General features: G+C 33.8%; 98 protein-coding genes (2 of these 98 cut by a window edge). 54 read left to right on the forward strand and 44 right to left on the reverse strand.

Translation table 11 applies throughout. The annotated features are described in order from the left end of the window. The 5 genes from QWY92_RS16780 to QWY92_RS16800 all read left to right on the forward strand — a co-directional run. Positions 1-494 carry the end of a translocation/assembly module TamB domain-containing protein gene (locus tag QWY92_RS16780; protein ID WP_290274136.1) on the forward strand. It extends 3,880 nt beyond the left edge of the window, so only the last 494 of its 4,374 coding nucleotides appear in the window; the start codon falls outside the window, past its left edge; it ends in the stop codon at positions 492-494. Between the two features lie 186 nt (positions 495-680). Next, entirely contained in the window at positions 681-1,667 is a 987-nt protein-coding gene (pfkA, locus tag QWY92_RS16785) for a 6-phosphofructokinase (protein ID WP_290273387.1), read from the forward strand. 17 nt (positions 1,668-1,684) lie between these two features. Next, a complete protein-coding gene (gap, locus tag QWY92_RS16790; RefSeq protein WP_290273390.1) occupies positions 1,685-2,692 on the forward strand; it encodes a type I glyceraldehyde-3-phosphate dehydrogenase in 1,008 nt (335 codons plus the stop codon). Positions 2,693-2,761: 69 nt separating this feature from the next. Beyond that, positions 2,762-3,622, forward strand: a complete 861-nt coding sequence (locus QWY92_RS16795) for a BadF/BadG/BcrA/BcrD ATPase family protein (protein WP_290273393.1) — start codon at positions 2,762-2,764, stop codon at positions 3,620-3,622. A gap of 85 nt (positions 3,623-3,707) precedes the next feature. Continuing rightward, positions 3,708-4,880: an ATP-binding cassette domain-containing protein gene (locus QWY92_RS16800; RefSeq protein ID WP_290273395.1), complete on the forward strand. Its 1,173-nt coding sequence runs from the start codon at positions 3,708-3,710 to the stop codon at positions 4,878-4,880. 17 nt (positions 4,881-4,897) lie between these two features. Here QWY92_RS16800 and QWY92_RS16805 read toward each other — a convergent pair whose 3' ends face one another. Genes QWY92_RS16805 through QWY92_RS16815 form a run of 3 tightly spaced genes read right to left on the reverse strand, consistent with a single transcriptional unit; the run spans position 4,898 to position 11,690 of the window. After that, complete coding sequence (locus QWY92_RS16805) at positions 4,898-5,788, reverse strand: transglutaminase family protein (RefSeq protein ID WP_290273398.1); 891 nt, start codon at positions 5,786-5,788, stop codon at positions 4,898-4,900. After that, entirely contained in the window at positions 5,788-8,346 is a 2,559-nt protein-coding gene (locus QWY92_RS16810) for a circularly permuted type 2 ATP-grasp protein (protein WP_290273401.1), read from the reverse strand. Before QWY92_RS16810 ends, QWY92_RS16805 begins: the two co-directional genes overlap by 1 nt. Positions 8,347-8,357: 11 nt before the next feature. Next, on the reverse strand, positions 8,358-11,690 hold the full coding sequence (locus QWY92_RS16815; protein ID WP_290273404.1) for a transglutaminase family protein: 3,333 nt from the start codon (positions 11,688-11,690) through the stop codon (positions 8,358-8,360). 396 nt (positions 11,691-12,086) lie between these two features. On the opposite strand from QWY92_RS16815, the gene QWY92_RS16820 reads away from it, so the two are divergent. Then, positions 12,087-13,448 carry a response regulator gene (locus tag QWY92_RS16820; protein WP_290273407.1) on the forward strand — a complete coding sequence of 454 codons (1,362 nt, stop codon included), beginning with the start codon at positions 12,087-12,089 and terminating at the stop codon, positions 13,446-13,448. A gap of 16 nt (positions 13,449-13,464) precedes the next feature. On the opposite strand, the gene QWY92_RS16825 is transcribed toward QWY92_RS16820, so the two are convergent. Both QWY92_RS16825 and QWY92_RS16830 read right to left on the reverse strand, forming a co-directional pair. Next, entirely contained in the window at positions 13,465-13,845 is a 381-nt protein-coding gene (locus QWY92_RS16825) for a RidA family protein (protein WP_290273410.1), read from the reverse strand. 249 nt (positions 13,846-14,094) lie between these two features. Next, positions 14,095-16,848 carry a putative LPS assembly protein LptD gene (locus QWY92_RS16830; RefSeq protein ID WP_290273413.1) on the reverse strand — a complete coding sequence of 918 codons (2,754 nt, stop codon included), beginning with the start codon at positions 16,846-16,848 and terminating at the stop codon, positions 14,095-14,097. A gap of 159 nt (positions 16,849-17,007) precedes the next feature. On the opposite strand from QWY92_RS16830, the gene QWY92_RS16835 reads away from it, so the two are divergent. The 11 genes from QWY92_RS16835 to serB all read left to right on the forward strand — a co-directional run bounded on the left by QWY92_RS16835 (position 17,008) and on the right by serB (position 27,590). Next, on the forward strand, positions 17,008-18,105 hold the full coding sequence (locus tag QWY92_RS16835; protein ID WP_290273416.1) for an N-acetylmuramoyl-L-alanine amidase family protein: 1,098 nt from the start codon (positions 17,008-17,010) through the stop codon (positions 18,103-18,105). A gap of 69 nt (positions 18,106-18,174) precedes the next feature. Then, on the forward strand, positions 18,175-19,116 hold the full coding sequence (locus QWY92_RS16840) for an MlaD family protein (protein ID WP_290273419.1): 942 nt from the start codon (positions 18,175-18,177) through the stop codon (positions 19,114-19,116). Between the two features lie 7 nt (positions 19,117-19,123). Next, a complete protein-coding gene (locus QWY92_RS16845) occupies positions 19,124-20,437 on the forward strand; it encodes a 4Fe-4S dicluster domain-containing protein (RefSeq protein ID WP_290273422.1) in 1,314 nt (437 codons plus the stop codon). A 229-nt stretch (positions 20,438-20,666) separates the two neighbouring features. Beyond that, positions 20,667-21,458: a (Fe-S)-binding protein gene (locus QWY92_RS16850; protein WP_290273424.1), complete on the forward strand. Its 792-nt coding sequence runs from the start codon at positions 20,667-20,669 to the stop codon at positions 21,456-21,458. Positions 21,459-21,483: 25 nt separating this feature from the next. Continuing rightward, positions 21,484-21,969: an ABC transporter ATPase gene (locus QWY92_RS16855; protein WP_290273426.1), complete on the forward strand. Its 486-nt coding sequence runs from the start codon at positions 21,484-21,486 to the stop codon at positions 21,967-21,969. Positions 21,970-22,102: 133 nt separating this feature from the next. After that, on the forward strand, positions 22,103-22,861 hold the full coding sequence (locus tag QWY92_RS16860) for a YHYH protein (RefSeq protein WP_290273429.1): 759 nt from the start codon (positions 22,103-22,105) through the stop codon (positions 22,859-22,861). After that, the gene (locus QWY92_RS16865; protein ID WP_290273432.1) at positions 22,861-23,445 is read left to right on the forward strand and encodes a toxin-antitoxin system YwqK family antitoxin; all 585 of its coding nucleotides are present in this window, start codon (positions 22,861-22,863) and stop codon (positions 23,443-23,445) included. Before QWY92_RS16860 ends, QWY92_RS16865 begins: the two co-directional genes overlap by 1 nt. Continuing rightward, positions 23,414-24,061 (forward strand): SCO family protein, encoded by a 648-nt coding sequence (locus tag QWY92_RS16870; protein WP_290273434.1) that lies wholly within the window; start codon positions 23,414-23,416, stop codon positions 24,059-24,061. The genes QWY92_RS16865 and QWY92_RS16870 overlap by 32 nt, the downstream gene beginning before the upstream one ends. Then, positions 24,051-25,496, forward strand: a complete 1,446-nt coding sequence (locus QWY92_RS16875; RefSeq protein ID WP_290273436.1) for a sulfatase — start codon at positions 24,051-24,053, stop codon at positions 25,494-25,496. The genes QWY92_RS16870 and QWY92_RS16875 overlap by 11 nt, the downstream gene beginning before the upstream one ends. A gap of 9 nt (positions 25,497-25,505) precedes the next feature. Then, positions 25,506-26,219 (forward strand): SDR family NAD(P)-dependent oxidoreductase, encoded by a 714-nt coding sequence (locus tag QWY92_RS16880; protein WP_290273439.1) that lies wholly within the window; start codon positions 25,506-25,508, stop codon positions 26,217-26,219. Positions 26,220-26,366: 147 nt separating this feature from the next. Then, the gene (serB, locus tag QWY92_RS16885) at positions 26,367-27,590 is read left to right on the forward strand and encodes a phosphoserine phosphatase SerB (protein WP_290273442.1); all 1,224 of its coding nucleotides are present in this window, start codon (positions 26,367-26,369) and stop codon (positions 27,588-27,590) included. Positions 27,591-27,665: 75 nt separating this feature from the next. On the opposite strand, the gene QWY92_RS16890 is transcribed toward serB, so the two are convergent. Both QWY92_RS16890 and QWY92_RS16895 read right to left on the reverse strand, forming a co-directional pair. Then, positions 27,666-28,508, reverse strand: a complete 843-nt coding sequence (locus QWY92_RS16890) for a universal stress protein (RefSeq protein WP_290273446.1) — start codon at positions 28,506-28,508, stop codon at positions 27,666-27,668. Between the two features lie 47 nt (positions 28,509-28,555). Continuing rightward, on the reverse strand, positions 28,556-29,515 hold the full coding sequence (locus QWY92_RS16895) for a hypothetical protein (protein ID WP_290273451.1): 960 nt from the start codon (positions 29,513-29,515) through the stop codon (positions 28,556-28,558). A gap of 433 nt (positions 29,516-29,948) precedes the next feature. On the opposite strand from QWY92_RS16895, the gene QWY92_RS16900 reads away from it, so the two are divergent. The 3 genes from QWY92_RS16900 to QWY92_RS16910 all read left to right on the forward strand — a co-directional run bounded on the left by QWY92_RS16900 (position 29,949) and on the right by QWY92_RS16910 (position 34,597). Then, entirely contained in the window at positions 29,949-32,864 is a 2,916-nt protein-coding gene (locus QWY92_RS16900) for a serine hydrolase domain-containing protein (protein WP_290273452.1), read from the forward strand. A 36-nt stretch (positions 32,865-32,900) separates the two neighbouring features. Further along, positions 32,901-34,040, forward strand: a complete 1,140-nt coding sequence (gene bshA / locus QWY92_RS16905) for an N-acetyl-alpha-D-glucosaminyl L-malate synthase BshA (RefSeq protein ID WP_290273454.1) — start codon at positions 32,901-32,903, stop codon at positions 34,038-34,040. 77 nt (positions 34,041-34,117) lie between these two features. Continuing rightward, positions 34,118-34,597, forward strand: a complete 480-nt coding sequence (locus QWY92_RS16910; RefSeq protein WP_042506484.1) for a membrane protein — start codon at positions 34,118-34,120, stop codon at positions 34,595-34,597. A 69-nt stretch (positions 34,598-34,666) separates the two neighbouring features. Here QWY92_RS16910 and QWY92_RS16915 read toward each other — a convergent pair whose 3' ends face one another. Together QWY92_RS16915 and QWY92_RS16920 are read right to left on the reverse strand one after the other, a co-directional pair. After that, entirely contained in the window at positions 34,667-36,478 is a 1,812-nt protein-coding gene (locus QWY92_RS16915) for a cytochrome-c peroxidase (RefSeq protein WP_290273458.1), read from the reverse strand. 76 nt (positions 36,479-36,554) lie between these two features. Further along, the gene (locus tag QWY92_RS16920) at positions 36,555-38,090 is read right to left on the reverse strand and encodes a PhoX family protein (protein WP_290273461.1); all 1,536 of its coding nucleotides are present in this window, start codon (positions 38,088-38,090) and stop codon (positions 36,555-36,557) included. A 297-nt stretch (positions 38,091-38,387) separates the two neighbouring features. Here QWY92_RS16920 and bshC point away from each other — a divergent pair, with 297 nt between their 5' ends. The 8 genes from bshC to yidC all read left to right on the forward strand — a co-directional run bounded on the left by bshC (position 38,388) and on the right by yidC (position 49,671). Next, positions 38,388-39,989 carry a bacillithiol biosynthesis cysteine-adding enzyme BshC gene (gene bshC / locus QWY92_RS16925; protein WP_290273464.1) on the forward strand — a complete coding sequence of 534 codons (1,602 nt, stop codon included), beginning with the start codon at positions 38,388-38,390 and terminating at the stop codon, positions 39,987-39,989. An 11-nt stretch (positions 39,990-40,000) separates the two neighbouring features. Beyond that, on the forward strand, positions 40,001-41,371 hold the full coding sequence (locus tag QWY92_RS16930) for a pyridoxal phosphate-dependent decarboxylase family protein (RefSeq protein ID WP_290273467.1): 1,371 nt from the start codon (positions 40,001-40,003) through the stop codon (positions 41,369-41,371). Between the two features lie 59 nt (positions 41,372-41,430). Next, the gene (gene guaA, locus QWY92_RS16935) at positions 41,431-42,966 is read left to right on the forward strand and encodes a glutamine-hydrolyzing GMP synthase (protein WP_290273470.1); all 1,536 of its coding nucleotides are present in this window, start codon (positions 41,431-41,433) and stop codon (positions 42,964-42,966) included. 200 nt (positions 42,967-43,166) lie between these two features. Further along, positions 43,167-45,089 carry a LysM peptidoglycan-binding domain-containing protein gene (locus QWY92_RS16940; RefSeq protein WP_290273472.1) on the forward strand — a complete coding sequence of 641 codons (1,923 nt, stop codon included), beginning with the start codon at positions 43,167-43,169 and terminating at the stop codon, positions 45,087-45,089. Positions 45,090-45,143: 54 nt separating this feature from the next. Next, complete coding sequence (locus QWY92_RS16945; protein ID WP_290273474.1) at positions 45,144-45,674, forward strand: DUF922 domain-containing protein; 531 nt, start codon at positions 45,144-45,146, stop codon at positions 45,672-45,674. Positions 45,675-45,685: 11 nt separating this feature from the next. Then, positions 45,686-45,913, forward strand: a complete 228-nt coding sequence (locus QWY92_RS16950) for a DUF3820 family protein (protein ID WP_290273476.1) — start codon at positions 45,686-45,688, stop codon at positions 45,911-45,913. Positions 45,914-46,050: 137 nt separating this feature from the next. Further along, positions 46,051-47,694, forward strand: a complete 1,644-nt coding sequence (locus tag QWY92_RS16955) for a CTP synthase (protein ID WP_290273477.1) — start codon at positions 46,051-46,053, stop codon at positions 47,692-47,694. An 84-nt stretch (positions 47,695-47,778) separates the two neighbouring features. Continuing rightward, positions 47,779-49,671: a membrane protein insertase YidC gene (gene yidC, locus QWY92_RS16960; RefSeq protein ID WP_290273478.1), complete on the forward strand. Its 1,893-nt coding sequence runs from the start codon at positions 47,779-47,781 to the stop codon at positions 49,669-49,671. An 83-nt stretch (positions 49,672-49,754) separates the two neighbouring features. On the opposite strand, the gene QWY92_RS16965 is transcribed toward yidC, so the two are convergent. The 9 genes from QWY92_RS16965 to QWY92_RS17005 all read right to left on the reverse strand — a co-directional run bounded on the left by QWY92_RS16965 (position 49,755) and on the right by QWY92_RS17005 (position 59,114). Then, entirely contained in the window at positions 49,755-50,750 is a 996-nt protein-coding gene (locus QWY92_RS16965) for an exodeoxyribonuclease VII large subunit (protein WP_290273480.1), read from the reverse strand. A 353-nt stretch (positions 50,751-51,103) separates the two neighbouring features. Next, positions 51,104-53,377: a TonB-dependent receptor gene (locus QWY92_RS16970; protein ID WP_290273484.1), complete on the reverse strand. Its 2,274-nt coding sequence runs from the start codon at positions 53,375-53,377 to the stop codon at positions 51,104-51,106. A gap of 99 nt (positions 53,378-53,476) precedes the next feature. Then, a complete protein-coding gene (locus QWY92_RS16975) occupies positions 53,477-53,758 on the reverse strand; it encodes a hypothetical protein (protein WP_290273485.1) in 282 nt (93 codons plus the stop codon). Between the two features lie 50 nt (positions 53,759-53,808). Beyond that, positions 53,809-54,300 (reverse strand): DUF6787 family protein, encoded by a 492-nt coding sequence (locus QWY92_RS16980; protein ID WP_290273488.1) that lies wholly within the window; start codon positions 54,298-54,300, stop codon positions 53,809-53,811. A gap of 38 nt (positions 54,301-54,338) precedes the next feature. Next, positions 54,339-54,779: a DUF6146 family protein gene (locus tag QWY92_RS16985; RefSeq protein WP_290271665.1), complete on the reverse strand. Its 441-nt coding sequence runs from the start codon at positions 54,777-54,779 to the stop codon at positions 54,339-54,341. Between the two features lie 213 nt (positions 54,780-54,992). After that, positions 54,993-55,628 (reverse strand): DUF937 domain-containing protein, encoded by a 636-nt coding sequence (locus QWY92_RS16990; RefSeq protein WP_290273491.1) that lies wholly within the window; start codon positions 55,626-55,628, stop codon positions 54,993-54,995. A gap of 198 nt (positions 55,629-55,826) precedes the next feature. After that, entirely contained in the window at positions 55,827-56,777 is a 951-nt protein-coding gene (locus tag QWY92_RS16995) for a D-2-hydroxyacid dehydrogenase (RefSeq protein ID WP_290271663.1), read from the reverse strand. A gap of 135 nt (positions 56,778-56,912) precedes the next feature. After that, entirely contained in the window at positions 56,913-57,977 is a 1,065-nt protein-coding gene (gene serC, locus QWY92_RS17000) for a 3-phosphoserine/phosphohydroxythreonine transaminase (RefSeq protein ID WP_290271662.1), read from the reverse strand. A gap of 78 nt (positions 57,978-58,055) precedes the next feature. After that, positions 58,056-59,114, reverse strand: a complete 1,059-nt coding sequence (locus QWY92_RS17005; protein WP_290271660.1) for an acyl-CoA reductase — start codon at positions 59,112-59,114, stop codon at positions 58,056-58,058. A gap of 97 nt (positions 59,115-59,211) precedes the next feature. Between QWY92_RS17005 and QWY92_RS17010 the strand changes: the two genes are divergently transcribed. From QWY92_RS17010 to QWY92_RS17030, 5 genes are all read left to right on the forward strand, one after another. Further along, positions 59,212-59,565, forward strand: coding sequence for a 4Fe-4S dicluster domain-containing protein (locus QWY92_RS17010; RefSeq protein WP_290271658.1), 354 nt, complete (start codon positions 59,212-59,214; stop codon positions 59,563-59,565). A gap of 256 nt (positions 59,566-59,821) precedes the next feature. Next, the gene (locus QWY92_RS17015; protein WP_290271656.1) at positions 59,822-60,667 is read left to right on the forward strand and encodes a transglutaminase-like domain-containing protein; all 846 of its coding nucleotides are present in this window, start codon (positions 59,822-59,824) and stop codon (positions 60,665-60,667) included. A 161-nt stretch (positions 60,668-60,828) separates the two neighbouring features. Then, positions 60,829-61,329 (forward strand): hypothetical protein, encoded by a 501-nt coding sequence (locus QWY92_RS17020; protein ID WP_290271654.1) that lies wholly within the window; start codon positions 60,829-60,831, stop codon positions 61,327-61,329. A gap of 96 nt (positions 61,330-61,425) precedes the next feature. Further along, positions 61,426-62,031, forward strand: coding sequence for a thiamine diphosphokinase (locus QWY92_RS17025; RefSeq protein WP_290271651.1), 606 nt, complete (start codon positions 61,426-61,428; stop codon positions 62,029-62,031). Between the two features lie 27 nt (positions 62,032-62,058). Next, a complete protein-coding gene (locus QWY92_RS17030; protein WP_290271648.1) occupies positions 62,059-62,457 on the forward strand; it encodes an ACT domain-containing protein in 399 nt (132 codons plus the stop codon). 79 nt (positions 62,458-62,536) lie between these two features. Here QWY92_RS17030 and QWY92_RS17035 read toward each other — a convergent pair whose 3' ends face one another. Continuing rightward, positions 62,537-65,227, reverse strand: coding sequence for a TonB-dependent receptor (locus QWY92_RS17035; protein WP_290273493.1), 2,691 nt, complete (start codon positions 65,225-65,227; stop codon positions 62,537-62,539). 233 nt (positions 65,228-65,460) lie between these two features. Between QWY92_RS17035 and ychF the strand changes: the two genes are divergently transcribed. The 4 genes from ychF (at position 65,461) to QWY92_RS17055 (ending at position 72,888) form a co-directional block, all read left to right on the forward strand. Further along, a complete protein-coding gene (gene ychF / locus QWY92_RS17040) occupies positions 65,461-66,555 on the forward strand; it encodes a redox-regulated ATPase YchF (RefSeq protein ID WP_290273496.1) in 1,095 nt (364 codons plus the stop codon). A 403-nt stretch (positions 66,556-66,958) separates the two neighbouring features. Beyond that, on the forward strand, positions 66,959-67,864 hold the full coding sequence (locus tag QWY92_RS17045) for a DMT family transporter (protein ID WP_290273499.1): 906 nt from the start codon (positions 66,959-66,961) through the stop codon (positions 67,862-67,864). A gap of 275 nt (positions 67,865-68,139) precedes the next feature. Beyond that, positions 68,140-69,993: a DNA topoisomerase IV subunit B gene (locus QWY92_RS17050; protein WP_290273501.1), complete on the forward strand. Its 1,854-nt coding sequence runs from the start codon at positions 68,140-68,142 to the stop codon at positions 69,991-69,993. A 285-nt stretch (positions 69,994-70,278) separates the two neighbouring features. Continuing rightward, on the forward strand, positions 70,279-72,888 hold the full coding sequence (locus QWY92_RS17055) for a DNA gyrase/topoisomerase IV subunit A (RefSeq protein ID WP_290273504.1): 2,610 nt from the start codon (positions 70,279-70,281) through the stop codon (positions 72,886-72,888). Positions 72,889-72,945: 57 nt separating this feature from the next. Here QWY92_RS17055 and miaA read toward each other — a convergent pair whose 3' ends face one another. From miaA to QWY92_RS17090, 7 genes are all read right to left on the reverse strand, one after another. Beyond that, positions 72,946-73,884, reverse strand: a complete 939-nt coding sequence (gene miaA / locus QWY92_RS17060) for a tRNA (adenosine(37)-N6)-dimethylallyltransferase MiaA (protein ID WP_290273507.1) — start codon at positions 73,882-73,884, stop codon at positions 72,946-72,948. Between the two features lie 199 nt (positions 73,885-74,083). Further along, on the reverse strand, positions 74,084-74,911 hold the full coding sequence (locus QWY92_RS17065; protein WP_290273509.1) for an ion transporter: 828 nt from the start codon (positions 74,909-74,911) through the stop codon (positions 74,084-74,086). Between the two features lie 108 nt (positions 74,912-75,019). Continuing rightward, positions 75,020-76,984: a DUF3858 domain-containing protein gene (locus tag QWY92_RS17070; RefSeq protein ID WP_290273511.1), complete on the reverse strand. Its 1,965-nt coding sequence runs from the start codon at positions 76,982-76,984 to the stop codon at positions 75,020-75,022. A 2-nt stretch (positions 76,985-76,986) separates the two neighbouring features. After that, the gene (locus QWY92_RS17075) at positions 76,987-78,351 is read right to left on the reverse strand and encodes an exonuclease domain-containing protein (RefSeq protein WP_290273513.1); all 1,365 of its coding nucleotides are present in this window, start codon (positions 78,349-78,351) and stop codon (positions 76,987-76,989) included. A 138-nt stretch (positions 78,352-78,489) separates the two neighbouring features. Beyond that, positions 78,490-79,152 (reverse strand): YggS family pyridoxal phosphate-dependent enzyme, encoded by a 663-nt coding sequence (locus QWY92_RS17080; protein WP_290273514.1) that lies wholly within the window; start codon positions 79,150-79,152, stop codon positions 78,490-78,492. A 105-nt stretch (positions 79,153-79,257) separates the two neighbouring features. Beyond that, positions 79,258-80,145: a 3-hydroxyacyl-CoA dehydrogenase family protein gene (locus QWY92_RS17085; protein ID WP_290273516.1), complete on the reverse strand. Its 888-nt coding sequence runs from the start codon at positions 80,143-80,145 to the stop codon at positions 79,258-79,260. Between the two features lie 57 nt (positions 80,146-80,202). Continuing rightward, complete coding sequence (locus QWY92_RS17090) at positions 80,203-81,162, reverse strand: Gfo/Idh/MocA family protein (RefSeq protein ID WP_290273518.1); 960 nt, start codon at positions 81,160-81,162, stop codon at positions 80,203-80,205. A gap of 157 nt (positions 81,163-81,319) precedes the next feature. Between QWY92_RS17090 and QWY92_RS17095 the strand changes: the two genes are divergently transcribed. Next, complete coding sequence (locus QWY92_RS17095) at positions 81,320-81,961, forward strand: protein-L-isoaspartate(D-aspartate) O-methyltransferase (RefSeq protein ID WP_290273521.1); 642 nt, start codon at positions 81,320-81,322, stop codon at positions 81,959-81,961. A gap of 117 nt (positions 81,962-82,078) precedes the next feature. Here QWY92_RS17095 and QWY92_RS17100 read toward each other — a convergent pair whose 3' ends face one another. Further along, a complete protein-coding gene (locus QWY92_RS17100; RefSeq protein WP_290273524.1) occupies positions 82,079-83,278 on the reverse strand; it encodes an aminotransferase class I/II-fold pyridoxal phosphate-dependent enzyme in 1,200 nt (399 codons plus the stop codon). Positions 83,279-83,437: 159 nt separating this feature from the next. On the opposite strand from QWY92_RS17100, the gene QWY92_RS17105 reads away from it, so the two are divergent. From QWY92_RS17105 to QWY92_RS17120, 4 genes are all read left to right on the forward strand, one after another. Further along, the gene (locus tag QWY92_RS17105) at positions 83,438-83,896 is read left to right on the forward strand and encodes an Lrp/AsnC family transcriptional regulator (RefSeq protein ID WP_290273525.1); all 459 of its coding nucleotides are present in this window, start codon (positions 83,438-83,440) and stop codon (positions 83,894-83,896) included. Positions 83,897-84,018: 122 nt separating this feature from the next. Next, on the forward strand, positions 84,019-84,534 hold the full coding sequence (locus QWY92_RS17110; RefSeq protein ID WP_290273526.1) for a hypothetical protein: 516 nt from the start codon (positions 84,019-84,021) through the stop codon (positions 84,532-84,534). 8 nt (positions 84,535-84,542) lie between these two features. Beyond that, the gene (locus QWY92_RS17115) at positions 84,543-85,247 is read left to right on the forward strand and encodes a hypothetical protein (RefSeq protein ID WP_290273528.1); all 705 of its coding nucleotides are present in this window, start codon (positions 84,543-84,545) and stop codon (positions 85,245-85,247) included. Further along, positions 85,223-86,023, forward strand: coding sequence for a sensor histidine kinase (locus tag QWY92_RS17120; RefSeq protein ID WP_290273530.1), 801 nt, complete (start codon positions 85,223-85,225; stop codon positions 86,021-86,023). Before QWY92_RS17115 ends, QWY92_RS17120 begins: the two co-directional genes overlap by 25 nt. Positions 86,024-86,029: 6 nt before the next feature. On the opposite strand, the gene QWY92_RS17125 is transcribed toward QWY92_RS17120, so the two are convergent. The 4 genes from QWY92_RS17125 to QWY92_RS17140 all read right to left on the reverse strand — a co-directional run bounded on the left by QWY92_RS17125 (position 86,030) and on the right by QWY92_RS17140 (position 89,911). After that, positions 86,030-87,409, reverse strand: coding sequence for an aldehyde dehydrogenase (locus QWY92_RS17125; protein WP_290273533.1), 1,380 nt, complete (start codon positions 87,407-87,409; stop codon positions 86,030-86,032). Between the two features lie 39 nt (positions 87,410-87,448). Next, a complete protein-coding gene (locus tag QWY92_RS17130) occupies positions 87,449-88,147 on the reverse strand; it encodes an RluA family pseudouridine synthase (protein WP_290273536.1) in 699 nt (232 codons plus the stop codon). 72 nt (positions 88,148-88,219) lie between these two features. Continuing rightward, positions 88,220-89,038, reverse strand: coding sequence for a 3-methyl-2-oxobutanoate hydroxymethyltransferase (gene panB / locus QWY92_RS17135; protein ID WP_290273538.1), 819 nt, complete (start codon positions 89,036-89,038; stop codon positions 88,220-88,222). A 213-nt stretch (positions 89,039-89,251) separates the two neighbouring features. Next, entirely contained in the window at positions 89,252-89,911 is a 660-nt protein-coding gene (locus tag QWY92_RS17140; RefSeq protein WP_290273541.1) for an endonuclease III domain-containing protein, read from the reverse strand. Positions 89,912-89,947: 36 nt separating this feature from the next. Between QWY92_RS17140 and bcp the strand changes: the two genes are divergently transcribed. Continuing rightward, positions 89,948-90,400 (forward strand): thioredoxin-dependent thiol peroxidase, encoded by a 453-nt coding sequence (gene bcp / locus QWY92_RS17145; RefSeq protein WP_290273544.1) that lies wholly within the window; start codon positions 89,948-89,950, stop codon positions 90,398-90,400. Positions 90,401-90,474: 74 nt separating this feature from the next. Here bcp and QWY92_RS17150 read toward each other — a convergent pair whose 3' ends face one another. Continuing rightward, a complete protein-coding gene (locus tag QWY92_RS17150; RefSeq protein WP_290273548.1) occupies positions 90,475-91,938 on the reverse strand; it encodes a TonB-dependent receptor in 1,464 nt (487 codons plus the stop codon). Between the two features lie 93 nt (positions 91,939-92,031). Here QWY92_RS17150 and QWY92_RS17155 point away from each other — a divergent pair, with 93 nt between their 5' ends. Together QWY92_RS17155 and QWY92_RS17160 are read left to right on the forward strand one after the other, a co-directional pair. Then, positions 92,032-92,793, forward strand: coding sequence for an MBL fold metallo-hydrolase (locus tag QWY92_RS17155; protein WP_290273552.1), 762 nt, complete (start codon positions 92,032-92,034; stop codon positions 92,791-92,793). 9 nt (positions 92,794-92,802) lie between these two features. Further along, a complete protein-coding gene (locus QWY92_RS17160; protein ID WP_290273554.1) occupies positions 92,803-93,303 on the forward strand; it encodes a hydrolase in 501 nt (166 codons plus the stop codon). Positions 93,304-93,312: 9 nt separating this feature from the next. Here the strand turns inward: QWY92_RS17160 and QWY92_RS17165 are convergent, their stop codons facing one another. Next, positions 93,313-93,681, reverse strand: coding sequence for a DNA topoisomerase IV (locus QWY92_RS17165; protein WP_290273556.1), 369 nt, complete (start codon positions 93,679-93,681; stop codon positions 93,313-93,315). Between the two features lie 27 nt (positions 93,682-93,708). Next, entirely contained in the window at positions 93,709-94,095 is a 387-nt protein-coding gene (locus QWY92_RS17170; protein ID WP_290273559.1) for a helix-turn-helix domain-containing protein, read from the reverse strand. Positions 94,096-94,377: 282 nt separating this feature from the next. Here QWY92_RS17170 and QWY92_RS17175 point away from each other — a divergent pair, with 282 nt between their 5' ends. The 7 genes from QWY92_RS17175 to QWY92_RS17205 all read left to right on the forward strand — a co-directional run bounded on the left by QWY92_RS17175 (position 94,378) and on the right by QWY92_RS17205 (position 101,746). Then, a complete protein-coding gene (locus QWY92_RS17175) occupies positions 94,378-95,535 on the forward strand; it encodes a M14 family zinc carboxypeptidase (protein WP_290273562.1) in 1,158 nt (385 codons plus the stop codon). Between the two features lie 70 nt (positions 95,536-95,605). Beyond that, complete coding sequence (locus QWY92_RS17180; RefSeq protein ID WP_147678750.1) at positions 95,606-96,085, forward strand: Lrp/AsnC family transcriptional regulator; 480 nt, start codon at positions 95,606-95,608, stop codon at positions 96,083-96,085. A 244-nt stretch (positions 96,086-96,329) separates the two neighbouring features. After that, positions 96,330-97,715: an MBOAT family O-acyltransferase gene (locus QWY92_RS17185; protein WP_336622102.1), complete on the forward strand. Its 1,386-nt coding sequence runs from the start codon at positions 96,330-96,332 to the stop codon at positions 97,713-97,715. 5 nt (positions 97,716-97,720) lie between these two features. Beyond that, complete coding sequence (locus tag QWY92_RS17190) at positions 97,721-98,686, forward strand: hypothetical protein (protein ID WP_290273569.1); 966 nt, start codon at positions 97,721-97,723, stop codon at positions 98,684-98,686. A 339-nt stretch (positions 98,687-99,025) separates the two neighbouring features. Next, positions 99,026-99,997 (forward strand): ATP-grasp domain-containing protein, encoded by a 972-nt coding sequence (locus QWY92_RS17195; protein ID WP_290273572.1) that lies wholly within the window; start codon positions 99,026-99,028, stop codon positions 99,995-99,997. Then, a complete protein-coding gene (locus tag QWY92_RS17200) occupies positions 99,981-100,664 on the forward strand; it encodes an HAD family hydrolase (protein WP_290273574.1) in 684 nt (227 codons plus the stop codon). The genes QWY92_RS17195 and QWY92_RS17200 overlap by 17 nt, the downstream gene beginning before the upstream one ends. Positions 100,665-100,669: 5 nt before the next feature. Then, positions 100,670-101,746: a GNAT family N-acetyltransferase gene (locus QWY92_RS17205; protein ID WP_290273576.1), complete on the forward strand. Its 1,077-nt coding sequence runs from the start codon at positions 100,670-100,672 to the stop codon at positions 101,744-101,746. Between the two features lie 44 nt (positions 101,747-101,790). Here QWY92_RS17205 and QWY92_RS17210 read toward each other — a convergent pair whose 3' ends face one another. The 6 genes from QWY92_RS17210 to QWY92_RS17235 all read right to left on the reverse strand — a co-directional run bounded on the left by QWY92_RS17210 (position 101,791) and on the right by QWY92_RS17235 (position 108,049). Beyond that, a complete protein-coding gene (locus QWY92_RS17210; protein WP_290273578.1) occupies positions 101,791-102,501 on the reverse strand; it encodes a NeuD/PglB/VioB family sugar acetyltransferase in 711 nt (236 codons plus the stop codon). 70 nt (positions 102,502-102,571) lie between these two features. After that, positions 102,572-103,180 carry a sugar transferase gene (locus QWY92_RS17215; protein WP_290273580.1) on the reverse strand — a complete coding sequence of 203 codons (609 nt, stop codon included), beginning with the start codon at positions 103,178-103,180 and terminating at the stop codon, positions 102,572-102,574. Positions 103,181-103,347: 167 nt separating this feature from the next. After that, complete coding sequence (locus QWY92_RS17220; protein ID WP_290273583.1) at positions 103,348-104,412, reverse strand: hypothetical protein; 1,065 nt, start codon at positions 104,410-104,412, stop codon at positions 103,348-103,350. 75 nt (positions 104,413-104,487) lie between these two features. Next, on the reverse strand, positions 104,488-105,807 hold the full coding sequence (locus QWY92_RS17225) for a phenylacetate--CoA ligase family protein (protein ID WP_290273586.1): 1,320 nt from the start codon (positions 105,805-105,807) through the stop codon (positions 104,488-104,490). A gap of 37 nt (positions 105,808-105,844) precedes the next feature. Continuing rightward, complete coding sequence (locus QWY92_RS17230; RefSeq protein WP_290273589.1) at positions 105,845-106,882, reverse strand: sugar-transfer associated ATP-grasp domain-containing protein; 1,038 nt, start codon at positions 106,880-106,882, stop codon at positions 105,845-105,847. Between the two features lie 9 nt (positions 106,883-106,891). Further along, on the reverse strand, positions 106,892-108,049 hold the full coding sequence (locus tag QWY92_RS17235; RefSeq protein ID WP_290273591.1) for a glycosyltransferase family 4 protein: 1,158 nt from the start codon (positions 108,047-108,049) through the stop codon (positions 106,892-106,894). Between the two features lie 430 nt (positions 108,050-108,479). Here QWY92_RS17235 and QWY92_RS17240 point away from each other — a divergent pair, with 430 nt between their 5' ends. Beyond that, positions 108,480-110,348, forward strand: coding sequence for a right-handed parallel beta-helix repeat-containing protein (locus QWY92_RS17240; protein WP_290273594.1), 1,869 nt, complete (start codon positions 108,480-108,482; stop codon positions 110,346-110,348). A 269-nt stretch (positions 110,349-110,617) separates the two neighbouring features. Beyond that, positions 110,618-112,501 (forward strand): right-handed parallel beta-helix repeat-containing protein, encoded by a 1,884-nt coding sequence (locus tag QWY92_RS17245; RefSeq protein ID WP_290273596.1) that lies wholly within the window; start codon positions 110,618-110,620, stop codon positions 112,499-112,501. A 102-nt stretch (positions 112,502-112,603) separates the two neighbouring features. Here the strand turns inward: QWY92_RS17245 and QWY92_RS17250 are convergent, their stop codons facing one another. The 4 genes from QWY92_RS17250 to QWY92_RS17265 form a co-directional block, all read right to left on the reverse strand. After that, complete coding sequence (locus QWY92_RS17250; RefSeq protein ID WP_290273599.1) at positions 112,604-113,359, reverse strand: 6-hydroxymethylpterin diphosphokinase MptE-like protein; 756 nt, start codon at positions 113,357-113,359, stop codon at positions 112,604-112,606. Positions 113,360-113,369: 10 nt separating this feature from the next. Beyond that, positions 113,370-114,026: an acylneuraminate cytidylyltransferase family protein gene (locus tag QWY92_RS17255; protein ID WP_290273601.1), complete on the reverse strand. Its 657-nt coding sequence runs from the start codon at positions 114,024-114,026 to the stop codon at positions 113,370-113,372. After that, complete coding sequence (locus QWY92_RS17260) at positions 114,023-114,910, reverse strand: NAD-dependent epimerase/dehydratase family protein (protein ID WP_290273603.1); 888 nt, start codon at positions 114,908-114,910, stop codon at positions 114,023-114,025. Before QWY92_RS17260 ends, QWY92_RS17255 begins: the two co-directional genes overlap by 4 nt. Before the next feature lie 172 nt (positions 114,911-115,082). Further along, positions 115,083-115,343 carry the end of a phenylacetate--CoA ligase family protein gene (locus QWY92_RS17265; RefSeq protein WP_290273606.1) on the reverse strand. Its footprint extends 1,143 nt past the window's final position, so only the last 261 of its 1,404 coding nucleotides appear in the window; its start codon lies beyond the right edge, outside the window; the stop codon is at positions 115,083-115,085.

Below are 115,343 nucleotides of genomic sequence, written 5' to 3' on the forward strand. Positions count from 1 at the left end.
CCGAACGTTTGAATGGTATTATAAATAGTGTGTTTTCTAATGGAGATGGTAAACTTAATTTAGGTTTAAATTATGAAGCGGGACAAAACACGCCAGATTATCAAACGGAAGATCGTGTAGGTTTAACCTTGCAAACCCAAATTAGCGACCGTATTCTTTTTAATGGTAAAGTAGGGGTGCCTGTGGGTGGCGCAACCGATACTGTAGTTGCTGGCGATGCTGAAATTTCATTCCTATTAAATGCCGACGGGACACTTACCGCCAAAGTTTTCAATAGAGAAAATAGTATTCGAAATTTTGGAGAAGATATTGGTTATACTCAAGGAGTTGGTTTATCTTACAATGTCGATTTTGATACATTTAAAGAATTACTTCGGAAAATATTCAAAAATAATTCTGATGATGAAAATCCGGTGTTAGAAGAACCAGAAAAAGAAACAGAAAATGTATTACCAGATTTTATTTCGGTGAAAACTGCTCCTGAAAAAGAATGATTATTTAATATTCATCAGAATATTAAGTTAAAATTCATTTTAATGTATTTTTTTTGAGCTAAAAGTGCATATTAATTATTTTATTTTACTAAAACGTTATAGTATCAAACATCGAATAAAACAGGTCATTTGCTATGTTTATATACTATTTCTTTAGTAAATTTACGTTTTAATTTAAAGAAATCGATGCCCACAAAAATAAAAAAAATAGGTGTTTTTACTTCCGGAGGAGATGCTCCAGGTATGAATGCTGCCATTCGTTCAGTGGTTAGAGCCTGTGCTTACCACGGAATTGAATGTTTAGGAATATATAGAGGCTACGAAGGTTTAATGGAAGGCGATTTCGTTCCCATGGATGCCCGTAGCGTGAAAGGAATTATTAATAAGGGAGGAACGATTTTAAAATCGGCTCGATCTAAAGAATTCAGAACAAAAGAAGGACGCCAAAAAGCGTTTGATAATTTAAACGAAGCCGGTATTGATGCTTTAGTTGCCATTGGTGGTGACGGTACATTTACTGGAGCTTTAATATTTAACGAAGAGTTTGGTTTTCCTGTAATTGGAATTCCTGGTACAATTGATAACGATATCGTTGGAACGTCTCATACTTTAGGGTTTGATACAGCTCAAAACACCGTAGTTGAAGCGATAGATAAAATTCGTGATACAGCAAGTTCTCATAACCGATTATTTTTTATTGAAGTTATGGGGCGAGATGTAGGACATATTGCTCTAAATACTGGAATTGCTGGTGGTGCCGAAGAAATTTTAATCCCTGAAGAAGATTTAGGATTAGAACGTTTGGTAGAATCTTTAAAAAGAAGTAGAAAATCTGGTAAATCTTCAAGTATTGTAGTCGTTGCTGAAGGTGATAAAATAGGAAAAAATATTTTTGAACTTAAGGATTACGTTGATGAAAATATGGAAGGTTATGATGTGCGAGTATCTGTACTTGGGCATATGCAACGTGGTGGTTCACCATCATGTTTCGACCGTGTTTTAGCAAGTAGAATGGGGGTAAAAGCCGTAGATTCTTTACTAGAAGGTAAATCGAATTATATGGTAGGCTTAATTAATAATAAAATGGAGCTTACACCTTTAGATAATGCCATTAAAGGAAAAACAAAAATAAACTTAGAATTATTGCGTGTCTCAGATATCATGAGCACTTAACATTTATACACAAGAATATGTCAAAATTAAAAATTGGAATTAACGGATTTGGTAGAATAGGTAGAATTGCTTTTAGAGTAGCAGCTTCTAGATCTAATGATATTGAAGTAGTAGGAATTAATGATTTATTAGATGTAGATCATTTAGCTTACTTATTAAAGTTCGATTCTGTTCACGGACAGTTTGATGGAACTATCGAAACTAAAGATGGTAACTTAATAGTAAACGGAAATACAATTAGAGTTACTGCAGAACGTAACCCTGAAGATTTAAAATGGGATGCTATTGGAGCAGAAGTTGTTTTAGATTGTACTGGTATCTTCACAACTTTAGAAGGTGCACAAAAACACATTACTGCTGGAGCTAAGAAGGTTGCAATTTCTGCACCATCTGCCGATGCACCAATGTTTGTTATGGGTGTAAACCATAAAGAAATTACTGCTGCAAATACTATCGTATCTAACGCATCTTGTACAACTAACTGTTTAGCGCCATTAGCTAAAGTAATTAACGATAAATTCGGAATTGCTGAAGGTTTAATGACAACTGTTCACGCTGCAACTGCTACACAATCTACTGTTGATGGTGTATCTAGAAAAGATTACCGTTTAGGTCGTGCTTCTTTAAACAACATCGTACCTGCTTCAACTGGAGCGGCTAAAGCTGTTGGAAAAGTAATTCCTGAATTAAACGGAAAATTAACTGGTATGGCTTTTAGAATCCCTACTGTTGATGTATCTGTAGTAGATTTAACTTGTCGTTTAGAGCGTCCAGCTCCATGGGCTGAAATTAAAGCGGCTTTAAAAGAAGCTTCTGAAGGTGAATTAGCTGGTATCTTAGGTTATACTGAAGAAGGTGTAGTATCTCAAGATTTCGTATCTGAACCAAAAACAAGTACGTTTGATGCAAACGCAAGTATGGCATTAAATGACGGGTTTGTAAAATTAGTTTCTTGGTATGATAACGAGTTTGGTTATTCAACTAAATTAATTGATTTAGCTCAATATATTGGTGCTGTAAAATAAATTATCTATATATTTCCACAGTATTATTTATTTTGAATAATGCTGTGGATTTTTTAATTCTAAGAACTTATGATTTTAATTGTAGATAGTGGTTCTACAAAGTCAGATTGGCTTGCAGTAGATAAAGATGGCAATAGATTAATGGATAAAATCCGAACAAAAGGATTAAATCCCGCCATTTTAAGCGAGAAAAAGCTTAAAAAATTAATTAAAAAAAGTAAAGAATTAAAGTCTAATGCAGAAAACGTAACACACGTCTTTTTTTACGGAGCCGGTTGTGGTACCGATAATGCCAGAGATTTGTTAAGTGCCGTTTTACAAGAAATTTTTTCTAATGCGCATGTTGAAGTTAATGAAGATACTTTGGCTGCCGTATACGCTACTATAGACACGCCGGATCAAGCTGCCGTAGTTTGTATTATGGGTACAGGGTCTAACTGTAGTTATTTTGATGGTGAAAAATTACATCAACGTGTTAAATCGCTTGGTTATACCTTAATGGACGATGCTTCGGGTAACTATTATGGTAAGCAATTAATTAGAGATTATTACTATAATCACATGCCAGAAAATGTTAGAATAGCCTTTGGAGCTAAGTTTAACATGGAGGCCGATTTTATTAAATACAACCTATACAAACAACCTAGTCCTAATGCTTATTTAGCAAATTTTGCTGAATTTATGTTTTTACATAAAGATTCAGAATACACCATAAATCTTATTAAGGAAGGTATTCGTCTTTTAGCAAAAAACATGATTATGCAGTATAAAGAAGAGTTAAAAACAGTTCCTGTACATTTTGCTGGATCTATCGCCTTTTTTGCACAAAAAGAAATTAAAGAAGTTGGTGAAGAAATGGGCTTTAAAGTGGGGAATTTCGAGCGCAGACCTATTGATGGTTTAGTGCCTTTCCACACCAATAATTTATAAAAAAATAATAAAAGTAGAGTTGCAAAAGCATTTAGCAATTTATATATCTAATAGATCGGATAAGGAAAGCCTTATCCAATCTATTATGTCAGGTAATCTTATACCTGATTTCTCCAATTTAAAGGGCGCCCTTTTTTCAGAAATTATATTAAATAAATTTATAGAAGAAGAAACACGTCATGGACAATTTGATGTCGTTACTGAAACTAAAAACAGTTTATTGCATTCTTCGGAAGGCGAACGAAAAAAAGCCCTTTTAAATCATATTATAGCTCAGAAACCAGATTATTTGGTAATTGATAATGTTTTTGGAAATCTTGATGTTTTAACACAAGCTCATATTGAAAAAGAGATTACCCAATTAAGTGAGAACACGCGTATTATTCAAATAGCAAACAGGCAAAGAGATTTTTTATCTTTTATAACCGAAATATGGGTGTTTAAGGAAGGTCAATTAGAACCTTTCAAAGAAACCGAAAATAGTAATAGTCTCAATACTTCAGAAGGAGTTCAGTTTGTCGACACTTTACCAAAAGTTGAGCATTCTGCAGGTGAAGAAGAACAATCTTTAGTGAAATTTAATAATGTATCTATTAACTATCGCGAACGTCCTATTTTAAATTCCATTTCATGGGAAATTAAGTCTGGAGAGTTTTGGCAGCTAATCGGTCCTAACGGATCAGGGAAAAGCACAATGTTAAGCATGATTTTTGGCGATAACCCAAAAGCCTACGGACAAGATATTATTTTGTTTGGCGTTAAAAAGGGGAGTGGAGAGAGCATTTGGGATATTAAACAAAAAATTGGTTATTTTTCTTCGGAAATGCTACGCGGTTTTACCCGCAGAGATGCTATTGGAAACATGATTGTTTCAGGTTTTTTTGATACTGTTGGTTTGTATAAAACGCCAACAAATGCTCAAATAAAAATAGCGCAACACTGGTTACGTGTTTTAAATATGTTCGATATTAGAAAGCAATGTTTTTTATCGCTTTCTCGTGGTCATCAACGTTTAGTGCTTATTGCGCGTGCTATGGTAAAAAATCCGCCGCTGCTTATTTTAGACGAACCAACAAACGGTCTCGATGATAACGATGCTGCTTTATTTTGCGAATTAATTAATAAAATAGCAACCGAAACAAATACGGCTATTCTTTATGTGTCTCACCGAAAAGAAGGAAACCTTAAACCAGATAATGTTTTTGAGTTAACTGCTAGTGATACTGGTTCAACAGGAGCTATAAATTTCGATTTTTAGAAACTCTAATCCATGTGTTAAACAGCTGGCCTAATATCCACAGCGACCTTCATTTTATTTTCACCCGAACTATAGATAACACCTTTTAGTGGTGGTACATCATAATAATCCCGTCCGTAAGCCACAATAATATGTTGGTTTTTTGGTATTTGATTATTTGTAGGGTCAAAATCTACCCAGCCAAATTCCGGAATATATAATGAAAACCAAGCGTGAGACGCATCGGTACCTACTAGTTTTTCTTTCCCTGGAGGCGGTAAGGTTTCAATATAACCACTAACATAACGTGCGGGCAAACCAATAGATCTCAGGCAAGCAATGCCAATTTGCGCAAAATCTTGGCAAACGCCTTTTTTATTTTCCATAACCTCTTGTATAGGTGTTGCCACATTGGTTACGTTTGAGTTGAATTCAAAATCAGTAAAAATACGTTGCATCAATTCAACGGTCGCTTCAAAAATAGGACGCCCTGGTTTAAATGAAACCAAAGCATAGTCTTTAATGTTTTTCGATATTTTGGCAATTAAAATAGACTCTAATAAGAATTGTTTAACCTCTAAAATTTCAGGAGAAAGCTTGGTCATCGCTTTTCTTGCGTCTTCTAAAGTCATGGCGGTGCCAATTTTAGACTCATAAATATCAGGCGCTAAACTCACATCGCGAAGTACTTTGCTTTTAGCAATAACTTTTAATTCTTTATGATGTTGCTGTATAGAAAAACGGGTAATTGTGTTTCCGAAGAAATCTGTACGTTCTGAAATTTCTGTTGGTTTCGGACTGATTTCTAAATGATAACTTAAAATAGTTTGACCTAAAAAATCACGAGGTTTTAAGGTGGCTATATTGTGACAAAATGTAACGCCGTCGACGTATTTGTAACTTGTGGTATGTGATAATTGAAAAACCATTATTGTAGTGGGAAGTTTTGATTAACCAATTGATTTTGTTGATAAGAATGATTGAAATACGTATCGGAAATAGATAATGACGTTTGATGTAGCAACTCACTAATATCCGATAGTACGTGTTCTAGATATTCCCTAAGCGCTTCGTTATCATCTAATACAATTAGTTTTTTTGCATCTAAATTTGAAACCAAATTATTCAATTGATGAATTAAGGTATAGCAAGCCGTATTACCATTAACACCTTTAGGGACAGGTAATTTGCTGATGTCTTTTAAAATACGATTAAGCTGATAAGTCAACGAGCGACTGTATTTATCATTCAGTAAAACTAAGTTTATCACGTTCTCTACACTTAAAAAAGAGCGGTAGCTGTAACGATAAATATTCAAACTTTCATGGCTAGTTAATAACGCTTCAAGCACTTCATATTCTAAATCTTCATTGTGATGAGCAACAATTAAAGCACGGGTTTTTGCAATGGTTAAACTGGCTTGTTCGGTTTGTAAACCTATAAAATAGAGTAATAAACCTTGATCGACTAAAATACTTTCTTCAATTAAGCCCATAAAAGCGATAAGCCTAGTAATGGTATTGTCTAATAATTTTATTAGGGTTGAAATGGAGTATTCATTCTTTTTGTCATATTTATTCCATAGCTTTTTGATGCCATCGAATACGCGCCACATATCTTTAGACCATAGGTTTCTTAGCGAGTAATACGAATTGTTGAAACTAATTAATGTTTGCGCTAAGGATCCTATTCTAAAATTATCCAAAATAAGAGAATTCATTTCTTTTAATGGATTTTTAAGCACTTCTTCCTTTCCTTTCCCAACGAAACCAGGGAGCGTATGTGTGATATTGGTAATGGCTTCAAATATAATTTTTAAACTATCGGAAGGTGTATCACTTTTATCATATTGGGCATGTTGCATTTTGTTTAACGCCATCCTTAACAGACGAGAAGTTACTAAGGCACGTCCTAAATAACGTCCCGACCAAAACAGGTTTTCGGCAGTATGACTTGGTAAATCGTTAATGTCTGATACCGGTTTTTGAAAGGTATTGTCCCAACTATAATTTTGAAATTGATTTTGAGCTTTATCTGTTAAAACCCAAAAATCTTTACTAATACCGCCACGCTGATTAGATACTCTTAAGTTTTCGCGTTCGGCAGCTACACGAACTAAACCGCCCGGCATAATGCTGTAAGAATCTCGTTTTGCTATGGCGAACGTACGGCACATCACTTTGCGAGGTTCTAGTTTTCCGTCAATAAAATCGGGTGCCGTCGAGAATTGTATTTTTGCTTGAGCAACAAAACGATAGGGGTTTGCTAATATTTCTTCTTTTAATTTCTTGAGCTCTTTTTTATTTAAAAATTCACCAAAATATAAACTTTCTCTGTTGGAGCGGTCGATGCGTTTTACCACATATTTGGTTAAATTTTTTAATACATGATTGCGCTCTTTTTCTTGTCCGCACCACCAAGAGGCAATTTGCGGCAGAATTAATTCTTCATTTAAAAAATATTTAGAAATCGCATTCATAAACGGAATGAGTCCAGAGTTTTCCAAAACTCCGCTTCCAATAGGATTTACAATACTCACGTTTTGTTGACGAATAACATCCAATATACCAGCGATACCTAAATATGAATCTTCACGGAGTTCTAAAGGATCCATATAAACATCATCAACACGTCTTAAAATGACATGAACTTGCTTTAATTCTTTTAAAGATTTCATCCAAACTTTGCCATTTCTCACCACTAAATCGTTTCCTTTTACCAAAGGATAGCCTAGAAAGGTGGACATGTAAGCATGTTCAAAATAGGTTTCGTTATGCGGTCCTGGAGTTAAGATAACAATGTTTGGGTTGCTCACATTTTTAGGCGCGGCATCAATAAGCATTTGATTATAATCCTGAAAAAACGAAGTCGGTTGCTTTACATTAATGCCGCTAAATAAATTGGGTGCGGCTTTGTTTATAGCAAACCTGTTTTCGAGAGCATAACCTAAACCTGATGGGGCTTGCGTACGATCGTTTACCACCCACATGCGGCCATCTGGACCACGTGCTAAATCGGTAGCGTGAATGAGTAAATTTTTAGAGGTATTATACCGTATTTGGTCGCATTGCCTTAAAAAACCACGATGCGCAAAAATAACTTCTTGCGGCACAATGCCATTTTTAATCAGTTCGCGCTTACCATAGATGTCTTTAAGCACTAAATTGAGTAATTCGGCACGTTGTTTCAAACCTTTTTCAATGGTTTGCCATTCACTTTGGTGAATAATAAAAGGGACAATGTTTAAATCCCAAGTGCGGTTTAGGCCTTTGGGATCATTATAAACATTATAGGTAACGCCGTTTTCGTCCATCAACCAATCAATTTCTTTTTGTCGAGAAGTTAATTCGTCGGAACCGGCTTTTGTTAAATTAGATAATAAACTAACCCAATTAGGGTTAATTTTATCCTTAGATTTCAATACTTCATCATAATTTTTGTTTTTGATAAAATAATTCTGAAATAGTGTATTCGAATCTATGGTCATTTATGTTTTAATTACTTTTGTCTTAAATCTGTTGTGTTCGGAAACTCAAGGTTTGCAGGAAGTTCCTTATAATTAAATTTCTTAGAACTGCCTTTCTTTTTCACACTCGTATTCGATGATGCATCATCTGTTATAGTTTCTTTTACAGGATCGATTTCACCTTGCGTGTGTCCTGATTCCCAGAAACGATTAATACGTCTAGACTCAGCTTCGTAACTATTTACTGGATGTACATCATAAGAGCGTCCACCAGGATGCGATACAAAATATGTACAACCACCAATAGAACGTTTGTTCCAAGTATCAACAATATCGAAAACCAATGGTGCATCTACACCAATTGTTGGGTGTAGCGCGGAATATGGATCCCATGCTTTATAGCGTATTCCTGCAACAAACTCGCCTTTTACAGCGGTAGGTTTTAAGTTTACCTTTACACCGTTGCAAGTTACAACATATCTTTCTTCTGTGAAATTAGCGACTTTAATTTGTATGCGTTCCAAAGAGGAATCTACATATCGAGCTGTTCCGCCTCCAGTCATTTCTTCACCTAAAACATTCCAAGGTTCAATGGCAGCACGCAATTCTATATGAATATTGTTGATGGTTACCATGCCATGTAATGGAAATCTGAATTCGAAAAATGGATTAAACCATTCTTCTTTAAACTTATAACCAGCCTTATTAAGCGAGGTTACAATGTCTTTAATATCTTCTCTAACAAAATGTTCTATTAAGAATTTATCATGTAATTCGGTACCCCAACGCACTAATTTATGCTCGTAAGGTTTTTTCCAGAACCAAGCGACTAAAGTACGAACCAGCAAATTTTGCATTAAACTCATCTGCGGATGTGGCGGCATATCGAAAGCACGAAGCTCTAAAATACCTAAACGCCCTGTGGATGAATCGGGTGAGTATAATTTATCGATACAGAATTCGGCGCGGTGCGTATTACCTGTTAAATCGGTTAATAAATGTCTAAATAATCTATCGGTTAACCAGAAAGGAACATCGCCATCTTTTGGAATTTGACTAAAAGCAATTTCCAACTCGTAAAGGTTTTCCATACGCGCTTCGTCAATTCTTGGAGCCTGACTTGTAGCGCCAACAAACGAACCTGAAAATAAATAAGATAAGCCTGGGTGATGTTGCCAAAACGTAAGTAAACTTCGTAATAAACTTGGTTTACGTAACAGCGGGCTATCAGCTGGAGATATACCGCCAAGTGTTACGTGATTTCCGCCACCTGTACCTGTATGTTTACCATCAAGCATAAATTTTTCGGTGCCTAAACGCGATTGTTTTGCTTCTTCATATAAAGCAAATGTGTTTTTAGTAAGCTCGTCCCAATTTTTTGCTGGGTGTACGTTAATTTCAATAACACCAGGGTCGGGCGTGATTTTTAAAGATTCTAATCGATTATCTTTTGGAGCTGCATAACCTTCTAAAATCACAGGGATGTTTAGTGTTTTTGCGGTTGCTTCAATAGATGACAATAAATCTAAATAATATTCAGCACAGTCTAATGGCGGTAAAAATAAGTAGAGTTTTTGGTCTCTAACTTCTGCGCAAAGGGCTGTTCTTATAAAATAATCTGTTTTCGGTTTTTCTAATTCACCGTTAACAAAGGATACATATCTATTGGTTGCTATCTTTTTATAACTTGGAAATCTGCCACGTTTTGTGAATTGATCCGGTTCAAACTTTGGAAATTCTTCGTGTTCTGGTTTCTCAACAAGCGATGATAGTGGTAAACGCAAACCTACTGGAGAATTTCCAGGCGTTAAAAATAAATGGTTACGTCTAAATTGCCAAAAGCAAGTGTACCATTTACCGAAACTATTATTTAGTGGCAGTAAATGCCCAACCACTTTGTTGGTACCTTGTTCTAATATTTCGCCTAATTTCTTTTGAATAAGCGAGCCATCTTTATCGGTTCTAGGATCAATGTCTACCGGTAAATTACCTTCTTCCCAAAGAAAATAAAAGGCATCTTCAAAGGCCGGCATAATGGTTTCATCTGTAATACCAAGGTATTTGGTAAGGGTGTCTAAAAATAATTTATCAGCATTTTCTGGAACAATTTTATTGTCTGCAAAGGTTGAAAGGAGTTTTTCATTATGCCAAATAACACGTCCATCTTTACGCCAACATAACTCAGTTCCCCAACGTGGTAAAGGTTCTCCAGGATACCATTTGCCTTGTGCACGGTGTAAAAAACCGCCTTTTGCAAATCTATTAAATAAGCGTTTAGTTAAATTATCGGCTAGTTCTCTTTTGTGTGGACCATCAGCATCAGTATTCCATTCTGGAGATTCCATGTCGTCGATAGATACAAAAGTAGGTTCGCCACCCATGGTTAAACGTACGTCGCCTTTTTCAAGTTCATTTTCAACTTTAAAGCCTAGTTTATAGATGTCGTTCCATTGTTTTTCAGTGTATGGTTTTGTTACACGAGGCGATTCAAAAATTCGTTTTACAGAGTTTTCAAATTCAAATTCTGTTTCACAAAAGTCGGTCATTCCTGAAACAGGTGCTGCACTTTCAAACGATGGTGTGCAGGCTAATGGGATATGGCCTTCTCCAGCTAATAATCCAGAGGTGGCATCGAAACCAATCCATCCAGCGCCAGGTAAATAAACTTCAGCCCAAGCGTGTAAATCGGTGAAATCTTCCTCAGGTCCAGAAGGGCCATCAAGCGATTTTTCATCCGATTTTAATTGTACAATATAACCAGAAACAAAACGAGCTCCAAAGCCTAAATGCCTTAAAGTTTGCACAAACAACCAAGCATAATCACGGCATGAGCCATTTCTTTGGGTTAGTGTTTCTTCACAAGTTTGCACGCCAGGATCTAACCTGATGTTATAACTTAAGTACTCGTAAACTTTACGGTTGATATCAATTAAAAAATAGATGGTTTTTCGAGGAGAATAATCAATTGTTTTAATAAACTCCTTTATTAGCGGACCATTATCAGTAATTTCTAAATAGGGTAGAAGTTCTTTTTTAACGGTTTCATTATATTCAAACGGGTATTCTTCCGCAGATTCTTCAACAAAAAAGTCGAATGGATTTATAGTTTTTAAGTCGGCTATTATTTCCACTTCCACCGATAATTCTGTGGTTTTTTCAGGGAAAATTAATCGAGCTATATAGTTACCAAAGGGATCCTGTTGCCAGTTAAAAAACTGATTTTCTGGTTTTATTTTTATAGAATAAGCCTCAATAGGTGTTCTGCTGTGTGGTGCAGGCCGTAATCTAAATATATGTGGAGATAGGTTTATTGCTCTATCATATTTATACTTTGTTTTGTGTGAGATTACAATTTTTAACGCCATAAATTGGTGGTTTTATTGAATGGATTTGAAAGTAAAAAGATTCATATAAATGTACATTAATTTTCTTGGTAATGTTAAGGTTTTATGTAAAATTGAAATAATTAGTAAAACTATTAAAACATTGAAAATTATGATGAATTAAAATGAAGATATATTGAATTTAATGATTATTTATGATAATATCGATAAAATGTATAATTTATTAAGTCGGTTTATTCTGTTTACTAGATTGAAAACCTTAAAATGATTATATAATATAAGCAATAAAAATTTTTTTACATAAAATTGGATATAAATAAGCTTTACTATTTATTTATATTGGTATTTAATCTTACATTAGTTAGCTTAAAAGGTCCATAAATGAAATTTTTTCCAAAATCTCTTCAATATATAAAAATGAAAAAGAAGTTGTCTTTTTTCATCTTCTTATCTATTACCGCTATTTTAATTATTGGCTATTTCTTTTTTGAACGTCAAATATATGTTGAATTGGCAGCGGTATTTCTTCTTGTGTTGGCTATTGTTCAAGTTATTGCGCTACAGTTTTTTTTAAAAAGTCTTTTGAAGGATGACGTAATAAAAGAAAATTTAAAAGGACGAGTAGCAGAGTTGAAGAAAGATTTAGAAGTTTCGGAAAACTTGGCCGAACACAAATCAATTTATTTAGCCAATATGAGCTATGAGGTTCGCACCCCTTTAAATACAGTTTTAGGAATGCTAAATATGCTAAAACAAACCAGTTTAGATAGTGATCAAGTAGCGCAGGTTGAAATTGCCGAATATTCATCGATGCATTTATTTCAGTTGGTAAAAATGGTAACGGATAATGCAGAAGTGGATTCTGGAAAAGTAAAACTGAATTTTATTGCCATTGATTTAAAGCAAGATTTATCAAGTTTATTTAAGGTTTTTGAATATCAAGCTTGGGAGAAAGGACTAGAATTTGATTTTAAATTTTTATTTGAAGAAAAGGATAAGTCATCTGTTTTTGGCGATTCGGAGCGGATTCAACAGGTATTGATTAATTTAATTAACAATGCTATAAAGTTTACTAATTCAGGAAAAATATCAATAATTATCGATCAAACCGTTGGTATAGATCATGATCAAATAGTAACGTTTTATGTAAAGGATACTGGCGTAGGTATGCGTTCGGACGAAGTAAAACGATTTCTGAATGAAAATAAAAACATGCCAGCAGCGACTATTAAAGATTATCGAGGTGGTGGTTTAGGCTTATCGATTTCGCAAAAACTTGTGAAATTGATGGGAGGAACATTGAAATTAGAAAGTAAAGAAAATGAGGGGTCAACATTTTATTTTAGTCTTCAATTGAAAAAGACCATGAATATTAAAATTGTTGAAGATACCACACCTACACTACATGCTAAATTTAATGTTTTGGTCGCGGAAGATAATAGAATGAACCAAAAAGTAATTAAGTTTTTACTTGAAAAACAAGGTGCCGATTGTACGTTTGCTAAAAATGGATTGGAAGCTTTATTACTATATAAAATTCTAGATTTCGATATGGTTTTTATGGATATTTACATGCCTGATATGGATGGTTATGAAGCAACTAAAGCTATTAGAGAAACAGCCAAATACAAACAACATAAAACGCCAATAATAGCCGTTTCGGCAAGTGCGTTTGAAGAAGATATTGAAAATGCAAAGCGCGCAGGTGCTAACGAGTTTTTAGCAAAACCAATAGAGTTAAACAAGTTAAAGGAAATGCTAACTAAATACGCGCTTTAACAATATTGTAATGCCTTTACTTTACAGCAATAACACTTATTTCTACATTTACATTTTTAGGTAATTTAGCTACTTGAACGGTTTCTCTAGCAGGTGCTGTAGCGTCGTTAAAGTAACTGCCATATACGTTGTTTATATTACTAAAATCGTCCATGTTACTGATAAAAATCGTCGATTTAATTACGTTTTCAAAAGTCATCCCAGCAGCAGATAATACCGCTTTAAGGTTATTCATAACTTGAGTCGTTTCTGTTTTAATATCGTCTAAAATCAGTTCTCCTGTTTCTGGATTAATAGCGATTTGACCAGAAGTATATAAAGTGTTTCCTGTTAATATAGCTTGATTGTATGGGCCAATAGGAGCTGGCGCATTTGGTGTTGTGATAATGGTTTTCATTTTAGAGGTGTTTTTGTTGATTATAAAATTATAAATTAGATAGGCCTAAAAATAACTAAATTATTATGATTTTTTTTAATGAAAGAATCAAGATTTTCTTTTTGAATTAAAGCTTTTGAAATTGAATTATTAATTGTATTTCAAAAAGTCGGTAAGTTTTTTAATAACGAAGGTTATAAAAAGACTATATATAAGTATAGGCCGTTTTTCGTTTTAAACTAATAAAATTACAGCTATTCAAATCAGTCATTACAACTGCGTATCTGCCGACTTACGTTTTTCGTATTTAAGATCTTGTAACATGCTCGATTTAATCCCGATAAAGAAGTTCCATGAGGTGTAAGTTCCAAAAGGCACCCAGCTAAAATTCATTCTCCAACTTAATAAATCTCGTTCGAAACGTAATTGGGTAGAGGTGAAGTCGTTATTTTTAAGGTCGTAACCAGAAGAGGCTCCAATAGACCATTTATCAGATAATTGAATATCACCAGAAAACATCAAAGAATGCGACGATATTTCGTTTTGTCTCGTAGTATTGGCATAATTTACGGCGTAAGCCAAACGTAAACTCCATGGTAATTTATAATTATAGAGGGCTGTTTTTGTTTCTTCGTCCTTTTTGTCTTCTTTCATTTGTTCATTAGAGAAGTCTTGCGACACCCCGAACATGTCATCATCACGACCACCACCACGTAAATTTTCATCACGGTTTCTATCATCGTCGTTAGAATCTTTTTTCTTGTTATTATCACTAGATAAAGACCAACTTGCCGTCATGTTAGCACTAGTTAACCTGAATAAGCTTCCGCCATTATCGATGTTGAATTTTTCAATACGGTTATTGTTATTATCTAGGGCATAAGGATCTAAAGTCGCACCAAAATTCAAACTCAATTTATTATCAAATAATTGCGTTCCACCACTCATTCTAACCGGGCTCCATTGCAGAGAATCGCCTGCGAAGTTATACGATGTAGAAAAGTTTAAGTTGTTTAATAAAACCACCTTTTTAGGTTCGGTAGCAGTACTATCTTTATCACGTACTTTGGCTTCTAAATTATTAGATAATGAAATCCCCATAGAGCTAGAAAAAGCTTGACCAGGTGTTCCAAAAATACTTTCTTCGAATCTAGTGAACGATACATCTTCGGCTGTTTCTCCATCCGCACTTACAACCTCGTAAGTATCGTAATATTTATCAAAAGCTGGATTGATATTGTAACTAATAGAAGGCCGCATAATATGCCTTATTTTTTGAATTTTAGGATCTTTTCCTTCCTTTTCAAAATCGAACATACCGTAAATTGTAGTACCTAAACTGGTACTAAAATTATAAGTTCTAAAAGAGTCGAAACCATTTACAGTTTCTGTTACAACTTCTCTAGTGCTTGTGTCAAAAGTTTTATCGATGGTTTTGAACGTCCAAACCTCGTTAAAATTTGTACTTGCACTCATACTAAAGTATTTAAATACTTTGAAGTTTGTTGTTAACGGAATGCTATGTTGAAACCCAAGTTGCGCGTCGTCAAACATTTCTTTTTTGAAGAATAAAGAATCGGTAGTTGTAATTCTATTTTCTCCACGAATATTGTACTGCAAGTTTATATTTTGAATAATACCACTTTTAGAACCTGTTTTTGGCGCAAAAGGATACATTCTACCAAGGCTACCTTGCAACGTTGGCAACGTCATATTAATAACTTGAGTTTGCGTGTTTTGCGAATGCGTTGCTGTTAAACTAATATTTGCCTGCGGTTCGCCTTGAAAGGTTTTGGAGTAAGATACCGAAGAGGATAACGTATTATTGAACCTATTCGCAAGGTTTACTTGGTTTACCGAGCTACTATAATAGTTGCTACTACCTAAGTTTACCGATGCTGAAAATCGTGAATTTGGATTGGCTTTAGCGTCTTGGCTATGCGACCAACGTAAGTTGTAAAGTGTACTTTTAGAATAATCAGAAAATCCAAGTTCACTATTAATTAAGCTTTCATATCTAAAACTTACGTTACCTCTGTATTTATAACGTTGCGCGTAGGTGTTTTCTAGTCGAAGTCCATAACTTCCATTGGTGTAATAATCTCCTAAAACAGTTAAATCTAAATGATCGCTAATGGCAAAATAATAACCACCATTTTGTAAAAAGAAACCCCGATCGTTTTGCTCACCAAAACTTGGAAGGATTATACCTGAAGTTTGTGTTTCACTTTGTGGGAAAAAACCGAAAGGTAATCCAATAGGCGTAGGTACATCATATATAAATAAGTTGGCTAAACCGGTTACAATCTTTTTTCCTGGAACAATTTTCGCTTTTCTCAGTTTTATGTAATAATCCGGATCGTCTAAATCTTCTGCCGTAGTGTATTTAGCTTCTTTAATAAAGTAAACCGAATCGTTCTCTTTTTTAGTAATATTAGCAATTACAGTACCTTCTCCTTGCTCGGTTTTTGAGTTATAGATTAATGCTTTTTTCGATTTTGAATTAAATACAATACTGTCAGGTTCTACAACACTGCTGGCTTGGGTAAATACCGGTTTTTGGCTATAAGTGCCTGTACTATCTAAAATACCTTTAGCACGTACCGTGTTTGTAGTGTAATCTACAATAATGCTTCCGGCCGTAATATTCATATCGCCATAATCAATTTTGGCTTCATTATATAAGTATAATTTATGCTTTACTTGATTAAAAGTAGTGTAATCTCTAGCACTATAAACCACCTTGTTTTCTAAAATGCCTTTTTTAGGTTTGATAGAGTCGGTAAGTGTCGAGTCTTTAACTTTTTCGTCAATTATGGGTGCGACTAGGCTGTCCGTTTTTATAGTAACGGGTTTTTCTATAGAGGGTTTGATAGAATCCCGCTTTTTTTTGATGTCTTGACCAAAGCTTAGCATGTTGATAAACATGGTAAAACTAAGTGCAAAAAGTATTTTAAAGTTGTTTGTCTGCAACGCTTTTAAGTGTATTTTTGTAAAAGTATGGCTCGGTTTTTGAAAAGCCAAAATTACATATATTTTTTTGTGAATGTTTTATATTCTAGCAAAAATTTAAAATTAAACTAAACCGAGTATTTTAATCGTTATTATTTTATTTAATGCAACTATTTTTATTTTGAATGTAGCGGTTATTATTACAATGGTTTAAAATTTTGTTGATTTATCATGAAAACGAACACCTTATTACTTTTCGTATCTTTTATATTAGTATTAACATTTTCTTCTTTTACAGAAAAGAAGAATAATAGCACCAATAAGTTTGTTGTTGTACTCGATGCAGGGCATGGCGGTAAAGACCCTGGGAATATGGGCAATGGGTACAAAGAAAAAGATATTGCACTAAAAGTGGTTTTATCTATTGGTAAAGCTTTAGAGAAGAACCCTAATATTGAAGTTGTTTACACGCGTAAATCGGATGAGTTTATAGATTTATTTGTACGTGGAAAAATAGCCAACAAGGCAAAAGCTGATTTGTTTGTGTCGGTACATTGCGATTCGCACACGTCTCAAGCATACGGAGCTGGTACGTTTGTGTTAGGTTTACACCGAAATAACACTAATTTTGAAGTAGCCAAAAAGGAAAACTCTGTAATTCTTATGGAAGATAATTACCATCAAAATTATGCGGGTTACGATCCAAATTCTCCAGAATCGGCCATTAGCATCATGATGGGCATGGAAGATTATTTAGATCAAAGTATTCAAGTGGCGAGTCTTATTCAGAAAAACTTTGTAGGGAAACTTAAACGAAAAGATCGTAGCGTTAAACAAGCCGGTTTTATTGTACTACACCAAACGGTAATGCCGAGTGTATTAGTAGAGTTGGGCTTTTTGACTAATAAAAAGGAAGGTGCTTACTTAAATTCTAAAAAAGGACAGCAGGATATGGCAACATCAATCACCGACGCTATTTTAGAGTATAAAAAATCTATAGAACAAAATGTGGCTCATGTACATTTTGAAGATGAAGTGCTCGATATTCCAAATGCGAAAGATGAAGTTTACAACGATATTACCTTTAAAATTCAAATTGCAGCAAGTTCCAAATCTCTTGAAACTAAAGCCTATAATTTTAAGGGCCTCCGAGATATTTCAAAAGAAAAAATCGGAAGTTTATATAAGTATTATTACGGCGCAACATCCAACTATACACGTGTAAAACAACTGGAGGCCGAAGCTCAAAATAAAGGGTATAAATCCAGTTATATTGTGGCTTTTAAAAACGGAAAAAAGATAAGCCTTTCCGAAGCTTTAAAAAGGTAATTAAAAAATAAGGAGTATTCTTTTAAATTTAACTTAAATTTGTATTCCTAAATTTAAAGAATATACAATTTGAAAATCTCTAGAGAAATAAAAACAGGCATCTTAGTATTATTAGGAATCATCCTATTTATTTTTGGTTTCAATTACCTAAAAGGACAAAATTTACTAGACAGTTCCAAAACTTACTATGTGGTTTACGATAATGTGGAAGGTTTAGTACCGTCTACTCCTGTAACCATCAACGGACTTAGTGTCGGCAAAGTAATTAGCATCGGTTTTAAAGATGATAATTCGGGTAAATTATTAGTCGAATTACTAGTTGATAACGATTTTCAATTTTCTAAAAATAGTACAGCCGAATTATATGATACAGGTCTTATAGGGGGTAAAGCAGTCGCTATAATTCCAGCGTTTGATAATGCTGGAACAGCAGAAAATGAAGCCGTTCTATCAGGAACTGTAAAAGCAGGGTTAACCGACGCTTTAGCAAGCCAATTAACACCGTTACAAGCTAAAGTTGAAAAAATGCTGGTAAGTGCCGATGCTTTATTGAGTAATTTAAATGATGTTTTCGATGCTACTGCAAAAGCGAATCTAAAAACAAGTATCGCTGCATTAAGTGTTACCATGAACGAGTTTCAAGGCACATCAAAAGCACTTAATGAAATCATGCAAGGCAATAAATCTAAAATAAGTGCCGTGTTAACCAATGCGGAAACCGCGACTAACGATTTAACTAAAATCACGGGATCGTTATCTAAATCCGATTTAGGAGCCACTTTAAATAAGTTAGAAAGTACTTTAGCGAGTTTTGATGATATAATGGGCAACCTTGAAAAAGGAGAGGGGTCTATGGGGAAATTATTAAAAGATGACGCGTTGTATAACAATTTAGAAGGTGCTACTGAAGAATTAGAATCCTTATTAAAAGATATAAAATTACATCCAAACCGTTATACGCGAATTTTATCCAAAAAAGAAATTCCGTACGAATCACCCGAAACTAACTAAATTTTAGATGACATATTTACCCAACATACTATTCGCCATAATTCTCATTGCAGGAATTGGATATTTTGCAAATAATGTAAAAAAACTATTTCGTAATATTAAATTAGGCCAAGATGTCGATGTTAGCGACAACAAATCGCAACGTTGGAAAAACATGGCGCGAATTGCGCTTGGGCAAAGTAAAATGGTTCGACGCCCAGTGTCAGGATTATTACATGTGGTCGTTTACGTTGGGTTTGTCATTATAAATATTGAAGTACTCGAAATTATTATCGATGGTCTTTTCGGTACACACCGCATTGGTTTAAGTGTGCTTCCAACTTCAGTTTACGGGTTTTTAATAGGTACTTTCGAAGTGCTCGCATGTCTTGTTTTTATTTCCGTAGTCGTATTTTGGATTCGTAGAAACATTATCAAAATTCAACGTTTTTGGAAAAGTGAAATGACGAGCTGGCCCAAAAATGATGGTAATATCATCCTTTATTTCGAAATGGTTTTAATGGGGCTTTTCCTATTAATGAACGCAACCGATTTACATTTTCAAAGTTTAAATTCAGGAAATGTAATCAGTCAGTTTATCACACCTATATTTTCAAACGTACCAGAAACCACATTGCATGTTATAGAACGCAGCGCTTGGTGGATGCATATTATAGGGATTCTAGCATTTTTAAACTACCTATATTTTTCAAAACATTTACATATTCTGTTAGCTTTCCCAAACACTTATTTTGGAAAATTAACACCAAAAGGGCAATTCAATAATTTAGAATCTGTTACCAACGAGGTAAAACTAATGATGGATCCAAATGCCGATCCTTTTGCTGCCGCTCCCGAAGGTGAAGCCGACGAAGCGCCAGCAAAATTTGGAGCTAGCGATGTGCAAGATTTAAGTTGGGTAAGCTTATTAAACGCATACACTTGTACCGAGTGCGGACGTTGTACAAGCGAGTGCCCAGCCAATCTAACCGGTAAAAAATTATCACCACGAAAAATCATGATGGACACCCGTGATCGTCTAGAGGAAGTGGGTAAAAACATCGACGCTAACAATGGCGAATTCAAAGACGATGGCAAACAATTGCTTGGCGATTACATTACAAACGAAGAAATTTGGGCCTGCACCAGCTGTAACGCCTGTGTAGAAGCCTGCCCAGTAAGCATCGATCCATTATCCATCATCATCGAAATGCGCCGCTATTTAGTTATGGAACAAAGCGCAGCGCCAACCGAACTGAACAACATGATGACGAACATAGAAAACAACGGAGCACCATGGCCATACAACCAAATGGACCGTTTAAACTGGAAAAACGAATAAATAAAAATAATTTGGGCGTTCCCCGAAAAGGGTCGGGCTTTCGGCAGTCGCTTTTTTGTGTTGCATAAGTGCAACAACACAAAAAGAGCTCCAACAAAACCTCAATCCCTAACGCAACCTAACAATTAAGTAAAGTGCCAAAAGCAGTAAAAGTCATTTTTTATAACGTTCAGTAATATAAAAAATAACAGATAGGAAAAGCACTTTAAAACCTCATAAACAATAAAGCATGAGCGAACAACTAAACGTACCAACCATGGAAGAATTCATGGCACAAGGCAAACAACCCGACATTTTATTTTGGGTAGGTTCTGCGGGAAGTTACGACGATAGAGCCAAAAAAATAACCCGTGCCTTTGTAAAAATATTAAACAAAGCCAACGTTAATTTTGCCGTTTTAGGAACCGAAGAAAGTTGTACCGGCGATGTTGCCAAACGCGCAGGAAATGAATTTTTGTTTCAAATGCAGGCCATGATGAACATCGAAGTCTTAAACGGCTACGAGGTAAAACGTATTGTAACCTGCGACCCACATTCCTTTAATTGTTTAAAAAACGAATATCCAAGTTTAGGTGGTAATTACGAGGTTTTACACCATACGCAATTCATAAAAGAATTGATAGAAAGTAAAAAACTAGAAATTAAAGACGGGACTTTTCAAGGTAAACGTATCACTTTTCACGATCCGTGTTATTTAGGTCGCGCCAATTCCGAGTACGATGCGCCACGCGACGTATTAGCGACACTAAATGCAAATATTCTAGAAATGAAACGTAGTAAAGCTACCGCATTATGTTGTGGAGCAGGAGGAGCGCAAATGTTCAAGGATGCCGAAAAAGGCGATAAAGAAATTAATGAACTTCGTACTGAAGACGCGCTAAAAACCAATCCGGAAATTATTGCAACGGCTTGCCCTTATTGTATGACCATGATGAGCGATGGCGTAAAAGTAAAAGAAAAAGAAAGCGAAATTCAAGTGTTAGATATTGCCGAACTTATCGCACAATCTCAAAACCTGTAACATTTCAAAAGAAAAAAAAGAAAACATGCTAGTAGAATTTAATACATTACCCGAAGAATCTCGCGTTTGGATATATCAAGCCAACCGATCATTCAACCTGCAAGAACTTGAAGAAATCGAGGCTAAACTCAAAGTTTTTATAGAAAACTGGACAGCGCACGGCAGCGATTTACAAGCAGGCTACACCATAAAATATAAACGGTTTATCATTTTAGGCTTAAACCAAAATTTAAATCTTGCTACAGGATGTTCCATAGACGCTTCGGTACATTTTATTCAGCAATTAGAAAAAGACTACAACGTCGATCTAATGGATAAAATGAACGTATCCTATAAACAAGGCGAGTATGTAGCGTATAAAACATTGACCGATTTTCGTAAAATGGCAAAAGACAAGGCGGTTTCAAAAAACACGATTGTTTTTAATAATTTGGTGGCTAATATTGCTGAATTCAATGAAAATTGGGAGGTGCCTGCAAGTGAAAGTTGGCATAGTCGGTTTGTAAAGTAAAATTAAAACCCACCTATAGGTTCAAAACTTATAGGTGTTTTTCTTTTAAATCCTTTTTAAGTATTGAAATATAAGTAGACTTGTTTTAAACCAAATTAAAAGCAAGAAGTCTTATTAAAAAATATAATACATAATGAACTCCAATCTAATTAAAAGTTTTGCAGCAATATTCACCTTACTAACAGTTTTAAATTGTAGTAATGACGATGAAAAATCAACCAATGAAAATGAAGTAATCGAGGTGCCTGCCGTATATTCAAAAGTTTATGGAGCAACGAGTGTTACAAGCGATGGTACTTTTATAACTATTAAAACCACTGGAACGCCAGACCATAAGAGCGTATATTATCCTGTAACAAGCGACCTGTACGAAGATTTTAGTGGCACCACTTATGCTGGTTTTGATTTTGTGAAAAACCCAAACAAAATTTCCGAATTCGATTATACGTTTAAAATTCCATTAAACCCGACTGTAGCAACAAATCATGCAGCAACGCCACTTGGTGCTATAGGCGTTTCTTTGAATGGTGTGCCATTTTTTAATCAGTATGCTGGGCCAAATCAACCGCTTACTGATGAGATTCAAAGTTTTGATCAATATTGGGGGCATCCAACCGGAAATGGTACATTTCATTACCACGTAGAACCTTTGTATTTAACAACGGTAACAGCTAGTAAGTCCGCATTGTTAGGTTTTCTTTTAGATGGTTTTCCTGTATATGGTCCTGAAGAAGAAAATGGTGACGCGATAACTGGTTTAGACGCTTATCATGGTCATACGCATGTTACAGTAGATTATCCTGACGGTATTTATCATTACCATATTACAGATAGCGATCCGTATTTAAATGGTAATGGATTCTACGGAACTCCAGGAACAGTAACACAATAATGAAATTCTTAACTTTAATTTTACTTTTAATTTTCAGTTGTTCGTGTAAAGAGCAAACGGGTGAAGTTGGTTTGAATAAAACTATTCCAGAATCATACGTTTTAAAGTCGGAAGCAACCCAAATCAACGGGGTTTGCTATATGAACGACAGTAAATACTCTGGATATTTGTATCAATTAGAGCAGAAAACAGCCGATACTATTTTAGTTGAAAGTTATTACGAAGGTTTACAAGAAGGCGTTTCAAAAAAATGGTATACTGGTAATCGTTTGAAAGAAATACGTTATTATTCCGAAGGAATGAAAAACGGACAACAAGTTGCTTTTTGGGAAAACGGAAATAAACGCTTTGAATATACTGCCCAAAATGATGGCTATGAAGGCGAATTGAAAGAATGGAACGAAACTGGATTTCTACTTCATTTAGCTAATTACAAAAACGGACAAGAAGAAGGTACTCAAAAGATGTGGTACGATAACGGGAAAATTAGAGCGAATTACGTTATTGTTGAAGGAAAACGATTTGGATTATTAGGAACTAAAAACTGTGTTAATGTATCGGATAGTATTTTTTTTAATAATTAGTTTTCTTTGTTTTGGGTGCAATAAAAAGGAACATAAAACTATAACGTCTTTACCGTATTATAATGAGCCTACATTCACACCCGTTTTTGTAAATAAAAACCCTGAATTACTAAAAACAATAAATCATACAATTGCTGATTTTGAATTCTTAAATCAAGATAGTGTTGTAGTAAATCAGAGCAGTATTGAAAATAAAATTCACATTGCTAATTTTATTTTCACCACTTGTGGAAGTATTTGTCCAACCATGACGAGCCATTTAAAAACGGTAAGTGATAGTTTAAAAAATGACGATCTTGTTTTTCTGTCGTATTCTGTAACGCCTTGGATAGATAAACCTGAGGTATTAAAAGCGTACAAAGAAAGTCAAGGTATAACCAATCAAAATTGGCACTTTCTAACAGGTTCAAAAAATGATATTTATAATTTAGCAAGACAATCTTATTATGCTGAAGAAGATATCGGGTTCAGTAAAGATAGTACGGAGTTTTTACATACCGAACATGTACTTTTAGTAGATAAAACCAAAAGAATTCGTGGTATTTATAATGGCACTTTAGGTTTAGAAATGAACCAATTAATAGAAGATATAAAAATGTTACAAGATGAAAACTAACTATTTATTAGTATTACTAGTTTTTTGTAGTTTGTTGCTTTTTCAATGTTCAGAATCTGTTAAAACAGAAAAACCTAATATTCTTTTAATTTGTATTGATGATTTGCGTCCAGAATTAAAATCTTTTGGGGCAGATTACATAGTCTCCCCAAACATAGATGCACTTGCTAAAAACGGCGTGTCTTTTCAAAAGCATTTTGTGAATGCACCAAGTTGCGGACCATCTCGTTACACTTTACTCACAGGACAATATGGTTCTGCAAATAATGACGCGTTGTTTCGTCGTTCATATCAAATTTCTGCAGGCGATAAAAGTGTTAATCCAAGCATGCCAGAGTGGTTTAGAACGCATGGATACACAACTGTTTCGGTTGGGAAAGTATCGCATCATCCTGGAGGAAGAGGGGGTGAAAATTGGAACGACAGTACCATAATTGAAATGCCTAATGCTTGGGACAAACATTTACTTCCGGTTTCAGAATGGCAACATCCACGAGGTGTTATGCACGGATTGGCACATGGTGAAATTCGAGAAATAGCAAATGAAATGGATGTATTTCAATCTGCTGAAGGTGATGATAATATATATCCAGATGGCGCCATTACAGACGAAGCATTGAATCAAATACGGGTGCTTTCCGAAGATAAAGAAAAACCATTTTTTCTTGCGGTAGGCATTATTAAACCACATTTGCCTTTTGGAGCGCCTAAAAAATATTATGATTTGTATGAAGGCGTTAAACTACTTGAAATAAAACATCCTCAAAAACCCGAAGGTATAACAACTTGGCATGCTTCTGGTGAGTTTATGAAATATAACCGCTGGGGTAAAGATCCAAATACGGATGCTGAATTTGCCAAAGAAGTTCGTCGCCATTATGCAGCAAGCGTAAGTTATGCCGATGCTCAAGTAGGGAAGGTGCTTGCTGAATTAAAACGAACTGGTGCAGACAAAAACACCATCGTGCTACTTTGGGGAGATCATGGTTGGCATTTGGGCGAACACGCTATTTGGGGGAAACATAGTTTGTTCGAGGAATCGTTGCACTCTCCCATGATTATTCATTATCCAGGTATGAAACAACACGGGCAAAAAACAAATACCATAGTGGAAACATTAGATGTTTTTCCAACGTTGTGTGAATTAACAGGCATTGAGGCACCTGAATTTGCTCAGGGCACATCTTTATTAGAGATACTTGAAAATCCGAATTCAAAAAAAGATCATTTAGCTGTGGCATACAACAGTAATGTGGCTACAATTAGAACGACTACACATCGACTATTACTTCATAAAAATGGTTTTGTTGAATTATATGATAGTACAACAGAAGCAGGTGAAACTAAAAATATAGCAGACCAATATCCAGAGCTCGTAGGGGAGTTGAAGCAAGCGTTAAAAGCGAAGTTGGGATTTACAGAAGATGGCATTTAAAAATAAATTATGACAAAAATTGAAGGCAGTATTATTTTAATTACTGGTGCTGATGGTGGAATAGGTACTGCGCTAGTAGATGAATGTTTGGCTTTAGGTGCAAAAAAAATATACGCAACTGGGCTAAATTTAGACAACTTAAATAACCTTTTTAAAAGTTATGATAATGTTGTTTCTGTTGTTCTGGATGTTACAAATTCAGAGCAAATTAAATCCGTAGCCGAAATTTGTGCAGATACTAATTTACTGATAAATAATGCTGGTGTAGAATTTAAAGTGCCTTTTATAGCCGAAAAATCGAGCCAGGCTGCACTCATGGAAATGAAAGTGAATTATTTAGGTTTAATCGATATGATTAATGCGTTTGTTCCAAATTTAAAAAAGTTAGAACATGCTGGTATTGTTAATATTTTATCGGTTGGAGCCTTAGCTATTATAAAACGTTTGGGCACTTATTGTGCATCCAAAACGGCGTCTCACGTATTAACCGAGACGATTAGGGCAGAGCTAGAAGAGCAAAATATAAAAGTGATGGGAACTTATCTTGGGTATGTAGATACCTCTATGGTGCCAGAGGAAACTAAAACCGAAAAATCTTCACCGAAAAACATCGCAATTGGTATTTGTGAAGGCATAAATAACAATGAAAATCATATTTATCCAGATCAAACCACGAAAGACTATATTAAAGAACATCCTCTTGAAACCGTATTTTTTGAATAAATAATTAATAAGAAAAAAGCCAATTCATTCCTGTATTGTTGGTAGGATGTCCTTTCCTTAATTTATAGCGCATTATTCTCGAAAAAATTTTTATAATTCAATTAGAATAATGATTTTTACATCTTTGAAAAAAGTAAAAACTAAATTATGGCTAAAGAGATTGTTTTATTAAATATTTCAGGACAGGATAAACCGGGTTTAACATCTAGTTTAACTGGTGTTTTGGCCGAATATGGCGCAAAAGTTTTAGATATTGGTCAGGCCAATATTCACGATACATTGTCTTTAGGTATTTTGTTCGAAATAAAATCTAAAAAGAATTCGGCTGCCGTTTTAAAAGATTTGCTTTTCAAAGCTTACGAACTTGGTATTACTGCTAAGTTTACTCCAATTTCTTTGGATAAATATGAAGATTGGGTGACACTTCAAGGTAAAGACCGCTACATTGTGACACTTTTAGGAGAGAAATTAGCTGCCAAACAAATATCTGAAGTAACGAAAGTAATTTCAGATAAGAATTTAAATATAGATTCTATAAAGCGTTTAACGGGGCGTTTATCATTAAAAAGAAAAGAAGAATACCCTAGGGCTTCTATTCAATTGTCTATTAGAGGAGAGATTGGAGATAAATCTGAAATGACTAAAAAATTCATGTCAATTTCTAAGGAACTTAATGTTGATATCGCTTTTCAAGAAGATAATATTTACCGTAGAAACCGTCGTTTGGTATGTTTTGATATGGATTCTACTTTAATTCAAGCTGAAGTTATTGATAAGTTAGCTGAATTGGCTGGTGTTGGTGATGAAGTTAAAGCTATTACGGAATCTGCTATGCAAGGCGAAATTGATTTCAACGAAAGTTTTAAACAACGTATGAAGCTGTTAAAAGGCTTAAGCGAAGAAGTTCTGCAAGATGTTGCTGTAAATTTACCAATAACCAAAGGTGCACGTCGCTTAATTGATACATTAAAAAGTTACGGTTTTAAAACCGCTATTCTTTCTGGAGGATTTACATATTTTGGTGAGTATTTGAAAAAGGAACTAGGTATGGACTACGTTTATGCTAACCAATTAGAAATTATTGATGGCAAGTTAACCGGTGGCTATTTAGGAGATATTGTTGATGGTAATAAAAAAGCAGAATACTTAAAAGAAATTGCTAAAAAAGAAGGGATTGATATTAGCCAAACCATTGCAGTAGGTGATGGTGCTAACGATTTGCCTATGCTTAATTTAGCGGGTTTAGGTATTGCGTTCCATGCTAAGCCTAAAGTAAAAGATAGTGCACAAAGTTCTATATCGAGTATTGGTTTAGATGGTGTGTTATACTTGTTAGGGTATCACGACAGACATATTGATTTAATTGAGTAAAGATTATTTACTTGGTATGATATAATAAAAAAAGCTCTAAAAATTTTTAGAGCTTTTTTTATGGATTATATTTTCTTAGTCCCGATAAATAGCCATAATCGGTATATCGAAGTTGTTTAATAAATCTTCAGTTAAACTAAAAGAGAATAAGCGCTGGTAAAAATTACGTTTATGATTTATGAGACAAACCATATCTATTTTGTTGTTAATACAGTATTCTGTAAGCGATTTTTTTAAGTTAATTGAGTCTATAGAAATAAACTCGACGTTATTAAGATGTGCTAAATCTAACGATTGCTTAAAGGTTTCCATTAGTGGAGAAATGGATTCTACATGTGCTAAATCGAAATGAATAACATGTAATTTTGAATTGAATTCTTGCGATTTTTCAATAACATCTCCCAGCGGAATTATTTCATCTTCTTTATAATCTACAAGAAAAACAATGTTATCCAAATAACCATCGAAAACAGCTTTTTCTGGCACAGCAATAACGGGTTTGCTAATTTCTTCCAATATTTTAATGGTATTGGTTTCCATAAAAATATTAAACAGGCTATTCTGGCTACTTTGCGTACCCATAATAATCAAGTCAATCTTATCTTCTTTTTTTAAAATGTACTTTTTTAAAGACTCTACAAAAGTACCTTCATCCACGACATATTTTACGTTTAAATTTCCTGCTTTACTGTTTTTAATAAGTTTTTCAAATGGAGGGAATTTATCCTTTTTGCTTCTAAAGTTTTGGATATCTACTTTATTGTAAACGGCCTGAGCATCTTCATTTAAAGGATCTCCAGTGGTATAAGTGTGATATATAATAAGCTTTGAATTAGACTTTTGTGCATATTCCATAGCATATGTAAAAGCATTTAAGGATAATTCGGTAAAATCTGTTGGAAATAATATGCTTTTCATCTTTTTAACGATTAGGGTTGTGTTTTTAATTTTAAATGAAAGTAATGCTATAGCGTTGCTAAATATTTTACGGCATAAACCAGCACAATACTCACTACAAGGCCTATAAAAACTTTAAATAAATCCATTCCTAAATTACTAAACATAGCTCTTCGAGGTTCATTTTTTCTAAGCATATAATTTAGGGCAATTTCTCTACCAGCTAAAATGCCTATAAATACCCAAGTGGTGCTCATAGGTACATTATTTAGTTCTTTAAAATAGAATAAAATAATACCATATGTAAAATCTATAAGCGTGGCAGACCTTAAATCTACGGTATTGGTTTTAGATTTAATAATGTTTTGTATGGCACCTCCTTTTTTCGCGATGATAAAAGCAAGCATAAGTAATATAATAATCAACGAGAATATTAATTGCCATAATTGGAGTTGCCTTGGTAAATAAACATAAATATTAGCGAAATCTTGAATAAGCCATTGCGACCATAAAAAACCAGTTGAGCCCCATTGTAAGGCGGTCCATATTTTGGTTTCTTTAGTTGTGATGGGGTTTTCTATAAATTTTTTCTCTAGTATTTTAGATATGGTCAAATACAAAATAATGGCCGCAACAAAAGAAACCGCATAACCAGAAACCGATTTTAAAACCATATCAGTTAAATTCTTTTGATTAAAAAAAGTAAGAATTAAAAACGAGGTGCTTACCGGGATTCCGGTACGTGTAAGCAACATTAAAATAATAGGAGGTAGTATGTAATACCATGAAAACGGGTTTGGCATAGGGTATTTTTCTAAACGCCCGTAAGAGACATCGCCATCATGAGTAATGTAACCATAGATAAGGGTAAATGTTAAAATGCCACCAGCATAAAGATATAATACCCACCATTTTTTTCGTTCATTCGAGCTTAGGAAAGTCCCCAATGTTTGGATGGTATCATTACCTATTACGGAATAGGCGGCTAAAGTAAAACCAAGATAAATAACTACTGTCGAAAAATCCATTGATAATGTTGGTATGGTTGTTTTTTTATTTTGGTGGTAAATAACGCATTTAAAACCATGTGATATGTTATATAATCTTTATTAATTAGTTAAGTTTTATTGCTGCTAAATCTTTTAAATTCAGTGGAGTATAAAGTATTTGCATGTGCTTGAAAATAGGAGGTGAAAATTTTTATTCGAGCTGAAGGAAATTGAAACAAGCTAGCAGATGTATTTTATTATTTATCACATATTACCAAAATATATTAATTCTATGTTAGATGGTTGTCATTAATACAATGATGAATTTACGCCACCTTAAATTTAAAATCTGTTACAAACTTCTGTATAAATCTATCTTAAAGTCTTTTTATCTTCCTATTAAAAGTATTATTTTGGCATGATTATTAGTGATATATAATTACTAACAATTCTCTTTTAATTAATTCTATTTATGCGCCAAATAATTTCTACCGTAGTTTGTATATTTTCTGTGTTTTCAATTTACAGTCAAACCTCAGGTAATCCCTTAAAAACAGTAGACTCAGAAGCTCAACAAAAATGGGTCGATAGTGTATATTCTGCATTAACTTTATCCGAGAAAATTGGGCAATTGTACATGGTGCAAGTTATGTCTAACCAATCGGCAGCAACAAAACTTAAGGTTGAAAACTTAATAAAAAAGCACCATATTGGTGGTCTTATTTATTCTTTAGGTGGTCCAAACCGTCAGGCGCGATTAAATAACGAGTTACAATCCATTTCTAAAATTCCACTTTTAATTGGTATGGATGCCGAATGGGGATTAAGCATGCGTTTAGATTCTACTTACGCTTTTCCATGGAATATGACTTTAGGTGCCATTAGAGATAATAAATTAGTTGAGGAAGCTGGCCGAAAAATTGGAGAACATTGTAAACGTTTGGGCGTTCATTTCAACTTTGCTCCGGTGGTAGATATTAATACGAACCCATTAAACCCTATCATTGGAAATCGTTCTTTTGGAGAAGATCGCGATAATGTCACAATAAAGGCTTCTGCTTTTATGAAAGGGATGCAAAGCGCTGGTGTTTTAGCAAATGCGAAACATTTTCCAGGGCATGGCGATACCGATCAGGATTCTCATTTAACATTGCCAACTATTAGTTTCAACGAAAAACGTATCGATTCTATAGAATTATACCCCTATAGAAAATTAATAACCGAAGGACTTTCTAGTGTTATGGTGGCGCACTTAAACGTGCCTGCTTTAGATAATTCGGGCGTACCATCATCATTATCAAAACATATTGTAACCGATATTTTAAAAGAAAAATTAGGTTTTCAAGGACTTATCTTCACCGATGCATTAACTATGAAAGGTGCTGCTGATTTTGATGAAACAGGCGATATCGATTTAGCTGCTTTTCAAGCTGGAAATGACGTAATGCTTATGTCTGAAAATGTAGGTATTGGTGTCTCCAAAATTAAAGATGCTTATACTCGTGGAGAAATTTCCGAAGCACGTTTAGCACTTTCTGTTAAAAAGATTTTAATGGCAAAGTATAAAGTGGGATTAAACAATTACCAACCTATAAGCTTAAAAAATCTTTCTAAAGATTTAAACCGTCCGGAAGATGATATTTTATACGAAGAGCTTCTAGAAAATGCTATTACTGTTGTAAAGAACGAAAATAATTTAGTGCCGTTAACGCATTTAGAAGTTAAAACTTTGGCTTATGTGAAGTTAGGCGACGATTCTGGAGATGAATTTTTTAACGAATTAAAAAAATATGGAAAAGTACACGCCATAGCAGGGAATAACCTAGAAGATTTATTGGGGAAACTAGAACCGTATAATACAGTTGTTATCGGTTTACATCGTTCGAATGCTAATCCATGGAAAAGTTATAAATTCACAGAACAAGAAATTGTTTGGTTGCACGAAATTGCGCGTACACATAATGTAATTTTAGATGTTTTTGTAAAACCATATGCATTGTCCGATTTAAAAACGACAGCGAATATTGAGACTATTATTGTAAGTTACCAAAACAGTGCCATTGCACAGCAAAAATCGGCGCAGCTTATTTTTGGAGCCATTCCATCAAGAGGTGTTTTACCTGTTTCTGTCGGTGGTTTTTATAATGCTGGCGAAGGGATTGATATCGATGCTATTAAACGTTTAGGCTATACAGTTCCAGAACGTGTAGGGATGAATTCTAAAAAATTAAATAGAATTGATTCACTCGCTAATTTAGCTGTAAATAATAAAATGACTCCAGGAATTCAATTGTTGGTGGCTAGAAAAGGTAAGGTGATTTATAATAAAAATTTCGGAAAACACACTTACGCAGGAAAAGAAAAAGTAGGTTTCGATGATATTTACGATGTAGCATCACTCACCAAAATATTGGCAACTTTACCTTTGCTAATGGAAATGGAAGAGCAGGGAATTGTAAGTTTAGATACCAAACTAGTGGAGGTATTACCAGAGTATAAAGGTTCTAATAAGGAGAATATCACCTTAAAACAAATGTTGTCTCATTACGCACGTTTACGCCCGTGGGAACCATTTTATTACCGTACTTTAGATTCGGTTACTAAACGTCCGAGCAAAAAATATTACAGAAAAGTACGTAGTCCAGAATTTAATGTTGAAGTGACTAATAACCTGTTTTTAAGATCTGATTATCAGGATTCTATTCCTAATATTATTAAGGATTCAGATTTGTTAGATCGTCTAAAGTACCGTTATAGTGATTTCCCTTATTACATTTTAAAGAAATTTATTGAAGAGTATTACGACAGAACCCTAGAACAATTATCGCAAGCCCATTTTTATGAGTCTCTAGGTGCGAATTATACCATGTATAATCCATATCATAAAGTGAGTAGTAAAAAAATAGTACCAACGGAAGAAGATGATTATTATCGTTTTCAAAGGGTGCAAGGTTATGTGCACGATATGGGCGCAGCCATGCAGGATGGTATTGGCGGGCATGCCGGTATTTTTAGTAATGCAAACGATGTAGCTAAAATTATGCAAATGTATTTGCAAAAAGGATATTACGGCGGAAAGCGTTACTTAAAAGAAGAAACCGTTGATAAGTTTAATACCCGTTATTATGAAGATAAAAGTAATAGAAGAGGGGTTGGTTTTGATAAACCGCAATTGGGGACTGCTGGACCTACATGTGGTTGTTTGTCTATGGAAAGTTTTGGGCATTCTGGTTTTACCGGAACTTATGCGTGGGCCGATCCAGACGAAGAAATTGTGTATGTGTTTTTAGCGAATAGAACGTACCCAAATGCAGGTACAAATTTATTGCTGAAAGAAAATATAAGAACAGAAATACAACGCTTAATTTACGAAGCTATTGAAGATTAAGATGCTTGAGTTTTTTAAGTTTATAAAATTGAAAAGATGAAAATAGGTATAGTGTGTTATCCAACATTTGGAGGAAGTGGCGTTGTGGCAACAGAGTTGGGCTTAGAACTTTCTAAGCGAGGTCATGAAATTCATTTTATTACTTATAACCAACCGGTGCGATTAGAATTGTTGGGCAATAATGTACATTATCACGAAGTAAATGTACCCGAATACCCGTTGTTTCATTATCAACCTTACGAGTTGGCTTTATCGAGTAAATTAGTCGATATGGTGAAGCTTCATAAAATAGAAATCCTTCATGTGCATTACGCTATTCCGCATGCATACGCGGCTTATATGGCTAAAAAAATGCTTATTGAAGAAGATATTTATGTCCCTATTGTAACCACACTTCACGGTACTGATATTACATTGGTAGGGAGTCATCCTTTTTATAAACCAGCGGTAACGTTTAGTATTAATAAATCCGATGCGGTAACAGCAGTTTCAGCAAGTTTAAAAGAAGATACACTGCGCTTATTTGATATTAAAAATGAGATTGAAGTAGTACCTAACTTTATAGATTTAGAAAAGTATAAACATCATGGCGTTACAGAATGTCAACGTGGTTTGATGGCTAAAGACAATGAAAAAATAATAACGCATATAAGTAATTTACGACCCGTAAAACGAATAGAAGATGTTATTAGTGTGTTTTATAATATTCAAAAAGCAATGCCAGCCAAATTGATGTTTATTGGTGAAGGACCTGAAAAGGAAAAAATGGAAATGCAGTGTGCAGATCTTGGAATTACCGATAAAGTAGTGTTCTTCGGAAGAAGTAATGAAATAGATAAAATACTATGTTTCAGTGATTTATTTCTATTGCCTTCTCAAACAGAAAGTTTTGGTTTAGCAGCTTTAGAAGCTATGGCATCGGGTGTTCCCGTAATTTCTAGTAATACAGGTGGTATTCCTGAAGTTAACGTACACGGGGTTTCTGGATATTTAAGTGAAGTAGGCGATATTGAAGATATGAGCAAGAACGCGATTTATATTTTAAGTGATGAAAATCGTTTAAAAACCTTCAAAGAAAACGCGAGAAAAGAATCCTTGAAATTTGATTTACACGAAATAGTACCGCAGTACGAGAAAATTTATGAAAAAACACTAGCCAAATGTTTGGTGCTGTAAATTCGAATGAGTGATGTGATGAGTACTGGCTTTTTATTCGTTAAATTAGCCTTTAAAATCACTAAAATTCAAAAGAAATGGAAACCTTCACATTAGCACGCGTTATTCATGTTATTGCTGTTATTTTATGGATTGGTGGTGTGTCTATGGTAACAACGGTTATTATTCCGGCCGTTAAAAAACTAAAATCTAAAGAAGATCAAATTAAAACCTTCGAAGCATTAGAAGGTAAATTTGCTATACAAGCTAAAGTAACAACTTTGCTAACGGGACTTTCAGGGTTTTACATGTTATATGTGCTCGATGCTTGGGATCGGTATTTTGATTATCGATTTTGGTGGATTCATGCCATGACTCTAGTTTGGGTTTTGTTTACACTTATTTTATACGTTTTAGAACCGCTTATTCTGCATAAATTATTCAAAAAATATGTAGAAGAAAATCCTTCAAAAACATTTTCAATCCTCCATAAAGCGCATTGGTTTTTACTAATCTTGAGTTTAATAACTACAGCAGGAGCAGTTGCTGGTAGTCATGGTTGGTTTTTTATAAAATAAAAATCCGCCATAAATTGACGGATTTTTAAGAGTTTCATTATTGTGTTCTAAAAGTTTTAGAGCTAACATTTAATACACATCATTAACTGTTTCGGTTAAGGTTTTCATAAAAGCAACTAAGGCATTTTGTTCTTCAGTTGTTAAATTCAGTTCATCAAAAGGTAAGGTTTGATGTTCTAAATCGAAACCTAAACCGCCACCACCTCCAAGGTTGTAAAACGCTACAACTTCCTCCAATGTTTCATAAACACCATTATGCATATATGGTGCTGTTAAGGCTATACTTCTAATACTTGGTGTTTTAAACATGCCCTTATGTAATGGTTCTTTAAAGCTCCAGTAAAAACCTAAATCGTCATCGAGTGCTTTGTTTTCTGCGGTTTCAGGTACTCCAATAACTTCTTTTTCGGTTTCAGTATAAAATGGAGGAACAGTCCCGTTTGTTAAAGGCATAAAGTGGCAAGTAGCGCATAGTGCTTTTCCCATAAATAAATTATACCCTAGTTTTTCTTCTTCGGAAAAGGAATCTTCTTCACCACGAATATTTTTATCAAATTTAGAATTAAAGCCATTCAATGTAGAAATATAAGATGAAATGGCTTTAATAACATCGCTATTGTTGCTTGCTATTTTTCCGAAGGCACTTTTGAAAAGTGGAGTATAAGTAGAGTCTGTTAAAATGGCTGTTGAAAACGTATGTACATCGGTATTAAATTCTTTATTATTTGTGAAAACAGACGAAATTTGATCTAATAAGGTATTCGATCTACCGTCTAAAAAGAAGCTTTGCTGAAAGGCTGTGTTTATTAAAGTAGGCGTGTTACGTTGTAAATTGCCGCCTTGGTTATCTAAATTTAAAGCCATATTATCAGCATAACCTTTACTGGGTAAATGACAAGTAATACAAGCCATTTTTCCGTTTCCAGAAAGTTTGGGATCGGTAAATAATTTTTTACCTAAAGCAATCTGTTTTTCGGTTGGGTTTTGGTTAATAGCAGCTGTAAAATAGTTTAAATTAAAACTATCGTCTTCAAAAAAAGTAGGGGCATCGAAATTAAAAGGCGTAGTGTCTATAGGATCCCAAAGTGCGCTAGATTTTCTAATATCGACCCAATTTCGCGTAATTGGATTCATGTAATCGCGTGTAAATGTAAAGCGATCGAAAGTATCAAAATCTCTATTTTTATTGATGAAAGCAATAGCTTTTTCAATGTTAATGTTGAAATTGGTATCTAATTTTTTGTCTTTTAATTTAATACTATTTTGTATGGTCGACTTATAAACGGTTTGTAAACTTTCTAATGAAATGATCGTTTCCTCTATGCCCAAATGACTTACTGGTGTATCAAAACCAGAAATAGCTAAACTTACAATACGTAATAGTTGTTGGTGTGTAGCAATAAAGAAGCGTTGCGGATTAAGTTCCCGTTTTTCAATGGCTTTTTTTAAGTTAGAAAGCATACCCTTTTGTACGTATAATTCTTGTTTAAAATCGGCTTCGGAAGTTTCATTATCATAAACACTTTCTTCTATTTTCTGATAACCAACGGGTTTTATAATTTTACCTGTATCTTCTTTATAAATGGGCAGGGCAGGGCCGTTTGCGCGGTGGCCAACTTCAGGATTTAAATACGAGGCATAAGGTTCTGCTTTTTTGAAAGCAACACGAGATAAAGTGAAATAGGTTTTTGCTTTTTTACCGTGCATACCTTCAGTTTCTAAACTATCAATATAGCTTAAAGCTAAATCTATGTTTTGGGAGTAATAGTTTTGTGCGGCCGACCAATTTATTACAGAAATGGTTTCTTTTTTATCCTGTTGGCATCCAGTTATTGAAATGCAAATAATTAAGAAGAATAGCGATTTTAAATATCGAAACATGTGTAAAAGTTATAAAAATGAAAGAATCTTCATTGCGAAAATGAAGATTCTTAATATTAAAAAAGTATGGTGTTTACTATCTAGCTAAGCCTTTTAATAATACAATTTGTCCTCCTTGGTTATGAGGTAAGTTGCTAGAAACAAAAGCATCACTTTCCCAATAATGAGGTTGTAGGTTTAATATGAAAGTATCTGGCACACCCACTTTATCTGAGATATCGATTAAAGCACCAAACTCACCTGAAAATCCTGTAGAACCTGATGGGTCTAAGTTATTTTCAATTTTTAACTCTAAAACAACTTTGGTATTGTTGCCATCTAAATCTGCTTGGTAAATTTGGGCAGCATGGTTTCTAGAGAAAGAATTTGGATCTTCTTGTACGTAGATAAAGTTTTCTGTAACACAAATGTTATCCGGACTTTGTAATTCTGCAAGGTTACCATCTTGGTTGTTAGTATCCGTGTTCCCACTTATAATTTGAGTTAATTTACCTTCTAATGGGTTGGTTTCATCAAGTTCGATTTTGTATACTGTTCCCCAATCGTTGTAAGTTCCTCTTCCAGGACCTCTTCCGGTTACGGCAAAAAATACGTCTCTTGCATCGGCATCGCTACCTTTTTTGTAGTCAACATCTTCAACACGCATAAATTGTGAAGCCAGAACATTAGTACATGCCGTTTCCATTTCACTTTTAGTTAAGCTAGCACCATCAACGATTTCAACAAATTCGATATCGTATGTTTTTTGAAAATCTAAACTACCTTCGTTGTAAACAGCATCAGTAGCAACATCCATAACGCCACCCGCGCCATCAGAAACTTGTTTAAATCTTAAAACATAAATTTTACCGTTTTCTAAATCGGCATCGCCATTTTCAGATAAATACATGGTAACCTGACCTTCCGATCCGCTAGAATCATCATCACCACCAATAATTACTGTTTTACCTGCATAAGCACCTTTTGGTAATGGTACGGCGTTTTCCCAAGAAAATTCACCTAAAGCATCAAGACCAAAATCGGCTGTTGGTGTAGGTGTTTCAATCCAAGGGTCAATACCTTTTACATCATACGAAAGTGATTCCGAAGCCGATAAAAAGATGTCTTTATCACCACCATGAATGGCAGCTTCCCACATGGTTCCTGAACATTGTCTAGCGTAATCTGCTACACCACTGTTCAATAACCATTCACCAGAAATAGGGTTAAGGTCTTTATCAAAACGAATTCTAGAAACCGCATAATCATCTTCAGCATTTACCACATATATGTATTCTTCACCATCTTTTAAAAAGCCAGCACCATCTTGCGCACCTACTAAACGGAACCCGTTTGAAAGCACATCGGTAGAACTTATTAATGAAAAAGCTTCTACAGTACTAAAGTCTGAATGTATTTTCACTAAAGGGTTTAAAAGCGATTTATTTTCAAACATGTTTGTTATCGGCGTAAAATCTTCACCGTTTTCTCCGTCGGTGCCATTTTCTCCATCTTTACCATCAACGCCATTTATGCCGTCTTTGCCATCTTCAATATCGCAACTTACTAATAAGGTATTTGTTGCCGTTACAACAAAAAGTAATAGAAATAATTTAAGGTACTTGTTCATCATTTAAAGTATAATAATTAGTTAATTAATTAGTGTCAAAATTATACTTTGCCTTCAAGAATGGTGTTACCTAACTGCTGTGGTTAATTTAATTTTGAGTAACTTTAGTGTTACCAAGATTATTTAAACATTAAAACCAAAGGGTATTTTTACCGTGAATGTTAAGTGAATATAAAATGAATGTTTTATAACTTTTAAACGACAAAGTTTTGGGAGCGATTTAACTCGTAATTCTTAACGAAATTTTTAGAATTGCAAAATCGAATAATCTTATATTTACATTTTCTATCTTTAATTTATATGCCAAAAGACTGTATTTCGTTTAAAAACACAGGTTATTTTTCAACTTTAATTTGCGATTATCTTGATGAACATCAGGATTTAAAACCCTTTTATAATCGGTTTCCATCGCTAGATAATTTCAAAAATCAAATTGCAGAGAAGCAAGCGCATTTTTCCGAAGCATCACGTAAAACCTTATATGATGTTTTAAAAAAGCAATATAAAAGTGTAGATGCATCGGCATTAACGCTTCAAAATATCGCGCTTTTAAAAGCAGAGAATACATTTACTATTACTACGGGCCATCAATTAAACTTGTTTACGGGTCCGCTTTATTTTCTGTATAAAATTGTTTCGGCTATTAATTTGTCCAATGAATTGAAAACAGCTTATCCCGATTCTAATTTTGTTCCTATCTATTGGATGGCAACCGAGGATCATGATTTTGACGAAATAAACTATTTTAATTTCCGAGGAAAAAAAGTACAGTGGAATAGGCAGGCGAGTGGTGCTGTTGGAGAATTATCTACCGAAGGTTTAGATGAAGTTTTTAATGCGTTTTCTGACGAAATAGGACAAACGCAAAATGCAGAAACTTTAAAATCATTATTTAAAGCCGCTTATTTAGACCACGATAATTTAGCCGATGCCACTCGATTTTTGGCAAATGCTTTATTTAAGGATTACGGATTGGTTATTGTTGAAGCTAATAATGCCGATTTAAAAAAGCAATTTATACCATATATAGAAACCGAATTATTAAACGAAACAGCGTTTAAAGCCGTAAATGAAAGTATTACGGAATTAGCTAATTATTCCGAAAATTATAGTCCACAGGTTAATCCTCGCGAAATAAACTTATTTTATTTAACTGAGAATTTACGTGAGCGCATTGTTTTTGAAGACCCAATTTATAAGGTTGTAAATACTAAGATAACTTGGACTAAAGATGCTATTTTAGATGAAGTAAAAAAGCATCCTGAACGCTTTTCGCCAAACGTGATTATGCGTCCGTTATATCAAGAAGTTATTTTGCCTAACCTCTGCTATATTGGTGGTGGCGGAGAATTAGCCTATTGGTTTCAATTGAAAAAATATTTTAATGCGGTAAATGTGCCGTTTCCTACTTTGTTATTAAGAAATTCAGTTTTAATTCAAACAGAAATTCAGCAGAAAAAACTTCAAAAGCTAAACATTTCTAAGGAAGATGTTTTTTTGAAACGCCATACATTTATCAATAAAAAAGTGAGAGAAATTTCGAATATTGATATCGATTTTTCAAAACAAAAGAAACATTTAGAAGCTCAGTTTGAAGATTTATATAAACTTGCTGAAGTTACCGATAAATCGTTTTTAGGCGCAGTAAAGGCTCAAGAATTAAAACAATTAAAAGGATTAAGCCATTTAGAAGACCGCTTGCTAAAAGCTCAAAAACGAAAACTAAAAGATGCCGTTTCTAGAATGACAGCTTTACAAACCGAGTTATTCCCCGGTGGAAGTTTACAGGAACGAAACACGAATTTTTCAGAGTTTTATTTAGAGTATGGTCCTACATTAATTCCAAGTTTAGTAGATGCTTTAGAGCCTTTAAAAGGTGAATTTCTAATTTTAACTTTATAATTATGCAAAGTATGCACAAAATTGATATGGATTTGGTGGAAATGACGTTAGACGTCATGAAATATGCCATTGACAGAATATCATCATCAAAAATTAAAATTGGAAAACCTAAAAGAGCTGAAGAATTAAAGGCTTTGGTTGGCGAAACCGTAACTGATAAAGGAATTGGTGGCGAGTATGCTTTCAATTTATGGAAAAAACATTTAGCGAAAGCCAATGTACCTGTCGATCATCCTAGAAATTTAGCTTTTGTGCCCGCAGCACCAACAAGAACGGCTATTATGTTCGATTTGGTGACCTCGGCATCAAGTATTCATGGTGCATATTGGATGGAAGGTGCCGGAGGTATTTTCTGTGAAAATGAAGCTATGAGCTGGATTGTCTCTTTAACAGGTTTACCAGAAGGTGCTTTTGGAGTATTCACCAGTGGCGGTACAGCAGCCAACCTTTCAGCCATGGTTACGGCTCGTGAACATTGGAGAGAAAACGATATTTTCAAAAGAGAAAAGGGACTTATTATTACCTCTATTGGAGCGCATTCATCTATAAAAGCAATGGCTAAAGTTATTGATGTTGATGTGCATTTGGTAGAAACTGAAGATGTATTAAGTGGTGTAGAATTACAAGATGCTATAGATAATTTAACTGCAGACGAACGTAAACGATTGTTTGCTGTAGTAGGAACTGGAGGAACTACCAATGCTGGAATTATTGACGATTTGGATAGTATCGCAAATATATGTAAACAAGAAAAATTATGGTTTCATGTTGATGCTGCTTATGGTGGTGGGGCGCTCGCAGCCGATTCAGTAAGGCATTTATTTAAAGGAATTGAAAAAGCAGATAGTATTACTATAGATCCGCACAAATGGATGTTTTCACCTTACGATTGTGGTGCTGTTATTTATAAAGACATGCAATTGGCAAAAAATGCCCATTCGCAAGAAGGTTCTTATTTAGATATTTTTAAAGACGAAGGCGCTCATGGTTTTAATCCAACCGATTATCAAATACAATTAACACGCCGTGTTAGAGGGTTGCCACTTTGGTTTTCTCTAGCCGCGAATGGCACCGATAAATATAAAGAAGCGGTAGAACGTGGTTTGGAATTAGCACAAATTGCGGGTAGATTAATTGATGAAGATCCTAATGTAGAGTTGGTTAGAACGCCAAGTTTGTCTTGTGTGTTGTACCGAAGAATAGGATGGAAGCCTGAAGATTATACTCATTGGACGTACGAAAATCATAAAAAAGGGTTTGCATTAGTAACGCCAACAAAATGGAAAAATGGTGATGATTTTGAAACGGTGTCACGCTTTTGTTTTATAAATCCGGATACCACGGAAGGCGACATCAGGGCGATTTTGGATTCTATGGCATAAAAAATAAAAAAAATAGGGTTCCTAATATGTCATTTTAAAATCAATCGTTATTTTTGCGCATGCAACATGACAAGGTACTTATTTTAGACTTCGGATCGCAATACACACAACTTATTGCTCGTCGAGTTAGGGAACTCAACATTTACTCCGAAATACATCCATTTAACAAAATTCCAACTAATATTGATGCTTACAAAGCAGTGATTCTTTCAGGGAGTCCAAATTCCGTAAGAGGAGAAGATGCTTTACATCCTGATTTATCAGAAATTAGAGGAAAAAAACCGATGCTAGCCGTATGTTACGGTGCGCAATATTTAGCCCATTTTTCGGGTGGTGAAGTAGCGCCGTCGAATACAAGAGAGTATGGACGTGCTAATTTATCATTCATTAAAAACGATGAGCCATTTTTCGCAACATTAAGCGAAGGTAGCCAAGTTTGGATGAGCCATTCCGATACCATTAAAAGCTTACCAACAAATGGTGTTTTATTGGCAAGCACAAACGATGTTAAAAATGCGGCTTATAAAATTGAAGGCGAAAGCACTTATGCTATTCAATTTCACCCAGAAGTTTATCACTCTACAGACGGAAAACAACTTTTAGAAAACTTTTTAGTAAAAATAGCAGACTTAAAACAAGACTGGACTCCAGATTCTTTTGTTGAAGAAACTGTAGCGGCTATTAAAGAAAAAGTAGGAAATGATAAAGTGGTTTTAGGTTTATCAGGAGGTGTAGATTCTACCGTGGCTGCTGTTTTACTTAATAAAGCTATAGGTGAAAACTTATATTGCATTTTTGTAAATAACGGTTTATTGCGTAAAGATGAGTTTTCTTCAGTATTAAAACAATACGAAGGTATGGGGCTTAACGTAAAAGGGGTTGATGCTTCTGAACGTTTTCTTGAAGCTTTAAAAGGTCTTGAGGATCCTGAACTAAAACGTAAAGCGATAGGTAATTCTTTCATTGAAGTTTTTGATGATGAAGCACATAAATTAACCGATGTAAAATGGTTAGCCCAAGGGACTATTTATCCAGATGTAATCGAAAGTGTTTCGGCAACTGGAGGGCCTTCAGCAACTATAAAAAGTCATCATAATGTAGGTGGATTACCCGATTTTATGAAACTTAAAATTGTAGAACCACTTCGTGCTATTTTTAAAGATGAAGTTCGTCGCGTTGGTGCTACTTTAGGTATCGATCCTGAACTTTTAGGACGTCATCCATTTCCTGGTCCTGGTTTAGGGATTCGTATTTTGGGTGATATTACTGCCGAAAAAGTACAAATGCTTCAAGAAGTTGATGCCATTTTTATTAATGGTTTAAAAGAATGGGGACTTTACGATAAGGTGTGGCAAGCAGGCGCTATGTTATTGCCTGTGAATAGCGTAGGTGTTATGGGCGACGAGCGTACATACGAAAAATGTGTGGCACTTAGAGCCGTAGAAAGTACGGATGGTATGACGGCCGATTGGGTGAATTTACCATACGAGTTTCTTCAAAAAACATCAAACGATATTATAAATAAGGTAAAAGGTGTAAACCGTGTGGTTTATGATATAAGCTCGAAGCCACCAGCAACTATTGAGTGGGAATAAATACCACTACGGTATTTGTATTATTGAGTATAATTTTTAAAATAGCTAACTGCACTGCAATATTTTGGTGTAGTTAGCTGTTTTTTGTAAAAGGAACGTATATTCCTATAACGATTAAACTTAAAGTTAATGGTATTGTTTTGGCACGCTATATGCAACACAGAAATAAACCACCTTTAGGTAACTTAAAAACAAATTAAATGAGTAAGTTTTTTTCCGTTTTATTATTAACGCTATTGTTTAGTTTTAGCAACTTAAACGCACAGAATTTCAGCACACACCAAGTTAAAGATGGTGAAACTGTGGAAAGTATTTCAAAACGCTATTTTGTAACACCTAGTGATATTTATGGCTTAAATCCTGATGCAAAAAAAGGACTTAAAGCAAACACTATTTTAATTATTCCAATTGGTAAAGCAAATAAACCAACGGTAACAACGGTAAAGGAATTATCTGGTTTTAAAACGCATAAAACCAAAAGAAAGGAAACTTTATATAGCTTATCTAAAAAGTACGATGTATCGGAAGAAGATATAAAAAAATACAATAAGTTTTTGTACGCTAATGCTTTACGTAAAAACGACAAGCTTCAAATCCCTGTGTTTAAGGTAACCGAAGTTGTTGAAGAGGCTAACACCGGTAAAACATATTTAGTTAAAGCTAAGGAAGGAAAATGGCGTATTGCTTATAAATTTGGTATTACTGTAGATGAATTAGAAGCGCTTAATCCAAAAATGGGTAATGTGCTACAAGAAGGGCAAAAAATTTACGTGCCTAATATTGAAAAAGAAGAAATTAAAGTTGTAGACGAAACTTACGGCTACTATAAAGTGTTGCCAAAAGAAGGTTTTTACCGTCTTAAGTTGAAATTAGGTTTAACACAAGATCAATTAGAAACTTTAAATCCTGAGTTAAAAGAATTGGGTCTAAAAGCTGGCATGATTTTAAAAACACCACAAGGAAACACGAATTTACCAGGTGAATCTAATCACGATGGTGAGCGATCTGATTTAAAATTAAAAATTAAAGATTATAACACCAAACATATTGCTATTATGCTACCGTTTAGATTAAACCGTGTAGAATTTGGTGCCACTGAAGATACTAAACGTAGCATTAATAATGATCCTTACTTAAACGCTTCTTTAGATTTTCATTCGGGAGTTTTAATGGCTATAGATTCATTAAAATCATTAGGTATTTCACTTAAAGCGGATGTTTACGATACGAAGTATGAAGTGAGCGAAGTGTCTCGCATTTTAAACGAAAATAATTTTGAAAATGTAGATGCGGTTATTGGGCCATTAACACCAAAAACATTTGCTAAAGTAGCTTCTGAATTAGAACGATATAATGTACCTGTAGTGTCTCCAATTGGAACGGGTTTACAGTTACGTTCTAATGTTTTTCAATCTAGAGCGAACACTAATATGTTTATGGATAAGGTTGTAAACTATGTGAAATCTGATAGTTTGGCTCAAAATATCATTATTGTTGCCGATTCTAAAAATATTGCTAGAGCGAATGAGTTAAAGCGTTTGTTTAGTAAATCTACTATCGTTTATTCTAGAAAAAACAAAAATGGTCAAGATGAAAATTATGTGCTTGTTGGCGATATTAGTGGAGCTTTAAAAAGCGGAAATAATGTGGTGTTTCTAGAAACAAGCAACCCTGGATTTGTTTCTAATGTTACTAGTTTATTGGCTTCGGAGATAAAATCGAATGAGGGGGCTTTAAATTCAAAAATCACTTTAGTAACTACAGATATGAACGATGCTTTTGAAGACGATCAAGTATCTAACGAACATTTATCAAAATTAAACTTTCATTTTGCAGCCATTTCAAAATGGTCTGATGAAAGTGATAATGCATTCATTAAAAAGTACGAAAAACTATACCATGTAACGCCTAACAAAAGAGCCATTCGTGGTTTTGATGTTACTATGGATGTGGTGCTACGTTTGGTAACTTCTCAAGATTTGTACCAGTCGGTTAACGATTCACCTTTAACAGAATATGTTGAAAGTAAATTTGCATACAAAAAGAACTTAACAGGTGGTTATTATAATGATACCATCTACCTAGTAAAACACGAAAATTTACGTATTGTAGAGGTGAAGTAATAGGTTGGCGTTCTAATCGTTTTTCTGGATAAGCTATTTTTCTTTAATTGAATTATGATTAGAATTTTATTCATATTAATATGTTTTTTTAACATTCAACAAGACAAGCCAACTATTGTTTGGCAACAAGATTATAAGTTGTCTTGGGATGATTTTAAAGCAAAACCAAGATTGAGTTCTGATGCTGTTGCAGAAACAGCATCAGGTATTTCATTTGGGTTTTCAGTAAAGGAGTTCAATAAAGAAATTGTAAGTTTTTCAACAGATGTGTTTGCCTATTTTTATCCCGAAGAATCGTGGTGTAAGCCAAAAGACGTTAATAGAGGTGTTTTAGCGCATGAGCAATTACATTTTGATTTAACCGAATTGTACTCTCGAAAATTAAAGCTTAATATTGCTAAATTGGAGGTTTCAAAAGATATTAAGAAAGAGCTGCGTTGGCTTTATCAAAATACGGTAAAAGCGCTAGATGTAGCACAGAAACAATACGATGCGGAAACGAATCATTCTCAAAATATTGACATTCAAAAACACTGGGAAGCTTTTGTGGAAGAAGAACTTCGTAAATTATCAAATTATAAATAAGAATATTCACTGTGACTCCAGATAAACAATTTTTAATTACACTTGCGCATACAAGAATGCCTTTCGGAAAATATGAAGGACGATATTTAATCGATTTGCCGGAGTATTACGTGGTTTGGTACCATAACAAGGGCTTTCCGAAGGGAAAATTAGGCGATATGCTAACGCAAGTTTACGAGTTAAAATTGAATGGCCTAGAAGATTTAATCCGAAATATACAAAAGCGATATCCAAAATAATCGTTGGTTTTATCGGGGTAATTCATCTTTATAAAATCGATAAAACGAATTTTAACAACATCGGCTTAAATAAGGCGAAAACAATTCCCTAATAACTATTTAAATTTTGTAAATTTGCCTGCGTTTATAAGCGCAACATGACAACTACAGCAAAATACATTTTCGTAACCGGTGGGGTTACATCATCCCTCGGAAAAGGGATTATCGCGGCATCGCTCGCAAAACTTCTACAAGCACAAGGCTATAGAGTAACTATTCAAAAATTAGATCCGTATATCAATGTCGATCCTGGGACTTTAAACCCGTACGAACATGGCGAATGCTATGTGACTGAGGATGGTGCTGAAACGGATTTAGATTTAGGACACTACGAACGTTTTTTAAACGTGCCAACAAGTCAGGCTAACAATGTAACTACAGGACGTATATACCAAAGCGTTATTCAAAAAGAACGCCGTGGTGAGTTTTTAGGAAAAACCGTTCAGGTTGTACCTCATATTACAGATGAAATTAAGGAACGTATCCAAATGCTCGGGAAATCGGGGGATTATGATATTGTAATTACTGAAATTGGTGGAACTGTTGGAGATATCGAATCGTTACCATACATTGAAGCTGTGCGTCAATTACGTTGGGATTTAGGCGAAAATAACGGTATTGTTATTCATTTAACTTTAGTCCCTTATTTATCGGCAGCTGGCGAATTAAAAACAAAACCTACGCAACACAGTGTAAAAACATTGATGGAAAGTGGAGTACAGGCCGATATTTTGGTGTGTAGAACCGAACATCAATTACCAAAAGAATTACGCCGAAAATTAGCTTTATTCTGTAATGTTAAAGAAGAAGCTGTTATTCAATCTATTGATGCATCTACTATTTACGATGTGCCTAACTTAATGTTAGAAGAAGGTTTGGATAAAGTGGTGCTTAAAAAATTAAACTTAAAAAGCATTGTTCCAGATATTTCAAAATGGAACGAATTTGTGCACCGTCATAAAAACCCAAAATACGAAATCACTATTGGTTTAATTGGGAAATATGTAGAACTTCAAGATTCATATAAATCTATTTTAGAAGCTTTTATTCATGCAGGCGCTGTTAATGAAGTGAAAGTGAATATAGAATCTGTGCATTCAGAATATATAAATCATGATAATGCAAAATTAAAACTAGGTCATTTAGACGGTGTTTTGGTAGCTCCAGGATTTGGAGAGCGTGGTATTGAAGGTAAAATTGATGCTGTAAAATATGTACGTGAAAATAATGTGCCATTCTTCGGAATTTGTTTAGGTATGCAAATGGCAGTAATTGAATTTGCTAGAAACGTACTTAAAATTGAAGATGCCGATTCTATTGAAATGAGTCCAGATACTAAGAGTCCGGTGATTAATTTAATGGAAGAACAAAAAAGCATTACTGATAAAGGAGGAACCATGCGTTTAGGTGCTTGGGATTGCGATTTAAAAATTGGCTCAGCCATTCGTGATATTTATAAAGCCGAAAGTATTAGCGAACGTCACAGACACCGTTATGAATTCAATAGTGATTACAAAGAACAAATTGAAGCTGCTGGTATGAAAGCTACAGGTTTAAACCCTGAAACAGGCTTAGTAGAAATTGTTGAAATTCCAGAACACCCATGGTTTATAGGTGTGCAATATCACCCAGAATATAAAAGTACAGTGGCCAATCCACATCCATTATTTGTAGCTTTTGTAAAAGCAGGATTGAATTTTAATAAAAAACAAAAAAGCGCCAAGATGGCACAAAACGATTAGTGGATAGTTTTTTGAGTTAAAAACTAAACGATTATACAAGACCTGATAAGTTGCTGAAATTTATCGGGTCTAAAATTTAAATAGATGGAAGAAAAAAAATTAGACCTTAATTCGATCATTGGTTTTGTACTGATTTTCGGAATATTAGCTTACATGCTTTGGCAAAACCAACCTACTCCAGAAGAGCTTGAAGCCCAAGAAAAAGCAAAACAAGAACAACTTGCAGTTGAAAATAATACAGCATCTCAAGCAGATACTAAAGTTGTTTCTGCAGATGATTTTAAGATTGAAGGTGTTTCCGATTCACTTCAATTAATTGCTCTTCAAAATAAATTTGGTGCGTTTGCTTATGCAGCATCACAAGCTTCGGATAAAGAAACACTTGTAGAAACAGATGTTTTTACGTTAAAGTTTAATAATAAAGGAGGATACCTGTCGGAGTTAAAACTTAAAAAGTTTGTAAACTACGATTCGCTTCCTATCTATTTAATAAAAAACAAAAATTCCGGTTTCAATATTAATTTTGGAACTACCGATAGCCGAATTTTAAATACAAAAGATTTATATTTTGTGCCATCTGTAACTAAAAACGGCGAAAACACGATTGTTTCCATGAAACTTAAAGTGTCGGAATCTAAGTTTTTAGAATATCGTTACGAGTTAAAACCTAACGATTACATGATGGATTTCACGGTACGTTCTCAAGGTTTAGCCGATGTTATTAATGGATCACAAGCCGTTAATTTAGATTGGAGCTTAAAGGGATACCGTCATGCAAAAAGTATTTCTTACGAAAACAGGTATACTGATATTCATTACGAATACGAGGGCGGGAAAGCTAATTACACAGGCGCTCGTGATACTGATGAAGATTTGGAAGATGTAACCTGGATAGGTTACAAACAGCATTTCTTTTCATCTGTATTATTAACAGACGCTCCGTTTAAAACAGCACAAATTAAATCAGAAAACTTGGTTGATGACGAAGCTATAGATACTGTTTATACTAAAAGTTTCGATGCTAAAATGCCATTTGTATTACAAGCTGGAGAGATTAGCCAGTCTATGGATTTCTACTTTGGACCAAACGATTTTGAGGTAGTAAATGGTTACGATCGTAATTTGGACGAATTAGTGCCATTTGGTTGGGGGCTTTTCGGTTGGATTAACCGATACATTTTTACGCCTTTATTCGCGTTTTTAGCAGGTTTTTTACCTTACGGAATTGCCATTATTGCCATGACGGTTTTAATTAAATTAATGCTTTCATTTGTACAATACAAGCAGTTTTTATCGCAAGCGAAACTTAAAATTCTAAAACCAGAATTAGACGCTATTCGTGAAAAGCATAAAGACAATAAAATGAAAGCGCAACAAGAAACTATGGCGTTGCAAACCAAAGCAGGAGCAAGCCCTATGGCGGGTTGTTTACCAGCTTTAGTACAGCTTCCTGTATTCTATGCTTTGTTTCAATTTTTTCCTTCGGCGTTCGATTTAAGACAAAAATCATTCCTTTGGGCAGACGATTTATCATCTTATGATGTTATTGCAGATTTACCATTCCACATTCCGTTTTATGGAAATCACGTGAGTTTGTTCCCGTTATTAGCGTCGGTTGCTATTTTCTTTTACATGCAACTTACAACAGGGCAGCAAGTGGCGTCGCAACCGCAACAAGAAGGTATGCCTGATATGGGGAAAATGATGAAGTACATGATGTATTTCTCTCCAATTATGATGTTGTTTTTCTTTAACAACTATGCGTCAGGATTAAGTTTATATTACTTTATCTCGAACTTAATTAGTATCGGAATTATATTAGTGATTAAGAATTTTATTTTAGATGAAGATAAAATTCACGCTCAAATTCAAGAGAAGAAAAAACAACCTAAGAAAGAAAATCGTTTTCAGAAAAAAATGGCTGAAATGATGGAGCAAGCTGAAAAGCAGAAACAAGCTCAAAAGGGTAAAAAATAATTTTTAATTATTCATTTATAAAAAAAGACTATCTGAAGAGATAGTCTTTTTTTGTGCTCTTTTTTATGATTGACACCGCTATTCTATTTTGTAAAAATTAAGATTATAATAGCTATTAACAATATTACTAGAATGATATATATAAGATTCAGTCGTTTCTTTTGAAGATTAATAATTTGTGCAGAGGCTTCTTCGTTTTTTAGAACTTGTTTATTTAGATTTAGTAATTCTGTATCCTTTTCTTCAATGAGACGTTTTCGTTCTTTATGAATATTAACCATTTTTTGCAGAAATGCGCCAACTGAAGTGGGTGTAGATAATCCCATATCAGATACTTTTTGAAGTAATGTTACATCGGCATCATGGCCAATTCCCGTAATAAAAGGAACGGGGATTTCAATGACTTTTTTACATAATTCAATATGGTTAAATACTTCAAGGCCACTCCCGCCTCCACGCATAATAATCAAAATATCGGTATCGCTAAAATTATAATTATTAATGAATTTTATTAATTCAACTTCTGAAGATAAATTACATTTATTATGACGAATAGTATAGTATTTATAATCTTGAAGCTGTTTTAAATAATCGGCCTGTGACGTAGATTGAATACCTGTAATAACATCTAACACAGGTTGGCTTCCTTCTTGCATTTTATTTAAAAGAATATCTTGTATTACAGGAAATTCTCTATTGAAACGTTCACGCACGATATCGTACTCCACCTTAGAAATAAGTTGCTCTTTAGCTTTATATTCTAATATTTTCGTAGTTCTAAAAAAGACAGGCACGCGTGAATCTAACGTAATATTTTGCCCCTTATGGATATAACCTTCCATTTGATAATAATTCCCAGAGGTGAGTTGTGATTTTAAATCGGGTGTTAGTTGTAAAGCAATTTTGTTTTTCCTGTTTTTATCGTGTAATTCATCATAATAACAGGCGCCATATAATTTACCTTTCCTGTCGAAAAAGAAACCTTCAAGTGAAATAATTTTAGCATCTAATGTCGATGTCAGACTTTGTGGGTAAAGCGAAGTAAGTGTTGAAACAGTATAAGTGTTTATTTTATCCATAACGTAATACGTTCTTCTAGTTTAGAACTAAAAGGATTATAGCAGCACACTCACAAAAAAAATGTGTTGAGAGTAAATTGATGATGTAACTTTTATTCCTATTAATAAAAAAGAGGTAACGAGGTATTGTACAGAGTGTTTCTAGTACAATAATCGTTTTATGGACTGAAGCAAATTACGAAGAATATTACAAGTATTATAAAAATAATCTAACTAAGACGTAAGATTTTATGTGAAATATATAAGAAAGATTTCTTTATTTTAAAAAAATATACTCCAATTCTATAATTTGTAAAATAAAAAACCTGCAAGATTAAGTCTAATCTTGCAGGTTTTTTAAAGGTGGATTGCACTTAAAGTTTATAGGTGAATCCTAAATTAATGTTTCTTCCCATATTAAAAATACCGTCGGCTTTTAAGCGCGATAAATGGTTAATATAAGTTTTGTTAGTCAAGTTATTTCCTGAAATTGTAATTTGTAAATCATTACTAAAAACAGAAACTACACCACCAAAACCAGCACTTAATAAGCTGTATCCTCCTGTATTTGTTTCAAAAGTACTTACATTGTTTTGATCGAAAGCGGTTAGTAGCTTTACAAAAGCATAACCATCATTAAACCATGATTTGTTAAATTCTACACGCACCATGTTGGTTAAAGTATTCGCTGGAATTAGCGGTAAATAACTGTCATCATCATCATCATTTTTTCCAGTCACCATTTCAAAACTCGATTCAAAATGTAACCAATCTATTGGGTGTGGGTGTAAATGGAAACCAAATTCACCACCATAAAGTTTAGCATCGTCTTGTAAATAATTATAAACAGGATCGTCGTTAATAACGCTGCCATCTGGCGAAAGGAAAATATAGTTATTTATTTTGTTGTAAAATCCGTTGGCAAACAATTCTAAATGTTCATTTTGAAACTCTAAAGATAAATCTGTTTGAAAGTTTTGCTCACTTTTCAGATTTTCATTACCAATTTCGTATCTATTTGAACCTTCATGGCTACCTTCCGAAGTTAATTCTGATAAATTTGGCGCTCTAAAACCAGAGGCTAAATTTAATCTCACTGTTAGATTTTTTGCAATATCAGTCTTAACACCAAAAGCACCATTGAAGCTGTTAAAGCTTTTGTTTAGTCCATCTAAAACATCTATAGTTCTAGTATCAAAGCGAGCACCAATTTGCACATCGGCTTTTTCAAAATGGATGTGAGATGTTCCTAAAATACCAAAATCGTTTGTGGTAGCATCGGGAATAAGTTGCTCTTCACCATAATTGGCATTCGTTTGGTGCATACCTTGCACGCCAACAATTGTTTCAAACTTACCTAGTTGCGGTAAATTATATTTAATATCGTAATTAGCGGTTTTAAGCTTCATGTGTAATGCCGCTGCTAAAATGTCGTCATCATGATCTTCATCGTGGTGTTCTTCATCTTCATGATCATCATGTTCATCTTCTTCGTGCTCATCATGTTCGTCATCCTCATCATGATGGTGCTCTTCTTCAAACTCCTTTCTATCATTATAAATATAACCTAAATTGATATCTAGTCTAGAATTATCAAAAAATAAGGTTGATTTAGAACTCAATACATGGTTTGTAATATCTTGATAAGGCAGTAATGGTGTACGGTTAGTAGATTGTTCTCCAAGTTCTTCCGGAATACCAAGTTTAGAATGATTTACATTATAGCGAAATTCTGTTTTAAACTTTGAAATTTGATAACCTACACCAGCTTTAAAATCTTGTTCTCTAAAACGAGTGTTTGTTACACGGTAGTCTTCCGTATTATAATCTGAATGTTCTGCTAAACTTCCTCTAAATAAAAATTTCCAATTATTTTCTGAAGTTTTATAACCTGCATTCGTATTAAAACCTTGCGTATTGCTGAAATAATTTCCGCTAAAATCTCCTGAAGACTTGCCGTTTTCAGCAAATCGTTCTGGGTTTAAATATAAAACACCACCAAGCGCATCGCTACCATAGAGTAGGGAAGCAGGGCCTTTTATAACTTCTACACTTTCAATTCCAGCATGGTTTACGCCTAGACCGTGTTCACTACCAAATTGTTGGTTTTCTAGTCGTACACCTTGCGTGTAAACCAAAACACGATTTGAACTCAAACCTCTAATTACGGGTTTTCCAATACTCATTCCAGTGGTTACACTTTCTACACCAGCAATATTTGTAATTCCATCGGCAAGGGTTACAGCACCTTTTGATTTAAGGGATTTAATAGATTTTTGTTCCACTTTCATTACGTTATCGCGTTGTAATTTGTGGAAAGGTGTTGAAATAATAATGCTCTCCATTTCAATAGCTGAAGGCACTAATTCAATTTTTATTGCTGTTGAGATAGGAATTACAATTTTAATAGATTGTGTTTCGTAACCAATCATAGAAAATAACACATTGTAACTTCCTGATGGTAGGTTTTCTAATGAAAATATTCCGTTTTCGTCGGTACTTGTGCCTTGTTCTAAATCAGGTAAATAGATGTTTACAAAGGTTAATTTATCGTTGTTAGAAGCGTCTAAAACTTCACCATGTATTGTATTTTGAGCATATAAGCTCGAAATTGCTAAAAATAGCAATGCGTTTAAGAGTGTGCGCATAAAAATAAGTGTTTGCGTTTTTCTTCATCTATACTTGTTTTGAAGAAAACGGATTAATTTAACTGAATATAAACCCCGAAAGAAGGAGCTAGCTGAAAATTAAATTAACGCAGGTGGACCACGAAGAGAAACTTGTAGTCGTTGGAATTCACTAATGAAATTGTATTGAGAAACAATTTCTAAAAGAATATCTTTTTCAATAAAAACATTAAATGTAAAGTTTGAAAAGGAGAAATTTTTATTTAAATGAAACTTATGAAATTCACAATTATAATCTACTTTATGAATATGTGTTGAACTACCTCCTTCGCAAACGGTGTGTTGGTGATGGGCAAAAATATGGGCGAATTTTTCTACCGATGGCACAAACAAATTTGCCACCAGCACAAATGTTAGTATTTTAAAGACGCTATGTGTTCTAATAAAATCCACTAATCAGCAAAGCATTTAAAACCGAAACGACGAAGCATTTTCTTTTCGAAATCCCAGAAAAATTTATATTGACCAAAAATCCATCCAATTAAAACCAAAAGGATTTGGTAAAAAATGAAACCAATAACAATGTATAATACCCAATAGGCAAAGGTTGGTAAGTTTTCTTTATTAATTCCCATCATTTTTATTAACGGGCGACTTACAAACATCGAGGATGAACCTGTTGTGGCAAAAACAAGAAATATGCTAATAAGTTCCCAACGGTAGTTTACGGCCCATTTTTTTTCAAGCTTTTCGAAAATTATCAATGTCAATTTTAAAAGAATATAAAATATAACCGCTGCTATAACCAAAGTAATAGTTATCTGATTATTAAAAATAAGCGTTGCCAATTTAAAAGAAGAATAGCCCAAACCGATCAATCCTAACAAAGGAAAGATGAGTTGCCAATTACGGCTAATTTGCCAATTTTCTTTAAATTTTTGCACCATAAGCGTTTAAAGATGCAAAAATAACTAAAAGAGTTTTAAATTCTAGGATTGTAAGGGCCTAATCTTTGTTTATATTGTGTTTGAAAGAAGATAAAGTAGTTGTAAAGCTTGTAATTTACGTCGTATCCGTAATCGATATTGTTCTGGTAATCAATTTGTAACTCGTATAAATTGGGGTCGAATCGAAAGGGCTGTAGCACCCGTTGATTCCACTCAAGAACGTATTGGTAATTTCTGCTTTCTAAATATTGTTGCGAATAGAAACCTTCAGGTCTTGCTCGACTCGCTAACCAAAAGTTAAATCCAGGTTCGATAATAATAATTTCGTATTCTAATTCATCATTAGAAATGGTAACGGTATCGCTCAGTTTTACATTTTCTGAAACTTCGTTTTTTGTTGTGTTTTTTATGGGCTTACTGGTATTACAGCTCACCATAAATGCACAGACTAATAAAGTATATATAACTGTTTTCATAACTTTTATTTGTTTTAATAAATGTACATAGCTTTACTGAATTTACATATAAAGAATGCGTTAAGTGCTCTTTTGGCTGAGGGAACAGGGGAGAGACATTATTTTAAAGTTACAAAACTATTTATGAAATGTTTGAAATCGAGATGTTTTTAACAAAAAAAAAGAGTCAAATACGACATTTGACTCTTTATAATATATGTTATAATTCAGGAATTATTTTCCGAAAAGGCCACCTAAAAGACCGCCAATACCGCCTTCTTTGCTTGCTTTTCCTAGTACCATTCCAGCAACATCGTCAACAACGCTTCCGTCGCCATCGGCATCTAAAATAGATTCTAAGAAACTTTGTTCAGAATCAGCAGAGTTACCGCCAAGTAAACCACCAAGTAAATCGCCAACACCGTTAGAGGCGCTTACGTTTTGTTCTTTGGCTTGGTTACCTAAAACACCCATTAAAATTGGCGCTGCAACTTTTAATATGTTAGCAACAGAACTAGCATCTAAGCCAGATTTCTGACCAATAACTTGTTCTACACCGCTTTGTTTAGCACCCAACACATGACCTAATATTTTCTCACCATCATTTTTTACGGCATCATCAACACCACCACTAAATAAACCGCCAAGGTTATCTAAAATGTTTCCGTTTTGTTTACTTTGTATGGCACCCATAAGTCCTGCTGCTCCTTCTGGAGTTGCTGCATTACGTTGCATCGCTTTCATTAAAACTGGTAAAGCCATTGTTAACACACTACCTGTTTTGTCTGTGTCGTTTCCGGTAGAACCAGCGACACCGCTAATGATTGATTTTCCTAAGTCGCTGTTTAATAAGTCTAAAATTCCTGACATGTTTATTTTGTTTTTTAAGTAATACCTATTTAGAAGAAAAAGGTATTTCGGGTTTGTAAATTTGATTTCAAGGTACAAAAAAAGTCCTTACTTCTAATATTAGGACACATAATTTACTGTTAGGTCACCTATAAAATAAAGAAACCCTCAAAACAAAAAGTTAAGAGGGTTTTTATAAAATTAAATTAAGACTAATTCTTATCCAAGAATAGAGATAATTTGAGATGCTAATTCTGTTCCAATTCTATCTTGCGCTTCGTTAGTTGCGGCACCAGTGTGTGGTGTTAAAGATAAAGCTGGGTTCATTAATAATTGCATTTCTGGTTTAGGTTCTTTTTCAAAAACATCTAAAGCAGCTCTTGATACTTTTCCGCTTTCAATAGCTTTAACAAGGGCAACCTCGTTAAGCACACCTCCACGAGCAGCATTTGCAATAATAACACCGTCTTTCATCATATTGAATTCTGCTTCATCAATAACATACTCTTTTTGAGCAGGTACGTGAAGTGTAATGAAATCGGCTTGTTTTAAAACATCTTCCTTAGAAATTGTTTTAATTTCAAATTTAACGGTTTGTCCATCAAAAAAGTCTAACTCTAAATTAGCAGTTTCTAAAAACGGGTCGAAAGCAATAACTTTCATTCCAGCTCCTAAAGCCACTTTAGCAGTAGCTTGACCAATACGACCAAAGCCTAAAACACCTAAAGTTTTTCCTTTTAACTCTGTTCCTTTAGCGTAAGCTTTCTTTAAACCTTTAAAGTTGTTATCACCTTCTAAAGGCATATCTCTGTTTGAGTTATGCAAATAACGTGACAATCCGTAAAGGTGACCAAATACTAATTCGGCAACCGAGTGCGAAGATGCAGCTGGTGTATTGATAACAGAAAGGCCTTTTTCACGAGCATATTCTACATCAATATTATCCATACCAACACCACCACGACCAATAATTTTTAGGTTAGGGCAAGCATCGATCAAGTCTTTACGTACTGTAGTTGCACTACGTACTAATAAAACAGCGATGTCTTTTTCGTTGATATAGTTAATTAATTGTTCTTGTGCTACGGTAGTTGTAATTACCTCGTAACCTGCTTTTTCTAAGGCATCAATTCCACTTTGAGAAACACCGTCGTTTGCTAATACTTTCATTTATCTAAGTTAAAAGTTAAAGTTGAAATATTAAAAGCTCATGGAGCTCGTAATATTTCAACTTAATATTAAATTTATTTTTTATCCGTTCGAGTAAGCTTATGAAAGCTGAGACTGAAAACGGAATGCTTATTTCTAAGCTTTAGTCTCCAATTCACTCATTACTTCAACAAGTACTTTTACGCTATCTAAAGGTAAAGCATTGTACATAGAAGCACGGTAACCACCAACACTACGGTGTCCGTTTACGGCGCTAATTCCAGCTTCTTTAAGCATGGTTTCAAACGTTTCTTTTAAGTTTTCATTTACTAAGTTGAAGGTTGCGTTCATTTTAGAACGATCTTCTTTAGCAGCAAAACCTTTAAATAATGGGTTTAAATCTATTTCAGAATACATTAAAGTGGCTTTCTTGTCATTCTCTTTTTCAATACCAGCAATACCGCCTAATCCTTTTAACCATTCTAAAGTTAACATAGAAGTGTAAACAGGGAAAACAGGAGGTGTATTAAACATACTACCTGCTTTTATGTGAGATTTATAATCCATGATAGAAGGAATATCGCGAGATACTTTTCCTAAAATGTCTTCTTTAACAACCACTAAAGTTGTTCCTGCAGGTCCCATATTTTTTTGAGCTCCAGCATATAATAAATCAAATTGTGAGAAATCTAGAGTACGAGAAAAAATATCGCTACTCATATCGCAAACCATAGGAATGTTTGTTTTCGGGAACGTTTTCATTTGTGTTCCGAAAATAGTATTGTTTGATGTGCAATGGAAATAATCATAATCCGAAGGGATATCAAATCCTTTTGGAATATAGTTGTAATTGGCTTCTGCTGAAGATGCTACTTCGTAAATATCATCTAATTTTCTTGCCTCTTTAATGGCTTTTGCACTCCAAGCACCTGTGTCTAAATAACCAGCTCTTTTTTCTAAAAGATTCATGGCTACCATTAAAAACTGCATGCTTGCTCCACCTTGAAGAAAAAGGGCTTTATAGCCTTTACCTTCTAAGCCTAGCAATTCTAAAGCTAACGACCTGGCGTTCTCCATAATATCTACAAACTCTTTACTTCTGTGAGATATTTCAATTAAAGATAAACCCGTGTTATTGTAATCAACTATAGCCTCGGAAGCTTTTAATAATACACTTTGAGGTAAAATACTTGGTCCTGCACTAAAGTTATGTTTTTTCATTTTAAATTTTAAAAATTGTAAGATACAAAGTTGCTAATTAATTGCTGAATTCGTGTTAAAAATTTAATAATTATTTCATCAAATCGCTAATAAAAATTCAACAGAATCGACACTATCCGCATAATCCCAAAGTTCTGGTTTTTGTGTGGCTCCAAATGCAATTTCATTTTCGGTGAATCCGTTGGCAACAATACACTGGATTTTATCGGCATCTTCCGTTAGTTTTTTATTTAAAGCTTCGGTAGAATCATAATACTCATAAAATAAGGTTGCAATAGGAGACGCAAAGCTTTTATCTTCCTTAATCATGAAAAAGCCATTTTCAAGCATATCAAATTCGCTCATTAAATAGACGGCTTTGTTGTAATCATAATTATTGGCATATTTTGCTTTGTCCATGATAGGATGCCAGTGATAAACACCTTCAAAAAGGGAGTCGAATTTATAGCCTTTCGGAACAAATATTTTAGAAACATTGCGGCAACCTAATCCATAATATCTAAAAATATCTTCTGATAGGTTTTTGAAGTCTTCCGGAGTTTCATTTCCTGTTAAAACAGCAACTGAATTTCTGTTGTTTCTTATAATAGAAGGTTTTCCTTTGAAATAAAATTCAAAATAGCGCGCTGTATTATTACTTCCTGTGGCAATAACGGCATCAAAATGCGTTAGTTTTTCTTCAGTAAATTCAATACAACCTTTAAAACCGGGTTCCACATACTCTAAATATTTTGCTAAATAGGGTAGTAGTTGCTTGTCGTTGCTCGATTGTTTAACTAATACGTGATGTCCGGAAATTAAAACCGCAAGAAAATCGTGAAAGCCTACCAATGGGATGTTTCCAGCCATAATAATTGCAACCTTTTTCTGGTTAACGGTTTCAAAATTATAAGGTTTTAACCAGATTTTTAAATTAGCTTGGGTTAAGGAGTTTGCCCAACCGCTAAGTGCGAAAGCTATATTTTCTTTAGTAAACCAACCGTTATGTTCTTCGGCAAGTTTTAATTGATGCTTAAAACCATCGAAAAACACATCGTTATGTTCAATATTATCTTTCTTTTGTATCACTTCGTTAGAAAATTGACTTAAAAATTCTCCTAATTTTACAAAAGCGTTAATTCTTTCTTGTAAATTCATTCTTAATTTGGTTATGAATAGTTTTGGCTTTATTTTTGCGACTACAAATTTAAGGAAACTGTAATAGAGTTCTTAAATTTTAAAAATAAAAATTACTATGGCAATTATAATAACAGACGAGTGTATAAATTGTGGGGCTTGCGAACCGGAATGTCCTAATACTGCAATATATGAAGGTGCCGACGATTGGCGCTATAAAGATGGTACCAGTTTAGATGGTACTGTTGTTTTAACCAACGGAAATGAGGTTGATGCTGATGAGGCTCAAGAGCCAATTAGCGATGAGCTATACTATATTGTACCAGATAAATGTACAGAATGTAAAGGTTTCCATGATGAACCACAATGTGCGGCAGTTTGCCCAGTAGATTGTTGTGTACCTGATGAAGATGTTGTTGAAACAGAAGAAGAACTTTTGGCTAAACAAAAATTTATGCATCCTGAAGGATAAAAAATAAATACATTATAAATATAAAAATCCTGAGCTTATGCTTAGGATTTTTTTTTGGATTGATATGGAATATAGGACTGAGTTTAGATATTTGAAAAATAAAGGCCCTGTCTAGTTGTTAATTCGTAAGGAATTCGATTGAGTTAATGTTTACTTCAATTGTGACATTAATTAATTGATAAAAGACAAAACGAAGCATGAAATACACGTATTTTTGGTGAGAAACATCCGAGGATTGGATAAAAACAGCTCTAATATGAAATTTAATGTAAAAAGTTCATTGTCTTATAATGTAAATGGTCCCACAACATTTATTTTTAATATTCACGCACTAAACACTTCTAGTCAAACCGTTTTAGAAGAAAGTTTGGTTATAGATCCTAACATTAATCACGAGGTTTTTACGGCTCATGATGGTAGGTCTAAATTTATGCGGCTTAAAATACAAGATCCTTGCGATTTCTCAATGTCGTACGCTGCAGTTGTTGATATGAATTATAAGGTAATAGATGAAAGTAACTCAGAAAGTTTTGCGCCTGTAGTAGAATTCGATAGTTATATTGCCTCTTTTCTTTATCCAAGTCGTTATTGCCAGTCTGATAAATTGATGAAATTTTCTTTTAATAAATTTGGGAATTATACCTCGGTTTATGATCGCGTTTTAGCAATAACCGAATGGATTTATAATAATATTGAATATACTAGTGGTAGTACAGACTCACAGACGTCTGCAATAGACACGATTACAGAACGTGTAGGTGTTTGTCGCGATTTTGCACATTTAGGGATTGCGCTTTGTCGCGCATTATCCATTCCTGCTAGATATTTTACGGGATATGCTTATCAATTAAATCCGCCCGATTTTCATGCCTGTTTTGAAGCTTATATTAATGGTGATTGGATTATATTCGATTCCACGAAATTAGTAGCTCTTAACGGCCTTGTAAAAATAGCAAATGGAAGAGATGCAGCAGATTCCGCAGTTGCCAGTATCTTCGGAAACGCAATAGGAACCGCAATTACTGTCGATTGCCAGGTTATGGATGATAATTTTCAACCATTTGTTTACAACGGCAATCAAAGAGGTATTTCTTTTCAATAAAAAAAGTATTTCATAAAAACATTAAAATACCTAAGTTTGCGCTTAGGTTTTTTTTATGTGAAATTTATTTGAAACACATCTGAATTTATTTTTTGATGATTTTTTTTGATTCATTTTAAACCTTTACAAGATTGTTTAGTCAAACCCAAAAAAATATAGTTATGACCAAAAAGTGGATGCGTATTATACATCGTTATTTAGGATTTTTCTTAATCGGAGTAATGATTGTTTATTCTGTAAGTGGTGTTATTTTAATATTCAGAAATACCGACTTTTTAAAAAGTGAAACCAAAGTAGAAAAAACAATAGCGCCTAATCTAAAAGGAGACGAATTGGGGCGTGCTTTAAAAATGAAGCGCTTTAGAGTAGAAAAAACCGAAGGCGATTTAATTTTATTTAGAAACGGACAATACAATAAAACCACAGGTTTAGCTAAATATACTAATAAGGAATTACCTTATGTATTAGATAGAATGACGCATTTACACAAAGCCACATCGGCAGAACCTTTATTTTGGTTAAATGTATTTTGTGGGGTATCGCTTTTCTTTTTTGCAATTTCATCCTTCTGGATGTTTATGCCTAAAACTAAAATATTTAAAAAAGGGATGTATTTCACCGCTTTTGGTGTGGTGTTAACTATAATTATGCTGTTTGTATAGCGGTGTTTTTAGTTCGAATTTATTGGTTGTGTAGAAGGTGATATAACATGTTATACATAGAAATTTAAGTCAGAAAACTTTCCTATTTTTGTTTAGATGAATACAGAAAAAGTATGTTTGTTTTTAAACGGCGAACAACCAAAATTTATTCCAAATTTGCAAGCCTATAAATTGATTTGTGCTACAGATGGTGCTTATCAGTTTTTAAAGGCAAATAACGTTGTTCCTGATTTTATTAGTGGCGATTTCGACTCTATTGAAAACATTCCGGATGGTGTTGAAGTGATTCATACACCAAACCAAGATTTTACCGATTTTGATAAAGTGTTGCAAATTCTATTTGAAAGAGCATTTAAGAACATTCACGTTTTTGGCGCAAGTGGGAAGGAGCAAGATCATTTTTTAGGCAATTTACATACGGCTTTACAATGGAAAGATAAGCTCGATTTAACTTTTTTTGATAATCACGGATATTATTTTTTAGCTGATAAAATTTCGGAAATTGAAAATTGTATGGGAAAAACCATATCTTTAATTCCGCTTCCTCAAGCTACAGGTATTGTTACAACAGGCTTACAGTACCCATTAAAAAATGAAAATTTATCTTTCGGTAGTCGAATTGGAACACGCAATAAAGCGTTAGAAAATAAAGTGTCAATCGCTTTTGAAACAGGACATCTATTCTTGTTTGTAAACGATTAAAAAAAAGTTTTTATTATAAATTAAAATATGAACGGTCAGAAAAATTTAGCAGAATTAATTAAAAACATGACACCAAAACTAAATGATGGTGTTTATGTTTTTGTTTCTCTAAAAGATGAAACCTTAGTAGATAGAAAAGATACTATTGCAGAATTTAAAGAAGCGGAAGGCATAACGGTAATTATTGAAAAAGAAAAAGCGGACCTTTTACAATTAGATTATAATTATGAAGCTAGTTGGATTACACTACAAATACATTCATCGTTAGAAGCTGTTGGGCTAACCGCAGTGTTTTCAACAGCATTAGCTAAGTATAACATCAGTTGTAATGTGGTTGCGGGTTATTATCACGATCATATTTTTGTAGATACAAAAGATGCACAAAAAGCAATACAGGCTTTAATCGAATTATCAAAAACGTATTAATACTCCATGTTTTAAAACATAAAAAAGCCGAGCTAAACAGCTCGGCTTTTTTATGTACTCTATCTATTTTGATTTCTTCTTATAATTTAAAGTTTAATCTAGCAAAGGCATAGGTGCCATCAGATCCCATTTGTACAGAATCGGCTAAACCACCTTGATCTGTCCATCCATCGAATTGTGGAGTCGGGTAGGTGTTAAATAAGTTATTAGCACCAATACTCAATTTTAGCTTTTCCGAAATTTGGTAACCTAAGCTTAAATCTACAATTAAAGCAGCTTTATAAATATCTGTAGCTACAGGGTAAAGGGCATCTGCTTCAGCTTGCGTTGTTGGAGGAGAATCTACCCATTGAAAATCCTGAAGTGTTACTTCGCTAAATTGAGTAAAAGCAACAGAAGCATTGAATTTCTTGTTAGTATATCCAAGGTTTAAACCAAATTTATAATCTGGAGCTGCAGCTTCTAGGTATGCCTGAGAAAATGGTCCGAAAAATGTAAACTCATTTAGAGCACCATTATGGATTTCTTTAATGGTTAAGTCATTTAAATTACCAATTAAATCTACTTGAATTTTACCTTCATCTCCTACGCTAGTTCCATAACCTAAAACAATATCTAAACCATTAGTTCTGGTATCTACACCATTTGCAAAAAATTGGGCGGCATCTACATTTAATGGTCCTAAAACAGTTTGATCTGTAAAGTTGTCGGTTAAAATAATACGATCATCAACCGAAATAGAGTATGCATCAATAGTTGCTGTAAAACCTCCTTTTTTATAAGTAAATCCAATACTAGCGTTAAAGGCTTTTTCCTCATTTAATTGTCCTATACCAAAAGCTTTGGTTACTGTACTATTATTAGCTGATAGTAAAGATGGTACTGAAGTTCCGGCAACAATATTGGTAAACTTTAGGTTGTAATACAATTGGGCTAAAGATGGTGCTCTAAAACCTGTAGAAATAGAACCTCTTAAAGTGAAGTTATCAGTAACTTTTAATCTACTCGCTAATTTTCCATTAAAGGTGCTTCCGAAGTCACTGTATTGTTCAAATCGTAAAGCTCCAGCAAGCATAAATGCTTCGGAAACATTAAGCTCGGTATCAAAATAAATACCATAATTTGTTCTGCTTCTGTCTACTTCGTTATCTGGACTATAACCAGGGAAACCTTGCGAACTTCCCGATAATACCTCGTCGTTAGAATCTGTTGCAACGGTTTGTAAAGCTGGGTTTGTAATTATCACGCCATTTTCATCATAAAGCCCGTAAGATGCTTCTTCACCTGCAAAAATGCCAAAGTTTTCCGTTCTATATTCAAAACCAAAAGCTAAACTTAATCCAGAAGCCACATCATCTAAATATTTATTAAAATCTAAACCTGTGGTGTTTTGAGATAAATAATGTCCGCCGGCATCAAAATCGGTAGGCGATAAGTCTTGCATAGACGCATTATTACTGTCCTTTATATAGTAGTGAAAAAAGTTTCTTCCGAAGGTATTATTGAAATCTACGTTCCAACCATTTTCCATTTCATGTCTTACACCAACCGAAACCGAAACATCGGTAATATTAGAGGTGATTCTAGGTGTAAAACCGTTAGGGTATAAGCTTGGTACCGATCTGTTATCGCCATTTGCAAAGCTATCTCTCGAAAAAGCGTAAGCATCGGTATCTCTGTAATTTCTACCACCAAAAGCATAAATTTCGGTATTATCATTAATAGGTAAAGCCGAGTTAATCATAAAGTTAAAACCATCAACACCTGCGCTACCGTATCCTTGACGCCAAGAAAATCCAGGTCTGAGTGTGTTTTGTCTCGATAAAAACTCTGTTGTAAAATTCATGTAACCACCAGCATCGTTTAAAGATACGCCGTAATTAGCATCAATTTTTACAGTTTCTCCATCCCAGCTCTTACTTTTTCCATCTAAACGATTCTTACCTTCAACATTACTTAAAGTTTCGCCTGTAGCTTCTTCCCAACCGTCACCAATAGCTGTGCTATACGCGCCGTAAGTAATACCACCAGTAAAACCATCGGTATTATCTTTTAAAACAATATTGATTACACCAGCAATGGCATCCGATCCGTATTGTGCCGAAGCACCATCTCTTAAAACCTCAATACGTTTAATAGCATTTGCAGGAATAGCGTTTAAATCTGTTCCAGAATTCCCACGACCACGAGTACCAAAAATATTGACTAAACTTGATTGGTGTCTACGTTTACCGTTAATTAAAACTAAAGTTTGATCTGGACCTAAACCACGTAAAGATGCCGGAACAATATGGTCGGCACCATCAGAGCCCGATTGTTTACTTGCATTAAAAGAGGGGGCAGCATATTGTAAAATCTCATTAACTTCAACCTTTCCGGTGTTAGAAGCAATGTCTGCAACATTAATAACATCAACGGGTACAGCAGTATCTGTAGCTGTTCTTTTCGGGCTTCGAGAACCGACTAAAACAACTTCATCTAAACTAACGCCATCTTCCAAAGTGACATTAATAATAGATTGGTTATTTACATTAACATCTTTAGAATTATATCCTACATAGCTAAACACCAGCGTAGCATTTCCGTTAACCGAAATAGTATAATTACCATCAAAATCAGAGATAGCACCTTTACTCGTACCTTTCTCTAACACATTAACACCGGCAATAGGGATTCCAGAGGTGTCGATTATGGTTCCTTTAACCGTTTGCTGAGCAAAAGCGAGCGTAAAACTACCTAAACAAAGCACTATTAAGTAAATTTTTTTCATAAATAATTTGAATTAGTTAACATTATCAATAGCTAATATATGTTAAAACTTTCATAAAAATACTTGATTTTAGTTAAAATCATCGACGTATATGCAAGAATAGTGCGTATTTACGGTATTATTTTTTATAACCACAGTTTAAAAATAAATGCAGAAATCCTGTTTATAAAAACTATATTTGCACTCGCAAATTAGAGTTCCCACTTTTGTGGGCATAAAAAAGATATATTTCAATGAAAGCAGGCATCGTAGGATTACCAAACGTAGGCAAATCGACTTTATTTAATTGTTTATCTAACGCAAAGGCGCAAAGTGCAAACTTTCCGTTTTGTACAATTGAACCAAATATTGGGGTGGTAAATGTACCAGATCCACGTTTAGAGAAGTTAGAAGAATTAGTTAACCCAGAGCGTGTGCAGCCGGCAACTGTTGAAATTGTTGATATTGCTGGTTTAGTAAAAGGCGCGAGTAAAGGTGAAGGTTTAGGAAACCAATTTTTAGCTAATATTCGTGAAACCGACGCTATTCTTCATGTATTGCGTTGTTTTGATAACGATAATATTATTCACGTTGATGGTAATGTAAACCCTATTCGTGATAAGGAAACTATCGATATGGAGCTTCAACTAAAAGATTTAGAAACGGTTGATAAAAAGCTTGATAAAGTAAAACGTGCTGCTAAAACAGGTAATAAAGATGCTCAAAAAGAAGAAGCTGTTTTATTAAAAATAAAAGCAGCCTTAGAAGCAGGTGTTTCAGTTCGTGCTTTAGAATTTTCTGAAGAAGATGATATTGAATTCGTAAAACCATCACAATTTATCACCGATAAGCCTGTGATGTATGTTTGTAATGTAGACGAAGGTGCAGCGGTTTCTGGTAACGCTTATGTAGAACAAGTTCGCGAAGCTGTAAAAGATGAAAACGCCGAAGTTTTAGTGTTAGCAGTAGGTACAGAGGCTGATATTAATGAATTAGACGATTACGAAGAACGCCAAATGTTTTTAGCAGATATCGGTTTAGAAGAAGCCGGAGCAGCTAAATTAATTCGTTCGGCTTACAAATTATTAAACCAACAAACTTACTTTACAGCAGGTGTGAAAGAAGTTCGTGCTTGGACAATAGATATAGGAGCAACGGCGCCACAAGCTGCGGGTGTTATTCATACCGATTTTGAAAAAGGATTCATTCGTGCCGAAGTTATCGGTTACGAAGATTTTTCAAGCTATGGTAGCGAAGCAAAAGTAAAAGAAGCAGGTAAAATGCGTGTTGAAGGTAAAAACTACATCGTAAAAGATGGCGATGTTATGCACTTCTTATTCAACGTATAAACTCAAAATATAAACGCTTTAAAAGCTTCATTTCTAAATCTAGAGATGAAGCTTTTTTTTGCTTTAAATGCTCTTTTTCTCTAGTTTCTAACAATAGAAGTAACATAGCAGTTGTTTTTTGGGCGTTACCACAAGGGTCGGGCTTTCCGCTGCAAGTCCTCGCACTTCCTGCGTCAGGCTGTGGGCTATCCGCTGCAATCCCTAACGCGAACCACATCTATAAATTAAACATTTATAACACATTAAATATTAATCTTTTATAAAACATAGAGAATCATTATTCTTAAAAACCATCACGTTTTTATATCTGTTTTGTTTGATTTACTGATAAAAATGCATTTTGAGCATCGTAATTATTTAAAATTTTACATTTTCTTCAATAAAAGAACTCTAAATTCGTGCTATGCAAACAACAAAAAACTTTTGGTCGGGCATCGCAATTGGTGTTTTAGGAATTGTCCTCTTTTCTTCAAAAGCAGTGATGGTGAAATTGGCTTATAATTACGACGTCGATGCTATTAGTATTTTGCTTTTGCGCATGCTATTTTCATTTCCTTTTTATGTTGTTATCGCCATTTTATATCGTAACAAAAACACTGAAATAGCCATTAAAAACACCGATTATATTTGGTTGTTTTTCTTCGGCTTCGTGGGGTATTATTTAGCAAGTTATTTCGATTTTGTAGGACTAACTTATATCAAAGCCAGTTTAGAGCGAATTATTTTGTTTTTATACCCAACTATTGTTATTCTTCTAAATCGTATATTTTTAAAGCAACCCATTTCAAAAACACAAGCTATAGCTATTGGTTTAACATATTTAGGAATTATTCTAGCTTTTTCAGCAGAAGTTAATATAACAGGTGTTAGCGCATATTTGGGCGGTTTCTTTATATTATTGAGTGCCATAACCTATGCGTCGTATTTGGTAGGTAGCGGTTGGTTAATTCCTAAGTTTGGTGTGGTTAAATTCACAACTTACGCTATGCTAATATCCTGTTTTTGCGTTTTTGTGCATTATGGTTTTATTGGCGAAATGGATTTGTTTAATTTCACTTGGGAAGTATATGTTCTCGGACTATTAATCGCTGTTTTTGCAACCGTAATTCCATCGTTTTTAGTATCACTTTCAATAAAGATGATAAGTTCTTCAAATTTTGCTATTGTTGCTGGTATTGGTCCTATATCAACCATTATTTTAGCATCTATATTTTTAGGAGAGTTTTTAACGTTTTTACAGCTTTTCGGTGCGCTTATCGTTATTTTTGGTATTGTGTTTATGTCTGTAAAAAGTTCTAAAAACAAGTAGTTAGGCGGTTTCTTGGTTACTTACAATTAAACCAAAAATCTAAATTCATACGGCTCACAGTTTACAATTTTCTATAATTGTTAATTATTTTGTTTGCGTGCTATTTTATTTTTTGTTTAGTTATGTTATCTTAGCTTTTTATAACTTTTTTTGTTGGAAATTGCATCCAAATATAATGATGCGTTTTTGGGAGCTATTTTTATACCGTAACCAGAAACGACATGATATTATGTTCAAAATAAAAAAAGCGTTTACTACTAAACCTCAATATCTTAATGGCAGAACAATCTAACTATACCGAAGACAATATACGTTCCCTAGACTGGAAAGAGCACATTCGTATGCGTCCCGGTATGTACATTGGTAAGCTTGGTGACGGGAGCTCGGCAGATGATGGTGTTTATATTCTTCTTAAAGAAGTTTTAGATAACTCCATTGATGAGTTTGTTATGGGCGCCGGGAGAAACATCGAAATCTCGATACAAGGTGCTAAAATAACGGTACGCGATTATGGTCGTGGTATTCCTTTAGGTAAAGTGGTCGATGTGGTTTCTAAAATGAATACCGGTGGAAAATACGATTCCAAAGCCTTTAAAAAATCCGTAGGTTTAAATGGAGTAGGAACCAAGGCTGTTAATGCATTGTCATCGTTTTTTAGAGTAGAATCTACCCGTGATAACAAGAGCGCTTCCGCGGAATTTTCTCAAGGAAACTTAACAAACGAAGAGTTTTTAGAAGAAACATCGCGCCGTAAAGGAACGAAAGTATCCTTCGTGCCTGATGAAATCATCTTTAAAAAATACAAGTATCGTAACGAGTATATCGTTAAAATGCTAAAGAATTATGTCTATTTAAATCCAGGTTTAACCATTGTTTTTAATGGTGAAAAATATTTTAGTGAAAACGGATTAAAAGACTTATTAGCTGAAAAAATAAACGAATCGGATTTACTATATCCTATTATTCATCTTCGTGGCGATGATATCGAAGTGGCGCTTACACACAGTAAAACGCAGTATAGCGAAGAATATAATAGTTTTGTTAACGGACAAAACACCACGCAAGGAGGAACACATTTAACAGCCTTTCGCGAAGCTTTAGTAAAAACCATTCGTGAGTTCTACGGTAAAAATTACGACGCTTCAGATATTCGTAAATCCGTTGTCTCTGCCATCGCAATTAAGGTTATGGAGCCTGTTTTCGAAAGTCAGACGAAAACCAAATTAGGATCTACCGATATGGGGGGTAATTTACCAACCGTTCGTACATATATCAACGATTTTTTAAAGAAATATTTAGATAACTATTTACATAAAAATACAGATACAGCGGAGAAAATTCAACGTAAAATTCTGCAAGCTGAACGTGAAAGAAAAGAGTTGTCGGGTATTCGTAAATTAGCTAAAGACCGCGCTAAAAAAGCCAGTCTTCATAATAAAAAATTACGCGACTGTCGTGTTCATTTTGGCGATATAAAGAATGAACGTAACCTCGAAAGTACCTTGTTTATAACCGAGGGAGATTCGGCATCAGGAAGTATCACAAAATCGCGAGATGTAAATACGCAAGCTGTATTTAGTTTAAAAGGAAAACCTTTGAACTGCTATGGTTTAACCAAAAAAATAGTTTACGAAAACGAAGAGTTTAACTTGCTTCAGGCCGCTTTAAATATAGAAGAAACCTTAGAAGATTTAAGATATAATAATGTGGTTATTGCAACGGATGCCGATGTCGATGGTATGCATATTCGCTTGTTGTTAATAACGTTTTTTTTACAATTTTTCCCTGAAGTTATCAAAGAAGGGCATTTATATATTTTACAAACCCCATTATTCCGGGTTCGAAATAAAAAAGAAACCATTTATTGTTATTCGGAAGAAGAACGACGAGCGGCTCTTGAAAAATTAAAACCAAAACCGGAAATAACCCGATTTAAAGGTTTAGGTGAAATTTCACCAGATGAGTTTAAACATTTTATTGGCGATAACATTCGTTTAGATCCTATTATGTTGGATGATAACATGTCTATTGAAGATTTATTATCCTTCTATATGGGAAAAAATACGCCTACAAGACAGGAATTTATTATCGATAATTTAAAAGTTGAACTTGATTATATAGACGAATAACATTTTTGTATTATCAAATAAAGAATTTTATATGATTAAATTTAAATATTTACTAATTTTGCACTATAAATATTGAAATTAATCATAAACCGCTAAGTTTTAGTAACAAACTAATTAACGAAGCCATAAAAACTTTATAAAATGTTATACTCAACAGAAAAGAACAAAGTAAAAAAGCGTTCCTACGATTACTTATACACTCACGATGTGACAAGTAAAGCTAAAAAACGCAGAAAAATTGGACGTGTTACCCTTAGCGGTAAACCAAAATAGTAATAGTGTTTAATGACTGAAGACCAAAACGACGATTTAATTAATAACCCAGAAGAACCCCAAGAAACCATTACCCGTGTTACGGGAATGTACAAAGATTGGTTTTTAGATTACGCATCCTATGTAATTTTAGAGCGTGCTGTACCAGCTATTGAGGACGGTTTTAAACCCGTGCAACGTAGAATTATGCACTCTATGAAAGACTTAGACGATGGGCGTTACAACAAAGTAGCGAACATTGTAGGGCATACCATGCAGTATCACCCACACGGTGATGCTAGTATCGCTGATGCTATGGTGCAAATTGGGCAAAAAGATTTGTTGATTGATACTCAAGGAAACTGGGGTAATATTTTAACAGGCGATCGTGCGGCAGCTTCGCGTTATATTGAAGCGCGTATTTCTAAGTTTGGTTTAGATGTTGTTTTTAATCCTAAAATTACCGAATGGCAGGCCAGTTATGATGGTCGTCGAAAAGAACCTATAAATTTACCTGTAATGTTCCCGTTATTGTTAGCGCAAGGCGGTGAGGGTATTGCGGTAGGGCTTTCAACAAAAATATTACCTCACAATTTTATTGAGTTAATCGATGCGTCGATTAAGCATTTACAGGGTAAGCGTTTTACAATTTTACCCGATTTTCCAACAGCTGGAATAGCCGATTTTTCCAATTATAACGATGGTCTTCGTGGTGGGAAAGTACGTGTTCGCGCCCGTATTTCTCAGCTTGATAAAGCCACTTTAGTAATTACAGAATTACCTTTTGGAACCACAACATCAACTTTAATAGATTCTATTTTAAAGGCGAATGATAAGGGGAAAATTAAGGTTAAAAAAATTGAAGATAATACAGCGGCGGAAGTTGAGATTTTAGTCCATTTACCATCTGGTTTATCGCCAGATAAAACGATTGACGCCTTGTATGCTTTTACTAGTTGTGAATCGTCAATTTCGCCATTGGGTTGCGTTATTGAAGATAATAAGCCACTTTTTGTTGGTGTTACTGAAATGCTTAGAAGAAGTACCGATAATACGGTAGATCTCTTAAAACAAGAATTAGAAATTCGTTTAGGCGAGTTTGAAGAACAATGGCATTTCGCATCTTTAGAGCGTATTTTTATTGAAAATAGAATTTATCGGGATATTGAAGAGGAAGAAACTTGGCCTGGCGTAATTAGCGCTATTGACAAAGGACTTCAGCCACATATAAAACACTTAAAACGCGCTGTAACCGAAGAGGATATTGTGCGTTTAACCGAAATACGAATTAAACGTATTTCTAAATTTGATATTGATAAAGCGCAACAGAAAATTGATGCTTTAGAAGATCAAATAGCAGAAATAAAACACCACTTAGCACATCTTATAGATTATGCAATTGCTTACTTTACGCGCCTTAAAAAGGAGTATGGTGAAGGACGTGAGCGTAAAACGGAAATTAGAACTTTTGATGATGTCGATGCTACAAAAGTGGTTATCCGAAACACAAAACTCTATGTGAATAGGGAAGAAGGTTTTATTGGAACTTCACTAAGACGTGATGAATATGTTGGCGATTGTTCGGATATTGATGATATAATCGTGTTTACCAAGTCTGGTGTTATGATGGTTACAAAAGTAGATACAAAAACTTTTATAGGTAAAGGTATTGTACATGTTGCCGTATTTAAAAAGAAAGATAAACGAACCATTTATAATTTTATTTATCGTGACGGAAAAACAGGACCGTCTTATATTAAGCGTTTTGCTGTAACGTCCATAACACGTGATAAAGAATACGATTTAACAAATGGAACAAAAGGGTCTACGGGCTTATATTTTTCTGCTAACCCGAATGGAGAAGCCGAAGTGGTGTCCATTTTATTGCGTCAAGCGGGAAGTATTAAGAAACTGAAATGGGATATCGATTTTGCTGATATTTTAATTAAAGGCCGTGCTTCTAAAGGGAATTTAGTGACTAAATATCCTATTAAGCGGGTTGAATTAAAAGAAAAAGGTGTTTCTACACTAAAACCTCGAAAAATTTGGTTCGATGATACTGTACAGCGTTTAAACGTTGATGGTCGTGGCGAATTGATTGGAGAGTTTAAAGGTGAAGATATGTTGCTGGTTATCAATCAATCGGGAACAATTAAAACGGTTACGCCAGAGGTTACTATGCATTTTGATGACGATATGATTGTTATGGAAAAGTGGGTGCCTAAAAAACCAATTTCAGCCGTTTATTTTAATGGCGAAAAGGAAATGTATTACGTGAAACGTTTTTTAATTGAACAAGGAGGTCGTGAAGAAACTTTTATTTCAGACCATCCAAATTCGCAGTTAGAAATCATCTCTACCGATTGGAAACCTATGGCAGAGATTGTATTTGCTAAGGAACGCGGAAAGGATCGAAAAGATAATGTAGAAATTAATTTGGAAGAATTTATTTCTATTAAAGGTATTAGCGCTTTAGGAAATCAGTTAACCCGTGATAAGGTAAATCAGGTTAATTTATTGGACCCCTTACCATATGAGTCGGAAGATAATGCTTCTGTTGATGATATGGTTGATAATGAAGAAAACCCTATTCCTGGTAAAGGAGACGATGATGATAAATCGCAAACAACGCTTTTTGAGTAAAATATAGTCTATAGTTTTGTATTGATTTTAAAGGAGGCTTAGAAGTTTGTTAAAAATTTAAACCATTTTTTCCTTAATTGAATCAATTATAGGCTCTAAATCACTTTTGTAATCGAACCAAAGCGTGCCTTCTTTCTTTTTAAACCAAGTGAGTTGGCGTTTTGCGAAACGTCGGGTGTTTTTCTTGATTTCTGAAATGGCAAATTCTAAAGTCCATGTTTGGTCTAAATAATTAAATATTTCTTTGTATCCGACAGTGTTTAATGCATTCAGGTTTTTGTAAGGTACTAAGGTTTTTACTTCTTCAATTAAACCTGAATTTACCATAATATCTACACGTTGATTTATGCGGTCGTAAATAAGTTCGCGGTCCGCAGTTAAACCAATAGTTATAGTTTTAAAATTGCGTTTATTTTTTTCTTTATTTAAAAATGAAGCATATGGTTTTCCAGTACCAATACAGATTTCTAAGGCGCGAATAACACGATGCGGATTGTCTATTGCAATGGTGTTGTAAGATGTGTTATCTAATTCTTTTAGTTGGGTTTTTAAATGCTCTAAACCATTATCTTGTAGTGATTTATTAAGCGCTTCCCGAATAGATGGTTCAACTTCAGGGAAGTGATCTAAACCATTAGTTACGGCATCACTATATAGTCCAGAACCACCAACCATAATAACAACATTGTGGTTTTTATAAAGTGTATTTAAACAAGTGATGGCTTCTTTTTCGAAAGTCCCCACGTTGTAATTTTCTTCTATAGATTTGTTGTGAATAAAATGGTGTTTAGCGCCATCAAGTTCATCTTCGGAAGGTGCTGCTGTACCAATTTGCATTTCTTTAAAAAACTGTCGAGAATCGGCTGAGATTATTTCGGTTTTGAAATACTGTGCTAGTTTTATGCTTAATGCTGTTTTTCCGATGGCTGTTGGGCCAACTATGGAAATTAAATATTTTGGTGTTGTGCTGATGGTTGTTGTTTTAATGAATGACAAAAATATAGAAAAGTATGGAGTTTTGTGTTGTGAATGGCTTCTCTTTTTTAAGCTCTTAGATTTAAAATGCACTTTTAAATATACCCGATGCTAGCGGATACACGCGTTAAGCATTGTAGAGGAAAGCCCACAGCCTGACGTAGGAAGTGCGCGGACTTGTAACGGAAAGCCTGACCTGAAAGGTAACGCCCAAATGATATTAAGGGTTTAGTGTTTGGCCACAGTTGTAACAGAATTCTGCATTATTTTTATGGCCTTCGGCGGCGCAATTGCGGCAAGCTTGCGTATTGGTAGGTGTTTTTTGTTCGGATGCTTTGGTGAGTTCGGAGGTGACAATACCTGTGGGAACAGCAATGATGCCATAACCAATAATCATAACGATGGAGGCGATGAATTGCCCTACTGGAGTTTGTGGTGCGATGTCGCCATAACCTACAGTTGTTAGGGTTACAATACACCAATAAACACTTTTTGGGATGTTGGTAAAACCATTATCTTCACCTTCGACCAAGTACATAATGGTACCCAAAATTATAGATATGATGATTACTGCAAAGAGGAATACCGATATTTTGGCGCGACTGGCTCTAATGGCACTCATTAAATTATTGGATGCGCCCATGAAACGCGCGAGTTTTAAAATCCTGAAAACTCGAAGTAAACGTAAGGCGCGTAGGGCTACTAGGGCATGTGTGCCTGCAAATATGAGTGATAAATATTTTGGAATGGTGGATAGTAAATCGATAATGCCGTAAAAACTAGTGATGTAATGTAGCGGTTTTTTTACGGTGATGATGCGGGCCACGTATTCGATGGTGAATAGAATGGTAACAATCCATTCGCAAATGTCAATTATTTTATGGAACCGGCTGTCTATTGTTTTTACGCTTTCGAGCATTACGAGTATGATACTGGCAATGATTACAACGAGCAGAATGACATCGAAAAGTTTGCCTTCGCGTGTGTCGGCTTCATAAATAATTTCGTGAAGACGGGCTTTCCAATGCTTTTTATTTGGTGTATTCATGTATTATTATAACGTTTTACAAAGCTAAAACGTGGTATAAGGAGCTGTTAGTTCTGTTTTAACTATTAAAAGTAACGGTTTTGTTGGGGTAAAACTAATGATTTTTGTTTATTTTCTCTGTATTAAGAAAAGGGAGTTATTTTGAATGTGGACCACGCTGTTCATGAATTCTTTTAAATACGGGTAATATTCTTCAGGATAAAGGCTTTCGGAGAGATTAATTCTGATGAAAAGCTGAATATGATTGTCAAAGGTTTGTGAGGAAAATATAAGTAAGCCTTTGTTGTTTGGTATGGCGAGGGTTTTGCTTTCGGGATTTTCGAGTATCTGAAATTTTGTATTGTCGAAATTAAGTTTAAAACTATAGAAATAGGTTGCTGAATAACCAAAATCAATAGGATAGGAGCGCTCTTGTAGCTTGAAAGGGTTGGTGGTAAAAAACTTCGAAATAAAAGGGTTTAGGTAAAGGTTTTTAGCTTCAGGGTTGTCGAATTCAAGTTTAACGTTGTAGCTTTCTATGAAGTCTTCGCTAGTTTTACCTTCGCTTAAAATACTGTGGTTTTCTATTTCTAGATTAGGGTATTGGTTTTCTAATTTATCGATGTAACTATTTGGGTTTGGATAGTAGTTTTTCTTACTGTTAATGGCTTTGTATCCTGTGTTTCGACTTTTAATAGTGCCAGATATAGAGGTGTCGTTGTTTAAGGTTAGGTCTGCGGCATACTGTATGGATGTTGATGTTTTTGGAGTGATATCAATCCATTGGCTCCCATTTTTAAAGTCTAAAAGACGTCCTTGACCATTTAAACATCTAAAAGGAATACCGCCAAAACTTAAAAACCGATCGGTGGCATCTAAAAAATAAGTTTCTCCATTTATAATAACCTGCGTTATAAGGTAGTTGAAATCTGAGATTACAGGGTAAATAGTGGTTGGGAATCCGTTATTTCTAGTAGAAATTAGAACCGGTTTTGCATCGAATTTGGCTTCTTTTAAAACGTTATGGAGTAAGATATTTATAGAAGAGACGTTCCCGGAATGGGTTTTAATGAGGTCTTTTATGGATGCATCTGTAAATATTCTATAATCGCCATTCCATGTATAATTGTTTTGAATGTATGTGTATATGGCTTGGGCTTTTTTTAAGGCGTTGGTTTCGTTGATGATTTCGGGTGGAAGTAAGTCTTCTAAATTCACCGACTTTCTGAGTTGGCGTCCAATTTCCTTTTCGGTTTTAAATTCTTTGTCAACGTCTTTCCATGTTTTGGTGTAATCCTTAATAGTGCCGTCCATGCCTCTAAAGGTTTTTAACTCATATTCTAGCCGAGCTAAATAATTGTTTTTAGTAGTCATGTAATCTTCCTCAATAAAAGCAGGAATATCGCGCATGGCGTAAATGTTAATGCCACAGTCAGCCGAAGCGCCATTGCCCATTTCGAGGCATTTTTTCTTGATTTCCGATGTATGATTTGCTAGTTTTTGTTCGCCTACAAGCTTAACATTGTATAACCAGTTTCCTGGAATGTTTTCTTTGTACTCACTGTAAATTTTAGGGATATGGCTTTGGAAATTCCAACCGTGATATTTAAACATGAACGGAGAAATAATGGTGTAGCTGTAAGTGATTACAGAGCCTTCTTTAAGGTTTGGTAGGGTGAATTTTGTTAATGTGTAATGCGCGTCGTAATCTTCGGTAAAAATATCTTTTTGAAGAATTTGTGATTTAACTATTTTGCCAGCAATCTCGTTGTGTGTGCTTGCTTTAATGTTTTCTACTTTTTCCCAACTGTCTTTAGATTTATAAAGATATATGGTGATGTTTGCGTTATCAAAACCTTCTTTATTTATTAGTTTGATTTTACGTTTTATTTCGGTACGTAAATCATAATCGTTTGGATCTACATAACTGCTACCTTGCTCGTAAATAACGATGGCATTTGCTGAAGAATCCTTACTGAAACCTCTAGCTCGAATATCTTCTAATTTAACATCAAACGTTTCTGAGTTGTATGATTCTTGAGCAAAGCAAATAGGACTTAAGAATAAAAGAAAGAGAACGATATTAAGCTTCATTTTTAGTCGAAGTTGATTATTTTTAGACGTTTGTTTTTGCGGATGTAATTTTTAATAATATGCTGGGCATCTCTATTGTTTTCCATGGGAGTGATAATGGATTCTAATACATCAATATTGTTAATTTGATAGTTTAGATTAACAAATCCAAGTCCTTTAAAAACACCGTTTTCTATTAAAACAGCGCTACGTTCATCAACTTCGCGACCTCTATCAATAATAACCATGTTTTTATTGTTGCAACTGTTTTTTTCAATTAAAGCATTTACACGTTTATTGTACAATTCTGGCGCTTCTTTTTGAATGCAAGCACCTTCACAATTTTTAACATCGTAGCTAAAACAACTTGTTTTTGTTTTGTAGATGCCACTGAGTTTTTGGCAGAGATTAAACTCTTCCACAGCGTTCATGATAAAACTCTTTCCGCTTTGAATATTTGCGAATGTGGTAATGTTTTTTTTACGTCCGTCGGCCACATCAATTTTTAAATTAATGTATTTGTTTTCATCTATAAAAGAATATAAAGCGTGAGTAAATTTAGATCGACGTAAAGCTTTGTTGAAAAGCGGTTTATTGCGTTTTATTTCTTCACTTTCTTTAAGAAGTGCAACAAGTTCGCTACCTGTAGCTTCGTAAGTTACAGCGCTTACTAATTTCTGTATCTTTTTAGATTTAGAATTGGTAGCCGTGAAATGTTGATTTAGGCGTTTTTTAATGTTATTGCTTTTACCGATATAAATAATATCACCTTCGGCGTTGTGGATATAGTAAACTCCTGTAATGGATGGTAATCCATCTAAAATATTTAAAAATTTGGAGTCCAATTTGTTTTTTGCACCTAGCTTAATAGATTTCTGAATAATAGTTTTACTCGTGTCTTTAGCGAGTAAAAGTTTAAACAGTTTTACCGTAGCCAAAGCATCGCCAGAAGCACGGTGCCTGTCCGTAACCGGGATGCCAAGCGAGCGTACTAGCTTGCCTAAACTATAAGAGGCTTGGTCTGGGATTAAATCTTTAGATAATTCTACCGTACAAAGTGTTTTTCGTTTGTAGTCGTAGCCTAAGCGTCTAAATTCTGTACCTAAAATTCGATAATCAAATTGTGCATTATGAGCCACTAGAATACAATCTTCGGTAATTTCTATGATACGTTTAGCAACTTCGTAAAACTTTGGTGCATGCGTTAGCATTTTACTGTTTATGCCGGTTAGGTTGACTACAAAAGGTTGAATTTCGCGTTCTGGGTTTACAAGGCTTATAAATTGATCGACAACCTCGTGGCCATCGAATTTGTAAATGGCAATTTCAGTTATGCCTTCTTCGTTAAATTTTCCACCAGTGGTTTCAATGTCTACTATTGCGTACAAAGGGTTGAATTATAAGTTAATAAATAACGCTTAAAGGTTATTTTTGTTGATTTTTTACTGTACTTAGGGTTAGCAATGTTCTTTTTATAAACTAAAAACAGACTGGTTGTGAACGGCTTGTTTTTTCGATTTAAAGTGCTAACTTCTAGTACCAAATATACTACTTCCAACGCGAACCATTGTGCTTCCTGATTGAATTGCTAATTTATAATCGCCACTCATTCCCATGGAAATAGTGTTAAACACTGATTTATTGGTGTTTAATTCTTTTAAATTATCAAAAGTAGATTTTAAAAGCTTGAATTCAGTTTCCACTTGCTGCTCATCTTCAGTAAAACTCGCCATGCCCATAACACCAGTAATTTGAATGTTTTTTAAGGTTGAAAAATCTTGAGATTGAAGAATTTCAGAAGCTAAAGTAGGCGACATGCCAAATTTTGAATCTTCCGAAGCTATTTTTATTTGAAGCAAACAATTGATTGTTCTATTGTGTTTTTCGCCTTGTTTGTTTATTTCTTCTAGTAGTTTGTAGTTGTCAACACCATGAATTAAAGCTACAAAAGACGCCATGTATTTTACTTTATTGCGCTGTACATGCCCGATCATATGCCATTGAATATCTTTTGGCATGGCTTCAAATTTATCGGCCATATCTTGGATTTTATTCTCTCCAAAAATACGCTGTCCGTTTTCGTAGGCTTCCATTAAATCCGGGATAGGTTTGGTTTTTGAAACCGCTACAAGAGTAACGTGGTCGGGGAGTGTTGCTTTTATTTGTTTAAGGTTGTTGCTAATACTCATGCTGCGTTTTTAATAATTTCTTTTAATTTTTTGTATCGCTTAGTTTGGAAACCGATGCTTCATTTTATTTGTTCAAAGTAAAACAGATTGAGTTTGATTATTCCTTTAAGAAAATTGCTTAGAAACAGTCTCTGCCTTTCTGTTTTCCGAATAATCATAAAAACCTTCACCGGATTTAATACCTAATTTTCCTGCGTTAACCATATTTACTAATAATGGGCACGGCGCGTATTTGGGGTTTTTAAAACCGTTATACATCACGTTTAATATGGATAAACAAACATCTAAGCCAATAAAATCAGCCAGCTGTAATGGCCCCATAGGGTGTGCCATGCCGAGTTTCATAACGGTGTCAATTTCAGTAACGCCAGCAACACCGTTGTATAGTGTTTCTATAGATTCGTTTAACATGGGTATTAAAATACGGTTAGCCACAAAGCCAGGGTAATCGTTAACTTCTACGGGGGTTTTGCCTAAAGTTTCCGACAGATTCATAATGGTTTTAGTGGTTTCGTCGCTGGTATTGTAACCGCGGATTATTTCAACTAAAGTCATAATAGGCACTGGATTCATGAAGTGCATGCCAATAACCAAATCGGGTTTAGAAGTTACTGCTGCAATTTCAGTAATAGAAATAGAAGACGTATTGGTGGCTAAAATGGTGTTTTTGGAAGTAGCTTCATCTAACTGTTTAAAAATTTTTAGCTTTAAGCTCAGGTTTTCAGTGGCAGCTTCAATAACTAGGTCGCTATTTTTTACACCTTCAGGAATAGAAGTAAAGGTGCTGATATTTGATAAAGTATTGGTCTTATCCGTTTCTGAAATTTTTTCTTTAGCAACCATACGGTCTAAATTCTTCGAAATCGTATTTAAACCACGTTTTAAAGCAGCATCGCTAATGTCTATTAAATTCACTGTAAATCCGCTTTGTGCAAAGCTATGCGCAATACCATTACCCATAGTTCCTGCGCCAATTACTGCAATGTTTTTCATAAAAAGAATCAGTTTTTAGTTTTCGCTAAAGCGGAAAGGTATTAAGCCGTTTTTAAATTAAAAGCAGTCAATAATTCTGTTAGCCACACGTAGCGCTTCTGTACCGTCGTGTAAGGTAACTACAGGTGTTGTGTTGGTGTTTATGGCGTCGGCAAACGTGTTTAATTCATCTAAAATAGAATTATTATCGGCAACTTTTGGACTATCAAAATAGATTTGCTTTTTTACGCCTTCTGCATTTTGTAAAACCATATCGAAATCGCCAGGATTTTCAGGAGCATCCTTCATTTTAACTACTTCACATTTCTTTTCTAGAAAATCTACCGAAATATAAGCGTCCTTTTGAAAGAAGCGGGCTTTACGCATTTTTTTAAGTGAAATACGACTCGCTGTTAAGTTGGCAACGCAGCCATTTTCAAACTCTAAACGTGCATTTGCAATATCGGGCGTATCACTAATTACTGAAACACCACTTGCTGAAATGTGCTTTACTTTAGATTTTACAATGCTTAAAATAATATCGATATCGTGTATCATTAAATCTAATACCACAGGAACATCGGTGCCTCGTGGGTTAAATTCTGCCAAACGATGCGTTTCAATAAACATGGGTGATTTTATCTCGTCTTTAACGGCTAAATAAGCGGGATTAAAGCGTTCTACATGACCTACTTGTCCGCGTAAATTATGTTCAGCTAAAAGTGTTCTAATGTGTTCCGCTTCTTCAACGGTATTGGTAATTGGCTTTTCAATAAAAACATGCTTTCCTTTTGCTATAGCTTGCTTGGCGCAATCGTAATGCGATAGTGTTGGCGTTACAATATCCACCATATCTACAGCGTCTATAAGGTCGTCTATTGAGCTGAAAAACTTGTAGCCAAACTCGGCTTCTACACGTTTTCCGTTAGCTTCATCGGCATCATAAAACCCGACAAGATTATATTTTTCTGATTGATTAAGAAGTCTTAAATGAATTTTTCCAAGATGTCCAGCACCAAGTACTCCAGCGTTTAGCATAATTATAGGTTTTTAACAAAAATAACATATTTAGAACTTCAATGTGCTTCTTTGGGCTTAAAATTTTATTGGATTCTTGTTAAAAATAAAATCTTCAAAAATAGTTTTACCCTTTGAAATCTTTGACTAATTTTAACCCTGTAAAACTTCGCACGCATTGAAAGACACTTTTAGACATCACGGATTAAGACAGCAATTGGTTAATGTGTTAAAAAACAAAGGCATAACGCACACAGGTGTTTTGGCGGCTGTTGGTAAAATTCCACGCCATTTGTTTATGGATTCCGGATTTTTAAATCATGCATACCAAGATAAAGCGTTTCCAATTGGTGCCGATCAAACCATTTCGCAACCTTATACCGTGGCTTTTCAGAGTGAATTAATGCAAATTAAGCCAGGACACAAGGTGTTGGAAATTGGTACAGGTAGTGGTTATCAAACCGCTGTGCTGTGCGAATTGGGTGCTAAAGTATACAGTATAGAGCGCCAAAATGAACTCTTTAAAAAAACCAGTAAGTTTTTACCTAAATTGGGGTATAGACCTAAAAAACTCATTTTTGGAGATGGTTATATTGGCTTGAAAGCCGAAGCGCCTTTTGATAGTATTATTGTAACGGCTGGAGCGCCTTTTGTACCGAGACCTTTATTAAGTCAGTTGAAAATAGGAGGCAGGCTTGTGATTCCAGTAGGTGATGATGTACAAATTATGACACTTTTTGTTAGAAAAGGTCCAAAGGAATTTGAAAAAGAGGAACTTGGTGAATTTCGTTTTGTACCGTTATTGGAAGATAAGAATTAGGAAAAAAGCTTTTTTGAAAGTTTTATTAAGATTCAAAAAAGCTTTTGAGAATTCTGTAAGAAAAAAAATAACATTCCAGCTATATTGTTAATTATTAAAGTTCTTTTAGTGTCTCACTTATAATATTCCAACTTCCATCATACAGGCTTTCATCGTTTCAAAACTACGTTCGATATCGCTATCTAAACCTATTGAAAAACGTATTAAACCGTCGGTTAGTCCCATTTCTTTTTGTTCGTCTACAGGTATTTCGGAGGATGTAGAACTGCTTGGCGCGCTAAAGAGTGTTTTGTAAAAACCAAGACTTACGGCTAAATAGCCTAAGTTTTTATGTTGCATTAATTCCATTAAAGCATTTGCTTTTTCGGCAGAACCGGCATCTACAGTAAGTAAACCTCCAAAACCATAATCTTCATTCATCATGTTTTTGTAAGCTTGATGTGATGGGTGCGAACTTAATCCAGGATAGACCGTTTTAAGTCCGATAGCCTGAAATTTTTCAGCTAAATAAAGTGCGTTTTTACTGTGTTGCTGCATTCTTATATGTAAAGTTCTTAGGTTTTTCAAAATAGAAGCCGCTCGCAAGCTATCCATTGTAGCGCCTAAAAGCATAGCTGCTCCAGTGTTTACATTTCGTAAATCGTTTATAAATTCTTGTGTGCCGCAAACCACGCCACCAACAGTATCGCTAGAGCCATTTATAAATTTTGTTAAACTGTGTATTACGACATCAACACCTAAAATGGCGGGCGAAATAGAAAGCGGTGAAAAGGTATTGTCAACCACTAGTTTTAAATTGTGTTTTTTGGCAAGTGCTGCTAAGCTTTTAATATCGGCTACTTCTAAAAGCGGATTGCTAACGGCTTCACAATATAGAACCTTAGTGTTTTTAGTAATAGATGCTTCAACAGCGGCTAAGTTTGTGATATCGACAAAGCTCGTTTTAATATTAAATCGAGGTGTGAAATTCTTCAGAAACGCATAAGTGCCACCGTAAATGGTTCTGCTAGATACAATATGGTCGTTGTTTCCGCAGAGTTGTAGTAAAACCGCAGTAATTGCTCCCATACCAGACGCAGTAACGTTGGCTGTTTCGGTGCCTTCCATCGCGGCTAAAGCTTCGCCTAAATATAAGTTAGAAGGGGAGGAATGTCTTGTGTATAAATAGCAGCCATCTGCATTACCTTCAAAGGTGTCAAACATGGTTTTTGCTGATAAAAAAGTGTAAGTTGATGAGTCGGAAATAGAAGGGTTTACGCCTCCGAATTCACCAAAATATTGTAAATCCTGTATGTGGTTTGCGGGTTTAAATGTCATAGATGTTATATTGAGTGTTTTTACAAAGTTCAGTTTTATTAGTTTTAAAAACAATGGAGTATCTTATTTATAGTTTATAAATCTATTTTATAGTTAATTATTAGTTTTAAAAATGGTAAATTGTAATTTGTAAGATATTTAAACGAAAAATTTTCTAATATGATTTTTGATAATACAGATAAAAAACTGCTAGAATACCTGCAAACCGATTGTAAACAAACCAATAAAGCGCTTTCTAATAAATTAAATTTATCGGTAACGGCTGTTTATGAGCGGATTAAAAAACTAGAAAAAGGAGGGTTTATAGAAAGTTATATCGCTTTGGTTAATAAGGAGAAGATTGAGCGAAACTTCGTGGTGTTTTGTCATATAAAACTGGTGCAACATAGTCAGGATTATGTGGTGAGTTTTGAAAAGCAGGTTGCGGAATTAAACGAAGTTTTGGAGTGCTATCATGTTAGTGGTGAGTATGACTATCTTTTAAAAGTAGTTGTTAAGGATATGGTGGCATTCAGAGCATTTTTAGTAGAAAAACTGACTAATATTAATTACATAGGAAGCACGCAGAGTATGTTTGTAATCAATGAAATGAAGCATACTACGGTGGTAAAACTTTAAGATTTTTGTTGATTTTTTTTTATAGAATTTCGTGTTTTTGTTATTTGACGGTAATAATGGTATTTGCGTGAAATCTTTTTATTAATTTGCGAGATAATAACTAACCAATCATATATTTTAACATGAAAAAACTAATTCCTCTTTTTTTAGGGCTTATTATCGGTGCGGTAATAACGTATTATTTTTGTCCAAGAGTAGTAACCGATGCCAATGAAGGTGTTGAAAATCCAACAGGAACTATTACGATTATAGAAGCTGAAAATTTAAGTACTAACTGGGAAAAATATAATGAAACAGAAATAGATTCGACTATTGAGGTTGAAGGTTCTAGAAAACAGATGAGATCTGGCGCTTGGACTTTAAAAAATATAGAAGACTATCTGTATTTCGCAAAAAAAGAATCAGAAATTATAGGATATACTATGACTGGTTTACGTGTTTATTTAGGTAATTACGGCGGAAAAAGTAAGGGGAGTAACAAAAACAGAAACACACTGTTTATAGCGCCTACCGGACATAAAAACACAGCGGGGGTTAAAAGCTTAAAAGGTGATGTTCTTGGTGATGATGGAGATATCGTTCTTCCAATAGATCCTTTAAATGATGCTGCTGGGGGTGAAGATGGTTACCCTCAATAGCCGCGAGTATGGAAGAATTTTTGTTCGCTTATAAAAATACCATTTCGTATTTTTTAGAAAATATGGCGGCTGTAACAGGTTTAATCCTTTTTAAGAAGTATAAACATACAAATGCAAAGTATTTTATATACTTTTTGGTGTATTTGGCTGTTTGTGATTTCTTGGCGGGTTATACGCGTTATATTAGGAATGATGGTCCTTTAAGCTTTTTGGAAGATACGGTGTTTCGAAAAAATTATTGGTGGTCTACGTTGTTCTGGAAAATTGGAGCTATCGTGTTTTTTACTTTTTATTTTAATAAAATTTTAAAAACGCCCATTTTTAAGACTATAATTAAAGCTGTCGGGATTAGTTTTGTTCTCTTTTCGGTTAGTTATATTGCTTTACATTGGGATGCTTATTTTGTTACTTTTTTCCCTTCTATAGGTGTTTTTGGCGCTATTACTGTGTTAATATCTACGATTTTTTACTTTATAGAAGTGTTGCAAAGTGATAAGATATTAACCTTTTATAAGTCGTTAAACTTTTATATTAGTTTCGCTGTTTTTATTTGGTGGCTCATTATTACACCTTTAGTTTTTTATGATATATACATGAGTAATAAAGATTGGAATTTTATCTTTTTAAAATGGCAAATTTATTTAATTGCTAATATTACCATGTATTCAACCTTTACTTTTGCTTTAATATGGTGCAAACCGGAGAAAAATTAGCTACAACCGCCTCAGAGCGTTATTTAATAATATATATGATTGCTGTTTTGGTAATTGTAACGGCTTTAGTGGTCATCTTTTTTGTGGTGTTTTTAAAACGTAAAAATAAACTTTTAGAAGAAAACCTTAGGCAACAACAAGCTTTTGAGTCTGAAATTGCTCAGGCGCAAACCGAAACTCAGGAACAGACTCTTAAAAATATAGGTTGGGAATTGCATGATAATGTCGGGCAATTGCTGGCCTTTGCGAGTATGCAATTAAGTATTTTGAAAATGCAGGTAGATGACGATGTTCGTGAAAAATTTAAAGATACTTCGGAAGCCTTAAGGGAAAGCTTATCGGAAGTTCGAGCGCTTTCTAAAACTTTAAATAATGAAGTGGTGTTGAATATTGGTTTTGAAAAATCGATTTCAAATGAATTAAACCGACTTAATAAAATGAAGTTCGCTTCTGCGGAATTGAAGGTGATTGGTGATAAAATTGAGTTTGAAAACCGGAAGCATGAAATTATTCTATTTAGAATTCTTCAAGAGTTTTTGTCGAATACCGTGAAATATTCCGAAGCCGAAAATCTACATGTGATTTTAGAATATACATCGAAAAAATTAAGAATTATTGCCAAAGATGATGGTAAGGGATTTGATTTAGAAAGTGTAAGTCAGGGTTCGGGTCTTATTAATATGAAAAGTCGGGCAGCGTTAATTGCTGCGCAGTTAGATATTAAATCTGAACTTAATAAAGGTGTGACTTTAACGGTAGATTATGCTTTCGATTAGCGCTTGCTAGTTGAAGTATTTAAAAAAGAATTTAACTAATTTCAGTTTACCGGTATATGGTGCGTAGCGTACAGGTGGATCTATCCAAGTTTTTCTGTTAACAATAGCTTTGTGGTGCGAAAATGTATCGAAGCTAAATCGACCATGATAACTCCCTATACCGCTATGACCAACACCGCCAAAAGGTAGCTTGTGGTTTCCAAAATGAACAAGCAAATCGTTAATGACACCTCCGCCAAAACTAAATTTCGAGACTAAGCGTTTTGTGAATTTTTTATCTTTTGAAAAAACATAAAATGAAAGTGGTTTTTCGTAATTTGAGATAATAGCATCAATATCGTCTTCGTTGTTATAAGTAAGAATGGGCAGTATGGGTCCGAAAATTTCTTCTTGCATCACCGCGCTATCCAATTCAGGCTCATCAATAATGGTTGGAGAGATGTAGCAAGTATCCTCGTCAACTTCACCACCAAAACTTAAGGTTTCATTTTGTAACATGTTAGCTAACCGTTTGGTGTTTTTTATATTTATAATCCTCGGAAAGTCTGCTGAAGATTTTATGTTCTCACCATAAGCTTCTTTTATTTCAGTTATTAAAGCTTCGATTAAAGGTTGTTTTACATTCGATTTTACTAAAATATAATCTGCAGCAATGCAGGTTTGTCCCGCGTTTAAAAATTTTCCCCAAACGACACGTTTTGCAACGATTTTCAGGTTAATACTGTCGTCAATTATACAAGGTGATTTTCCTCCAAGTTCTAGAGTTACTGGTGTTAAATGTTTAGCGGCGGCTTGTGCTACAATTTTGCCAACAACAACACTTCCGGTAAAGAAAATATGGTCCCAACGTTGGTTTAATAATTCTGTAGAAGTTTCAATGCCACCTTCAATTGAAATAGCGACATCTTCAGGGAAGACTTGCTTTATAATATTAGTGATTAGATTAGATGTATTGGGTGTTAATTCGCTAGGTTTTACAACCACGGTGTTTCCTGCTGAAATAGCCATAATCAACGGTTCGATAGCAAGAATGAAAGGATAATTCCATGGTGCGATAATTAAAACACTGCCGTAAGGTTCTTTGTAAATGTAACTTTGTGCCGGAAATAGGAGTAAACTGTTACTAACGCGTTTTGGTTTTGCCCATTTTTTTAGGTTTTTAATGGCTAAATTAAGCTGCGACATCACCATACTGAATTCACTAATAAAAGCTTCGAATTCCGATTTTTTAAAATCTTGGTAAAGTGCATCGTAAACGGCTTGCTCGTTTTTTATTAATTCTTGCTTTAGAGATTTTAAAAGCGCTATTCGATAATCTACAGATTTTGCTTTTTCAGTTTTAAAAAATAATTTCTGGTTAGCGATTATTTCAGGAATAGTTTTCATTATCTCATTTTTAGTAAAAATTAAAGCGTGATGTTTTTTTTATAAGCAGGCATCCCAAATCGGGTCTTTGGGCGGCGGTGCTGTAATATTTATAGGTTCTTTTCTTACAGGATGAATAAAACTTAAATGCCGAGCATGTAAATGTATGCTGGCATCTTTATTACTTCGATCAAAACCGTATTTTAAATCGCCTTTTATATGGCACCCAATAGTTGATAATTGTGAGCGTATTTGATGGTGGCGCCCCGTTTCTAGATTAACTTCAAGTAAAATATAACGATCTAATGTTTTAATCTTTTTATAATGAAGAATAGCATGCTTGCTGTCTTTTACTTCTTTTGCATGTGCGTAAGATTTATTGTTTTTCGGGTTCTTTTTAAGCCAATGTTTTAATGTGTCTTCCGTTTTTGGAGGTGCGTTTTTTACCACAGCCCAATAGGTTTTTTTTGCTTCTTTGTCTGCGAAAAGTTTGTTTAAACGGGGTAGCGCTTTACTGGTTTTTGAAAACACAATAATGCCTGTAGTTGGGCGGTCTAACCTGTGTACTACTCCTAAGTAAACGTTTCCGGGTTTATTGTATTTTTCAGCAATGTAAGCCTTAACCACATCGCTTAATGGGGTGTCGCCCGTTTTGTCTCCTTGTACAATATCGCCCGCGCGTTTGTTTACTACAATAATATGGTTGTCTTCGAAAAGGACCTGTAGATTGTTTTTATTTGAAATTATTTTTTCAGACATTTATAAAAAAAAAACGCGTGTTTAAATATGGTGTTTATTGTTTTTAGATGCTGGTTAAATGAAGTTAATCATTTAGTATTGTTCGCTTTCGTTTGGGAAATCTTCCGATTTCACATCGTCAACATATTGAGAAATAGCATTTGTCATGTCTTCAAATAAATTTAAATAGCGACGTAAAAATCTAGGGTTGAATTCGTGAGTCATCCCAATCATATCGTGTAATACCAAAACTTGTCCGTCTACACCATTTCCCGCTCCGATTCCAATAACAGGAATGGTTACGCTTTCGGCTACTTGTTTTGCTAAAGCGGCAGGTATTTTTTCTAAAACAATAGCAAAACAGCCTACTTTTTCTAGCATTTTAGCATCTTCAATTAAATCTTCAGCTTCTTGTTCTTCTTTAGCTCGAACGGTGTAAGTTCCGAATTTATAGATAGATTGCGGTGTTAAACCTAAATGGCCCATCACGGGAATACCTGCATTTAAAATTCGTTTTATAGATTCTTTAATTTCGCGACCGCCTTCTAGTTTTACAGAGTGTGCACCGCTTTCTTTCATGATTCTAATAGCCGAACGCAAAGCTTCTTTTGGGTCACTTTGGTAACTTCCGAAAGGTAAATCTACTACAACTAAAGCACGATATACGGCGCGAATTACAGACGACGCATGGTAAATCATTTGATCTAATGTAATAGGAAGAGTGGTTTCGTGTCCTGCCATAACGTTACTTGCCGAGTCGCCAACTAAAATCACATCTACACCAGCGCCATCAACAATTTTTGCCATGGTATAGTCGTAAGCGGTTAGCATCGATATTTTTTCGCCATGAGCTTTCATGTCGATTAGAGATTTTACGGTAACGCGTTTATATTCTTTTTTAGCTGTAGACATTATATTGTATGTTTTATTAGTTTGTATAGGTTGATTTTTCGTTGTTGAAAGATTTTAGTTTTTCAACTTCTATTTTTTGTCTGCGGTATATTACTATCCTTTCATTCTGAATAAAAGATTTTGCTATTTGGCAGTTTGTAAAAATACTAAAATTAAGAAGAAGGTATTCTGCTTTTGGCTACAGAAATAATTCATCTTAAATAGGAGTGTTGTTTATTTTTTCTTTTTGTCGTAATATTCTTGAAGCACAGACTGTCGTCCAATGGTTTTTGTGATGATGTCCTTTTCTAGGTCCCAACCTCTAGCAGGTGAATATTGTCTGCCGTACCATATAATTTGTAGGTGAAGGTCGTTCCATAATTCTTCAGGAAATAAACGTTTAGCATCTTTTTCGGTTTGTACTACGTTTTTTCCGTTGGTTAAATTCCAACGATACATAAGTCGATGAATATGCGTGTCTACTGGAAATGCAGGAATTCCAAACGCTTGAGAGAGTACAACTGCTGCGGTTTTATGTCCAACAGCAGGTAGTTCTTCAAGGGCTTCGTAAGTTTTAGGAACTTCGCCGTTATATTTTTCAATCAGTATTTTTGATAAACCATGAATCCCTTTACTTTTCATAGGAGATAGGCCAACGGGTTTTATAATTTCTCGAATCTCTTCTACGGTAAGTTTTACCATATCAAAAGGGTTGTCGGCTTGTTCAAACAATAAAGGTGTAATTTTATTTACGCGAACATCGGTACTTTGTGCAGACATAAGTACGGCAATAAGTAAGGTGTAAGGGTCTTTATGATCTAAAGGAATTGGAATTTCTGGGTAAAGTTTATAAAGTGTATTAATAACAAAGTTAACCTTCTCTTTTTTAGTCATAAATTGTATTTTTGTTTAAAAATCAAAGTTAATACTATGAACACACTAAAACAAGGTGATGCCGTTCCTAATTTTTCGGCACAAGATGAGCAAGGAAATACAATTGCATTAAGCGATTATAAAGGACAAAAGTTGGTTGTGTTTTTTTATCCGAAAGCCAGTACGCCTGGTTGTACCGTGGAAGCTTGTAATTTAAGGGATAATTATGAAGTGTTAAAAGAGAAAGGTTATGCTTTATTGGGTGTTAGTGCTGATTCGGCGAAACGTCAATCCAATTTTAAAAACAAGCACGAATTTCCTTTTCCGTTATTGGCGGATGAAGATAAAACGGTAATTAATGCCTTTGGAGTTTGGGGGCCTAAAAAGTTTATGGGGCGTACTTATGACGGTATCCATAGAATGACTTTTTTAATTGATGAAAATGGTATTGTAGAGCGCGTTATTGAAAAGGTAAAAACAAAAGATCACGCAGCACAAATATTGGAATAATGTAAAATAATAATCATAAAAAAAAGCATCTATAATATTGATTTATAGATGCTTTTGTTGTTTTATATGAAGTGTTACTTCTTTTTTCTACTTAGGGTTAATGGACGACGGGAGTAACCAAATAATCGGTATTCTTTTATTAAATCATCGGTGCCTTCCGGAACCATAGATTCCCAGCCTTTTTCGCCATCAGATATTTTTCTTAAAATTTCTCTAGAGAAAATATTCATGATAGATTCGTCGTAATCTTCAATATCAACCACTTTACCATTGTACTTAAAGAATTTGTAAAGTTCTTTCATACGCGGGTAAACTTTTAGGTTTTCGCTTGTGATAAGTTCTCCGGTTTCCGGATCGAGCATTGGGTATAAATATACTTTTAAATCTTTAAAGAATAATTTCCCGAAAGCTTCTAAAATACCACCACTAATATGTCGGTAGTACTTCTCATCAAAAATATCTACTAAATTACTAACACCCATAGCAAGTCCCATTCGGGCTTTGGTGTAGTTGGAGAAGTATTCAACAACCTTAAAGTATTCTTGGAAGTTAGATATCATAACCGATTGTCCTAGAGAACAAAGCAAATCTGCTCTATCTATAAAATCTTGTTCGTCAATCTCGCCTTCGGCTCTTAAATTGGATAGAGTGATTTCGAAAACGACTACTGTTTTATCTTCGTCAACTTTATTTTCTTTTATAAACATCTCGTATGATTTCTCATACATCGCCATGTTTACACGAGTTACAGGTCTAAAACTTCCGCGTAGCGCTAAAATATTTTTCTTATAAAAAACACGTGCCGGAAGTACGTTGGTGCCGTCTGGTCCGAACATTACTGCATCGGTAAAACCGTTTTTAACCAACTGTAAACTCATCAATCGGTTGTCTATATTTTTAAATACAGGTCCTGAAAAATTAATGGTGTCAATTTCTATTTGGTCATTATCCAAATGGTCGTATAAATAACGTACCAATCTTTTCGGATCGTTGTATTTGTAAAACGCACCGTAAATCAGGTTAGTTCCTAGTACACCAAGTGTTTCTTGTTGTAATCTGGCGTCGGTTTCTTTGAAACGTAAGTGAAGTATAATTTCGTTATAATCTCCAGTAGCTTCAACTTGATATTTTATGCCTACCCATCCGTGACCCTTGAATTGCTTAGCAAAATCAATAGTTGCAACAGTGTTAGCGTAGGTGAAAAATATTTTATTCGGATTTTTTTCACGTGTTAAACGTGTTTCCATGAGATTCATTTCATGGCTTAACATTTTACGCAATCTCGCTTCAGTTACGTAACGACCATCATCTTCAACACCGTAAATGGAATCACTGAAATCTTTGTCGTAAGCAGACATCGCTTTGGCTATAGTGCCTGATGCACCACCGGCTCTAAAAAAATGACGGCAAGTTTCTTGTCCCGCGCCAATTTCAGCAAATGTTCCGTAAATATTTTCGTTTAAATTTATGCGAAGCGCTTTTGATTTTAATGATGGGATATCGTCAAACTCTTTGTCGCCTTTAATGGTAATCTCCATATAGTGTATAAGGTTAGGTCCGTGCACACAAAGGTATTAAATAACTGCTTTAAACAAAAAAATAAGTTTATTTTTGTTTCAAAATTCACACAATTGAAAATTACATTTCTTGGCACGGGCACATCACAGGGGATTCCTGTAATAGGAAGCGATCATCCGGTGTGTTTAAGTGATGATAAAAAGGATAAACGTTTGCGAGTTTCGGTATTAGTAGAATGGGGCGATTTTACTTACGTTATTGATTGCGGGCCAGATTTTAGGTATCAAATGCTGCGATCGGGCTGTCGAAAAATAGATGGTATTTTGTTTACGCACGAACATTCGGATCATGTTTTAGGTTTTGATGATATTCGTCCGTTTTATTTTCGTCAAGGCGATATACCTATTTACGCGCACGATCGGGTTTTAGGTTCGTTAAAGCAACGTTTTGATTATGTTTTTAAAACTGAAAATAAATATCCTGGCGCGCCGGGTGTTATTTGTAATGCGGTAGTGAATGCGCCTTTTCAATTGGGAGGTTTAGAGGTGATGCCTGTAAATGGTATGCATGGTTATGTGCAGGTTTTTGGGTATAAATTTGGTGATTTTGCTTATTTAACCGATATGAAAGCTGTTGAAGCTGTTGAAATTGAAAAAATAAAAAACGTGAAGGTTTTGGTTGTTAATGCGTTGCGTATTACACCGCACAACTCACATTTTAATTTGGATGAAGCCTTGCGTTTTATTGAAAAAGTGAATCCAGAAAAAGCCTATTTAACACATATTAGTCATTTGCTTGGTTTTCATGAAGTTGTTGAAAAAACGCTTCCTGATAACGTGTTTTTGGCTTATGATGAATTAGTAATAAACTTATAAATTAGTAGAATGACGAAGAAGATTTTTATGTACCTGTTTGTGTTTGCAATGCTATTGGTGTTGTTTCAATACGTGAATGCTAAGCGTGTTTTTGAAGACATGAATCAGAAACTAGGAAAGCAGAAGGTGCAAGTTGATAAATATAAAGATTCCGTTTTGGTTTTAAATACTGAAATTTCTAATCTGTCGTATTTTAATTTAGAGAAAAACGAAGATGCTTTAAGTTATTTTGAACGTGATGGGTTTAATACGGCGGAATTAATTCCGTTTATAAAAGATGAAATTTACGCTTTAAATGAAGTGAAAGGCGATCATCCGTTAATTCCTTACGCTTCAAGTGAGGGGCGACGCATGATTATTAATAAAGTAAAAATGCTTAACCATAAATGGATTATCGCCGATTTTTCGGATGGCGAATTCTGGGGAGAGCTTTTTTTAACGTACCGTGTTACGGAAGATAAAGAGTTGAAATTCAATTTAGTTGAATCCTTTTTGTATCCGCTGCAGTAGTAATATGGCTTAATCTGCTCGGTAAGCTATTCCTTTTTGTTTTATGGTTTCGCCAACATATGAATACTCGTAAGTGTACGATGAATCTGTGGTGGTTAGTATTTTAAGGTGAATATCTTTTTGTTCGGCCATATTCTTTGGGTTTATGGTTTTAAAGATGACTTCACAATCGTTTATCCATCTCAGGTTAGACGAGTCTGTTTTCTTATTGTAAACCTCAATTTGAAGCGTTTCGCTGCGTTTAAATTTCGATTTGTATAATTCCCCATCAATGGTAACTTCGCTTGTAAAAGTGCCTGTTTTAAAGTCTTTGCAGTTACGTGTGGTTTCGTAGCAGCTAAAGCATGAAAGTAGTAGTAAAAGGTATAGGAATCTCATAGGTGTATCTTGAAATGCAAAATTACTTTAATTCTGATAGTTTTTAAAACTTCCGTCGGAATAAAAAATAATAATACGTTCAATAGTTTTATTAGGGTCGTTTGAATCCATTTTTATATTCAGGCTTTTCTGGATGTTTTCAACTGGAGGTAAAGTGGGCGCCTTAATTTGTTCTACTGTTTTTTCTTGAGCAGGAAATTCGCCTTTGCCATTTAATAGCCAATACAATTCCACCTCCGGAAAAGTAGTTAATATCTTCAAAACAAATTCCAAACTAGGTTTGTTTCTTCCTGATAATATATGTGAAATACTAGAGCGCTGAACGCTGATTTTTTCAGCAAAAGAAGATGCTGATTCACCGTAATATTCCATGACTTTTTGGAGTCTTTTGATGAATGCTTCGCTGTTTATCATTGTAAATTGTGATTGCTGTAAATTACTGTTACAAATGTAATAATTATATATCGAATTGTAACGTTTACAATGTTAAAGTTGTGTTTTGTTGATAACAAAAGGTTTAAATAACTGTGTTTAAGTAACTGAAAACAAGCGTATTAAATATTAAAGTCTTATTTCTGAGTATTTTGGCTTCTTGATGCAGGGTTTGATGTATACTTATGTAAACAGATTGCATTCAAAAACCTGTTTACAAATGTAAAAATGTAATTGTTTACATTTGTATCATAAATAAAACACATGAAATTAGAAGTTATAAGAGACTTGTTTTTAAAACACCAAGAACCAAGTCTATCACATCGATATATTACCAACAATTCTATTAAACCACTTTTAGATAAGTTAGAAAAACATGCCACCGTAGAGACCATTGGTGAGTCCGTTTTAAAAGCTCCTATTTATAGTTTAAAAATGGGTTATGGTGAAAAACGAATATTAATGTGGTCGCAAATGCACGGCAACGAATCGACAACAACCAAAGCTGTTTTCGATTTATTAAATACATTATTAGACAACACATCGGGATTAAATTCTATTTTAGAAACCTGTACTTTATATATTATACCTATTTTAAATCCGGATGGAGCGGCGGCTTATACGCGTATAAATGCGAATGAAGTGGATTTAAATAGAGATGCGCAAAACCTAACGCAACCCGAAAGTCAGGTTTTAAGAGCTGTTTTTAATAGCTTTAAACCTCATTTTTGCTATAATTTACATGGGCAACGTACTATTTTTAGCGCGGGTACAACAAATAAACTTGCTACAGTGTCTTTTTTAGCGCCTGCTCAAGACGAAAGCTGTACGGTGACTCCAAACCGAAAAAAGGCTATGGAGGTTATAGCTGTAATGAATAAGGCGTTACAAACCTTAATACCTGGTGGGGTTGGGGTTTATGATGACTCGTTTAACTTTAACTGTGTAGGCGATGCGTTTCAATGTGAAAATGTACCGACTATTTTATTTGAAGCTGGCCATTATCCGCAAGATTACGGTCGAGATAAAACGCGCGAGTTTATTTATATATCTTATATAACGTCTTTAAAATACATTTCAGAAAACGAAGTATCCGGTGATCAATTTGCGCCATATTTTGAAATACCAGAAAATGATAAGTGTTTTTACGACATTATTATCAGGAATGCGAAGTTCGTTGTAAATTCCGAAGAAAAAATAATGGATATAGGTATCCTTTATCAAGAAAAATTAATAAACGATAGAATTGAATTTTTACCAAAAATTGATAAAATTGAAAATCTTAATGGTTTTTATGGTCATAAGGAATTTGATGCTAAAGGTTTAGCTGTTCAAGGGGTGGATGGTAATAATGTGCAATTGGGTTACGAAAACGTTTTCGTAATAATAAATAATGAGAAAACATCATTATTATTGAAATAAAGCGCATTTAATATGTGTTATTATTAGTAAAAATGTATTATTTTTGGACTTTATTTAAGAATAGTTAATTATGGGGAAAATAAAGTTAGACGAAATTGATCACCAAATTCTTGACATGTTAATTGATAACACAAGAATTCCGTTTACAGACATCGCAAAAAAATTACTAATATCAGCTGGTACAGTACATGTGCGTGTTAAAAAAATGGAGGAAGCAGGAATTATCCGTGGTTCGTCATTAACACTAGATTATAAAAAGTTAGGCTATTCATTTATCGCTTACGTTGGAGTTTATTTAAATAATACTTCACAAACAAAGTTTGTTTTAGAGCGCATAAACGAGATAGCTTACGTTACTGTAGCTCATATAACTACGGGGAAATTTAATATTTTCTGTAAAATTAGAGCTAGAAGTACAGAACACGCTAAAGAAGTTATTTTTATGTTAGATGACATTGAAGGTGTGTATAGAACAGAAACAATGATTTCTTTAGAAGAAAGCATAAACGATAAAAAACGTTTAATGCATTCTATCTTTAACGATATGTAAATAGCGTATTATATTACAAGTATTTAGCCCTTTTTATTAATATAGAAAGGGCTTTTTGTTTGTGGTAGGGTTTTTATGCTTTTTTACAGATATATTTTTTATATATAAATTATAAGATTGATATTTACGTGCTATTTTAAATCATTCTTTCAAAACATAAAACCAAGCCAACCATACCATGTTATTTAATTCGTTCGAGTTTTTTGTATTCTTAATTATTGTGTATTTTCTTTATTGGTTTATTTTGAAGAAAAGCCTGAAAGCACAAAACATTCTATTGTTAGCGGCCAGTTACTTTTTCTATGGCATTTGGGATTACCGATTCTTGTCGTTAATCCTTTTGAGTACTATTGTAGATTATATTATTGGGCATAAAATTTATGGTTCTGATGATGATGCCGTTAGAAAAAAATGGCTTTGGTGTAGTGTTATTTTTAATATTGGGCTTCTCGGATTTTTTAAATATTATAACTTCTTTATTGATTCTTGGGTCGATTTATCAGCCTTGATGGGGTATAATATTCAAAGCACGTGGACTTTAAGTGTGATTTTACCAGTAGGTATTTCATTTTACACTTTTCAAACCATGTCGTATTCTTTCGATATTTATTATAGAAAGTTAAAACCATCTAAAAGCTTTTTGTCGTTTGCTGCCTTTGTTAGTTTCTTTCCGCAGTTAGTTGCGGGACCAATTGAGAGAGCGTCAAATTTACTGTCACAAATATCAAATAAACGTACGTTTAATTATGAGCAATCTGTTTCTGGTTTAAAATTGATTTTATGGGGGCTTTTCAAAAAAGTGGTTATAGCCGATGCTTTAGGCCCTATTGTAGACGATATATTTTCTAATTATGGCTCCTATCCAAGTTCGACACTATTATTAGGAGCAATCCTTTTTAGCTTCCAAATTTATGGCGATTTTAGTGGATATTCAGATATTGCTATTGGTACAGCAAAACTGTTTGGTATCGAATTGATGTCTAACTTTAAATTCCCTTATTTCTCGAGGAATATTGCCGAATTCTGGCGTCGTTGGCATATATCATTGTCATCTTGGTTTCAAGCTTATATTTATGTGCCACTTGGCGGCTCTAGAAATGGAAAAGCAAAAACCATTCGAAATGTTTTTATTATTTTTCTTGTTAGTGGGTTTTGGCATGGCGCCAATTGGACCTTCATTTTATGGGGTTTAATACATGCGCTAATTTTTGTGCCGGTTTTACTATTAGGGAACAATACGAAATATAAAAACACGGTGGTAGCTCAAAACTCAATGTTGCCTTCTGTGCGCGAATTTTTTAATGTTATTGGGGTGTTTGCTATAGTGACTATCTCTTGGATTGTTTTTAGATCGGCATCTATAACGGAAGCTTTTAGTTTTTTAGGAAGAATGTTTAGCGATTTTTCGGTAGCGCCATATTTCCACCCAAGTGGTTATCGTATGATCGATTATTATATTTTGGTAATTGCTTTTGTGTGCTATGAGTTTATTATTAGAAAAGATGAGCGTGCACCTTTCCAGTTTAAAAATAAGTTTGTTCGCTTCTCTCTTTATACCATCATTATTTTAGTGATGATGTTGTTTTATGATAGTGGTGTCGATCGTTCATTTATATATTTTCAATTTTAATAGCTATGAAAAAACTAATATTCAAATCGGGTTTATATTTTGTACTTATTTTATTGGCGTTAGAGCTTATTGTTCGAGCGTTGCATTTAGGTAAAGATAGTCCTGCACGTTTTGTTGATGATTTTAACGTTGAAAAATGGATTCCGAATCAACATGGGTATTCTGTAACGGGAAATAGGAGACAGAATTTTTCAGAATACAAAATCAATAACTCTGGGTTTAACTCCTATAGAGAGTTTAATCCAACCTATGAGAAAACAGAAATAGCATTAGTTGGCGATTCTTTTATTGAAGGGTTTCATCAAGATTATGATCATTCCATAGGGAAGAAGATTGAAAATCAATTAGACGGTGTTGAAGTTTATGAATATGGTTACGCAGGTTATGATTTTGCTGATCAACTTCATTTAGTAAATGCTTATAAAGAGACTTTTGATAAAATTGATTATGTGGTTTTAGGGTTTAGATTTCGTGACGATTTATTTCGAGGCGAATATAAAGTTGTCCATGATCGTATGCGTTTAGAGTCGGCAATGTATAAAAATGCAAGAAAAATTAAGCTCTTGGTTTATGCGCAAGGTATTAGTATTTTAAAACCAGTGTTTGATTTTCCTGGTAAAATAATTTCTTTTATTAAAGGAAAAAGTAATGCGCCTAAGGTTGAAAAAGTAGAAACCACAGAAGAAATTGAAGCCAAACAGAAACGATATATAGATAATTTTAAATCTTTGGTAGAAATATATGGTTATGATAAGTCTCGATTTGCTATGCTTTTGGACGTTAATGAAACGCCTCAGGTGTTTTTAACGTACTTAGAAACTCATGGTTTTAAATATATAGATTTTGGTACAGCGCTTAAAAACTCTAAAACACCACCAACTTTAATTTTCGATCAACATTGGAATAACCACGGTAGGGATTTGGTAGCACAATCTATTGTAGATGCCTATAATGAGTTCTGGAATAACTAAATGTTGTTTGTGAAAATACATTTACAAACAAGTTAGCCTGTATTAATAGGTTTTTATAGAAAAATAAGACTCATTTTTCATTATTAAACTATCTTTACAACGATAATTTTTTAACACTGTCTATTTTAGCGCCTAGATAATAGTATGGGAGGAATTAGGAGATTTAAGTAAGTTTGTTTTTTTTTGTAAAAAGATAAAACCAAAACAGAAGTTTCTCTCGTATATAATTAAGAGCTTTATCAAAATTTCATAATTTTATTTATAAAATAAGATTAAAAAAAAGGAAACTGGAATTTTTAGAGTTAGAATAAATAATTTATATATCGGGATATTTTCAATATGAATATATTAATAACATCAGCAGGAAGACGCGTTTCATTAGTTGAGGCTTTTCAAAAAGAGTTAAAAACTTTCTTCCCTCAAGGAAAAGTAATGACAACAGATTTTAATATTGAACTATCGGCAGCTTGTCATGTTTCTGATAAGTCGTTTCAGTTGCCATTAGTTTGTAAAGACGAATACTTTAGCAGCTTGCTTAAAGTCTGTTTGGAGAATGATATTAAAATGATTGTGCCTACCATTGATACTGAGTTGGCGCTTTTGGCTCGTAAAAAAGAGGCTTTTTTATCTCACGGAATTACACCTATTATTTCTTCGGAAAATTTTGTGAATATGTGTCGTAATAAAAGAGAAATTCATACCTTTTTTGAAGACCATAATGTTCAAATAGCAAAGGAATACTCTAAGCTAGATTATAAACTTCCTATGTTTATAAAACCAATGAACGGTAGTAGAAGTATTGATACTTATAAAATAACCAAACACAAACAACTTACAGAATACCATTTCAATAATGATGATCTTATGTTTTTAAAATATATAGATCACGATGAATTTGAAGAGTACACATGCGATTTATACTATGATAAAAAACATACGTTAAAATGCATTGTGCCAAGAAAAAGAATAGAAGTTAGAGATGGCGAGGTTAATAAATGTGTAGCAGAAAAAGGTGCTTTAGTAGATTATATAAAATCGCGTTTAAGTTTTATTGATGGTGCTATGGGATGTTTAACAGCCCAATTTTTTAAGCATAAAGAAACCGATGAAATATACGGGATTGAAATAAATGCACGTTTTGGTGGTGGTTATCCGTTATCTTACTTTGTTGGAGCAAACTATCCAAAATGGCTTATTCAAGAATATTTATTGGACACAGACGTAGCATTGGATTATTATGAATCATGGGAAGAAAACCTACTCATGTTACGATACGATAAAGAAGTTTTAGTACATGACTATAAAGCATAATATTGTATTTGTCTTTGATTTAGACGATACATTATATAAAGAAATCGATTTTTTAAAATCGGCATATAAAGAAATCTCTCAATTTATATCAGAAAAAACTAATTTAAACCCGCAAACCATTTTCGATAAAATGTTAGCGGCATACTATGATGGTGGCAACCCCTTCCAAACGGTAATAGATTTAGCACAGTCTTCAGAAATTCAAATTTCAAAATTGCTATCTATTTACCGAAATCATCAACCTCATATTTCGTTATCCAGCGAAACACAATCTGTATTAAAATTCTTAAAAAAATCCGTTTATAAGATAGGTTTAATTACCGATGGGCGGAGCGTGCAGCAACGCAGTAAAATCAAAGCTTTAGCGTTAGAATCTTATTTCGATGATATCATCATATCTGAAGAATTTGGTTCTGAAAAACCATGTTTAGATAACTTTAACTTTTATTCAAACAAGTATGGTGATAAATATCAGTATATTTATATTGGCGATAATACGTCTAAAGATTTTGTTGGTCCCAATGCCTTGAATTGGCATAGTATTTGCTTAATTGATGCAGGCGAAAATATTCATAAACAAACATTCGATTTAGAAGTAAAATTTAAACCCTTATTTGTAATTAATAGCATAATACAAATTCCTGAAATTTTAAAAAAAGTTGAATAATTTACATGAAGTTAGTTTTTAATAAAATATTGAATGAGGAAGATTTTAATTGTTACCTCTCCAAAGTAAATGTTTTTAAAGAAGTTTATCCCTTTTACAAAGTATTAGGAGATGATATATATGCCTCAAATGGAAGGGCTTTGCGTTATTTTACTTTTGAAGTAAATGATAAAGTTTTAATTGTAATGCCTTTTGTGATTAGAGAAATAGATTATAAATTAAACGATAAGGTTTATTATGATGTTATTTCTCCTTATGGCTACAGCGGACCTTTATATGATCAAGATTTATCGAGAGGCTATTTGCTAGAGTTTTGGAAGGAAGTGGATGCTTGGTATAAAGCAAATGATATTGTTTCAGAGTTTATAAGATTTAGTTTAAATTTTAATCATCAATTTTATTCCGGAAAATTGGTAGGTACATTGTCTAATGTTAACGGTGTTATAATTAGCGACGAAAAACAGCAATGGGATAGTTATAAATCTAAGGTTAGAAATAACTATAGGAAATCGGTTTCGAATGATTTACGTTTTGAAATGTATCATGATGATGTAAACAGCGAGCATATCGTTGAATTTTATAAGGTTTACATTGAAACCATGAAACGAATAGGAGCTAGTTCTGAATACTTTTATTCCTTAGAATATTTTCAAAATATTGTAAAATTGAATCAAGAAAATCACGCGTTGGCTTTTGTATATAAAGATGATGTATTGATTTCTGTAGAATTAATTTTTGTTTTAGGGAGCTATTTGTATTCTTATTTAGGAGGAACTTTAGCCGATTACTTTAATTACCGTCCAAATGATTTCTTGAAAATTAGTGTTATTAATTGGGCTCGTGAAAAAGGATTTACCAATTATGTTTTAGGTGGTGGTAGAGTAGATGGAGATAATTTATATCAGTATAAGAAAGCATTTTTTCCAAACGATGATGATGTGATGTTTTATACAGGTCGAAAAATTGTTAACCTAGGAGTATATAAAGAATTGGTTTCGCTAGCGACTAAAGATGGTGAAGAAAAAGTAAAAGTTAAAATATCAAATAAAACATTTTTTCCTGCCTATAGAAGGGCGACCTAATTTTTATAGATTTAATGTTTCAAGGTTGGTGAGAATCACGTAAATTAACGCATGTCGTTTTTAGATTTTAATCCTAAATGATTTTCATCAACCTGTCTAGATCTCATTTCTATTGCCGGATTGCCATAGGCTAATTTAAAATCCGCAATACTTTTTATTACGGTCGATCCTGCTCCAATATGCGTGTGGCTTCCAATGGAAATTCCTCCAATAATACAAGAACCAATTCCAATGGATGAGCTGGTTTTAATCGTTACATTTCCTGCAATGTTTACACCTGGTGCCAAACTAGAAAAATGGTCCATTTTAGAATCATGACCTAAAGTTGATGCCGTATTTAATATACAAAAATCACTAATAACAGCATTTGCATTAGCGATGGCACCTGGCATAATTACGGTGCCTTTCCCTATTTGTACTGATTTTCCAATAGTCGCATTGGGGTGAATAGCGGTTACAAAGTTAAAATCAGGAACGGTACCCTGTATTTTGTTAAACATAACACGGCGCGAATAATTATCTCCAATAGCAATGATACCTCCAATGACGTGGTGTGATTTTATGAGTTGAGGAAGTATTTGTTCATTTCCCAGAACTTCATAATCAAATAGTGTTGTTCCAAGTGGTTTATAAGAATCAATTAAGCCTACAATAGTATAGATATTTTGTCTTTCAATGATATCTATAATAACACTGGCATGACCAGATGCACCTATAATTATAATATTTTGTTTTTCTAATTCGCTTTTTGCCATAATGAAAATTGCTTAAGGAGACTCGGAGGTAGGTTTGGGGTAAAAGAAATTATATCAATATGTTTGGGTTTTATTCATCAGCACCTCCAGTAAACGTGGTCATGTTTAAACCAGACTCACTATTAATACCTTGTGGCACAACTAATCTTTTAGCTGTTAAAAGTAAAATTTTAATATCTAACAATAGCGAGATATGTTCAACATACCAAACATCATATTTAAATTTTTGGTTCCAAGAGATAGAATTTCTTCCTTTAACTTGCGCCCAGCCGGTAATACCTGGTTTTACATTATGACGTTTTTTTTGCTCTTCATTATATAGCGGCAAATAATCTGTTAAAAGCGGACGAGGACCAACTAAGCTCATGTCACCTTTTAAAACATTAATGAGTTGTGGGATTTCATCTAGAGAATATTTTCTAATAAATGATCCCGCTTTAGTTACACGTTTATCAAAAGGTAAAAACTCACCATGTTCGTCTTTTTTATCATTCATGGTTTTAAACTTGATAATTTTAAATACTTTTTCATCTTTACCAGGGCGTTGTTGGTAGAAAAAAGCTTTTCCTTCATTTAAAAACAATAAGAGTATTAAAACAATAATGAATATTGGAGCCAATAGGAGTAAAGCAGTAAAGGCAACAAAAAGGTCAATTAATCTTTTTATAATTTTGTACATGTTGTGTAATATAAGTTGTAAATATTATAATATAGGTGCCTTATGTTTTAGGCTATGTTTTGTCAAAAGTATTGTATTTTATGGTTGAATAAAACAAAAAACGTTTATGTTTCCATATCATCGTTATTTGAATACTTCTAACTCGTTCTATCTAAAAATCTTCTGCTTTAAACCTGTTTGAATTTATTAATTATACGACTCATGTAGGTCATGTCACTTTTGTTATAGCGATAATCTATATGAATGTTTAAGTAATAACCATAAGTTTTAGGATTTCCTGGCCATAATAAAGACGGATAAATTTGTTGTGATATAAGATGGTTTTTAAAAGCATTCATCGTATCCAAATTATCAAAGTATAATGTTAACCCGAAAGTTGTTTCTGTACTACTAATAAGGTCAAAATGTTCGCTGCCTTTTAATAAGGAAACTAAATGCTGGTAGTTTCCTTGTTTGAAATCGCCATAATCAATTTTTAAATATTGTTTTAAAGTCTCTTTATGCTGTTCTGGAAATGCACCTAACTCATAGTTTTCGTGCATTTTAAGTTCGGCATCATTAATTAATGATAAAAATTCAGTTTTTAGTGAATCGTTGATACCTTTCTGTGTTTCGAAGATAGCTTTCTTTTGCATTGCAAGTAAAACAGTATTCCAAACAGATTCGAATACAGGCGATGGCTCTAGTGGTATTGTTTTAAGAGATGCACCATTAGGAATCCAAGCCATGCCGCCTAAAGGTGCAGGAACTGATTTTCTTAAAGACGCCACACAAAAATCGGCCGAACTATTTAAACATGACTCACTGAGCCAACCATGTGAATGGTCTTCAATCACGGAAACAGTATCATTCTGATAATCGAGGTTGCATTTAGAGATTCCCCAAAAATTATTAACTAAAATAATGTCGTTGTTTTCAAGAAATAGATTGCCTTCAATACAATAATCTGGATTTTTAGGGTCTACAGGGTATGTTTTAATATTACTGTAGTTTTGCTTTAACCAATGGGTTACATGCTGACAGTAGTATTCCGGAAGCCAAAACGTATTTATATTTTTTTCCTTTTGAATAAGTTCAACGATGTATTTAATTGCGTGCCTACCATTATAAAACAAAGTATTGTTTAATGGATTAAATTGATTTTTTGAATCTGCTAAAAGCTCCGACTTAGGATCTATATATGAAAAAAATGATCCAAATCCTTTTTTAGGACTTGTAGTATCATGCGGCATAATTGGAATTTGTTTTTTATTCTTACAGGCTAAATTATTGATTATTTATTTTTCCGAAGAATAATAATCTCACTATTATTGTTTTATATAGTTATTCAGTGTCATTTTACGTTTTCCAGATGAAAGTAACGGGATTTCATCAACATATCGAATCTGTATATCAGCATTAGCACCTAGAAAACTTTTAAACTTGTCTATAACTGCCGTTTCAGTGTTAAAATCGTTAGAACAATTTAGTTTTATGGTGTAGCTTGTTTTTCCATCTTGTATAAATTGAATTTGATTTATACCTGGAAATGCAACACTTTCCGTCATCATAAAAGCGGACACAATTTGACCTTTAGTGTTATAAATTGTATCCGTTTTTCGACCTTCAATTTTGTTTAAAACAGGAGGAGTAACGGTGTAATCGATGCTTCCTATGTCTCCCGTATCGTATCTAATTAAAGGCATGGCATAGCTGAATAAATCGGTAATTACAATTCTGCCAAGCGTACCTTTAGGAGCCTGATTATCATTGTCGATATTTAAGATTTCAATATGGTACGAGGCCCAGTTTATTGTAAAGTTATTAGAATTTGGCATTTGTTGAGCCAAAATTCCATTTTCCATGTTAGAATAACGGGATACCATAGGTGTTTTAAAATAATAAGCCATACGTGCTTTGGTGTAGCTGTTAACGGCTTCGGCCATTCCAATGATAGATGTTATGTTGGTGTCTAGTGGCTGTGCTTTTTCTTCATCTAAAAATTTACAAATTTGCTCAAAAGCAGAAGGGAAGCCTAGAAATCCCTTATGTCCAGGAGTTTCTTGTAGCTGTTTTATTATTGCTGATATTTGGTTAGGTTGTAAATCTAAAACTTCAATAGGTTTTAAGTTTTGCAATCTGTTTTTTAGGTTTGAGTTTTTAAAATTCGCCGCCCAATGTCTAATATACCAAAGTTGATACCCTATTTTAAACCCTGCCAATTCTGAAAAATAAATGGTGTCGGCATTGTTCCTGTAAATTTTATTTTTATTATGAACCACCTTGAAAGGAGTTCCCGTAGAGCCACTTGTTGACCGTATTGTATTTTTTTTATCACGAAATAGATTGGAAACAAATTGATCTTGCTGGGCTTTAACATTGTTTTTATTAATTACAGGAAAGGATAGGAAATCAGAACTTGATACGTTCAAACTTTTATAGAAAGCTGTTGTTTCAATACTATGTTCTAGAAGCTTATTGCGGTTGTTTTCAATTTTTTGTTGTGCTTCTGGCTTATCAAAATGATTTAATATGAAGCTAATATCATTTAAATGTTGTTTTATAGGACACCCTTTTACGGTATCTAAAACCCAAAACATACGGTTCCGCAAAATTTCCGATAGGTTATTAATAAATTTAGGCATCATTATAGTTCTAATAGGTTATTAATAAATTTAGGCATCATTATAGTTCTAAAAGCGCTTCTTGAATATACTTGTTATTTAAATAGCCTGCACTAGCGACATCAGTAACGTGTAAGGACGGGTTGGTGTTGCCTTCTACAAGTATAGGGCCGTTGTTGGTTATAGCGATATCCCAACCTACAATGCGGTTAGGTAAACCGGTAGTAGCATTTTTTACCAGCTCAAAGGCTGCTTTATAATATGGAATTTGAAAGCCATCTAGCTTGATATTACTGTCTGGGTGATGGGTAACTTCTTTACCGCCTTTCACAATATCTTGTCTCCCTACACCTTGAAGTTGACCCGAATTTAGATTTACCGATACATAAAAGCCGCCATTGTGTACATTATCCGTGGCGTTACCTCCAGCTCCAAAACGCATAAAAGCACCCAAAATTTGTACGGTATCGTGTTTATCAATATAGGTGTCTATTCTAATGGTGTTTACCGATTTATTATAAATACGATTAATAGCATCGTGTTGTTCAATATACACTTGATGTATATAACTGTGTGTTATTAAAGCGTTGTAATTCGTGGCTATTTGTGTTTCTAAATATTCTTTTTTTAACAGAATACAGCCATCGCCACCTTGGCCAAGTATGGGTTTTAAAAAGAGTTTGTCAGCATCCAATGTTTTAAAAACATCATGGAAGAAACTTAAAACATCAGCTTCCGATGTGATGGATGTCACTGTATTGTTATAAAACCAGCGGGTATTAAAATGATAACTCAGTAGGCGAGGTGTAGGTAAATGTAAACTTGCGCAATGGTTATTGAAGGCTAATTTATTATTTAAAATAGAAGAAACTTCAGGAAAAACCATTTTTGGTGAATGAATTAAACTATAGTATTCCTTAATGCTTAAGTAGTTTTTATAATTAGAAACACCCTTTCGGTACAGGTATTTTCTAAAATAATCTATAGGAATACTTTTTTTTAAGACACCAAACATCACCAGTTCTTTTGCTATTTTAAGCAGTGGTTTTTTGTTCGGGTCTTTAAAAAAAACACTTAAATGTTTAATTCTATGAAGCATGGGGTGGTTTTAATTCAAGGCATTATATTCGCTAAGTAAAGCATTCCAAACCACTTGACGCTCAAAATTATTCACAATATGTATTCGGCATAATTGCCCCATTTTTTTTGATGCACTTTCATGCTCTAAAACCGATGTCATCGCTTTTAATAAAGCTTGAGCATCTTTAATAGGTACAATAATTCCGGTTTCGTTGTGTTTTACAATTTCATTACATCCATTAATATCGGTAACAATACAAGGGAGCTCCATAGCGCCTGCTTGCATTACCACATTAGGGAATCCTTCACGGTAACTCGGAAAAGTAAGCGCATTAGATATGGCTAAATAAGGACGTACATCATCGACCCATCCGGTGTTTATAACGGTATTATTGTTGTCTATGTAATTTAAGGTTTCAGGACGTAGCGGGTCGAGTTCCGATTCGTAAGTACCCACTAAAAGTAATTTTATATTTTTTTGCGTTTTATGCAGAGTCTCAAAAGCAGAAACCAATTCGTTAATCCCTTTATCGGTTACTAATCGTCCGACAAATACAAAAACAAAATCGTCGGGGTTAATATTAAGACTGGCTCTTAAGGATGCATTTTTAGTACCATCTTTGTAATCTTCTGGGTTGAAAAAACTGGTATCTATCCCGTTAGAGCTCCCTTTGGCTATAACTTTTAGTTTGGCTTCAGTAGTAAACCCCTCCTTTAGTATAATGTCTTTTAAGCCATATGAATTTGGATAAATTTTGGTAGCACAAGCGTAAGTCATCGATTCAACCGTATTCAAAAGTGTACGCTTTAAACCTGTAGCTTCTACAAGCGGAAGGCCAGCAATAGTATGTAAACGGTGCGGTACACGGGCCAAAAATGCCGCTAACATACCTAATGTGCCTGCTTTTGGGGTGTGGGAATGTACTATAAAAGGCTGTTCCTTTTTAAAGACCTTATATAATTGGTACACGGCAACTAAATCTTTTATAGGTGTTATTTTACGTGTCATTTCCACCGCAACGGTTGGAATGCCTTCTAGCTCTATAAGTTTGTCTAAATGCTTATCGTCTCCTCGTGATGATACACCGAGGATATCATAATAATTGGACATAAAACGTAGTTGTCCTTTTAGTAAACCGCTAAGCGATAATGGAACGGTGGTAATTCTAATTATTTTTTTTTTCATAAACCGATAAAAGGTTAGACGTTGTTGCAAATATATAAAACTTAAGGCTTCATTAATGTTATTAAAGGTTTTTGTAAATGTGGTATTTCTCAAAATGTAGAATTACGAATAAATTGGTGTTTGTAAGTTTTTTACGCATATTTAATAAAACAAAGCATGCTTTATAGCAGGGGGATTCTGATGTATTTCATCAGGAATTTCTGTGTAATCTTAAAAGTTATTAACAATGACTTGTTTTTAATTATTTCATCCCTAAATTCGCACTTTGAAATTTAGAATGATCCAAATCACTCTTAACCTCGTAGTTATGTTTATGATAATTAGTATTGAGATCTAATGTTATAGGGATATTGTTAAATAAATTGCTATCGATACACCTGTAATTTGATTTTTATATTATAAACTTTAAAAGTTATAAAATAAACAAATTATGAAGAGAATTTTGAGTAAGAGGGGTTTACTTTACATGGCAATAGCAGTAGTTGCATTAGTGTCCTGTAACAATGAAGAAGTGTATGTTGATCCCGAAGTAAGTGATAGTAATATTACTGGGAGTAATGAAGATGTTGATTCAGAAGCGATTTATGCTTGTGATTTTGGATTAAATAATGTTGAATCTAACTCAACAATAATTATTAATTGTTTACTTGATTTAGAGGGAGAAACAATTAACTTACCTAACAATATCAGCCTTTTAGGAGAGGGAGGCGATATCATTAATGGAACTTTAAATTTTTCTGAAGGTACATATATAGATGTAGCTCTAATGAATTCTTCATTAATATTAGCTGGAGAAAAACCTGCTATTAGAGATGTTTCTTTTAATTTTGAGCCTAGTCGATGGGGGATTGTCGAAGGTAAAGTGTCCGATGCGGTTGCTTTAAAAAACCGAGAAATATTGAACTCCATGATGGTTTTGGCTAAGAACTATGGTTTTAATACGTTGAAAATTGATGAAATGGATGCTTACTTTGAGGTGGGAGCCCGAGTTAATAATCCAAAGATAAAGTCAGAAGAGGCTATCCTTATTCCTTCTGATTTTAACTTGGCTATGACCGATAATACCTTTATTAGGGTTCAACCGAGTAATGCACATAGTTATGCTTTAATAATGGTATATGAATCTGAAAATATTTCAATTACTGGAGGTAATTTAGTAGGAGACCGATGGGAGCATGATTATACACCTATTATTGATTTATATGGTAATTCTTATGATTCACATGAGTGGGGACATGTTATGGATATTCGAGGAGGCGTAAATGTAGTTATTGATGGGGTGCGTATATCGGATGCCAGTGGTGATGGGTTTCAAGTAGCAGGTAGTACAATTAGAAATATTGATGGAACAGCAGGTAATTCAGTGATATCAACAGGAGTTGTTTTGAAAAACAGTATTATTGAAGCCTCAAGAAGAAATGCACTTAGTCTGCTTGATGGCGATGGTATTTTAGTGGAAAATTGTGATATTCTAGATACTGCTTTAGGAACAAATCCTACTGGTGAAAATTATAGTAGTGCAGGTACATGGCCAAAACACGGCGTTAGTTTTGAGGCTTGGCGCGTTAGAAATAGTGACGGTAGTTTATATGAATATGAGAAAATTGAAAACGTTATTCTAAGAGGTAATAGATTCAAAGGCAATATCTATGGAGATATTGTTTTATTTACAGGCTCTTTTATTACAGTAGAAAATAACTATTTTGAGTCGAGAATAGGAAATAAGGCGTCTAATAATATTATAATAAGAAATAATGTTATGCAAGCTGGAGAAATAGATGGAGAGCCAAGTGAGTATGGTATTTTAATTAAATCATATTTAGTAAATGATGAAGAAACTAATTTTAATTATGAAATTTATGGGAATAAAATTGATGGTTACAAAAATGCGATGGTACTTTCAGGTGAGAATTTTGACGTTCACGATAATGCATTGACTGGGTTTAAAAGCGCTATTTCTTTAGGTAAAAGATTTTATTACTCAAAATTTTATAATAATACTTTAGAGACAGATTTATCTACAAGTTATGGATATGTGGCTAGAGGAGCTGATATTAAAGATATTAATATCAAAAATGAAAATATTACTGTTGGGCGTAGATCTGTTGATTTTTACGATGTTATTGCAGATTCTGAACAAGGTTTAGTGTTTGATAATTGTGAGTTTAATACAATTAGTAGAAATAAAAGTAATATTGATGGATGTGAGAATATTACAATTAAAAATTCTACTTTTAATGTAGATTTTAGTGTTGTAGATGATTCAAAAAACATCTTGTTTATTGATAATAATAAGTAAGAACCTATTTAAATTTAATATTATAACCTCAGGCATTATTAATGTTTGAGGTTTTTTCTGTCCATAATTGTAATGTAAATCGTTGATGTTGTTTAAATTGTCTAATTTATTAAAAGTTATAAAATTACATTTAATCGATGTTATAAGTATTTTATCGATATAATTTATAGTTTTTAATGCATTTCATCGAATTAATAAGTATTTTGTCGTTTTTTATTAATGTTACTCTATACATTTGTAGCATAATAATACTTCAAAATACAAAAATTATGAAATTTATATTTAGACCTATGTTAATTCCCTTATTTTCCCTATTATTTATATTTACAGGATGTACTGAAGAGGCATTGGAGGAAATTCAAGCGATAGAAGAAAAAGCAGCAGTAGTTAATACTAATGAAGATAATGATACTAATTCTGATGTAGATTCAAGTCTTCCTTGTGAATTCAAATTAGAAAACGTTGAACCTAATTCAATAGTAATTATTAATTGCGTCATGGATTTGGGTTACGAAACGGTAACCTTACCTTCTAACGTATCTATTATTTACGAAGGAGGAGATATTATAAATGGAACGTTAAGTTTTTCCGAAGGTTCTATTATTTCGGGCGAGTTATTAAACTCCACTTTAACGGTTGCGGGAGTGCTACCGGAATTAAAAAATAATGTTTTTAATTTTCTACCAGAACGTTGGGAGATTATTGAAGATAAAGTTGAAGATGATGTGGCACTGTCTAATAGAAAAAAATTCAATGATGTGATGCTACTAGTGCAAAAACTAGGAGGTACTAAGTTCGAAGTTGATAATTTAAATGCCTATTTCGATGTTAGTTCTCGAGTAAATAATCCTAAAATTAAATCAGAGAGTGCCATTTTATTACCCTCTAATTTTGAGTTAAGTATGACAGATAACACATACTTACGTGTGCAACCTAATAATGCACATGCATATAGCTTAATAATGGTTTTTAAAGGTGAAAATATTAAGGTAACTGGAGGAAATTTAATAGGTGATCGCTATGAGCATGATTATACACCTGTAGTAGATTTATATGGCAAAGAATATGATACTCATGAGTGGGGGCATGTTACTCACGTTTCTGGTGGTGTAAATGTCACTTTGGAAGGTATTAATATTTTAGATGGATCGGGAGATGGTTTTGTAGTACATGGTAGTTCTATTAGGGCTACAGATGGAACACCAGGAAATGCTGTAATTTCAAAAAATGTAACGTTAAGAAATTGCACTATTGATGGGGCTCGAAGAAATGGATTAAGCATTCTAGATGGTGATGGTATATTAGTAGAAAATTGTAACATCTTTAATACAGCGGAAGGCGATAGCCCAAGTGGGGTAAAATACAGTTCTGCAGGAGCTTGGCCAATGCAAGGGATAAGCTTTGAAGCTTGGCGCGTAAGAGAAGCGGATGGGACTCTTAAAGAGTATGAAAAAATAGAAAATGTTGTTTTAAGAGGGAATACTTTTAAAAATAATAGAGCAGGAGATGTTGTTTTGTTTACGGGTTCGTTTATAACTATAGAAGATAACTATTTTGATGGAGGAATTGGTAATATTGCTTCTCACGATATTATAATTAGAAATAACACCATGGAGTCTAGAATTGAAAATGGTGTCTCATTGGAATACGGTATTAAAGTGTTATCAAGATTAGACTATTTTGGAAATGAGTTTAACTATAACTACCAAATATATGGAAATAAAGTAACGGGCTATAAAAATCCAATGGTATTATCTGGAGAGAATTTTGAAGTGTATGATAATGTTTTAAAAGATTTTAAATCTGGTATAACGTTAGGTAAAAGGTTTTATAAAGCAAGTTTTTATAATAATACTTTAGAAACAGATCTTTCTACAAGTTATGGTTATGTTGCAAATGGTGCTGATGTTAAAGATATATTTATTAAAAATGAAACTATTAATGTTGGTCGTAGATCTGTGGATTTTTATGATCTTATTGCAAATAGCGAAAAGAACCTAGTATTCGATAATTGTAATTTCAATGCTTTTAGTAAAAACAAGAGTAATATTGATGGTTGCGAGAATATTACCATTCAAAATTCTCAATTTAATGTCGATTTTAGTATTGTTGACAACTCTAAAAATATATTATTAATAAATAATAACAATTAAAGGGTTTTTTTATAAACTTGGATATTAGTTTATACGAGAAGCTAAAAAAACTCAGAATTTTATAAAATTCTGAGTTTTTTATATTTAATGAAGATTTAAAACTTATAGAGCTTCTTCTAAAGTTTTTCTTTCAAAAACTTCCAATTTACCTCCACGCGTACAATTATAAATTTTAATATTTAGTTGATCACAAATTTGTTTTGTTTTAATAAAACCTTGCGTTAATCCATCTATATTTACATCTACTTTTTTATTTCCAGTGGTAGTATATCCGTCAAAATGAATTTTTTCTGTTTTACTGTTTAGGTTATGATCAAAACCTATTAAGTAAATTTCCTTAAATCCCATGTATACAGCGAATTGAAGCATGGCAAAGGATACCGAGCCACAAGATTCCACTTTTTTACTCACATCCGAACTAAACTGAACATTTTTGTAAGAGGGATCTGATCTATTTATGTAATAAATATGGTCTGCAATATTTCTATAATCGTTATAAACTGTGCTTGCTGTTTCATAAAAGTATCCAATAAATTTCTTTTTGGCTGGCACCTCTTTTATTTGATTATTTACTCTTCTAATATAACCAGGGTCATGAGAAAAATAATAGTAAGGACGCCAACTTGTTTTGGGTAACAAAGCATAAATCATATTGCATGAAAATGATATTTCATTTTTTATATAATCTAAATCTTCAGTTTTTAAACTAGGTCCATTACCTATAATAAAACATCTTTCATTTTTATGATAATTTTTAAGAGATTTTATTTTTGTTGGTTGCTTGCTTAATTTAAGTCGTATTAGTTTGGTAATTAATTTATTGTAAATTTTTACTATAAAAAATTTAACTTTCTGCATATCTCAGTTTTTATTGTTTTAATACTATTTTTTTGAACATAAACTCTGCAAAATCAAAATCGACATCTGTATCTATATCTATTGCTTCCGCTTGTGTTACTTTCATCCAATAAGGTTTTGAGCATATAAGATTTCGAGCTTCCAACATAGCTTCTCTATTTGCTATAACTAAGCCAAATGTTGGAGCTACATAATCTGGTAAGTTTTGAGAATTTGGAGCATTTAAAGGATCATAATTAACAGCTTTCCCATTATGCCATAAAAATTCTTTCACACTTTTTACGGACATTAGACTATTACAATCTTCGGCAAAGAAAGTATCAATGGCTCTTACATATGACTCTTTTAAAATCAAAGGAGCTGTAACTTGGGCAATAAGAATATTTTCAGCCTCTGTCTCACGTGCTAAAAACTCATGGTACTCACTATTTGAACATTCAGAACTTGCAAAATAAGGATCTCTCCTATGGTATTTTAAACCCATTGATTTTGCTAGTTCAATGGCATGCTCACTATCCGTATTGACTATTATGTCATCCACAGGTAAATTTTTCACTAGATCAACTTTATATTCAAAAAGTGATTTCTCAGCAAATTTTCTGAAATTTTTATCTTTGACCCTTTGAGAACCAGCTCTCATTGGTATTACGGCTACTATTTTTTTCATACTTCTAAATAATTTATAAATTCATTTAATCCTTTTTCTAAATCGTAGTCCGCTGACCAGCCTAACGTTTTTAGTTTTTCATTATTACCGGTAATATATGTCTGATCACCTAAATAACCTTTAACCTCTTTAATTTTTAGATTTTTACCTAGTCTTTGACTGATTTTATCAATAATAATTTCAGGTGTTAAATTTTCTTTAAAAGTCACATTATAGATCTCATTATCTGTGATTTCTTTAAATGATAGTGAAAGTGCTTTTATTACGTCATTTACGTGAATAAGTTCTCTAGTTCTATTTTTAGCCCCCGTAATAGTAATAACATTTCCTTTTAAGGCTTGATTTAAATAAATACTTAAAATTCCTTGATGGTCATTTAACAGATTTTGAGTTCCTCCATAAGTTGCAAACAATCGGAATATTGTGTAAGGAATTGAATTATGTTCTTTTAATAATTTAACATAAAACTCTGCACTTAATTTACTGGCTCCATAAAAAGAAATAGGGTTAGGAGGACTTAATTCGGAAGCATCTTTTGCATTTCCGTATACAGCCATTGTACTAGTGTATACTATTTTTTTTACCTTTAATTTCTGAGCTAGTTTGACTATGTTTAGAGTTCCTACTGAATTCCATAAACAATCTTCATAGGAGTTTTTAAGACTAAAGTAACCACCGGATTGAGCTGCAATATGAAAGATGTAATCAATTTTACCGAAATTTTGATCAAGTATTTTAGGATTACTAATATCAAAAATTATATATTCTACATCAGACTTAGGTTTGACTAAGTCAATAACTATAATTTTGTGACCAAATAATTTTAGTTGTTCTACTAATTTATTACCAATAAAACCACTTCCTCCCGTAACTATTATTCTCATTCGATACTTTAAAGTTAATTCCGATTTTTAATTATTTAGGACATTAAGAACTAATTATTGTCGGAATATATCGATGATATATTTGTTAGCCTTTTTTTATCGAAGAAATGGCTGATTATTTAGTTAAAGTACTGAATATTAATAAAAAATCACACGAAAGATGTGGGGTTTTTTAAACGATTAAATCGGAGGATTTCAGTGTGTTTTTTACAATTCGATATTTACCACTTTTTTCAACTGGAATTTCTGATACATAATTGAGTGATATTGTCATTTTCGAGCCAACACGGTCTATTAAATTTTTCAGGAATATACTTTCATACTTATCTTCATAAATAGAAGGGTCTTTTTCAATTAAGACATTTATCTTATTTATTTCAGCTTGATGAATTTGAAATTTAACAATACCTTTTACTCCTTTTAGACAGTTTGA

The sequence above is a fragment of the Algibacter miyuki genome (assembly GCF_030409805.1).
In the GTDB taxonomy this organism is placed as follows: Bacteria; Bacteroidota; Bacteroidia; order Flavobacteriales; family Flavobacteriaceae; genus Algibacter; species Algibacter miyuki.

Excerpts from the sequence above, each read along its gene's own strand:
- bcp (WP_290273544.1), top strand. The coding sequence starts at position 89,948 with ATGAACACACTAAAACAAGGTGATGCCGTTCCTAATTTTTCGGCACAA.
- QWY92_RS16860 (WP_290273429.1), top strand. The coding sequence starts at position 22,103 with ATGAACTCCAATCTAATTAAAAGTTTTGCAGCAATATTCACCTTACTA.
- QWY92_RS16795 (WP_290273393.1), top strand. The coding sequence starts at position 2,762 with ATGATTTTAATTGTAGATAGTGGTTCTACAAAGTCAGATTGGCTTGCA.
- QWY92_RS17080 (WP_290273514.1), bottom strand. The coding sequence starts at position 79,152 with ATGAGTATTAGCAACAACCTTAAACAAATAAAAGCAACACTCCCCGAC.
- QWY92_RS17115 (WP_290273528.1), top strand. The coding sequence starts at position 84,543 with ATGGAAGAATTTTTGTTCGCTTATAAAAATACCATTTCGTATTTTTTA.
- QWY92_RS17030 (WP_290271648.1), top strand. The coding sequence starts at position 62,059 with ATGAACGGTCAGAAAAATTTAGCAGAATTAATTAAAAACATGACACCA.
- QWY92_RS17150 (WP_290273548.1), bottom strand. The coding sequence starts at position 91,938 with ATGGAGATTACCATTAAAGGCGACAAAGAGTTTGACGATATCCCATCA.
- QWY92_RS17190 (WP_290273569.1), top strand. The coding sequence starts at position 97,721 with ATGAAAAAACTAATATTCAAATCGGGTTTATATTTTGTACTTATTTTA.
- QWY92_RS17110 (WP_290273526.1), top strand. The coding sequence starts at position 84,019 with ATGAAAAAACTAATTCCTCTTTTTTTAGGGCTTATTATCGGTGCGGTA.
- QWY92_RS16945 (WP_290273474.1), top strand. The coding sequence starts at position 45,144 with ATGATTAGAATTTTATTCATATTAATATGTTTTTTTAACATTCAACAA.
- QWY92_RS17035 (WP_290273493.1), bottom strand. The coding sequence starts at position 65,227 with ATGAAAAAAATTTACTTAATAGTGCTTTGTTTAGGTAGTTTTACGCTC.
- QWY92_RS17140 (WP_290273541.1), bottom strand. The coding sequence starts at position 89,911 with ATGACTAAAAAAGAGAAGGTTAACTTTGTTATTAATACACTTTATAAA.
- QWY92_RS16810 (WP_290273401.1), bottom strand. The coding sequence starts at position 8,346 with ATGACCATAGATTCGAATACACTATTTCAGAATTATTTTATCAAAAAC.
- QWY92_RS17065 (WP_290273509.1), bottom strand. The coding sequence starts at position 74,911 with ATGAATACACCAAATAAAAAGCATTGGAAAGCCCGTCTTCACGAAATT.
- QWY92_RS17195 (WP_290273572.1), top strand. The coding sequence starts at position 99,026 with ATGAATATATTAATAACATCAGCAGGAAGACGCGTTTCATTAGTTGAG.
- QWY92_RS17125 (WP_290273533.1), bottom strand. The coding sequence starts at position 87,409 with ATGAAAACTATTCCTGAAATAATCGCTAACCAGAAATTATTTTTTAAA.
- QWY92_RS16815 (WP_290273404.1), bottom strand. The coding sequence starts at position 11,690 with ATGGCGTTAAAAATTGTAATCTCACACAAAACAAAGTATAAATATGAT.
- guaA (WP_290273470.1), top strand. The coding sequence starts at position 41,431 with ATGCAACATGACAAGGTACTTATTTTAGACTTCGGATCGCAATACACA.
- QWY92_RS17045 (WP_290273499.1), top strand. The coding sequence starts at position 66,959 with ATGCAAACAACAAAAAACTTTTGGTCGGGCATCGCAATTGGTGTTTTA.
- QWY92_RS16880 (WP_290273439.1), top strand. The coding sequence starts at position 25,506 with ATGACAAAAATTGAAGGCAGTATTATTTTAATTACTGGTGCTGATGGT.
- QWY92_RS17130 (WP_290273536.1), bottom strand. The coding sequence starts at position 88,147 with ATGTCTGAAAAAATAATTTCAAATAAAAACAATCTACAGGTCCTTTTC.
- QWY92_RS16990 (WP_290273491.1), bottom strand. The coding sequence starts at position 55,628 with ATGTCAGGAATTTTAGACTTATTAAACAGCGACTTAGGAAAATCAATC.
- QWY92_RS16970 (WP_290273484.1), bottom strand. The coding sequence starts at position 53,377 with ATGCGCACACTCTTAAACGCATTGCTATTTTTAGCAATTTCGAGCTTA.
- QWY92_RS17010 (WP_290271658.1), top strand. The coding sequence starts at position 59,212 with ATGGCAATTATAATAACAGACGAGTGTATAAATTGTGGGGCTTGCGAA.
- QWY92_RS17015 (WP_290271656.1), top strand. The coding sequence starts at position 59,822 with ATGAAATTTAATGTAAAAAGTTCATTGTCTTATAATGTAAATGGTCCC.
- QWY92_RS16930 (WP_290273467.1), top strand. The coding sequence starts at position 40,001 with ATGCACAAAATTGATATGGATTTGGTGGAAATGACGTTAGACGTCATG.
- ychF (WP_290273496.1), top strand. The coding sequence starts at position 65,461 with ATGAAAGCAGGCATCGTAGGATTACCAAACGTAGGCAAATCGACTTTA.
- QWY92_RS16855 (WP_290273426.1), top strand. The coding sequence starts at position 21,484 with ATGCTAGTAGAATTTAATACATTACCCGAAGAATCTCGCGTTTGGATA.
- bshC (WP_290273464.1), top strand. The coding sequence starts at position 38,388 with ATGCCAAAAGACTGTATTTCGTTTAAAAACACAGGTTATTTTTCAACT.
- QWY92_RS17055 (WP_290273504.1), top strand. The coding sequence starts at position 70,279 with ATGACTGAAGACCAAAACGACGATTTAATTAATAACCCAGAAGAACCC.
- QWY92_RS17005 (WP_290271660.1), bottom strand. The coding sequence starts at position 59,114 with ATGAATTTACAAGAAAGAATTAACGCTTTTGTAAAATTAGGAGAATTT.
- QWY92_RS16940 (WP_290273472.1), top strand. The coding sequence starts at position 43,167 with ATGAGTAAGTTTTTTTCCGTTTTATTATTAACGCTATTGTTTAGTTTT.
- QWY92_RS16820 (WP_290273407.1), top strand. The coding sequence starts at position 12,087 with ATGAAAAAGAAGTTGTCTTTTTTCATCTTCTTATCTATTACCGCTATT.
- QWY92_RS17100 (WP_290273524.1), bottom strand. The coding sequence starts at position 83,278 with ATGACATTTAAACCCGCAAACCACATACAGGATTTACAATATTTTGGT.
- QWY92_RS17240 (WP_290273594.1), top strand. The coding sequence starts at position 108,480 with ATGAAGAGAATTTTGAGTAAGAGGGGTTTACTTTACATGGCAATAGCA.
- gap (WP_290273390.1), top strand. The coding sequence starts at position 1,685 with ATGTCAAAATTAAAAATTGGAATTAACGGATTTGGTAGAATAGGTAGA.
- QWY92_RS17260 (WP_290273603.1), bottom strand. The coding sequence starts at position 114,910 with ATGAGAATAATAGTTACGGGAGGAAGTGGTTTTATTGGTAATAAATTA.
- QWY92_RS17180 (WP_147678750.1), top strand. The coding sequence starts at position 95,606 with ATGGGGAAAATAAAGTTAGACGAAATTGATCACCAAATTCTTGACATG.
- QWY92_RS16900 (WP_290273452.1), top strand. The coding sequence starts at position 29,949 with ATGCGCCAAATAATTTCTACCGTAGTTTGTATATTTTCTGTGTTTTCA.
- QWY92_RS17235 (WP_290273591.1), bottom strand. The coding sequence starts at position 108,049 with ATGAAAAAAAAAATAATTAGAATTACCACCGTTCCATTATCGCTTAGC.
- QWY92_RS17165 (WP_290273556.1), bottom strand. The coding sequence starts at position 93,681 with ATGAGATTCCTATACCTTTTACTACTACTTTCATGCTTTAGCTGCTAC.
- QWY92_RS16915 (WP_290273458.1), bottom strand. The coding sequence starts at position 36,478 with ATGTTTCGATATTTAAAATCGCTATTCTTCTTAATTATTTGCATTTCA.
- QWY92_RS16800 (WP_290273395.1), top strand. The coding sequence starts at position 3,708 with ATGTCAGGTAATCTTATACCTGATTTCTCCAATTTAAAGGGCGCCCTT.
- QWY92_RS17070 (WP_290273511.1), bottom strand. The coding sequence starts at position 76,984 with ATGAAGCTTAATATCGTTCTCTTTCTTTTATTCTTAAGTCCTATTTGC.
- QWY92_RS16850 (WP_290273424.1), top strand. The coding sequence starts at position 20,667 with ATGAGCGAACAACTAAACGTACCAACCATGGAAGAATTCATGGCACAA.
- QWY92_RS17205 (WP_290273576.1), top strand. The coding sequence starts at position 100,670 with ATGAAGTTAGTTTTTAATAAAATATTGAATGAGGAAGATTTTAATTGT.
- QWY92_RS17200 (WP_290273574.1), top strand. The coding sequence starts at position 99,981 with ATGACTATAAAGCATAATATTGTATTTGTCTTTGATTTAGACGATACA.
- QWY92_RS16825 (WP_290273410.1), bottom strand. The coding sequence starts at position 13,845 with ATGAAAACCATTATCACAACACCAAATGCGCCAGCTCCTATTGGCCCA.
- panB (WP_290273538.1), bottom strand. The coding sequence starts at position 89,038 with ATGTCTACAGCTAAAAAAGAATATAAACGCGTTACCGTAAAATCTCTA.
- QWY92_RS17210 (WP_290273578.1), bottom strand. The coding sequence starts at position 102,501 with ATGGCAAAAAGCGAATTAGAAAAACAAAATATTATAATTATAGGTGCA.
- QWY92_RS16835 (WP_290273416.1), top strand. The coding sequence starts at position 17,008 with ATGAAAACGAACACCTTATTACTTTTCGTATCTTTTATATTAGTATTA.
- QWY92_RS16805 (WP_290273398.1), bottom strand. The coding sequence starts at position 5,788 with ATGGTTTTTCAATTATCACATACCACAAGTTACAAATACGTCGACGGC.
- QWY92_RS17025 (WP_290271651.1), top strand. The coding sequence starts at position 61,426 with ATGAATACAGAAAAAGTATGTTTGTTTTTAAACGGCGAACAACCAAAA.
- QWY92_RS16965 (WP_290273480.1), bottom strand. The coding sequence starts at position 50,750 with ATGGATAAAATAAACACTTATACTGTTTCAACACTTACTTCGCTTTAC.
- QWY92_RS16895 (WP_290273451.1), bottom strand. The coding sequence starts at position 29,515 with ATGGATTTTTCGACAGTAGTTATTTATCTTGGTTTTACTTTAGCCGCC.
- QWY92_RS16985 (WP_290271665.1), bottom strand. The coding sequence starts at position 54,779 with ATGAAAACAGTTATATATACTTTATTAGTCTGTGCATTTATGGTGAGC.
- QWY92_RS16870 (WP_290273434.1), top strand. The coding sequence starts at position 23,414 with ATGTATCGGATAGTATTTTTTTTAATAATTAGTTTTCTTTGTTTTGGG.
- QWY92_RS17105 (WP_290273525.1), top strand. The coding sequence starts at position 83,438 with ATGATTTTTGATAATACAGATAAAAAACTGCTAGAATACCTGCAAACC.
- QWY92_RS17250 (WP_290273599.1), bottom strand. The coding sequence starts at position 113,359 with ATGCAGAAAGTTAAATTTTTTATAGTAAAAATTTACAATAAATTAATT.
- serC (WP_290271662.1), bottom strand. The coding sequence starts at position 57,977 with ATGAAAAAACATAACTTTAGTGCAGGACCAAGTATTTTACCTCAAAGT.
- QWY92_RS17170 (WP_290273559.1), bottom strand. The coding sequence starts at position 94,095 with ATGATAAACAGCGAAGCATTCATCAAAAGACTCCAAAAAGTCATGGAA.
- yidC (WP_290273478.1), top strand. The coding sequence starts at position 47,779 with ATGGAAGAAAAAAAATTAGACCTTAATTCGATCATTGGTTTTGTACTG.
- QWY92_RS16955 (WP_290273477.1), top strand. The coding sequence starts at position 46,051 with ATGACAACTACAGCAAAATACATTTTCGTAACCGGTGGGGTTACATCA.
- serB (WP_290273442.1), top strand. The coding sequence starts at position 26,367 with ATGGCTAAAGAGATTGTTTTATTAAATATTTCAGGACAGGATAAACCG.
- QWY92_RS17050 (WP_290273501.1), top strand. The coding sequence starts at position 68,140 with ATGGCAGAACAATCTAACTATACCGAAGACAATATACGTTCCCTAGAC.
- QWY92_RS16865 (WP_290273432.1), top strand. The coding sequence starts at position 22,861 with ATGAAATTCTTAACTTTAATTTTACTTTTAATTTTCAGTTGTTCGTGT.
- QWY92_RS17215 (WP_290273580.1), bottom strand. The coding sequence starts at position 103,180 with ATGTACAAAATTATAAAAAGATTAATTGACCTTTTTGTTGCCTTTACT.
- QWY92_RS17225 (WP_290273586.1), bottom strand. The coding sequence starts at position 105,807 with ATGATGCCTAAATTTATTAATAACCTATCGGAAATTTTGCGGAACCGT.
- QWY92_RS17220 (WP_290273583.1), bottom strand. The coding sequence starts at position 104,412 with ATGCCGCATGATACTACAAGTCCTAAAAAAGGATTTGGATCATTTTTT.
- QWY92_RS17085 (WP_290273516.1), bottom strand. The coding sequence starts at position 80,145 with ATGAAAAACATTGCAGTAATTGGCGCAGGAACTATGGGTAATGGTATT.
- QWY92_RS16920 (WP_290273461.1), bottom strand. The coding sequence starts at position 38,090 with ATGATGAACAAGTACCTTAAATTATTTCTATTACTTTTTGTTGTAACG.
- QWY92_RS17175 (WP_290273562.1), top strand. The coding sequence starts at position 94,378 with ATGAAATTAGAAGTTATAAGAGACTTGTTTTTAAAACACCAAGAACCA.
- QWY92_RS17255 (WP_290273601.1), bottom strand. The coding sequence starts at position 114,026 with ATGAAAAAAATAGTAGCCGTAATACCAATGAGAGCTGGTTCTCAAAGG.
- QWY92_RS16845 (WP_290273422.1), top strand. The coding sequence starts at position 19,124 with ATGACATATTTACCCAACATACTATTCGCCATAATTCTCATTGCAGGA.
- QWY92_RS16995 (WP_290271663.1), bottom strand. The coding sequence starts at position 56,777 with ATGAAAGTATTAGCAAACGACGGTGTTTCTCAAAGTGGAATTGATGCC.
- QWY92_RS17120 (WP_290273530.1), top strand. The coding sequence starts at position 85,223 with ATGGTGCAAACCGGAGAAAAATTAGCTACAACCGCCTCAGAGCGTTAT.
- QWY92_RS16890 (WP_290273446.1), bottom strand. The coding sequence starts at position 28,508 with ATGAAAAGCATATTATTTCCAACAGATTTTACCGAATTATCCTTAAAT.
- QWY92_RS16910 (WP_042506484.1), top strand. The coding sequence starts at position 34,118 with ATGGAAACCTTCACATTAGCACGCGTTATTCATGTTATTGCTGTTATT.
- bshA (WP_290273454.1), top strand. The coding sequence starts at position 32,901 with ATGAAAATAGGTATAGTGTGTTATCCAACATTTGGAGGAAGTGGCGTT.
- QWY92_RS17090 (WP_290273518.1), bottom strand. The coding sequence starts at position 81,162 with ATGCTAAACGCTGGAGTACTTGGTGCTGGACATCTTGGAAAAATTCAT.
- QWY92_RS17230 (WP_290273589.1), bottom strand. The coding sequence starts at position 106,882 with ATGCTTCATAGAATTAAACATTTAAGTGTTTTTTTTAAAGACCCGAAC.
- QWY92_RS17245 (WP_290273596.1), top strand. The coding sequence starts at position 110,618 with ATGAAATTTATATTTAGACCTATGTTAATTCCCTTATTTTCCCTATTA.
- QWY92_RS16875 (WP_290273436.1), top strand. The coding sequence starts at position 24,051 with ATGAAAACTAACTATTTATTAGTATTACTAGTTTTTTGTAGTTTGTTG.
- QWY92_RS17020 (WP_290271654.1), top strand. The coding sequence starts at position 60,829 with ATGACCAAAAAGTGGATGCGTATTATACATCGTTATTTAGGATTTTTC.
- QWY92_RS17160 (WP_290273554.1), top strand. The coding sequence starts at position 92,803 with ATGACGAAGAAGATTTTTATGTACCTGTTTGTGTTTGCAATGCTATTG.
- pfkA (WP_290273387.1), top strand. The coding sequence starts at position 681 with ATGCCCACAAAAATAAAAAAAATAGGTGTTTTTACTTCCGGAGGAGAT.